The organism is Pseudoxanthomonas mexicana, assembly GCF_010093385.1.
GTDB classification, from domain to species: Bacteria; Pseudomonadota; Gammaproteobacteria; order Xanthomonadales; family Xanthomonadaceae; genus Pseudoxanthomonas_A; species Pseudoxanthomonas_A mexicana.
On record NZ_PDWV01000002.1, the window covers coordinates 1 to 114,104 of the forward strand.

Here is a 114,104-nt window from a genome sequence, read left to right on the forward strand (position 1 = left end):
GGGGCCAATGGGGGCAGCGGGGGGACTGAAGGCGCGTCGGTAGCCATTAATCAATTCCGGTTTGGCGATGGTCAGAGTGTCCTCCAATTCCAACTGCCGAACCAGAATTCCGATTCCGAAATTCGCCAGCAGGTGCCATCATTTGGCGCATTCGGGAATATCAGATCCCACCTTTAAGCCGCACTGAGAATCTGAATTCTACGATTTGCGGGCTTTTACGGAGTTGTAAGCCTTACAAAACAATCATTTATGGGATTTTTACGGTGATCACACGTCATCGCGTGGTCGCTTATGTTCGGAGGTGATCGGAGTGATCGTGGATTGGCAAGGAGGAGCATCCCAGTTTCCGCCCTTCACCGCCACCATGGTCAGACAGGAATCGTTCACGCGGAGGGCGTGTCGCGACCACGCGCTGAGGACGATCCGCATCCAATCATGAACCTCCGGCCCTTCCTATCGTTGGCTTAAGCCAACCACGGAAGCAGCCCGGATGTCAGTCGCCACCCTCAACAAGCGTCTCGTTGCCACTGCCCGGCCCAAGGAGCGCGCGTACGAGCTCAGGGACACGCAGGTACGCGGCCTCCTGCTCCGGGTGCAGCCCAGTGGGCATAAAGCCTGGGTCGTCACCTGGGAGCACGGGAAGCGTCGTACGCTGGGGTCTGCTGGGCGCCTGACACTCGACGAGGCCCGCGAGACCGCCCGCAAGATCATCGCGGAACACATCCGGACCGCGCTGCACTCCCGTCACGCTTGACTCCACCACCGACCGGCGTAGCATTTGAGCCAGCCAAGGGACAGACCCGCGGCGTGCACAACGACATGAGGGATTCTCATGGAATACGACTATCTGGTTTTCATCGGGCGATTCGAGCCCTTTCATAACGGCCATGCCGCCGTTGCCCGCCTTGCACTGGGACGGGCCAACAAGCTGATCTTTCTTGTCGGTTCCGCCGACACCCCCCGCAGCCTGCGCAACCCCTGGACCGTGGCCGAACGTGCCGTGATGATCCAGGCGGCCCTTGAAGGCGCCACCGACCGGCTGTTGATCCGCCCGCTGCGCGACCACCTGTACAACGAAGCCCAGTGGATCGCCGGCGTGCAGCGCACCGTGGCCGAGGCCATCCGCGCCGATGGCGGCGACGCTGACGCGAAAGTCGGCCTGGTCGGCATGGACAAGGACGCATCCAGCTACTACCTGCGCGAATTTCCGCAGTGGCCGCTGGTGGACGTGCAGCACACCGAAACCCTGTCGGCCACCGAACTGCGCCGCTATCTGTTCGAAGCCGGCTCCATCGACTTCCATGGCGCCCTGTTGATGCTGCGCGGCAACGTACCGGCGCCGGTCTACGAGATGCTGGAGGCCTTCCGCCGGAGTTCGCCGGCGTACGCCCAGCTGGTGGCCGAATACCAGTTCATCGAGCACTACAAGGCCGCCTGGAAGGACGCGCCCTACCCGCCGACCTTCGTGACCACCGACGCCGTGGTGGTCCATTCCGGCCACGTGCTGCTGGTGCGCCGCCGCGCCGAACCGGGCAAGGGGTTGTGGGCGCTGCCGGGGGGATTCGTGGGCCAGAACGAGGGCCTGCTGGATTCCTGCCTGCGCGAACTGCGCGAAGAGACCCGGCTAAAGGTTCCCGTGCCCGTCCTGAAAGGCTCGCTGAAAGGCCAGCACGTCTTCGACCACCCCGACCGCAGCCAGCGCGGTCGCACCATCACCCACGCATTCCACTTCGACTTCCCAGCCGGCGAACTGCCTGACGTGCGGGGCGGCGACGATGCCGACAAGGCCCGCTGGATCCCGGTCAGCGAAGCGCTGGAGATGGGGCCCAAGCTGTTCGAAGACCACCTGCACATCCTCGAGTTCTTCCTGGGCCGGGGCTGACCCGGCCTGACCCCGCCGGCGGATAGACCGCCGGCTTCATCCGACGCGAAGGAGCTTCCGTCATGCAAACCCTCAGCAACCTCCTCCTCAACACCGACAGCTACAAGGCCAGCCACTGGCTGCAGTATCCGCCGGGTACCGATGCCACGTTCTTCTACGTGGAGTCGCGCGGCGGCATCCACGACCGCACGGTGTTCTTCGGTCTGCAGGCCATCCTGAAGGAATACCTCGCCACGCCCGTCACCCATGCCGACGTGGGCGAGGCGCGCGATGTGTTCGCCGCGCACGGCGAGCCGTTCAACGAAGCCGGCTGGCGCGACATCGTCGACCGCCACGGCGGCCACTTGCCGATCCGCATCCGCGCCGTACCGGAGGGCACCGTGGTGCCCACGCACGAAGCGCTGATGACCATCGAGTCGACCGATCCGCAGGCGTTCTGGGTGCCGTCGTACCTGGAGACGATGCTGCTGCGCATCTGGTACCCCATCACCGTGGCGACCATCAGCTGGCATGCGAAGCAGACGATCCGCCAGTTCCTGGAACGCACCAGCGACGACCCCGAAGGCCAGCTGCCCTTCAAGCTGCACGACTTCGGCGCCCGCGGCGTGTCCAGCCTGGAATCGGCCGCCCTCGGCGGCGCGGCGCACCTGGTCAACTTCATGGGCACCGACACCGTGTCCGGCCTTTTGCTGGCGAAGGCGCACTACCACGAACCGATGGCCGGCTTCTCCATTCCGGCCGCCGAGCACAGCACCATCACCAGCTGGGGCCGCGACAACGAAGTGGAGGCCTACCGCAACATGCTGCGGCAGTTCGCCAGGCCGGGTTCGATCGTGGCGGTGGTGTCGGACAGCTACGACATCTTCCATGCCATCCGCCAGCACTGGGGCACCGCGCTGAAGCAGGAGGTGATCGATTCCGGCGCAACCGTCGTGATCCGTCCCGATTCGGGCGATCCCGTCGCCGTGGTCCACCAGTGCCTGGACCTGCTGGACGAGGCCTTCGGCCATACCGTCAACGGCAAGGGCTACAAGGTGTTGAACCACGTGCGCGTGATCCAGGGCGACGGCATCAACCCCAGCAGCATCCGCGCCATCCTGGAGCGCATCACCAGCGCCGGCTACGCCACCGACAACCTGGCTTTCGGCATGGGCGGCGCACTGCTGCAGCGCCTGGACCGCGACACCCAGAAGTTCGCACTCAAGTGCTCCGCCGCGCGCGTCAATGGCGAATGGATCGACGTCTACAAGGACCCGGTGACCGACAAGGGCAAGCAGAGCAAGCGCGGCCGCATGACCCGGCTGCGCCATCGCGAGTACGGCGGCTTCCGCACGGTGCCCGTGCCCGCCTCCGCCGCCTCGCTGGACGACGTCGAAAGGCCCGCCGGTTACGACGACGCCATGGTCACCGTCTGGGAAGACGGCCGCCTGCTGCGCGACTGGACCTTCGCCGAGATCCGTGCGCACGCCGACGCGGCACGTCTCTAGCGGCTCATCCCTGCGGCACGCCGGTCATGTCGGGCAGGCGGTGCGCCACCCCCTTGTGGCAGTCGATGCAGGTCTTCTTGCCGGTGCCCAGCCACAGCTTGTGCACCTGCGCGGCGCGCGAGCCCTGGCGGGTGAGGTCCATCGAGTCGTAGTCGTGGCAGTTGCGGCATTCCAGCGAGTCGTTGGCCTTCAGCCGGTTCCATTCGTGCGTGGCCAGGATCAGGCGCTCGTCCAGGAACTTCTCGCGCGTGTTGATGGTGCCGAAGATCTTGCCCCACACCTCCTTCGAGGCCTGCATCTTGCGTGCGATCTTGTCCGTCCAGTTGTGCGGCACGTGGCAGTCCGGGCAGGTCGCGCGCACGCCAGAGCGGTTGCTGTAGTGGATGGTGGTCTTCAGTTCCTCGAAGACGTTGTCCTGCATCTCGTGGCAGCTGGTGCAGAACGCTTCGGTGTTGGTGGCCTCCAGCGCCGTGTTGAACCCGCCCCAGAACAGGATGCCGGCGATGAATCCGGCCACCGTCAGGAAGCCCAGGCTGTAGTGCCGGCTGGGCAGTCGCAGGGTGCGCCACAGGTCCAGTATCCGTGCCTTGGTCCGTGACCACATGGGCTACTCCTTCGCCGTCGGCGGCGACAGCACGCTGTCGATGTCGCGGAACTGGTTGGCCACCAGCACCGGCGCGTCGGTCTGCACCACGTGGCACTGGTTGCAGAAATAGCGGCGCGGCGAGATGGTCGCCAGGAACTGGTCGTCGCGGTCCATGTAGTGGGTCACGCTGACCGGCGGCGCCTGGAAGGTGGATGCATTGGCGCGCGCGTGGCACAGCATGCAGCGGTTGCTGTTCCGGTCGACCTGGTAGCCGTCGATCGTGTGCGGGATGGTCGGCGGCTGCATGGGGTAGGCGCGTGCGCGCCTGAGGTCGGCGTTCTCCACGTGCGCCAGCGGCGGCGGGTGCCCTTCCTGGTCCACCGGTACGCCCCGGCGCAGCGCATCGATCTGTCCCGCGCCGGGGATGAACACCGCGCGCGCCTCCACCGGCACGGGTGCGGCTTCCGCCACGGCATCCACGTGCTTCGGCCGGCCTAGCAGCCAGCCCGCCACGAACACCAGCGCCATCAGCACGCCTGTCAGCGCCACCGCGATCCACAGCTGCTTGTTCTGCATGGCGAGCCTCCTAGGCGGCGACGACCTTGACCGCGCACTTCTTGTAGTCGGTCTGCTTGGAAATCGGATCGGTGGCGTCCAGGGTGACCTTGTTGATCAGCTGGCCCGCGTCGAACCACGGCACGAACACCACCCCGCGCGGCATGCGATTGCGGCCGCGCGTCTCCACCCGCGAGCGCATCTCGCCGCGGCGCGAGGCCACGATGATCTCGTCGCCGCGCTTGAGCCCGCGATCCTTCGCGTCGTCCGGATTCATGAACACCACCGCGGCGGGGAACGCCTTGTACAGCTCGGGCACGCGCATCGTCATCGAACCCGAATGCCAGTGCTCCAGCACACGCCCGGTGACCAGCCACAGGTCGAAGTCGTCGTCGGGCGATTCCGCCGGCGGTTCGTACGGCAGCGCCCAGATCACCGCCTTGCCGTCCTTGTTGCCGTAGAACTCGAAACCGCTACCCGCTTTCACGTAAGGATCGGCACCTTCACGATAGCGCCACCGCGTCTCCTTGCCCTTCACCACCGGCCAGCGCAGGCCGCGCGCCTTGTGGTAGTCGTCGAACGGCGCCAGGTCGTGGCCATGGCCGCGACCGAAGGCGGCGTATTCCTCGAACAGGCCCTTGTGGACATAGAAGCCGAACAGCGCCGATTCGTCGTTGGCGTAACCGGGTTCGATGTCGGAAGCCGGAAACCGGTCCACGTTGCCGTTGCGGTACAGCACGTCGAACAGCGTCTTGCCCTTGTACTGCGGGTTCGCCGCCAGCAGATCGGCCGGCCAGCACTCGTCGGTGGTGAAGCGCCTGGAGAATTCCATCAGCTGCCACAGGTCCGAGCGCGCTTCCCCCGGCGCCTTCACCAGCTGGTGCCAGAACTGTGTGCGGCGCTCGGCGTTGCCATAGGCGCCTTCCTTCTCCACCCACATCGCCGCGGGCAGGATCAGGTCCGCCGCCTGCGCCGTCACCGTGGGATAGGCATCGGAGACGACGATGAAGTTGTCCGGGTTGCGGTACCCCGGCCACGTCTCCTCACGCAGGTTCGCCGCCGCCTGCATGTTGTTGTTGACCATCACCCAGTACGCATTGAGCTTGCCGTCCTTCAGTGCGCGGTTCTGCTCCACGGCGTGGTAGCCCACCTTCGGAATGATGGTGCCGTGCGGGATCTTCCAGATCTCCTCGGCATGCTTGCGGTGCTCGGGATTGGTCACCACCATGTCCGCCGGCAGGCGGTGGCTGAAAGTGCCCACCTCGCGCGCCGTGCCGCACGCCGACGGCTGCCCCGTCAGCGAGAACGGGCTGTTGCCCGGGGTGGCGATCTTCCCGGTCAGCAGGTGGATGTTGTAGACCATGTTGTTGGCCCACACGCCGCGCGTGTGCTGGTTGAAGCCCATGGTCCAGAACGACATCACCTTCGTCTTCGGATCGGCGTACAGCTCGGCCAGCTGCTCCAGCCAGCCGCGTTCCGCGCCGGTCATCTCGACGGCCTTCTCCAGCGTGTACGGCGCGACGAAGGCGGCGAACTCCTCGTAGCCGATCGGCTGCCCACCGTTGGGGTCCTTGGCATGCTTCGCCTTCACCTCCAGCGGATGCTCCGGGCGCAGGCCGTAACCGATGTCGTCGTTGCCGCGCTTGAAGGTGGTGTGCCTGTCGACGAACGCCTTGTTGACCTTGCCGGTGCGGATGATGTGGTTGGCGATGTAGTTGAGGATCACCAGGTCGGTCTGCGGCTTGAAGATGATCGGGATGTCGGCCAGCTCGAAGCTGCGGTGCTCGAACGTGGACATCACCGCCACCTTCACGTGCGGATGCGACAGGCGGCGGTCCGTCACCCGCGTCCACAGGATCGGATGCATCTCGGCCATGTTCGACCCCCACAGCACGAACGCATCGGCCGCCTCGATGTCGTCGTAGCAGCCCATCGGCTCGTCCATGCCGAAGGTACGCATGAAGCCGGCCACCGCCGAGGCCATGCAGTGGCGCGCGTTCGGGTCGATGTGGTTGCTGCGGAAGCCGGCCTTCATCAGCTTGTTGGCCGCGTAGCCTTCGAAGATCGTCCACTGACCGGAACCGAACATGCCGATCGCATCGCTGCCCTTGTCCTTGAGCACGCGCTTGAACTGCGCGGCCATCACGTCGAAGGCCTCGTCCCAGCTCACCGCGGTGAACTCGCCGTCCTTGGCGTAGGCGCCGTTCTTCTTGCGCAGCAGCGGTTGGGTCAGGCGGTCGGCGCCGTACAGGATCTTGGAGAGGAAGTAGCCCTTCACGCAGTTGATGCCGCGGTTGACCTCGGCATGCACGTCGCCGTGCGTGGCCACCACGCGCCCCTCCTTCACCGCCACGTTCACGCCGCAGCCGGTGCCGCAGTAGCGGCAGGGCGCCTTGTCCCACTTCAGCGTGGTCAGGTCGCCTTCGGTGACGACGTTGCTGCCGGTGCCGGTCAGCGGCAGGCCGGCCGCAGCGGCGGCCGTGGCCAGCGCGCTGTGGCGGATGAATTCACGACGTGTGCTCATGGGCCTCTCCGGTCGCGGACAGGATGGACAGGGACGGCAGCGCTTCGTCGAGCGCGTGCGCCGGCTCGGCGTGGTGGTAGACCAGCAATACGTTCAGCACGCCCGGCACGGCCTGCAGCTGGTCCACGCGCGCCATCACCGCGTGGCGGTCGGCGGATTCGCAGATGACCACGCTGCGCGTGCCGCCGGCGAGCGCCAGGTCGAGGTCGGCGTGTTCGCGGATCATCGCCGCCAGTGCGTCGGCCGCGGTTTCGCGGTGCTGGACGACGAAGCTGGCAATGTGGACTTCGGCATCGGGAGCGGGTGCGTTCAAGCGAGGGCCTCCATGGCGGGTGCGTGATGCAGGGCGATGGCGTCCACGGGACACGGCGCGACGCAGGCGCCGCAGCCCGTGCATGTTTCGGGATCGACCGTGGCTGCGCCGCGCGCGCCGGGCGGCACACGGATCGCGGATGCGGGGCACACCTCGCGGCAGCTGGCGCAGACCACGCCCTGCGCCGACAGGCAGGTGTCGGCGACGCCGGCCACGAGCGTCCACGGCGGATCGCGCGCGGGTTCGAACGCGCCGCTGCCGCACGCGGCCACGCAGTCGCCGCAGAACGTGCACTCGCCCGCGCGCGCCTCGAAGCGCGGCAGGCCGTCGGCGTCGCGCAACAGCACCTGCTCGGGGCATGCGCGCACGCAGGCATCGCAGCGCGTGCACGCGGCGAGGAATTCAGGTTCTGACTTCGACCACGGCGGTCGGCATGCAGCAGGTGGCGGCGTGACCGGCACACGACCGAACAGCAGGGCACGACGGGAAGGAGAGCGGATGTCGTCCATCGCTCAAGGCCCGGTCGGCGGGCCTGCGAACAGCAGTTGCCACATCCACACAAGAAAGCCATAGCCGGCGACGAACAGGACCGCCATCAGGGGAAACACCACCAGCGTCAGCAGCAGGAACGCCAGGCGCTCCTGCTGTTTGCTCGCAACGGCTGTTCCTGCGCCCTGCTCCATGATGCCTACCTTGCGGGTGGGTACTGGGTGCGACGATGCTGCGGCCGCAGGCTATCACATTAATGTGAGGTGTCCGACCCGCTCATCCGCTGCGGGTCTGGATCACCGATTGCTGCAGTGCGATCCACTCTTCCGGCGTGTTGCAGTTGCGCAATGCCTGCTGCCAGCGCGCGGCAGGCAGATGCTGCGTGTCGATGCCCTGCTGCAGGGCCCGCAGCGAGCGCTCCCGGCCGGCGCGCGCGCCCACGGCACGCATCAGCGCGCGCATGCCGTCGTCCACGCGCAGCATCATCGGCAGGGGATGGCCTTCCACGCAGGCGCATGCCGCATCCACCGCCAGCAACGCATGCAACAGGTCGGTGGACAGCAACGGCATGTCCACGGGCACGACGATCCATGTGCCATCGGTCAGACGCGGCGCGAGTTGCGAGAGCGCCCCCATCGGTCCGGTATCGCGCGTCGCGTCGGGCACGCCGCCCACGTCAGGGCGGTCCCCGCTGACGATCACCTCGATCGCGCCCGCGTCGATCAGCATGCCGCGCATATGCGTCAACAACGTGCCGTTCCCCCACGGCAGCAAGGCCTTGTCCGTGCCCATGCGCGAGGAACGCCCACCTGCCAGCAGCACCGCACGCCATGCGGGCGATGTCTGGCTCATGCCGGCATCCAGGCGGGCGGTTGCAGATGGCTCAGGCCATGCACCTGCACGCGCGTGCCGGCGGCGACGTCGCCGAGATCGGACGGCAACGTGATCCACGCCGTCGCCTGCGAGAACGGCAACAGGCGGAACGATGCCTGCGCCTGCGCCACGTGCGCATGCAGGCGACCGTCGCGGTCGCAGCGCAGCGTGCCGTGCAGGACGGCATGCAGTCCTGCGCGCGAGCGACAGTCGTCGGCCAGCGGCAGCCAGCACGTCGTTTCCGGCGGCAGGCCCAACCAGGCGCGCAGCAGCGGCTCCACCAGGAAACGGAAGCCCACCGCCGTGGACAGCGGATTGCCCGGCAAGCCGACGAACATCGCACCTTCGCGCAGGCGCGCAGCCAGCACCGGTTTGCCCGGACGCAGCGCCACGCCATGGAACAGCGTCTCGGCGCCGCGCGCCTGCAGCGCGGACGGCACGAAGTCGTAGCACCCTTTCGACACCGCGCCCGTGCTGAGCCCCAGGTCCGCGCCCTCGGCCAGCGCGGCGTCTACCGCGGCGTGGAAGACCGCCACCTCGTCGCCGCCGCGCCGCATGAAGACCGGTTCCGCACCTGCCGCGGCCAGCGCGGCACGCAGGTAGGGCGAGGTCGCATCGTGGATGCCGCCCGGCGGCAGCGGCGTACCTGCCGCCACGATCTCGCCACCGGTCGCGAGCACGGCCACGCGCGGACGCCGCGCCACCCGGATGCGCTCGATGCCCAGCCCGGCGACCAGCATCACGGCGGCCGGATCCAGCACGTGTCCTGCGGGCAGCACGCACTGCCCAGGCTGCACGTCTTCGCCGCAGCGACGGATGTTCGCGCCCACCACCACGTCTCCCTGCACGCGTATGCGCGAAGCGCCCGACGCGGCGGCAGGCAAGGCCTCTATCCGCTCCACCGGCACCACCGTGTCGGCGCGCGCCGGCAACGGTGCTCCGGTCATGATCTCCCAGGCGGACGCGTCGTCCTGCGGCGCGGGCTGTCCGGCGGCGATGCGCGCGCCGATCTCCCACACCTGCGCCGTGGCATCCGGCCGCCCGGCCGCGACCAGCGCAACGCCATCCAGCGCCGCGTTGTCGAACGGCGGCAGCGCTACCGGGCTGACTACCTCGTGGGCAAGCACGCGACCGACGGCATCGCCGGGGGCACAGGGCTGCACGCCCAGCCGGTCCACGCCGCCGCACAGCCGCTCCACCGCCTCCCGGTAACCGATCACCCTGTCCCCTCGCCGACAACGCCTGGCCCAGCCTAGTGCCGGCCGCCGGCCTTTGCCAGCCGCCGCCACGCCTTCACGCGACTGAACCTGCGACCGCAAGCCGCAGCCGATTGACCCATATCAAGGACAGTCGCGTGGTGCGGGCCTAGGCTGCACCCATGGCCAACCTGTCCTCCCTGTTCGATCCCGACCTGCTGCGGCGCTACGACACGCCGGGGCCGCGCTACACCTCGTATCCGACGGCGCCGCAGTTCTCGCCCGGTTTCGACGAGAGCGACCTGCGCGCCATGGCGGCGACCAGCAACGGCGACCCCATCCCGCGGCCGTTGTCGCTGTACCTGCACATCCCGTTCTGCACCAGCCCGTGCTTCTACTGCGGCTGCAACCGCATCATCACCCGCGACACCGCGCGCGGCGCGGCCTACCTGACGCGGCTGTACCGCGAAGTGGCGATGGCCTCGGCGCTGTTCGACCGCGACCGCGACGTGGAGCAGGTGCATTTCGGCGGCGGCACGCCCAACTTCCTTACCCCGGCGCAGATCGCCGAAGTGATGGACGTGCTGCGGCGGCACTTCTCCTTCGCCGCACCGGCGCGGCTGGACTGTTCGATCGAACTGGATCCGCGCTTCATCACCCCGGACGACGTCGGCGCGCTCGCCGCCGCCGGCTTCAACCGCGCCAGCCTGGGCGTGCAGGATTTCGACCCCGAAGTGCAGCGCGCGGTCAACCGCATCCAGAGCGTGGAGCAGACGCTGGCGATCATCGACGCCTGCCGCACGCATGGCCTGCAGTCGGTGAACGTGGACCTGATCTACGGCCTGCCGAAGCAGAGCCTTGAGGGCTTCTCGCGCACGCTCGACATCACCCTGGAGGCGCGGCCCGACCGCCTGGCGATCTACAGCTACGCGCACCTGCCGTCGATGTTCCGCCCGCAGCAGCGCATCAACGCCGAGGACCTGCCTTCGCCGGAGGTCAAACTGGGCCTGCTGCAATGCGCGATCGACAAGCTGGGCGAAGCCGGCTACGTCTACATCGGCATGGACCACTTCGCCCTGCCTGGCGACAGCCTGGCGCAGGCGCAGCAACGTGGCGACCTGCACCGCAACTTCATGGGCTACACCACCCATGCCGAGAGCGACCTGGTGGGCCTGGGCGTAAGCGCCATCAGCCACATCGGCCCGAGCTTCAGCCAGAACCCGCGCGACCTGGGCAGCTGGGAACAGGCCATCGACCAGGGCCGCCTGCCCGTGTGGCGCGGCATGCGGCTGGAGGAAGACGACGTGATCCGCGCCGACGTGATCCAGCAGCTGATGTGCCACGGCACGCTGGACTACCGCGATCTGGGCCGCCGGCATGTGATCGAGTTCACGACTTACTTCGCCGACGCCCTGCAGCGGCTGCGCCCGCTGCAGGACGACGGACTGGTGGAATTGCGCCCGGACGGATTGCGGGCCACCTCGCGCGGACGGATGCTGTTGCGTATCATCGCCATGTGTTTCGACCGCTACCTGCCCACCGCTGCAGCCTCGACGCCTCGCTTCTCGCGCACCGTCTGACCACTCCGGGAGTGTCCGCATGAGCTCGCCGCTGGTCTTCCCGCGCACGGACGCGAGCATCGTCGCCGACGACGGCGATGCGCTGAGCTTCTGCTCCACCTGCGCGTTCTCGCAGGCCTGCCTGTCCGAGGGCATGGACAAGCGGGCGCTGATGGACCTGCATGTACTGGTCGAACACGTCGGCCCGCTGCGCGCCGGCGAACACGTGTTCCGCGAGGGCGATCCGTTCGGCGCCATCGCCGCGGTGCGCGCGGGCACGGTGAAGACCTACCAGGTCGACCGCAACGGGCACGAGCAGGTGCTCGGCTTCCATCTGCCCGGCGAAGTCATCGGACTGAACGCGATCCACGGCGACCGCTATCCCTGCAACGCCATCGCCCTGGACACGGTGATGCTGTGCCGCTTCTCGTTCCCGAAGATCGCACTGCTGGCCACGCGCCTGCCCAACCTGCAGCAGCACCTGTTCAAGCTGATGAGCCGCGACATCGGCGTGGCCTCGCTGTTCGCCCGCGACAACACCGCCGACGAGCGCATGGCCGCGTTCCTGATCGGCCTGTCGCGCCGGCTGGCCGCGCGCGGATTCTCGCCGCGCCGGTTCCAGCTGACCATGGCGCGTACCGACATCGCCAACTACCTGCGCCAGGCGCCGGAAACCGTCAGCCGCGTGCTGCGCCGTTTCGAGCAGGACGGCCTGCTGCACATCAAGCAGCGCGATGTCGAGATCCTTGACCTGCCCCGCCTGGAAGCCCTCGCGCTGAGCGTGCTGCGGGACTGAGGTCGGATCCCTTGTAGGAGCGACGTCAGTCGCGACCGCACGGCCAAACAGTCGAACAACCCGTCATTCGCCAGTCGGGCGCGCCGCGGCGCGTTCCTGAATATCCAAGGTGTGTTGGGGCGCGGTCGCGACTGACGTCGCTCCTACAGAGAGCACACCGTCCGATCCGCTCCCCGCTTGACCTGCGTCATGGAGCCCCCGCGCCGGTGCGCCGATGATGCGGCCGTTTCCCGAGGAGAGCCGCATCATGAATTCGACACGAAAGTTGTGGGTGGGGTTGGCGGCCCTGCTCATGGCGTCGTTCGCCGTCCTGCTATGGGTCGGCAGCGAGACCTACCGCCAAGCGCCACCCATGCCCGAACAGGTGGTCACCACCGACGGCAAAGTGGTCTACACCCGCCAGGACATCGAGACCGGCCGCCAGGTGTGGCAGTCGATCGGCGGCCAGCAGCTGGGCTCCATCTGGGGCCACGGCGGTTACGTGGCACCCGACTGGGGCGCGGACTGGCTGCACCGCGAAGCGGAGGCGATCCTCGACCTGTGGGCCAAGCGCGACACCGGCGCGGACAGCTACAAGACGCTGGACGAAGCCACCCAGGCCGCCTACGCCAAGCGCGTGCAGTCACTGTTGCGGCCCAACACCTACGACGCCGCCACCGGCACGATCACGGTCGATGCCGACCGCGCGCAGGCCATCGCCCAGGTCGCCGACCACTACCAGCGCCTGTTCGGCCACGACCCTTCCACCGCGGAGCTGCGCGAGGCCTATGCCATGCGCAACGACACGGTGGCCGATGCCGAGCACCGTCGCCAGCTGACCGCGTTCTACTGGTGGGCCGCATGGGCATCGGTCACCGAGCGCCCCGGCTCGGAGATCACCTACACGGCCAACTGGCCGCATGACGAACTGGTCGGCAACACGCCGGCGTCCAACCTGCTCATCTGGACGGTGTTCAGCGTGCTGTTCCTGATCGCCGGCATCGGCCTGCTGGGCTGGCACTACGCCACCAGCCACGGCGAGGAAATGGTGCCGGTGCTGCCGAAGAAGGATCCGCTGGCCGCGATCAAGGTGACGCCCTCGATGCGCGCCACCGCCAAGTACTTCTGGGTGGTGATCGCGCTGTTCCTGGTGCAGATCCTGCTGGGCGCGACCACCGCGCACTACCAGGTCGAAGGCCAGGAAGCCTATGGTTTCGCGCTCGCCGAAATCCTGCCCTACTCGCTCACGCGCACCTGGCATACCCAACTGGCGGTGCTGTGGATCGCGACCGCCTGGCTGGGCATGGGCCTGTACATCGCCCCGGCGATTTCCGGACACGAGCCGAAGTTCCAGCGCCTGGGGGTGAACTTCCTGTGGGCGTGCCTGTTGATCATCGTGGTCGGTTCCTTCACCGGCCAGTGGCTGGCGGTGATGCAGAAGCTGGGGCTGGCCAGGAACTTCTGGTTCGGCCACCAGGGCTGGGAATACGTAGACCTGGGCCGCTTCTGGCAGTGGTTCCTCTTCGTCGGCCTGCTGCTGTGGCTGACCCTGGTGGGACGCGCGCTGTGGCCGGCGATCCGCAGGGGCGACGATTCGCGTTCGATCGTGGGCCTGCTGTTCCTGTCGGTGGTGTGCATCGGCCTGTTCTACGCGGCCGGCCTGATGTGGGGCGAACACACGCACCTGTCGATGGTCGAATACTGGCGCTGGTGGGTCGTGCACCTGTGGGTGGAAGGCTTCTTCGAGGTGTTCGCGGTGGCGGTGATCGCCTTCCTGTTCACCCGCCTGGGCCTGCTGCAGGTGCGCAGCGCGACGCTCACGGTGCTGTTCGCCACCATCGTGTTCATGGCCGGCGGCGTGCTGGGCACGCTGCACCACCTGTACTTCACCGGCACCACGCCGTCGGTGATCGCCCTGGGAGCAAGCTTCTCCGCGCTGGAAGTGGTGCCGTTGGCCTATGTCGGCTTCGAGGCCTACCACAACTACAAGCTGGGCAAGGCCACGCCGTGGATGGCCAAGTACAAGTGGCCGATCATGTTCTTCCTGGCGGTCTCGTTCTGGAACCTGGTGGGTGCCGGCCTGTTCGGCTTCCTGATCAACCCGCCGCTGCCGCTGTACTACATGCAGGGCCTGAACCTGACCGCCAACCATGGCCACACGGCGATGTTCGGTGTGTACGGCATGCTGGGCATCGGCCTGATGCTGTTCTGCCTGCGCGGCCTGAAGCCGGACGTGGCGTGGAACGAGAAGCTGCTGAAGACGGCGTTCTGGGCGCTCAACATCGGCCTGGCCGGCATGGCCGCCTTCACCCTGCTGCCACTGGGCATCCTGCAGCTGATCGCCTCGGTCGACCACGGTTACTGGTACGCGCGCTCGGCCGAGTTCATGCAGCAGCCGATCGTGGAGATGCTGGTGTGGATGCGCGTACCGGCCGACACGCTGTTCAGCGTGGGCGCGGTGGCGCTGGCCTGGTTCGTGTTCCGCCTGTGGGTGGCCCCGCGCCGCGAGCCCCTGCCCGCCGCGCAACCGAGCGAAGCCTGACCCTGGAACCGGCATCCGCGGATGGGGATGCCGGGCCACCTGCTGCAGGTTGCAGCCAGAGAGCCGCGCAAGCGGCTCTCTTTTTGCGCAGGCATCAGATTGGAATCCTTCTCCCCGTTCACGGGGAGAAGGTGGCCGAAGGCCGGATGAGGGGCGCCGCAGCTGCAGACCCCTGCGCGTCCGGAAGCTCGCCCGGCGCAAACTCTGCGCAGCGTTTTGCCACTAACATCCACCGAGGCGGCGGACATCGCCACTAGCTGGCGACTGGTGTTTCCACCTCAAGTGAACCCGATGCAATCGATGGAGCGATCATGGGCTACGAAATCCATATCACCCGCAAGACCGAATGGTTCGACGAAGACGGACCGGAGATATCGCTGGAGGACTGGAAGGCCTACATCGCATCGGACCCCGAAATGCGGCTGGACGGCTACGCGGAAGCGACCATGGAAAACGGCGACGTCTTCCGCACTGAGCACGACGGCATTGCGGTCTGGACCGCATATTCCGGACATGGCGTCGACGGCAACATGGCCTGGCTCTACCCCGGCTCAGGCGGCATCGTGGCCAAGAATCCGGACAGGGAAATCCTGGCCAAGATGTTCGAGATCGCCCAGGCGCTCGGCGCCCGCGTGGTGGGCGACGAAGGGGAAGAGTACGGGACGGATGGGGAAATGGCCGAAGCCGCCGAGGCGGCCGAAGAAGCTGCATCGCCCGGCATGAAGCAGGCCAAGCGTCCGTGGTGGAAGATATTCTGATGCGGATAGGCTCACGGGCTGGGCTGAGCAAAGCTCAGTACCCACACGGACTCGGCTATGGAGCAAGAATCCTCTCGGCGGATAAAGATCACGCTGTTGGGGTTTGCAGGCTTACCCCAATTGATGATCTGACCTATCTGGACTCCCTGCATGCATAAAGTAGGCCTCTACGCTTTTATCACGATGATGCTCTTCGTCGCTGCCTGCATGATGCTCACCGCGGGATCGCACCCGGGCATGATCGTCCTCGTGCTGGGAGGCATGGCACTCCTTGCCTTCCGCGTTAACACGATCATCGACCGGGGGCGTACGCGCCGCGGCAAGCCCCGGGACTTCACCATGAGTTTCATGGATATCAGCGAACTCAAGGCCAGCGACTTGATTGAACTGATGGTCACCGTCCTCGTTTCCTTGGCCATGTTCGCTATCGGGATCCTGGTTTTTGGTAACCAGGCCCTAATCGGCTGACAACGTGGAACCAAAGCTCGCGGAAGCGACACTCGCGACGTTTGACCGGTAGCTCGTAACAGATGACGTGATGGCTGGAAGCGCGGCTCAAGTCGCGGCTCGACGAGTTCAGGCGGGGCCAGTCGGTCTTCAACACCGACACGGACGTGTGCCGGTCTGGGTCATCGATGAAGGATTGGTGCAAGCGGGTCGAGGACCACGCCGCCCCCCTGTTCGCTGGATTCGAGCTTTTCTGTCGCTACGTCCGTTCAACCATAGCTCAGTGCGAACACCCACCGCAGCATTGCCCCGCCTTGTGACCGCGCGGTTCGCTGTCGCCGGCTTCGGCGTTTTCGCCGACCTCCTTGAGGATGGCGATCACGCGCTCGGTGGGCAGCGTGGTCATCACCATCAGCCGGCCGGTGCCGGCTTCCAGGCTGACTTCGGCTTCCGGGTCCCAGGCGCGCAGGGCCTCGGTCATGGCCTGCTGGCGTTGCGCGGAGGGTGCATGGGTGTGATCGGACATCGGGCTTCCTGTGGTCTTGGGTGCGCGCTGGCGCGGGTGGCAGGACTGTAGGCGTTCGCCGCGCACGCGGCCTTGACCGGAATCAAGGCGACGCAGGCATGCGAATCGCGCCCGGCCTGACCCACGTCAAGGCGGTCGCGGGTCGGGGCGGGCACGCTGGCACCCATGAAGATCGACATCGTTCCCCCACCCCGTCCGCGCGCCGCGCCGCCCCAGGCCGGCCTCTCGCCGGCATGGCTGGCGCATGCACCGCATCGACTGATGTTCTTCATCGGCGCCGGCAACGTGTTGCTGGCGATGCTGTGGTGGGCGCTGTGGCTGGTGGCCACGCGCTGGGGCCTGTGGACGATGCCGCAGACACCGATCTACGCCGGCTGGCTACATGCGTTCCTGATGCAGTACCTGGTACTGCCCAGCTTCATCTTCGGCTTCCTGCTGACCGTGTTCCCGCGCTGGATGGGCATGGCCGACCTGAAGCGCTGGCATTACGTGCCGGTGGGCCTGGGCCTGATGGGCGGGCAACTGGCCATCCTGCTGGGCGTGGCGGGCTGGCAGGCGGGGCTGACCGTCGGCCTGTGGATGGCGCTGGCCGGCTGGACCACGGCACTGCTGACGCTGGGCCGGTTGCTCGCGGACGACACCGCCAAGACCTGGCACGCGCGTTCGTGCTTTGCCGGGTTGCTGCTGGGCTGGCTGGGGCTGGTGATGTTCATCGCCTTCGCGCTGGGCGCGTCGCCCACGTGGGCGTTCGCCAGCATCAAGCTCGGTGGCTTCGGCCTGCTGCTGCCGGTGTACGTGACGGTGGCGCACCGCATGTTCCCGTTCTTCGCCGGCAACGTGGGGCCGGGCTACGTGCCGTGGCGCTCGCTGCCATGGCTGGGCGCGGTGTGGGCGCTGCTGATGGCGCATCTGGGCCTGGAACTGGCGCACGCCTACGCCTGGCTGTGGCTGGCCGACGTGCCACTGCTGCTCCTGACCGCGTGGGCGGTGCATCGCTGGTGGCCGCGCGGCCGCATGCCGGGGCTGCTGGCCGTGCTCTTCATCGGCACCGCATGGCTGCCCATCACCTTCCTGCTGTACGGAGTGCAGAGCATCACCTTCCTCGCGACGGGCGAGTTCGTGCTGGGGCGCGCGCCGATGCATGCGATGTTCATCGGTTTCTTCGGCAGCCTGCTGGTGGCGATGGTCACGCGGGTGACGCAGGGCCATTCCGGACGGCCGCTGGAGATGCCGAAGGTGGCGTGGTTCGCCTTCGTCGCGATCCAGGGGGTGGCGGTGATGCGCATCGTGGCCGATGTCGCGCCGGATGCGATGGCGTGGCACGCCGCCGCCGCCGTGGGCTGGCTGCTGGCGCTGGCGCCATGGGTCGGGCGCATCGGCGGCATCTACCTGCGACCGCGTGCGGACGGGAGGCCCGGATGAGCGCCATGATGACCTTCTACCCCGACATCAAGCTGGTCCACATGGGCGCGGCGATGACCAGCGGCACGCTGTTCGCGCTGCGCGCACTCGCGCTGCTGGCCGGCATGCGCTGGCCGCGCGCGGCGGTGGTGCGCTACACCAGCTACACCATCGACACCGTGCTGCTGACCGGCGCGATGATGCTGCTGACGATCCTGCCGGCGGGCATGTTCGCCAACGGCTGGCTGACGGTGAAGATCGCCTTCCTGGTCGCTTACGTGGGGCTGGGCATCGCCGCGTTCCGTCCCGCGCGTGGCAACGGTGCGCGCACCGCACTGGTGGTCGCGGCGGTGCTGTGCTTCCTGCAGGTGTACGGCATCGCCCGCGCCCACGATCCGTGGGGCTGGCTGCTGTGGCTGGGGAGTTGAACGCCATGGATACCGCTTTCGATACCGGACTGTTGCCCGAAGCCTTCGCGACCTGCGCCTGCTGCGTGCGCGAATCGCTGGACGCCGCCGGGCTGTCGCTGGACTGCGCGCCCGACCACCAGGACCCGGAGCCCGACGCATGGCACATGCCCTGACCCTGGTGCGGCTGGACCTGCGCGACCTGGCGGCACCGGAGCCGATGGAGCGCATCCTCGACTGCCTGCGCACCCTGCAGCGCGGTGAGCGCCTGGTGGCGCAGACGCCGCTGTTTCCCGCGCCGCTGCTGCCGATCCTGGACCAGTGGGGATTCGCATACCGGGTGCGCGATACCGAAGCAGGCAACGCCTGCATCGCGATCTGCCACGTCGCCGACCGGCATGTACTGGAGCCCCCACAGGCGGCATGAGCGGACTGGCGTTCGCGTCGGCGCCGCGGCCGTCGCTGCCGATGCGCTTCCTGATCGCGGCGCTGGCGTGGGGCGCCGTGGCGGGGCTGTGGCTGGCCTGGCAAGGCGAGATCGCGCTGCTGTCGCGCTGGACGCCCGCGACGCTCGTGCTGGTGCACGTGTTCGCGCTGGGCCTGCTGGGCAACGCGATGCTGGGCAGCCTGGTGCAGTTCCTGCCCGTCGCCGCCGGCAGTCCCTTGCCGGGAACGCGTGTCGTGCCGTGGCTGCATGCGGCGTTCACCGCCGGCCTGGCCCTGCTGCTGGCGACGCTCGCCGCATCGTCGCACGCGCTGGCCCTGCCGGCGGGCGGACTGCTGGGCGGATCGCTGGCGATCTTCGCGCTGCTGGCACTGGCGGCCGTCATTCGCGGCAAAGGCGCACGCGCGGTGCGCGAGGGCATCGGCCTGGCACTGCTCGCGTTGATCGCGACGGCGGCACTGGGCCTGCTGTTGCTGGCGGCACGCACCGGTGGGCGCGGGCCTGCGGCCGCGGGCGTGGTGGACGTGCACGCGGCCTTCGGCGTCATCGGCTGGGTGCTGGGATTGCTGGCCGCGGTGGGCGGAGTGACGCTACCGATGCTGCAGGGCACGCGCGCGCTGCCGGTCCCTGCATTGCGCACCTGGCAGGTCGCATCGATGCTGACGCTGGGCATCGCGGTGGCGACACTGGCGGACGTGCTCCCCGACAGCGCCTGGCGCCTCGCGGCGTGGCCGCCGGCCGCGTTCGCCCTCGCCGTATGCGTGCTGCAGGCGCGCGCACCGCATCGTCGCAATCCGGTCCTGCGCCGTTTCTGGCAGGCCGGCTGTGCGTGCCTGTTCGCCGCCAGCCTGCTCGTGCTGCGACCCGACGTGCCGCTGGTGCCGCTCGGCGTCCTGGTATTGGGGGTCGGCCTGCCGCTGCTGGTCGTCGGCATGGCGCTGGAGATCACCGCCTTCCTCACCTGGATCGCGTTGCGCCAGCGCGTACCGCGCGGCGTCCGTGTGCCCGGCGTGGGCAGCCTGTTCGAGGAAGCGGACAGGCGGCGCGCCTTCGTCCTGCATGCCGTCGCGGGCGCATGGCTGGTGGCGGCCGCATTCGCGCCGGCCCTCGCCCGCAGCGCCGGCCTCGCGATCGCGCTCGCCCATGCGGTGAGCCTGCACGGGCAGTGGCGCTGCTGGCGGCAGGCGGCGACGTGGCGGTGCGCTGGCGACTGATGTTCCAGCACCGTCCTCGTCCTGGAAGTCTCGAACGACGGGCCGTTCGTGGTGAGCCTGTCGAACCACGCGTCGGATAGCGGCAAGGGCCCGTTGATTCCTCGCAGAACGAACGACATCGAGGGTCAGCGACCGCTCGACGCCGTTGTCAGCCGATACCGGTGCCTCAGTAGCGCAGGTTGAGCTTCATCCACGCGGTGCGGCCAGGCTCGTTGATGCGCACCGGATCGGCCGGATAGCCGAAGGCGCTGTTGCCGCCCAGGTTGAGGTGCTCGCTGTAGGCGCGGTCGAACAGGTTGTCGATGCCCGCCGTGAGCTGCAGGCGATCGCTGAAGCGATAGCCCCCATTGAGCGAGAACACCGCGAAGCCCGCGCTCGGCCCCAGGTCGCGGCCGACCACATTGCCCTGCGTGGTGCTGACGCGGTCCTGCGCGGCCGCCACGCGCCACAGCGCGCCCCACGACCATGACCCGCGTTCATGGCTGACCGACAGGCGCGCCTCCAGCGGCGGCATCTGCGGCAGCGCCGTGCCGGTATCGCGGACTTCGCCCCAGGCGTAGGACGCGGCGCCCGACAGTTTCCAGCCCTGGGCGGGGCGCCAGTCGATGCCCGCTTCGCCGCCGCGGATACGGGCGTCCACGTTGTGTGCGCGGGTGGTGCTGCCCATCATCCCGGTGGTGTAGTCGAACAGGATGAAGTCCTGCCCGCGGCCCGCGTACAGCGAGGCCCAGGCGTCCACCTTGGCGCCGTTGAACTGCAGGCCGATGTCCAGCTGCGTGGTGCGCTCCGGCTGCACGCCGGCAAAGGCGTTGGGCGCACCGACGGGGCCGCGCGTGGGCGAGAACAGCTCCCAGTAGTCGGGCATGCGCTGCGTGTGGCCGAGGCCGGCGTACGCACCCCAGCGGCCGCCCATGTCGTGCTCGTAGCGGACGAACGCACTGGGCAACGTCTCCCGGCGGACCCTGCCGGCGGTGGGATTGGGCATCGGCATCATGCCGCCGGTGCTGGCGCGCAGGTCCTGCGCTTCGGCGCGGTCGACGCGCACGCCGCTCATCACGTGATGGGTGTCGGTGATGTGCCAGTGCGATTCGGCGAAGGCGCCCCAGCTGTGGAACTTGGCGTCCACGCCCCACGGCAGCGCGAGGTAGGCCCCCCGCCCGCTGACGCTGCGCCTGCGGTGCCGGCTGTCGCGCAGGTCCACGCCTGTGGTCACTTCCCAGCGCCCGGACTGCCAGGTGGTGGCGACGCGGCCGCCGCGCGTGCGGTGCGCCACGTTGCTGGCCATCGGCATGGGCATGCTGCCGGTGGGGTCGGGGTCGCGCAGGCTGTAGTTGTCCATCACATGGTCCACGTCATTCTGGTAGACGTTGGCGACCACGGCATCGAGCACGCCGCCGATGTGCTTCTTCTCGAAGCGCAGGCCCAGGCTGTCGCGGCGGAACTGCGCGCCGTCCATGCCGCGGCCGGCGTAGCGCGCCCGGGCGTCGCCGATGCCGGCGCTGAGTTCCAGCACCGTGTCTTCGTCGGGCGTCCAGCCCAGCGCGGCGTCTGTATTCCACTTCTTCCACGCCGACGGCACCCCGTCGCCGTTGCCGTCCCGGTAGTCGTCGGCCTCGGAACGGTTGGCGGACACGCGCGCATAGCCACGCGGCGTACCGGCGCTGATGTCCAGCACCTGGTCGTTGCGGTCGCGGCTGCCGGCCAGCAGGCTGCCGGTGGCCTGCACGCCCGGCTCGGCGAAGTACGGGATCTCGCGCTCGAAGCGCACCGTGCCGGCGGAAGCGCCGCCGCCCCACAGCACCGTCTGCGGCCCCTTGACGACGATCAGGCGGTCGTAGGTTTCCGGCGCGATGTACGACAGCGCGTTGTCCATGCGCGAGGGACAGGCGCCGCTCATCGCGCCGTCGTTGGTCATCAGGTTGATGCGCGAGCCGAACATGCCGCGCAACACCGGATCGCCGTTGGTACCGCCGCTGCGCAGCGTGGCGAAGCCGGGAATGGTCTTCAGGTAATCCGCTCCGTCGCTGGCCGGCACCGGCTGCCGCGGCAGTTTGGGATCGGTGACGAAGGTGGTGGCCATGGCGGGCGCCACGCCGACCACCACGATGCCGTCCAGCGTGGTGGCGGGCATCGCATCGGCGTGCGGCGCGGCGTGCGCTTCCTGTGCATGCGCGATCGGCATGTTCGCGAGCGCGCCCAGTAGGGCCATGCACAGCAGATTACGGTTCATGACGCTTCTCCTCGTGTGATGCCGCCATTCTCACGACGCACCCTGGAGCGCGGATGCGACAGGGTGTCGCATCGATGCGCGCGCTTGACGTGAGTCAAGCCCCTGCACGAATCCGTGCGTTCGCGCCCTTCCGATTGATTCAGATCAACGAGGCGCCGTGCGTGCATTTCCACCATGGCCGCACACCCACCGATGATCGACCGAGGAACGCACCATGAAACGCCTGTACCCCTCCCTGCTCGCCTGCGCACTCGCGGCGCTGTCCGCTGCCCCCGCCTTCGCCGGCGAACAGGGCGGCCGCATCACGCCGGCCGGCGAAACCATCCACGCCGTGATGACGGCGCCGCCGATGGTGCCCCCGCCGATCACGCGCAAGACACCGGCCCATGTCGTCGTCGACCTGGAGATGATCGAGAAGGACATGCGCATGGCCGATGGCGTGACCTACAACTTCTGGACGTTCGGCGGCACCGTGCCTGGCAGCTTCATCCGCGTACGCAAGGGCGACACGGTGGAGTTCAAGCTGAAGAACCGCCACGACTCGCACATGTCGCACAACATCGACCTGCATGCCGTCACCGGCCAGGGCGGAGGGGCGGAAGCCACGTTCACGCTGCCGGGGCATGAAACGCAGTTCTCCTTCAAGGCGCTGAACCCCGGCCTGTACATCTACCACTGCGCGATGGCGCCGGTCGGCATGCACATCGCCAACGGCATGTACGGCCTGATCCTGGTGGAGCCGGAAGAAGGCCTGCCGCCGGTGGACAAGGAGTTCTACGTGGTGCAGGGCGACTTCTACACCGAAGGCGCGTACGGTGAACCCGGCCTGCAGCCCTTCAGCCTGGAGAAGGCGATCGACGAGCATCCCACCTACGTGGTGTTCAACGGCTCGGTGGACGCGCTGCAGGGCGACAACGCGCTGACGGCGAAGGCGGGCGAAACCATCCGCATGTTCGTCGGCAACGGCGGTCCCAACCTGGTGTCCAGCTTCCACGTGATCGGCGAAATCTTCGACAAGGTCTACACCGAAGGCGGCAGCAAGTACCAGGAGAACGTGCAGACCACGCTGATCCCCGCCGGCGGTTCGGCCATGGTCGAGTTCAAGGCCGACGTGCCGGGCAACTTCGTGCTGGTGGACCACAGCATCTTCCGCACGTTCCACAAGGGCTCGCTGGGCATCCTGAAAGTGGAGGGACAGAAGAACCCCGACATCTATACGGGCCAGCAGCACGACATCGAGTACCCGGAAGCCAAGCCGGCGGCCGGCAAGTGAGGACGGGATGAAACGGACGCCGCCTCCGACCGCCACGTTCCTGCTGCTCGCGCTGGCATCGGCGTTCGCCGTCGCCGGCGACGAGGACAGCGGATACCGGCGCATCGAGGGCGTCGATTTCCGTTCGTCCGTGCGCTTCGAGGAGGACACCCGCGTGGTGCGGGTGCCCTCGTTCGCGCTGATGGCACGGCCCGTCAGCAATCGCGATTTCGCCGGATTCCTCGCGCGCCAGCCGCAGTGGCGACGCGACCGCGTTCCCGCCGTGTTCGCCAGCCCGGGCTATCTGGGCCACTGGGCCACCGCCGACGCACCCGGGCCGGCGCTGGATCCGGACGCGCCGGTCGTGCACGTCAACTGGTACGCCGCCGACGCCTACTGCCGCGCGCAGCAGGCGCGGCTGCCGCGCTTCGTCGAATGGGAATACGCGGCCGCCGCCGACACCACGCGCCGCGACGCGCGCGCCGATGCCGCATGGCGGATGCGCCAAGTCAACGACGGCACGCCGCATGCCATCGATGCGGCCGCGGACGCGCCGGCCAATGCCTACGGCGTCCATGGCCTGCACGGCGCGCACTGGGAATGGAGCGAGGATGTCGCCTCGCTGCTGGGCGACGGCGACCGTCGCGGCCAGCAGGACGGCGACGCCCTGCGCTACTGCGGCGCCACGGCCATGAGCTTCAACGATCCCGGCGACTATGGCGTGGTCAAGCGCTTCGTGCTGCTCTCCGCGCTGCCACCCGACGCCACGCTGGGCAACCTCGGTTTCCGCTGTGCCAGGAGCACGCCATGAAGATCGCCTCCCTGTTCCTTTTCCTGCTGGTACTCACCGCGCCGCTGCACGCGCAGCCGCTGCCCGGCGATTCGGTCTACCACCTGCAGGCGGGTACGCAGGCCGCCGACGGGCAACCGGTCGCCTGGTCCTCGCTCCGCGGCCAGCCACGCGTGGTGTCGATGTTCTATACGAACTGCCACCTGATGTGCCCGCTGATCATCGAGAACGCCAAGAGCCTGCAGAAGCAGCTGTCGCCCGCCGAGCGCAAGCGGCTGGGCGTGGTCATGGTCAGCCTGGACCCGGCACGCGATACCCCGTCCGCGATGCAGGACGTCGCGCAGCGCCACCGCGTGCCGGACGGCTGGCGGTTCCTCACGCCCGCGGCCGACGACGTGCGCGCCATCGCCAGCGTACTGGACGTGCGCTACCGGTTCCGCGACGACGGCAGCATCAACCACACCAGCGTGCTCGTGCTACTGGACGCCGACGGCCGCGTGCGCGCGCGCAGCGAGGTGACCGGTGCCGCCGCGGATCCGCAGTTCCTGACCCAGGTCAAGGCGCTGCTCGCCGGGCCGTGATGTCATGGCCCCACACCCACCCACACGATGAACGACGGAGCCACACGATGAAACTCTCCCACTCCTTGCTTGCCCTTGCCCTGTTCGGCGCTGCCGGCATGGCCCAGGCCGCCGGCAACTGCACGGTCAGCCTGAAGGGCGACGACGCCATGAAGTTCGACCTGAAGGAGGCTACCGTCTCCGCCAGCTGCGCCACCATCACCCTCGAGCTGACGCACAGCGGCAAGCTGCCGGCCGCGGCGATGGGCCACAACGTGGTGGTGTCGAAGACCGCCGACCTGGCCGGCGTGGCGCGCGACGGCATGAAGGCTGGCGCGGCGGGCGCCTACGTCCCGGCCGGCGATGCACGCGTGATCGCGCATACCGCACTGATCGGCGGCGGGCAGAAGACGAAGATCACCTTCCCCGGCAAGAAGCTGACCGCAGGCGGCGACTACAGCTTCTTCTGCAGCTTCCCCGGCCACTCCACGCTGATGAAGGGCAAGCTGGTCGTCACCAAGTAACACCGCTACTGCGCCGCCTCCGGGCGGCGCAGTACATTCCGGAGTCCGCGCATGGAATACGTCATCCGCCTGGACGATGCGCCCGCCGACCTGGAGGCGATCGAACGGCAACTGCTCGATCTCGATCCCGCCGCCCTGCTCGACCGCGACGCCGCGACCGGCACGCTCCGCTGCTCGACCAGCGCACTCGCCGTGGAACTCATGCTTGTGTTCGCCCAGGCCGGCCATCGGCTCGCGCCCGACGCCATCGAACGGCTGCCGTCGGTGTGCTGCGGCGGCTGCAGCGGCTAAGGCGCACCACGCGCGCTCACGCCAGGCAGGGCAGCTCCACCGACACCGACAGGCCGCCCCAGTGCGGCGACTGCGCCAACCGGATGGTGCCGGCGTGTGCCGTGACCACTTCCTTCACGATCGCCAGGCCCAACCCACTGCCCTCGTGGCGGCTGCCCAGCCGGCGATAGAAGCGATCGAACACACGCTCACGCTCGTCGTCGGGAATGCCCGGACCACTGTCGTCGACCGACAGGAAGGCGCGGCCATCGGCCTTCCACGTGCGCACCTCGACGGTGGCGCCGGCCGGCGCATAGCGCGCGGCGTTCTCCACCAGGTTGCGTACCAGCAGGCCGAGCGCGATTTCGTCGCCCGACACCAGCACCGGCTGCAGATCCAGACGCAGGGTCTGGCCCCGTGCATCGAGCAGTGGCCGGGCGGCATCGATCTCGATGCCGGCCAGCGCGGCCAGGTCCAGCCGCGTACGTGCCACCACGCGTCCCGTGCTTTCCGCGCGACTCAACGACAGCAACTGCGCCACCAGGCGTTCGACGCGCTGCACGCTGGCGGTCAGCAGCTGCTGGGACGCTTCGCGTTCGCCCTCGTCGCCGGCGTGGCATGCGTTGTCGGCATGCACCTTCAGCGCGCTGATGGGCGTGCGCAGTTCGTGCGCGGCATCGGCCACGAAGGTGCGCTCGCGCGCCAGGGCGGCATCCAGCCGTTGCAGCAGGCCGTTGATCGCGTCGACCAGGCCACGCGCCTCCAGCGGCACCTGGGCCGGATCCAGCGGCGTCATCCGCTCGGGATCGCGCTGGCCGATCTCGTGCGACATGCGCCGCAGCGAGCGCGTGGCCAGTGCGACGCTCCACCAGACCAGCAGGGCGATCAGCGGCAGCGACAGCAGCAGCGGTAGCAGCGTGCCGCCGGCGATGTCGCCCGCCAGCTCCTCCCGGATGTCGGTGAGTTCGGCCGACTGGAACCATCGTCCGTTCGGTGACCGCAGGGTGAACGCGCGCCAGTGCGCGCCATCCACCACCACGTCCTCGTATCCGGCCTTCAACGTCGCCAAGGGCCGCGCCGGCGCGCTGTCCGAGCGCAGCAGCAGCCGACCCTGCGCGTCCCAGACCTGGAAGGCCAGCTTGTTCTCGTAGGCATGGCCGTCGTTGAACGCCAGCGCTTCGCCCACGCCGTGCGCCTGTCCGTGCCAGCCGCGCAGCACGATCGGCTCGCCCGGAAACGCGTTCAGTTCGCTGAGCGGCTCGTCGACCAGGCTGACCAGCACGCGGGTGGACTGCACCAGGCGGGCATCGAACATCTCGCCGGCTTCCTGCAGGCCGGCCCGGTAGCTGAGCAGGCCCGCCGCCGCCATCACCACGGCCAGCGTGCCCAGCAACAGCCACAGCAGGGTGGCGCGCATCGACCTCATGGCGCATCCCCGAGGGCATCGCCGAGGGCATCGCCGAGGGCATAGCCCAGTCCGCGCACGGTGCGGATGATGCCGGGCTCCAGCTTGCGGCGGAGCTGGTGGACATGGACATCGACGGCGTTGCTGGCCACGTCCGCATCCCAGCCGTACAGGTGCCGCTGGATCGCGTCGCGCGCCATCGGACGACCGCGCTGCTCCATCAGCACGCGCAGCAGCGCGAACTCGCGGCGGGTCAGATCGAGCGGCCGCCCTTTCCAGCTGGCGGTGAGCGTGGCCGGATCCAGCCGCAGCGGGCCCGATTCCAGCGTGGGATTGGCGCGGCCGGCGCTGCGTCGGATCAGTGCACGCACGCGCGCCAGCAGTTCGGCGGTATCGAAGGGCTTGCCCAGATAATCGTCCGCGCCCACGTCCAGGCCGAGGGTGCGGTCAGCCGGGCGCTCGCGCGCGCTCAGCACGAGGACCGGCACGGCATCGCCGGCGGCGCGCAGCTGACGGATCACCTCGATGCCGTCCATCCGCGGCAGCCCAAGGTCCAGCACGACCAGGTCGAAACCGCCGCCACGCAGGGCCAGCAGCCCGCTGGCCCCGTCCTGCACCCAGTCGACGGCGAAGGCGCCACGCCGCAGCGCGGTACGGATGCCTTCGCCCAGCGACAGATCGTCTTCCACCAGCAGGATGCGCATGCAGCCAGTCTGGTGGCCGTCACCTCAGTGCGCAAGGTGCGCCGTCACGTCCTTCAGCTTGGCCTGCGCCTCCTGGCGACGGCCCGCATCGGCCACCTCGCGGCCGGGGCGAGCGGGGGCCGCCAGCGCCTTCTGGAAGGCCGTGCGGGCACCGGTCCAGTCCTTCTGGTCGCGCAGGAAATCCGCGTAGAAGTAGTTGGCGTCGATGCCGTCCGGATCAATGGCCAGTCCCTTGCGCAGCATCGTGCGCGCGGCCGCATCGTCGCCGAACCCCAGCGGCCAGCCGGGCACCTGGTAATACAGGGCGCCCAGGCTGGTGTAGGCGGCACCGTCCAGTGCGTTCGCGTCCAGCTTGATGGCCGCCTCGAAATCCGCACGCGCCCGCTTCACCAGGCCCAGCGCGCCCATGCCGCCCTTCTCGCCGGCCAGGCTGGACAGCACGATGCCCTCCCAGATCAGCGCCGCGGCATCACGCGGAGTGGCCTGGCGGATCTTCTCGGACTGGTGCAGCAGCTCTTCGAACGCCGCTTCCCGCTGCGGCTTGGGCAGCTGGTAGTTGATCTGCGCCCAGCGGTCGCGCACCTGGTTGACGCTACCCGTCGCCGGCTCGCCGGCCACGGCGATGCCGACCAGCAGCGCCGTGGACATCAGGATGAGGAAGAACATGGATTTACCGCGGGGGCGCTTCATGGGGAACGTGCTCCGTCGTGGACAGGGGTGACCGTCGCGCATGCTTGCGGACGGCGGGAAGGCGGGACCGCAGGCTGCGGTCGACAAGGCCCGGCAGCAGGCCGTTGAGACGGGCGAACAGCTTCTCCGGCCAGCCGATCTGCATGCGTGCGGTGCCGCGTTCGATGGCGCGGACCAGGTGGCGTGCCACATCGGCGGGCGCATCGCTGGCGGTCTTCAGTTCGGCGTTCAGGGCGTCGACGGCCGGCGTGTTGAAGGGCGTGCGCGTGGCACGTGGCGACAGGTACTGGAAGCGCAGCGGCGTGTCGGCGTACTCCCGTGCCAGGGCTTCGGTCAGTCCGCGCAGGCCGGACTTGCTGGCGCTGTAGGCGGCGAAGCCGGGAAACGCCAGGCTGCCGAAGGTCGAGCCGACCACGACGACCGACGCCGGCGTGTGCGTGCCCAGCACCGGCAGCAGTGCGTGCACCAGCAGCATGGGCGCCACCAGGTTGGTCTGCACCAGCCGTGCCATGTCTTCGGGGGACTGATCGGCGAACAGGCCGAACGCGCCCTGGGCATGTGCCAGCACCAGCACCGAGGGCGTGGGGTTGGCCGCGGCCGCGGCACGCACGACCTGCGCGCGTCCTTCGTCGGTGGCGACATCCGCCGCCACCCACGACAGGGCACCCGCGGGCAGGTGCTGGGCGAGCCGGCGCAACCTGCCTTCGTTGCGGCCCACCGCCAGCACGCGCGCGCCCGCGGCGATCAGGGCCGCGCACAGCGGCTCGCCGATGCCGCCGCTGGCGCCGGTCACCATCACCGTCCTGCCGGCCAGTTCCATCATGCCGCCTCCGCCAGGCGGGCACCGCCGTCGCGCAGCGTGCGGAAGATGTCGCCGTACAACACGTAGAAGCGGCGCGCCGCGTGCACGATGGCGGCCTTGTCGTCCTCATCGTCGATGCGATCCATCAGGCGCTTGAAGAAGCCCACATGCTCGATGTCCAGGTCGCCGTGCGAGAGCAGATAACTGAAGGCGTTGCGGGGAAGGTCCAGCGAGGTCTGCAGCGTGTTGGCGGCGCGCGTGGCGAGCGCGACGCTGGTGCCTTCCAGCACCAGCACCATGCCGAAGAAGCCGACCGGATTGCCGCGCTGGATGGTGTCGTAGGCGTAGCTGACCATCAGTTCGGTGGCGAGCGAAGGGGAAGACGCCTCCGCGGCGGCCCGGTCCTCGCCGCAGGCGGCGATGTCGTCCAGCACCCATTCGTGGTGCCCCATTTCCTCTTCGATGTACTCGCCCACCGCCGTGCGCAGCCACTCCAGCCGGGCCGGCAGCCGCGCCCCGCAGGCCATCAGCAGCGGCACGGTATGGCGGACGTGGTGGAAGGCCTGATTGAGGAAAGCCACGTAGTCCTCGCGCGCGATCCGGCCCGCCAGCGCGGACTGGATGATCGGGACGGACAGCAGGCCGTTGCGTTCGTGCGCAGTCTGCGCGACCAGCTCATCATGGAAACTCATGCGGCAACTCCGGAGGGGGATACGTTCGGGGGGCGGCGGTAGCAGGCGTCGACCTCGGCCTGGTAACGGCCGAGGATCGCTTCGCGGCGCGGGCGACCGTTGGCGGTCATCAAGCCCGCGTCGGCGGTGAAGGGGGCGCCGGCACGCACGAAGCGGGCGACGCGTGCGTAATCGGGCAGGCCCGCGTTGATGTCGGCCAGCGCACGCGCGAGACGCGCGTCGTCGATGTCGGCGCGTCGCGGCACCAGCACCGCGACGTTGTCCGCCTGGGCCTCGCCCCAGACCACGGCCTGGGCGATGGCGGGATGCGCCAGCAGTTCGCTTTCGACCCACTCCGGCGACACGTTGCGGCCGAACGCGGTGATGAAGACGTTCTTGCGGCGACCGGTGATGTGCACGTAACCCTCGTCGTCCTGGTAGCCGAGGTCACCGGTGCGGACAGGGCCGTCCGGCAGCGGCTCACCGCCGAGATAGGCGAGTGCACGCGCGCCTTCGACCTGGATCTCGCCCTCCACGATCGAGATGCGGGCGTGCGGCAGCGGACGGCCGACGCTGCCATCGCGCGTGGCCTCCGGGCGGTTGAGGCACACCACGGAGCCGCATTCGGTCAGACCATAGCCTTCGAAGACGGGCAGCCCGAGCGCGCGAGCGCGCTGCAGCAGGCCCGGCCCCACGCGCCCGCCACCGACGGCGATGTAGCGCAGCGATGCGGGGAGCGGCGCGCCCTGCTCGGCCGCCATCACCAGCGCCAGCAACAGCTGCGGCACCAGGATCACGCTCTCCGGCTGGTAACGGTGAAGGCAACGCAGCAGCGTGGGTACGTCCAGGCCGGTGGCGCCGGTGTAGCCGATCTCCGACAGCGATGGCAGCGCGATTTCCGCATCCGCCAGCAGCGTCGCGTACAGGCCCGCCACGTTCTCCAGCAGCGTCGCCAGCGGCATCAGGCACAGGTGCCGACGCGGTGCCACGGCCGACGCGGCGTCGACCAGCGAGCCTGCGACAGTGAACAGGGTCTCCGCGTCCAGGCATACGCCGCGCGGACGTCCCGTGGTGCCGGACGTATAGGTGATGCAGGCCGTCCGATGCGGCAGTGCCGGTCCCGGCGCGTCGTGCGCCGGGGTGCGCCAGTACGCCAGCCGCTCGCCGTCGAGGAACCCGCTGAGCGCCTCCACGCCAGGCGGCATGGCGTCCTCGCGCGCCGTCACCACGCACTGCGCGCCGCTGCTCGCCAGCGCATGCCGCACCTGCGCCTCGGAGAAGAACACCGGCAGCGGCACATGCACGCCCCCGATCTCGCGCAGGGCCAGGTCCAGCACGAACCAGCCGGGTCCATTGTCCAGGCGGCTGGCGACGCGGCGGATGCCGGTCCTGGCCAGCCACGCCACCAGCGCGTCGATCCGTGTCGCCAGCGCGGCATCGTCCAGGGTGCCCTGGGCGCTGATGACGCGCGGCGCATTCAGCCGCGTCCCGCGCAGCACGACATCCATCGGCCGCGTCATGGCGCACCCGCCAGGCAGGCATCCGGGGCGGTGCAGGCCGCCGGCCGCTCCACGCCGCGCAGATAGGCGACACCCTCGGCCAGGTTGCCGCAGATGAGCCGGGGACGCGCGTCGTAATAGCGCCCCCAGTCCGCACCGGCATCGCCCAGGCGCTCGGCGCGCGCTTCGGCCAGCTCCAGCATCGGCAGGCGCAGCCGCTCGAAGGCGGTGCGCAGCTGCTGCGTGGCGACCAGCAATACCCAGTCCATGCCGGCCACCTGCAGGGGCAGCGCCAGCTGCAGGATCAGTTCGCGTGCGACCCCGGGCGAGGGGGCCGCGAAATTCCCCCCCTCCACCACGCGGCGGCGGTCGACGTGCGCGATGCCCCGCCGTGTCATGGCGTGTTCCACCGGCCCGTCCAGATAGTGCTCGACGAACAGCGGCCCCTCCGCGCCCGCGCGGATGCCCACGGCGGCGGCCAGGCGGCCGTCGCTGTCCCGGTAGGCGATCAGGTGGGGGAAGAAGTTCCGCAGGACCGCGCCGTAGCGGTCCCGATAGACGTCGGCGATGAAGGCTTCCACGGCCTCGCGGCCGGGGTCGTCGCGCTCGACCAGCTGGACGCTGACGAAGCGTCCGGGAAGGGGCGCCAGGGCGATGTGGGGGCGTATCCAGTGCATGGCGGGCATGCTGGAAGCGCCGGATTAAGGCTCGATTAGGTGCGAGTTAAGCGCTCATTAGATTCTCGGCACGAATTCGTGAGAATGGGCACCGCATCATCGTGCAGCTAAATTCCTTCTGAACAGGTGCGTCGAAAGCGCGCACCCTCGCTCGCTGCGGCGCGACTGCACGGAACCTGCAGGGATGCAGCAGAACCCGCCTGTAACGCCGCACAACGCCCTTCCCCGCCATCACGTCCCTGTCGGGTCGTGATGGAAGTGCCGCTTGAACGGCACCTCGCCGTCGCGCCGCGCGTCCAGTTCCTGCGCGTACCGGTGGCCGGCGTACACCGCGTGCGCGATCAGCCCCGGCGCCAGCGCATCACCGATGCAGGCCAAGCTGCGGATGCCGGCGTCCGCCCATTCCGGCTCGCGTCCCTTCAACGCCTGGTAGAGCGCATCGTCGGGCAGGCGGGCCGTGACCACCACGATCGCGTCGCAGTCGAGCGAAGAGGCCGCGCCGCTCCACGCGTGCTCCAGCGCGAGCGTGGTTCCCGTATAGCCGGTGACCAGGTGCGATACGCGCTGCACGACGCCCAGCTCGGCCATGCGCCACTGGATATGGCGGTAGTCCAGTGTGTTCGCGCTCCACGAGGCGATGGTGTCGTCCGGGGTGAGGTACGTTACCTCGCAACCGCGCAGGCGCAGCGCCTCGGCGACCACGCTGGCGGTGTAGAAGTAGTCGTCGTCGTAGACCACCACGCGGCCCTCGGGCCAGCGCCCGTCCATCAGGTCGTCCGGGGTGAACACCTGCGCGTTGTCGGCGAAGTCGGCGATGCCCAGCCCGTGGCTGCGCCCGAACCCGTCGCGCCGCCAGTGGCATCCCGTGGAGATGACGACGTGGTCCGCACCGAAGTCGAGCACGTCCTGCGCGGTCAGCGCGGAGTCGAGGTAGGTGCTGACGTTCGCCAGCTTGCCGATCTGCCCGAGCCGCCAGTCGCGCACGCGCGCCCATTCGGCCAGCCCCGGCAGGCGCGCCTCGCGCGTGACCCGCCCGCCCAGTTCGCGCCGGGCTTCGGCCAGGTGGACCTCGTAGCCGCGCTGGCCGAGTGCGCGCGCCGCTTCCAGGCCGGCCGGCCCGCCACCGACCACCAGCACGCGGGCGTCGCTTGCCTTGGGCGCGATCCGTTCCGGGTGCCATCCCTTGCGCCACTCCTCGCCCATGCTCGGGTTCTGCGTGCAGCGGATGGGCGAGATCGTCATGTCGCCGGAGACGCAGATGTTGCAGCCGATGCATTCGCGGATGTCGTCGACGCGGCCTTCCTCGATCTTGCGCGGCAGGTAGGGGTCGGCGATGGACGGCCGCGCGGCACCGATCAGGTCGATCACGCCGCGGCGGATCTGCGAGACCATCGTATCGGGCGAGGTGAAGCGGCCCACGCCGACCACCGGCTTGGTCGTCGCCTTGCGGACGAAATCGATGAAGGGCTCCTGCGCGCCTTCGCGGGCGAAGCGCGACGGAACCGAATCGTTGTACCAGGCCGCCACGTTGACGTCCCAGAGGTCGGGAAGCTCGGCCAGCATCCCAACGATGTCCTGCGCTTCGGCCAGTTCCACCCCGCCCGGCCCCAGCAGTTCCTCGGTGGCGAAGCGCAGCGCGACGGCGCAGCGGTGGCCGACCGCCTCGCGCGTGTCCTGCAGCACTTCGCGCAGCAGGCGGATGCGGTTCTCCAGCGAGCCGCCATAGGCATCGGTGCGCTGGTTGCGGCGACGCTGCAGGAAATGCATCGGCAGCGACAGGTCGTGCGCAGCATAGACGTAGATGATGTCCATGCCCGCCTTCATGCCGCGCACCGCCGCCTCGCGGTGCCAGCGCCGGTACTCGGCGATGTCGTGCAGGTCCATCGCGCGGGCCTGCGCGGGATAGCCGTACTTCGACGGCTGATGCGACGGTGCCAGCAGCACTTCGCGCGAATACAGGTTGGAGGCGGTGGGCCCGTTGTGCGACAGCTCCAGCGCGGCCAGCGCGCCATGCGCATGCACCTTGTCGCACATCAGCGCGAGCGCGGGGATGTCGCGGTCGTCCCACAGGCGCGCCTCGACATACGGCGTCAGGTCGCTGCTGGGATGGATCTCGCACTCTTCCGTCGAGATCACGCCCCAGCCGCCCTCGGCCTTCACCTCGCGCATGGCCGCGTGCGCCAGCGGCATCGCATGGCCCATGCCGTTGCAGTGCGGCACCTGGAAGAAGCGGTTCTTCGTGGTCACCGGACCGATGCGGACCGGCTCGAACAGGATGTCGTAGCGGGGATCACGCATGGCGCGTCGTCCGTTTACGGAGGTGGCGCAGGAAGAAGTACAGCGGAAGGCCCGCCACCATCAGCGCCAGCGCCAGCCAGAACGGCCGGGCGCCCATGCCGATAAAGGCGAATACCGCGTAACCGACGCCGAGCACCGCGGCGACGAGCAGGTCGCGCCCGGCATCGCGCTGCCCGCGCCACCACAGGACGCCCAGCGCCAGCGAACAGCCCAGGTACAGCGGCAGGTTGGCGGCGGTCACTACCGTGCTCAGGAAGGTGAAGCCCGTCACCGCCGATTCGCTGTAGTTCATCAACACCATGGCAGTGGCCAGCAACGCCGTGAGCACCAGCGCGCCGGCCGGCGCGCCGTGGGCATTGGTGCGCGCGAAGACGCGTGGCATCGTGCCGTTATCGGCCATCGTACGCATCATCTCGCCTCCCAGCAGCGTCCAGCCATTGAGCGCGCCAAGCCCACTCACCACCACGAACAACGCGATCCAGCGCCCCATGCCCTCGCCCCCGAAGCGCTCCATCACCAGCGCGAAGGGCGCGCTGGACTGGGCCAGTTCGGCGTAGGGAAGCAACAGCAGCGGCACGGCGGAAACCACCAGGTAGATGGCGGCCGTGATGCCGGTGCCCGCCAGCGTCGCGCGCGGGATGGTGCGCCCCGGATCGTCCACGCGCGAGGCCGGGATGGTCGCCGACTCGATCCCCAGCATGGCGAACAGCGCGAGTGTCGAAGCCGCCATCGCATCGCCCAGGCTGATCGGTTTGGCCGGCGGATACGCGCCGAACGATGCAGGTGAATCCAGCAGCACCCACATGCCCAGCACGGCCACGGCCAGCATCGGCACCAGCTTCATCACCGTTGTCACCACCTGCACGCGACCGCCGCTGCGCACGCCCAGCAGGTTGACGCCCACGAACACCCACAGCACGCCGACGCACAGCCACGCCGGCTGCACCCGGGCGAGCGGCGGAAAGACCGCTGCGGCGTAGCCCACCACGCCCGTGGCCAGGGCCGCCAGCGTGATCCAGTTGGACACCCAGTAGGACCACAGCACCGCGTACGCCGGCAGGTCGCCGAGCGTGCGCTGGACGTAGCCATAGGGCCCGTCGGCCTCCGGCAACAAACGCGCCAGGCGGGCGAAGACACGCGCCAGCGCGAGGCAGCCCAGCACGGTGATGCCCCAGCCCAGCAGCGCGTTGTAGCCCAGCGGCGCCAGCGAGGCGGGCAGCACGAAGATGCCCATGCCGATGGTGTTGCCCACCACCAGCGCGGTGCAGGTCCAGAAGCCGATCTTCCTGCCGTCGCCGGGCTGCATGCGCGGCGTCAGTCCAGTGCCACCGGCACGCCCGCCTTCACCACACCGCGCACCTGCTGCAGGCAGGCGATGTCGGCCAGCGGATCGCAGGCCAGGGCGACGAGGTCGGCGAGCTTGCCCGGGGTGATCGAGCCCAGTTCATTTTCCTTGCGCAGCAGGCGGGCCGACTCCAGCGTCGCCGCGCGGATCGCCTGCAGCGGCGTCATCCCGTAGCGGACCATGTAGGCGAACTGGCGCGCATTGTCGCCATGCGGGTAGACGCCGCTGTCGGTGCCGTAGGCGATGTTGACGCCGGCGGCGACGGCCTTGCGGAAGCCCTCGCGCTGGGCCTCGGTCGTGTCCAGGTTCTTGCGCAGGATCTCCGCGGACCAGCCGTCGCGGCGGCCGACGCTGTCGATGTAGTCGCCGTTGTAGATGTCGGCGACCAGGAAGGTGCCGTGCTGCTTCATCAACGCGATCGCCTCGTCGTCCATCAGCGAGCCGTGCTCGATCGAGCGCGCACCGGCACGCACGGCGCGCTTGATGCCTTCCGCCCCATGCGCGTGCGCGGCGACGAAACGGCCGCGACGCCCGGCCTCTTCCACCGCTGCGCGGATCTCGGCCTCGGTGTACTCGGATTGCCCGGGCTCGGTGCCGTCGGCGAGCACGGCGCCGGTGGCGATCAACTTGATGAAGTCGGCGCCCGCGTCGAGGATCTCGTTCACCCGCCGACGCACCTCCGCTTCGTTGTCGGCGACGCCACGGCGGAAGATCGCCGGCACCTCCGTCCCCGCGGGCAATCCGGTGATCTCGCCGCCGCCTCCGGTGACCGTGACGTAGGTGCCGGCAACGAACATGCGCGGCCCGGGCACGAGGCCGGCGTTGATCGCATCGCGCAACTGCACGTCGGCGAAACCGCGATAGACCCCGACATCGCGCACGGTGGTGAAGCCGGCCTGCAGGGTCGCCCGTGCGTTGCGCGCACCGATGAAGGCATCGCGCGCGGCGTTGCTCCTCAGCGGTGTCGCAGGATCGCCATAGGGCCCTTCGTCGGCCAGGTGCGTGTGCATGTCCATCAGGCCGGGCACGACGGTCAGCGCGGACCAGTCCAGCACCCGCAGCCCGGGATCGACGGCTTCTGCGGACGCGGCGATCGAAGCGACCCGTCCGTCACGCACCAGGATGTCGCGCCCGGCGAGCATCCGCCCCGTGTCCACATCGAGGACGTGGCCTGCCCGGATCAGCAGATCCTGTGCCCCGGCCGGCAGTGCGACGGCGGCCAGCAGCAGCGCAGGCAGCAACCGGTCACGCATCGCCATAGGCCGCCCTCAACAGGTTATGGAAATGCCAGACGCCGCTTTCGCGCTTGGGACACAAGCGACCGGCGTCGTACAAGCCTGAGGCCAGGCCCTGCTGCACGGATTCGCAGATGCGGATGTCCTCGTCCTGCACCTCGTCGCTGAAGGCCTGATCGTTGGCGATGCGGGCCAGGGCCGCGTCGTCCTGCGCGTAGTAGTAGTCGAACTCCACCCGGCAGCGGTCCGGCCCCAGCGGCAGGATCCGGTTGGTCTGCAATCGCCCCGGCATGATGTTGAGCATCACGTTGGGATAGACGAAGTAATAGAACGCATCGCCATCGCCGTAGATGTCGCCGCTGTTGCGCAGCGGCGAGTGCTGCAACGAGTGCCAGGGGAAAAGCTCGGTGTCGTACGCGCGGTAGTCGAGCACCTTCGACAGCCCGGGATGCACGTGCGGCAGATGGTAGCCCTCGAGGAAATTGTCCACGTAGACTTTCCAGTTGCACCCGATGTCGTAACTGTCGCGGCGATGGAAGCGCATCGTGGCCAGGTCGATGGGGGCGATGCGCTCGGCGATGCCGCCGTAGACCGCATCGAACGGCGGCACGTCTTCGTCCACGGCGACGAACACCAGCCCCTGCCAGGCGTGTACGCGCAGCGGAGGCAGGCGGATATCGTTGACGTCGAAATCCGCGGCCCCCTGCATCTCCGGCGCGCTGCGCAGCTGGCCTTCCAGCGTGTAGGTCCAGCCGTGGTACTTGCAGTGCAGCGCGCGTGCGCCCTTGCCGTTGCACAGCGCCAGCGGGCCGGCACGATGGCGGCACACGTTCGGAAAGGCGCGCAGCACACCATCCTGCCCGCGCACCACCAGCACCGGCACGCCGGCCACGTGCTCGACGATGTGATCGCCCGGCTCGGCCAGTTGATCCGCATGCGCGACCAGCTGCCAGCTGCGCCGGAACACGGCTCCCTGTTCCAGCGCCAGCGTCGCCTCGCCGGCGTAGTAGCGGGCCGGCAGCGCCCGGGCGCGTTCGAGGGGCAAGTGATCGGCGGGACGGGACATGGGATTCCTGGGAGGCGTCGGCCGGTCGAGCGCAGGCCGGTCCGCCAAGCCTAAGCGCAGGACGCAGGCGCGCACAGCCCCCGCACCGGAACGTGGCGTATCCGCATCGCCCTGCACCCGGAAGGTGCGGCAGGCCATGACGAAAGTTGGATTACTTTTTGCGGATCGAAATTTCGTGCATTTCGGTCTATTCCTGCTCTATCCAGCGCCCCCGGTTCGCCTATAGATTGAAAGCGAGGGCACACCACCACTGCCGGAACGACCGATTGGAACGACCGCTGGACGACTGCGGACGCACGACCGACCCCATGCACGGGGACGGTGCATGACCGCGGCCGCCGCGCCCACCGGCACGCTGCAGACGGCGCTCGACCATGCGCGCCCGTTGCTGTCCACCGACCCGGCGATGGCCGCGCAACAGGCCGGCGAGATCATCCGCGTGGTCGGCCGGCATCCGATGGCCCTGCTGGTGCTGGCCGCCTCGCACCGCGTGCGCGGGCAAAGGCCGCACGCACTCGATGTGCTGGAACCGCTGGTCCGCGAACATCCGCAGTGGCCGCTGGCCCATCTGGAGCACGGCCTGACGCTGGGCCGCGCCGGACGCGGCGGCGATGCGGTGCCCGCCCTGCGCCGCGCGCTGGCGCTGAAGCCCGACCTGCCGCAGGCGTGGCGCGAACTCGGCGACCACCTTTCGGCGATGGGGGACGGCGACGGCGCGGCGCAGGCCTACCTGGAACACACCCGCCATGCCACGCGCGATCCCGGCCTGATGCAGGCCGCCGCCGCCCTGGCCGACAACCGCATTCCCGAGGCGGAAGCCCTGCTGCGCGCGCACCTGAAGCGCCTGCCCACCGATGTGGCCGCCATCCGCATGCTGGCCGAGGTCGCCGCGCGCGTGGGTCGCGGCGAGGACGCCGAGTCCCTGCTCGCCCGCTGCGTGGAACTGGCGCCGGACTTCCTGCCTGCCCGACAGAACTACGCGCTGGTACTGCACCGCGCCAACCGGCCCGAGGACGCCCTGCGGCAGATCGACCGCCTGCTGGCGCACGAGCCGGACAATCCGGCGCACCTGAACCTCAAGGCCGTGGTGCTGTGCCGCATCGGCGACTACGAACCCGCGCTGGCGCTGTATGAGCGTGTGCTGGCGTCGTACCCCCAGCAGGCGAAGATCTGGATGAGCTATGGCCATGCCTTGAAGACGGCCGGCCCCACCGCGCGCGCGATCGACGCCTACCGCCGCGCGCTTTCGCTGCAGCCCGGCTTCGGCGAAGTGTGGTGGAGCCTGGCCAACCTGAAGCCCTTCCGCTTCAGCGACGACGACATGGCGGTGATGCGTGCGCAGCGCGCGCGCACCGATCTTCCGGACGAGGACCGCCTGCACCTGGACTTCGCCCTGGGCAAGGCTTTGGAGGATGCCGGCGACTACGCGGCGTCGTTCGCGCACTACCGCGACGGCAATGCCCTGCGCAGCGCGCAGCTGGGCTACCGCACCGACGACACCCGCGCACGCGTGCAGCGCCTGCGCGGCGCGCACACCGCGGCGTTCTTCGCGCAGCGCGCGGGCCTGGGCTGCGATGCACCGGATCCCATCTTCATCGTCGGCATGCCCCGTGCCGGCTCCACGCTGCTGGAACAGATCCTGTCCAGCCACTCCGCCGTGGAAGGCACGATGGAGCTCCCCGACATCACCTCCATCACCCGCGAACTACGGGAACAGGCGCGGGCACGCGGCGCCGACACCTACCACGACCTGCTGGCGACGCTCGACGGCGACGCCCTGCGCGCGCTCGGCGAGCGCTACCTCGAGACGACCCGCATCCACCGCAAGTCCGGCCGCCCGTTCTTCATCGACAAGATGCCGAACAACTTCGCCCACACCGGCCTGATCCACCTGATGCTGCCGAACGCGAAGATCATCGATGCGCGGCGCCACCCGCTGGCCTGCTGCTTCTCCGGCTTCAAGCAGCACTTCGCGCGTGGCCAGGGCTTCAGTTACGGGCTGGAGGACATCGGCCGCTACTACCACGACTACGTGGCGCTGATGGCGCACTACGACGACGTGTTGCCCGGGCGCGTGCACCGGGTCCTCTACGAACAGCTGGTCGAGGACACCGAAGCCGAAGTGCGCCGCCTGCTGGCCTACTGCGGGCTGCCGTTCGAGGACGGCTGCCTGCGCTTCTTCGAGAACGCGCGGCCGGTGCGCACCGCCAGTTCCGAGCAGGTCCGCCAGCCGATCTACCGCGAAGGCGTGGATCACTGGCGGCATTACGAACCGTGGCTGGAACCGCTGAAGGTCGCGCTGGGCCCCGTGTTGGGCGCCTATCCGGCGGTTCCGGACTTCATGGCAGGCAGTTCCATCCCCGATTGACCGTCATCACTGGAGAGAGGTGAGCTGGATGAGTACCCGTAGCAGAAGAAAGCCGGGGCGGCGCGATCCGTCGACCCTGGCGAGGTTCCCGTTGACCGCCGCGATCTACCTGGCGTTCGGCGCCACCGCCCTGGCCCAGGACGCACCCGCCACGCCGCCCGCCGAGGGCGAACGCAGCGCGGCCACGCTGGACACCGTCACGGTGACCGCGCAGAAGCGCGTGGAGAACCTGCAGGAAGTGCCGATCAGCATCCAGGTGCTGGGCACGGAACAGTTGAAGAACCTCAACGTCACCGACTTCGACGACTACGTGAAATACCTGCCCAGCGTGTCGTACCAGTCGGCAGGCCCGGGCTTCGCGCAGATCTACATGCGCGGCGTGGCCAGCGGCGGCGACGGCAACCACTCCGGTTCGCTGCCCAGCGTGGGCGTGTACCTGGACGAACAGCCGGTCACCACCATCCAGGGCCCGCTGGACATCCACATCTACGACATCGACCGCGTCGAGTCGCTGGCCGGCCCGCAGGGCACGCTGTACGGCGCCAGTTCGCAGGCCGGCACGCTGCGCATCATCACCAACAAGCCCGACCCCACCGGCTTCGCCGCCGGCTACGGGCTGGAGCTCAACAGCGTCAGCCACGGCGGCATCGGCCACGTCGCCGAAGGCTTCCTCAACCTGCCCATGAGCGACCGCGCGGCGATCCGCCTGGTCGCCTGGAACAAGCACGACGCTGGCTACATCGACAACGTATACGGCACGCGCACGTTCCCGTCGTGGGATGCCGACTCCGGCGGCAACGGCACCATCGACAACGCTGGCCGCGCCAGGAAGGACTACAACGAGGTCGACACCACCGGCGCGCGCCTGGCGCTGAAGGTGGACCTGGACGACAACTGGTCGATCACCCCCACGATCATGGGCCAGCAGCAGAAGTCCGAAGGCGGTTTTGCCGTGGACCCGCAGGTGGGCGAACTGGCACTGACCCACTTCTATCCGGAGACCTCGGACGACCGCTGGTGGCAGGCCGCGCTGACGGTGGAAGGCAGGATCGGCAACTTCGACCTGACCTACGCCTTCGCCCGGCTGGACCGCGACGTCGACGTGGAACAGGACTACAACGACTACGCCTTCTGGTACGACACCTTGGCGGCGTACGGTGCCTACACCTGCTCCGACTTCGATCCGGACACCTTCACGTGCGCGCCGGGCTCGCTGGTCAATCCCTCGCAGTACATCCAGGGCGTGGACGGCTACAAGAAGACCAGCCACGAACTGCGCATCGCCTCGCCGACCGAGAACCGCTTCCGCTTCGTCGCCGGTGTGTTCATGCAGGACCAGGAACACGACATCCAGCAGCGCTACAAGATCGACGGCCTGTCGCCGGTGCAGTCGGTCACGGGCTGGCCGGACACGATCTGGCTGACCAAGCAGCTGCGCCAGGACAAGGACAAGGCGGTGTTCGGCGAGCTCAGCTTCGACATCACCGAAGACCTGACCGCCACCGCCGGTGCGCGCTGGTTCGAGGTCGACAACAGCCTGAAGGGCTTCTTCGGTTTCGCCGACTGGGGCTGGGTGTCGAGCTATGGCGAGGCGGCCTGCCCGGACGGCGCGCCCACCTTCAACGGCGCGCCCTGCAGCTTCTTCGACAAGCGGGTGAAGGAGAACGGCCACATCGGCCGCTTCAACCTGACCTGGCGCATCGATCCCAGCAAGATGATCTACGGCACCTGGTCGGAAGGCTTCCGTCCCGGCGGCATCAACCGCCGCGGCACGCTGCCGCCGTACCTGTCGGACTACCTGACCAACTACGAGTTCGGCTGGAAAACCACCTGGCTGGACAACCGTCTGTCGTTCAACGGCTCGGTGTTCCGCCAGGACTGGGAGGACTTCCAGTTCTCCATCCTCGGCGCCAACGGCCTGACCGAGATCAAGAACGCCAACCAGGCGCGCATCAACGGTGCCGAATTCTCGCTGGCGTTCGCGGCCACCTACAACCTGCAGCTGACGGCCGGCGCCGCGTTCTACGACGCGGAACTGACCGAGAACTACTGCGGCTTCACCGACGACGACGGCAATCCGGTCACCGAATGCGCGGATCCCGAGGCCCCGACGGGCACGCAGCTGCCGGTCACGCCGAAGATGAAGGGCAACCTGACCGCGCGTTACACCTTCGACGTGGCAGGCGGCGAGGCGTTCCTGCAGGGGGCGGTGGTGCACGTGGGCGACCGCAAGTCCGACCTGCGCCTGGCCGAACGCGAGATCCTCGGCGACCTGGATGCCTACACCACGGTGGACGTGTCGGCCGGTTACCGCCGCAACGACTGGAAAGTGGACGTGTACGTCAACAACCTGTTCGACGAACGCGGCGAGCTGAACCGGTTCACCCAGTGTGCGGAGTCCGTCTGCGGCGCCGCGGCCGTGGTGCCGGAGTATCCGAACGGGCAGGTCTACACGGTGGTGACCCAGCCGCGCACCATCGGCGTGCGGTTCTCACAGGAGTTCTGACGCTCCCCGTTCCGGCGACAGGAAGCCCCGGCGCGAGCCGGGGCTTTTTTTCGTCCTGACGGCGCGAATCATGCCGGCACCCGTCGGCCTCTCCTTGCGGCGACCGGCGATTGCATCGGACTTGCATGGGCATGCACAGGCGGTCAGGGTATCCAGAGTTTCTCGAGATCCCGGAATCCCCACGCCTGGGCCGACTCGATGCCGACGATGCGGTCGCTCGACGCACCCAGGTCCACGTCGCGCCTGAATACATGGGACCGCGACCGCGCGGAAAAGAAGATCCGGACACGGGGAGGGGCCAAGGGGTGGTCTCCGGGCGCAACGACGACCGCCAGGAGGTCGGAAGCCAGCCGCACGAGCGATCCGACCGGATAGATGCCCAACACACGGACCAGGCTCTTCAACGCCAGGGGATCGAAGTGCCCCTGCCACGACGCCATCCGTCGCAGCGACTCGGCGGGGTCCCATCCGGCCTTGTAGGGCCGGTTGGAAGTGATGGCGTCATAGACATCGCACACCGCGCTGATGCGCGTGAGCACGGGCAGGTCTTCGGCCGCAAGCCGGTCGGGATAGCCGTTGCCATCCATGCGCTCGTGATGATGACGCACCACGTGCAGCACGTCGGCATCCTCCAGCCCCGCATCCCGCAGCAGCCGCTCGCCCGCGGCGGGATGGTCGCGCATGAGGGCCATCTCCTCGTCCAGCAACTTGCCCGGCTTGTTGAGGATAGAGGGCGGGACATGGGCCTTGCCCATGTCATGGAGCAGCCCCGCGATGGCCGCACGTTCGCGTTGTTGCTCTGGCAGGGCCAGGTCGCGCGCGACCGCCGACATCAGCCCGGCCACCGCGACGCTGTGCAGATAGGTGTAGTCGTCGGCCGTCTTCAACCGCGCCAGGCTGACCAGGGCGAGCGGATTGCGCGACACCGACGCGTCGATGCGCGCGGCAAGGTCGCGCGCGCCGTCCAACACGATCGTGCGCCCCATCCTCAGCTCGCCGAACATCGCCTCCACCAGGGCGCGCCCGTCGTCGCAGATCAGGCGCGCACGCGCCAGTTCGTCGCCCATCCCGGCATGTGCCTGCGCCCCGCCACTCTTCGGCGGTAGGCCAGCGGCGAGCACGAACGCCGCATCGTCCGCGCACGGCATCGGCCCATTGGCGTCTTCATTGCCCGCCGCGTCGACATCGCCACCGCGATCTGTATCGATGTCCACCCGGTCGACCGGCCTGGCAAGCAAGGTGTCCACATCGTCCTGGTCGACCACGAAGCGGGTACGCCAGAAGGGATGCTGCAACCAGGGCCCGTGCAGCTTCACCACATACATGCCGGCTTTCAGCGACTGCGTCTGGATCGTCTTCAACACCTGCCCCCTCCCATGCCTTCTTCCCATACCCACTGGAATAGCGGCGCAGCCAGAGGCGGTTGAACCCTGCAGCGGGGCTGGACACTGCGATGGTAATCACGATTACTCGGACCGTTCACGACGGTCCGATCCTGCGAAAGCCTTTCGTTTCTTCTTCATTTTCAATGAATTACGCGTGACGCCGCAGCCATCAGGCGTCCGTCTTCGTCCCCGGCTCGCGCGCTACCCCCTGCGAAGGTCTAAGGCTGCCCGTCTCAGGTTCCCTCACGAGCGCCGCTAATGCCTGCGAAGAAGACCAGACGACCGAACACGGACATGAGAATGAATACTTTCCTTAATGCCTGGAACAACCGCACGACAGCCTTCAAGCTGACCCTGATCTGCTGCCTTTCCACCGTCGGCATCCTGGTGCCGTCGTTGGCCTACCTGGCGCAGCTGCGAGAAAAACTGGAAGTGAATCGCACGGAGCTGGCGAGCATGCCAGCGCTGGAGAACATGCTGGACGTGGTCAGCGCCCTCAATCTGCGTCGTGGTGCTGGCGACCCGGCTTCGACCGAAGCCCAAGCCGACATCACCGACCTCTACGAAAAAGCGGCCATGTCCGCGGCTGCCCAGCCACATCTGAGCGGCAGCGCTGCCCGCATCGGGAAACTGGCCCAGGATTGGCGCGTCTTGCGCGATCTTGCGCACGATGACCCGTCGATCGGTGACCATGTCGAACAGGCCCTGCAGGCCGTCGAGACGCTGGGTGATGAGAGCCTGCTGGTCTACACGCCGCACGCGGAGAGCTACCACCTGATGCTGGGCACCAGCCAGGCTCTGCCGAGGGCCGGCAGCGCGTTGGCCACGCTGCGAGCTGACATCCACCGCCGGGGCCCCGACACCGAGGACGCGCATCGGGAAGCGCTGCGCGACATATTCCATCGGGAACTGGGCGGCTATGTCCGGGAGATGGACAAGGCCCTTTCGTTGGCCGGGAGCACAGGACCCGCCCTCCGCACCGCCCACGCCGCGGTGAAGGACGCTTACACCGCGGACGATACGCACGCGGACCCGGCCGCACTGTCTGCACTAGCGGCAAGGCTCGACGCCGGCGAAGCCGCAGCGCTCGCCGAACTGGAATCCCAGTCGGCCGCGCATCTGCGCACCGCGCGCACGAAGATGGTTATCGGAGCGGCGATGGTGGCGCTGCTCATGGCGCTCGTCCTGGGAGCGTCCTGGTACACCGTCCGCGCGATCACCCGCGGCATCCGTCACGCGGCGAAGGTGGCTGGACGGATCTCGCAGGGCGATCTCGATACCCCCATCCCATCGCGCTATCGCGACGAGGTCGGCCAGCTTCTGATGAGCATGCGCGACATGCAGTCGACCATCCGTCACGTAGTCGAGTCGCAACGCGAGATGGCGGCGAAGCATGAGGAAGGCACCATCAGTTTCCGTTGCGATGACAGCGCGTTCCCCGGCGGCTTCGGTGAGATGGTGCGCGGCACCAACGAACTGGTGGCTTCGCACATCCGGGTCAAGATGCGGCTGGTGGAGGTGATCCAGCGCTATGCGATCGGCGACCTTTCGGTCGACATGGACGTCCTGCCCGGGGAGAAGGCCGTGCTCACCGCCGCCATGGACCAGGCCAAGCGCAACCTGCAGGCGATCAACGCGGACATCAAGCGCCTGGCGGCGGCCGCCGCGGCAGGCGATTTCTCGCAACGGGGCGAGGCCCATGCCTACCAACACGATTTCCATGACATGGTAGCCAGCCTCAACCGGCTGATGGACACCACCGAGGGCAATCTCGCCGCACTGTCCGCGCTGCTGAAGGCGGTCGCCGGAGGCGACCTGACGCACACGATGCGGGGCGAATTCCACGGCGTCTTCGCGACGATGCGCGACGACGCAAACGCCACCGTGGGGCAGCTCAAGCGCATCGTTTCCGGTATCCAGGATGCCACCCAGTCCATCAACACGGCGGCAAGCGAGATCGCCGCAGGCAACACGGACCTGGCCCGCCGCACCGAGATGCAGGCGGCGAACCTCGAAGAAACGGCTGCCTCGATGGAGGAACTGACCTCCACCGTGCGCCAGAACGCCGATTCGGCCCGCCAGGCGAACGCACACGCGCTGTCCGCCTCGGGCGTTGCCGCCGATGGCGGCAGGATCGTCGGCCGCGCGGTGGAGACGATGGCCCAGATCGAGCAGTCCTCACGTCGAATCTCCGAGATCATCTCCGTCATCGACGGCATCGCCTTCCAGACCAACATCCTGGCGCTCAACGCCGCCGTCGAGGCCGCGCGGGCGGGCGACCAGGGCCGCGGCTTCGCCGTGGTCGCGAGCGAAGTGCGGACCCTCGCGCAGCGCTCGGCCACGGCCGCGAAGGAGATCAAGCAGTTGATCGAAGCGTCGGTGGACAGCATCAGGGACGGCTCCGCATTGGTGGGCGAGGCCGGCGATTCGATGGTCAATGTGGTCGCCGCAGTCCAGCGTGTCAGCGGCATCATGGCGGAGATCGCCGCGGCCTCGCAGGAGCAGGCGGCCGGCATCGATCAGGTGAACGGCTCGATCATCCAGATCGACGAAACCACGCAGCAGAATGCCGCGCTGGTGGAGGAAGCCTCGGCTGCCGCACGCGCGATGGAACAGCAGGCGCGCGACCTGGGACTCAGCGTCGCCACGTTCAAGACCGACGACGGCATGCCCGCAGACGATCGCGGCGCGCGCTCCCGGACGACCCGGGCCGAAGCTGTGGTCGCCTGAGCCTGGAGCCGGCCGCTACGTCCCGCTCATCCCGGGGAAGGCGTGCCAGCGAACGCCTTGAGCGTCACCTCACACTAGCCTAGAGTAGGGCCGTCGTGCTTGCCGCGGCCCTGCTGTCGGAGGGCCCATGTCTGGGAGACATGCGGAGGAGTGCATGGGGGAGCAGGGAACGCAGGGGTCTGATCCGCGACGGCCGCATGCCCGCCGTTGGACGGCGCTTGGCCTCTGCCTGGCGGTCCTGGCGCTGGCGATCGTGGCGGGCGTATTGCAGCACCGTGCCAACGAGCGTCGCCAGGCGTTCCGGTTCGGGCAGATCGCGGACGCTGCGACGTCCGCCCTGCGGGGGCAGCTGGCCGCATTCGAACATGGCCTGCGCGGCGCGCGTGGCGCGATCATCGCGGCCGGTCCGCAACTGGATCTGGAGCGCTTCCGTGCGTACAGCGCATCGCGCGACTATGCGCAGGAGTTTCCAGGCATCCGCGGTTACGGCTATATCCAGCGCGTGCCGGCGCAGGAGGAGGCGCAGTTCGTGCGGCAGGCACGGGAAGACGGCGTCACCGACTTCACCGTGCGCGGGCTGGCGCCGAACGCCGGCGAGCGCTTCGTCATCCGCTATCTGGAGCCGACGGCGGGCAACGAAGAAGCCATCGGCCTGGATATCGCCTCCGATCCGGCGCGACGCGACGCCGCGCTCACCGCCGCACGCAGCGGGCAGGCGACGCTGTCGCGCCCGATCACGCTGGTACAGGAAGCCGGACGCACCCGGCATGGCTTCCTGCTGCTGCTACCCGTCTATGCCGCCGGACGTCCGCTGGACACCGCGGATGCGCGCTGGGCGGCCACGCAAGGGTGGGCCTTCGCGCCGCTGAGCATCGACGCGGTCCTCCAGCGGATCGAGCAGGCGGAGAGCGCTTATGCACTGGCGCTCTCGGATGCCGGCGAGAACGCTCGCCGCGGCCCCTTCTACGCCAGCGGCGATTTCACATCGGTGCAGTCGGCACCCCTGCGTGCGGAGCGCCGCCTCCGCATCCATGGGCGGGACTGGATCGTGCATTTCGCGGCAAGACCCGCCTTCGTGAACGGACTCGGTCTGCCCTCCCCCTGGCTGGTCGCCGCGGCGACCGCAGGACTGGGCTTATTGAGCGTGACGGTGTGGTACCTGGTCGCCACGGCTCGCGAGCGGCGGCGGGCAGCCGCCCTCGAGCACGCCCAGTGGGCCGGGCTGGTGTCCGGCTCCACCGAAGCGATCATCGCTTGCGACGCCGCGGGCCGGATCACCCTGTGGAACGACGCGGCCGGGCAGACGCTGGGATAGGCCGCAGCCGAGGCGCTCGGGCGTTCGATGCCGGACGTCATGATCGATGAGGCCGGGAAGCCGGCGTTCGACGACTTCTCCTCGGCCCTGGAAGGCGCCGCGCTTCGACTGCGTCGCAGGGACGGCGCCATGATCGATGTGCTGGCGAGCCTGTCCGTTCTCAGGGACGCGGCCGGCAACGCGCAGGGCGCGTCGCTCTTCCTGCGCGACATTTCACGCCACGTGCGCGCGGAAGAGCAGTTCCGGCGCGTGGTGGAGGCCTCGCCCAGCGCGATCCTGATGGTGGACCAGGCAGGTCGCATCCAACTGGCCAACGCCAAGGCCGAGGAGCTGTTCGGCTATGCCCGTGCGGAGCTGCTGGGCAAGCCCATGGAGCGCCTGCTGCCCGAGGACGTGCGCGGCCACCACGCAGGCTACATCGCACATTACTTCGGCGAACCCCAGGCGCGTCCTATGGGAGCGGGTCGGGATCTCTACGGGCTGCGGCGCGACGGCACGCGCGTGCCGATCGAGATCGGCCTGAATCCGATCCACACGGCCGAGGGACGTTTCGCGCTCGCGTTCATCATCGACATCACGGAGCGCAAGCGCAATGAGGAAGGCATCATGCGCCTCAATGCGACGCTCGAGCAGCAGGTACTCGAACGCACCGAGCAGATCCGGACCTACTCCTCCCGGCTCGGCGCGATCCTGGAACATGCCGGCTATGCCATCGTCGCCACCGATCCGCAGGGTCGCATCACCCTGTTCAATCCCGCGGCCGAACGCATGCTCGGCTACTCCGCCGACGAGGTGACCGCCGGCGACACCAGCATCGATGTCCTGCACGACGATGCGGAGCTGTGGTCGCGCTCGCTCGCCCTGTCCGCGCGCCACGAAAGCCATGTCGGCGCGACCTTCGCCCAGATTGCCAGCCTGACCACGGCCGCCGGCAGCGACATCGCGGAGTGGACCTACGTGCGCCGCGAAGGCACGCGCCTGCCGGTGGCACTGAATGTCAGCGCCCTGCGCGACGAACGGGGCCAGGCGTCCGGCTTCCTGGTGATGGCGTCGGATCTGACCGAGCAGAAACAACGCGACTCGGAGTTGCACGAGGCGATCAGCGCCGCCGAACAGGCCAACCGCTCCAAGAGCGACTTCCTGGCCAACATGAGCCATGAAATCCGCACGCCGATGAACGCCATTCTCGGCATGCTGTACCTGCTGGACCGGGTGGATCTTCCGGCCGTGGCCGAGGACATGATCCGGAAGATCAACCTTGCCGCACGTTCGTTGCTCAGCATCATCAACGACGTGCTGGACTTCTCGAAGATCGAGGCCGGTCGCATCGAAGTCGAGGAAGCGCCGTTCGACCTGGCGGAAGTGCTGGACAACGTGGCCACGCTGATGGGCTCGGCCGTCGATGCGCAGACCGTGGAGATGCTGGTATCGCCCGTACCGGAGGGCGCACGCCATCTGCGCGGCGACGCGCTGCGCCTGGGCCAGGTGCTGATCAACCTGGTCAGCAACGCCATCAAGTTCACCGAATACGGCGAGGTGTCGCTGAGCGTGTGCCGGCTTCCCGACAGCGAACCGGGGACCGTGCGCCTGCGATTCGTGGTGAGCGACACGGGCATCGGGATTCCACCCGAGAAGCAGGCGATGATCTTCTCCCCCTTCTCGCAGGTCGATTCGTCGACCACGCGCCGCTTCGGGGGTACCGGCCTCGGACTGAGCATCTGCAAGCGGCTGGTCGCCCTGATGGGCGGCACCCTGCACGTGGACAGCACGCCCGGCGAGGGAAGTCGCTTCCATTTCGACCTGGCGTTTCCGCTGGCGGATGCGCCCGGGGATGCCATGCCGTATCGCGGTCCGTGGCACGTCCTGGTGGTGGACGATCACGACATGGCACGCGAACACCTGAGCAGGGTCATCCAGGGATTCGGCTGGACGGCCGAGGAGGCGGAATCCGGCACGCAGGCGATCGCGCGCGTCACGTCGCCCGACGCCGCGCCCTGCGACGTGGTGCTGATGGACTGGCAGATGCCCGGCGGAGACGGCCTGAGTGCCGCCGCCGACATCCGCGGCCGCCTGCAGACCTCGCAGCAGCCCATCATCATCATGGTGACGGCGTTCGAGCGCAGGTTGGTCGACCATGAACCACATCGGGACACGGTCGACGCGGTGCTCACCAAGCCGGTGACGGCATCGATGCTCTACAACGCCATCAACGAGGTGCTGGCGCGGCGTGATCCCGGCCTGCGCGGTCACCGTGCCCCGCCAGCGTCCGGTCAACGGCTCACGGGCTACCGCCTTCTGGTGGTGGACGACAGCGAGATCAACCGCGAGGTCGCTCAACGCATCCTGGAAGGCGAAGGCGCCCGCGTGACCCAGGCCTGCGACGGTCGCGAGGCACTGGATCTGCTGCGCAAAGCTCGGGATCGCTTCGATGCGGTGCTGATGGATGTGCAGATGCCGGTCATGGATGGGTACGAGGCCACACGGCGCATACGGGCGCTGCCGCTGCTGGCGGACCTGCCGGTGATCGCGCTCACGGCCGGAGCCTTCAAGCCGCAGCAGGATGCAGCGCTGGCCGTCGGCATGAATGCCTTCGTCGCCAAACCCTTCGAAGTCCCGGATCTGATCGCTGCGATTGCGCACTGCGCGCCCGCGCCGTCATCCCGAGAACCCGCCAAGCTTGGCCTCGCGGACCCTCCGGCAGCCCCCGTGAGGCCCGTCGATGTCCCCGAGAACATCGATCCACAACTGCTCGATGTGCAACGAGGCCTGGTGTACTGGCGCGACGCGGGCCCCTACAAGCGCTACCTCATCCAGTTCGCGCGTCGCTACGGCAACCTGGTGGAGACGCTGGAAGCTGCCCTGTCACGGCATGACACGATGCTGGCTTGCGCCGACATGCACCGGATGCGGGGCGCCGCCGCTTCACTGGCGATGCCCAGCCTGGTCGCCATCAGCAGCGACATCGAGGAGCAGCTGCGAGAAGGCGCCGAGGTTGGCGATCTGCTTCCCAACCTGCGCCTGACCCTCCAAGAGACGCTGGATGACGTCGCTCAATACGTGGAATCGGGCCAGATGCCCGACGTGGCTGCGGTCGCCACCGCCGCCATCGATCCCGTCATCGCGCTTGAGGCGCTGCTGGCGGCGCTGGACAGTGACGACGCCGACACCATCGAACGGGCATTGGAAGGGGTTCCCGCCACGATTCCGGAAGAAGCCCGCCGCCGCCTGGTCATGCATGTCGAGGAGTTCGACTACCGCGCTGCCGAAGCAGAAGTGAGGGTGCTGCTGGAGCGCCCCATCGCGGACGCCACCCGTACACCCCCGATGCCAGGCGAGGACTGAAGGCATGCCGACCGGACCGATCCTCTGCGTGGACGACGAACCCAACAACCTGGCGCTGTTCCGCCAGATCCTAGGCGAGGACTACCGGCTGGTGTTCGCCCGCGACGGAGACCAGGCGCTGCGCGCAGCCGAAAAGCACGCCCCCAGCCTGGTGTTGCTGGACGTGGAGATGCCCGGGATGGACGGCTACGAAGTCGCATGGGCACTGAAGGCGCGTGCGGCGACCGAGCACATCCCCATCATCTTCGTCACTGCGCTGGACCGGGAGGTGGACGAGCGGACCGGCTTCGCATGCGGCGGAGTGGACTACATCACCAAACCGGTCTCGCCGTTCATCCTGCGCGCGCGCGTCAACACGCATCTTTCGCTGGTGCGGACCTCCGCGCTGAGCAAGAGCTACGAGGACGCCATCCAGATGCTGAGCGTGGCCGGACACTACAACGACTCCGATACGGGCGCCCACATCTGGCGCATGGCCGCCTATGCGCGCGTACTTGCAGAAGCACTCGGATGGAAGGCCGACCGGGCCCGCCTGCTGGAACAGGCCGCCCCCATGCACGACACCGGCAAGATCGGCATTCCGGATGCGATCCTGAAGAAGCCCGGAAAGCTAAACCCACGCGAATGGGACGTCATGCAGCGTCATACGCTGATCGGCTACGAGATCCTCAGCCGCAGCAAGGCGCCGCTGTTCGAGCTGGCGGCGGAAGTCGCTTTGAACCATCACGAGCGTTGGGATGGGACCGGCTATCCGCACGGACTTGCGGGGGACCGCATTCCCGAGTCGGCCCGCATCGTGGCGATCGCCGACGTGTTCGATGCCCTCGCCAGCCGTCGTCCGTACAAGGAGGCCTGGCCGGTGGACGTGGTGGTCGCCAAGATCATCGAAAGCCGGGGAACGCATTTCGATCCCGCGATGACGGACGCTTTCGTGGCCTGCCTGCCGAAGATCCTAGAAGTGAAGGCGTACTGGGATCGCCAGGAAGGCGACGCGGCAGGCGGACTGGATCCGATCCAGGAAGAGGCATGAGGCGCCCCCACCGTCCTGCGCGTCACGCTACGTCATCGAACAGTGCTTACACGGGCGGATGAGTCCGGGCGTCCTCGCGATCGTTCTCCCGCATCTCGTACCACATGCCATTGAGGATGGCGAAGCTCGCGGCCAGGCCGGCGCCCAGGATCCAGCTGAAGTACCACATGCGACTCTCCTCAGTAGGCGTTGGGGTTGCGTCCCATGCCGTCGCCGTCGACCTTACCGCGCAGCACGCGGAAAACCCAAGCGGTGTACAGCAGGACGATGGGCAGGAAGAACGCCGTGGCCAGCAGCATGATGAACAACGTCATGTGGCTGGACGAGGCGTCCCACAGGGTCAGGCTGGAGCCGGCCTGCGTGGACGACGGCAGTAGGAACGGGAACGTCGCCACGCCCTCGGTCAGGATGATGCCGATGATGCTGGCCGACGACGCCAGGAACGCCAACCCCGCCCGACCGGCGCGCAACAGCACGGCGCTCAGCAGCGCACCCGCCACTCCGATCGCCGGCAGCAGCCAGGTCACCGGCCAGCGCGCGTAGTTGTCCATCCACGCACCAGGCTTCGCCACGGCGATCTTGGCGAGCGGATTCGACGGACCGGCGGTATCCATCGCGACCTGCAGCGCGTATCCGTCGCTGCGAGCGACCCAGATGCCGCCGATCACGAACAGCACCGCCGTCGCAATGGCGGCGATGCTGCCGTAGCGCCGCGCGCGCGCGGCCAGGCACCGGACGTCTTCATCGCCAGCATGCCCGCGCCGTGCATCACCAGCATCGCCACGCTCACCAGCCCGCACAGCAGCGCGAACGGCGTCAGCAGGCCGAACAGGCCGCCTTCGTAGTACACCCGCAGGGTGTCGTCGAAGTGGAAGGGCACGCCCAGCAGCACGTTGCCCATGGCCACGCCGAACACCAGTGAAGGCACCAGGCCGCTGGCGAACAGCGCCCAGTCCCATACCGCCCGCCAGCGCGGATCGGGCACCTTGCTGCGGAACTTGAAACCGACCGGCCGCAGGATCAGCGCCACGAGGATCAGGAACATCGCGATGTAGAAGCCCGAGAAGCTGACCGCATACAGTGGCGGGAACGCCGCGAAGATCGCGCCGCCGCCCAGGATCAGCCAGACCTGGTTGCCTTCCCACACCGGCCCGATGACGTTCAGCACGATGCGCCGCTCCTCGTCGGTACGGGCCACCGCGGGCAGCAGCGTGGCCACCCCCAGGTCGAAGCCGTCCATCACCGCGAAGCCGATCAGCAGGATGCCCAGCAGCAGCCACCAGATCAGCCGCAGGGTGGCGTAGTCGAGAGGAATCGTGTCCATCCGCAGTCTCCCGTCAGCCTGCCAGGGCCGGTTGAGGCGAAGGGGTGTCGGGCGCCGGGGCAGCCAGGTGCTCGGGGCCCTTCAGGATCAGCTTGCGCATCAGCCAGACCTCGACGATGGCCAGCACCGTGTAGATCAGCACGAAGCCGCTGAGGGTGATCATGATCTGGTGCAGCTTCAGCCCGGATGCGGCCAGGAAGGTCGGCAACACCCCATCGATGATCCAGGGCTGGCGCCCGTACTCGGCGATCAGCCAGCCGGCCTCGATCGCCACCCATGGAAGTGGCAGGCTCCAGAATGCCAGCTTGAGGAACCAGCGGTACCGGTCCAGCTGCTGCCGGCTGGCCAGCCAGAACGCCAGCGCGAAGAAGGCGATGAAGTAGAAGCCCAGCCCGACCATCAGGCGGAAGCTCCAGAACAGCGGCGCCACATGCGGGATGGTGTCGTGCGCGGCCTGCGCGATCTGCGCCTCGGTCGCGTTGCCGATGTCCTCGCGATAGCGCTTGAGCAGCAGCGCGTGGCCGATGTCCCGCCAATGGGCCTCGAAGACCACGCGCGCGGTGCCGTCGTTGCGGTCGGCGCGCAGCCGCTGCAGGGCCTCGTAGCCCAGCAGGCCGTTGCGGATGCGGCCCTCGGCACGCTCCACCAGCTCCAGGATGCCCGGCATCTCGGTGTTGAACGAACGCGTGCCGATCAGGCCCATCACGTACGGGACATGCAGGGCGTAGTGGTTGGTCTGGTTCTTCTGGTCGGGAATGGCGAAGGCGTTGAAACCGGCCGGCGCCGGCTCGGTCTCCCACATGGCCTCGATCGCGGCCAGCTTCATCTTCTGGTGCTCGCTGGTGGCATAGCCGCTCTCGTCGCCCAGCACCACCACCGACAGGGCCGCCGCCAGGCCGAAGCTGGCGGCCACCGCCATCGAGCGCTTGGCGAAGTCGATGTTGCGGCCCCGCAGCAGGTAGAACGCGCTGATCGCCATCACGAACATCGCACCGGTGACATAACCGGCCGACCCCGTATGGACGAACTTGGCCTGCGCCACCGGGTTGAAGATCACCGCCATGAAGTCGGTGATCTCCATGCGCATCGTTTCGGGGTTGAACACCGCGCCGACGGGATTCTGCATCCAGCCGTTGGCCACCAGGATCCACAGCGCCGAGAAGTTCGACCCCAGCGCCACCAGCCAGGTGACCACCAGGTGCTGCACCTTGCTCAGCCTGTCCCAGCCGAAGAAGAACAGGCCGATGAAGGTCGCCTCCAGGAAGAACGCCATCAGGCCCTCGATGGCCAGCGGCGCGCCGAAGATGTCGCCCACGTAATGGCTGTAGTAGGACCAGTTGGTGCCGAACTGGAACTCCATCACGATGCCGGTCGCCACGCCCATGGCGAAGTTGATGCCGAACAGCGTGCCCCAGAACAGGGTCATGCGCCGCCAGATGTCGCGCCCCGTCATCACGTAGACGCTTTCCATGATGGCGATCAGGAAGGACAGCCCCAGCGTCAGGGGCACGAACAGGAAGTGGTACATCGCGGTGAGCGCGAACTGCAGGCGGGACAGTTCGACGACGGTCATGTCGGGCATGGGGGAGCTCCTGGGACCTGGCGGCATTCTAGACCCGCCCGTCGGCGGCAGGGGGGCGACCATCTGTCGCACCCGCCCTGCACGGGCTATCCTCCATCCTTGCACCCCTTCCGCCGGGGACCTGGCGGAAGCTTTGATCAGAATCAATGCGGCCCCGGTGCCCGGGGCCGAGAATCCCGCCGTGGAAAACTAGGAGAGGCCGCATGCAAGGCGTCCAGGGGACTTATAACGACAAGGTGGTGCGCCAGTTCGCGGTGATGACCGTGATCTGGGGCATCGTGGGGATGGCCGTGGGCGTGCTGATCGCCGCCCAGCTGTACTGGCCGGCATTGAACTTCGACCTGCCATGGCTGAGCTACGGGCGCCTGCGCCCGCTGCACACCAATGCAGTGATCTTCGCCTTCGGCGGCAGCGCGCTGTTCGCCACCAGCCTGCACGTGGTGCAGCGGACCAGCCACGCACGGCTGATCTCGGACAAGCTGGCGGCCTTCGTGTTCTGGGGCTGGCAGCTGGTGATCCTGCTGGCGGCCGTGACCCTGCCGCTGGGCCTGACCCAGGGCAAGGAGTACGCCGAGCTGATCTGGCCCATCGACGTGCTGATCGCGGTGGTGTGGGTGGCCTACGGCGTGCTGTTCTTCGGCACCATCGCCAAGCGCAAGGTCAAGCACATCTATGTGGCGAACTGGTTCTACGGTTCGTTCATCATCGCCGTGGCCCTGCTGCACATCGTCAACAGCCTGGCGCTGCCCACCGGCCTGCTGCCCTCCTACCCGGTGTACAGCGGCGCGGTCGACGCGATGGTGCAGTGGTGGTACGGCCACAACGCGGTGGGCTTCTTCCTGACCGCGGGCTTCCTGGGGATCATGTACTACTTCGTGCCCAAGCAGGCCGGCCGCCCGATCTACTCCTACCGCCTGTCCATCGTGCACTTCTGGGCACTGATCGCGGTGTACATGTGGGCCGGCCCGCACCACCTGCACTACACCGCGCTGCCGGACTGGGCGCAGAGCCTGGGCATGGTGTTCTCGCTGATCCTGCTGGCTCCCAGCTGGGGCGGCGCCATCAACGGCATCATGACCCTGTCGGGCGTGTGGCATAAGCTGCGCACCGATCCGATCCTGAAGTTCCTGATCGTCTCGCTGTCGTTCTACATGATGTCGACCTTCGAAGGTCCCATGATGTCGATCAAGACAGTCAACTCGCTGAGCCACTACACCGACTGGACCATCGGCCACGTGCATTCCGGCGCGCTGGGTTGGGTGGCGATGATCTCGGTGGGCGCCGTCTACGCCCTGCTGCCCAAGCTGGTCGGTCGCGAGCAGATGCCCTCGGTGAAGGCCATCGACACCCACTTCTGGCTGCACACCATCGGCGTGGTGTTCTACATCGCCTCGATGTGGATCGCCGGCGTGATGCAGGGCCTGATGTGGCGCGCCACCAACGCCGACGGCACGCTGACTTACAGCTTCGTCGAAGCGCTCAACGCCGCCTATCCCTACTACCTGTTCCGCCTGGCGGGCGGCCTGCTGGTGCTGAGCGGCATGTTCCTGATGGCATGGAACATGGTGAAGACGCTGCAGGGCGCCAAGTCCACCGCGGCGCAGCCGATCATGGCGCCCGACGCCTCGCAAGCCCGCGCCTGAGGACCGACGAGATGAGCAACGGAAATTCCCACGAGAAAATCGAGAAGAACGTCGGCCTGATGGCGGTGCTGATCGCGGTGGCGGTGTCCTTCGGCGGACTGGCGGAGATCGTGCCGCTGATGTTCCAGGCCGAGGCGATCAAGCCGCTGGAAGGCGTGAAGCCCTACCCCGCGCTGGAGCTGGCGGGCCGCGACATCTACGTGCGCGAGGGCTGCTACAACTGCCACTCGCAGATGGTGCGCACGCTGCGCTTCGAATCCGAACGCTACGGCCACTACTCGCTGGCCGGCGAATCAGTCTACGACCGCCCGTTCCAATGGGGCAGCAAGCGCACCGGGCCAGACCTGGCCCGCGTGGGCGGACGCTACTCCGACGACTGGCACCGCGTGCACCTGATCAACCCGCGCGACGTGGTGCCGGAGTCGAACATGCCCGCCTTCCCCTGGCTGCAGAAGGCCACGGTGGACGGCGCCGAAGTCGCCGCGCGCATGAAGTCGCTGAAGACGCTGGGCCATCCGTACAGCGAGGCCGAGATCTCCAGCGCCGCCACCGACGTGGAGGGCAAGACCGAACTGGACGCCGTGGTCGCCTACCTGCAAGGGCTGGGCAAGGCCGCGCCGAGGGGGAGCTGAGCCATGGTATCCGGCATCGTCACGGGGGTATTGCTGGTGTTGTTCCTGGCCGGCTGGGTGTGGGCGTGGAGCCCGCGCCGCAAGGCCGATTTCGAGGATGCGGCGCGCCTGCCGCTGGGTGAGGAAGGGGAGAAGAACCCATGAGCGCTGGTTGGATCGGATTCATCGTCGCGCTGGTCGTACTGAACATCCTGGGCTGCGTGTGGCTGCTGTGGTGGACCAGCCGCCGCCGTCCCGGCGACCCCGCGCCGGAAGACACCTCGCACGTGTGGGATGGCGACCTCACCGAGTACAACAAGCCGCTGCCGAAGTGGTGGATCAACCTGTTCTACATCACCATCTTCTTCAGCATCGGCTACATCGCCTGGTATGGCGGCCTGGGCGTCATCCCCGGCTACGCGAAGTGGACCTCCCCCGGCGAGCACGACCAGCAGAAGGCGCGGGAAGACAAGAAGCTGGAGGCGACGTTCGCGCCGTTCGCCGGCAAGCCGATCGACCAGCTGGCCAAGGATCCGAAGGCGCAGGCGCTGGGCCGTTCCATCTTCAACAACACCTGCGCCACCTGCCACGGCTCGTCCGGCCAGGGCGCCACCGGCTACCCCAACCTGACCGACGACATCTGGCACTGGGGCGGCACCCCGGACCTGGTGCTGCAGACCGTGCTGGATGGCCGCGAGGGCGTGATGCCCGAATGGGGCACCGCACTGACCAACATGGGCGGTGCCAATGCGGTCGACTACGTGATCGCCTACGTCAACGTGCTGAACAACCCCGAGGAAGGCATGAAGAACAACTTCATGGCAGCCCAGGGCAAGCCGCTGTACGATGGCCTCTGCGTGGCCTGCCACGGCGTGGACGGCAAGGGCAACCAGGAACTGGGCGCGCCCGACCTGACCGACGGCTACTGGCTCTACGGCAACAGCAAGGAGAGCATGCGTACCACGATCACCCAGGGTCGCCATGGCGTGATGCCCGCGCACCGCGAGCTGCTCGGCGAGACGCGCGCGCGGCTGGTGGCGTCGTACGTATGGTCGCTGTCGCACAAGCAGGCGGCCGGCGCGGCGCAATGACCGACTTCACCGAGCCCCGCCTCGACCATCCGCCCCGGCCGCTCGCGCAGCGCGTCGGGGCGGTGCTGTGGCCCAGCTTCTTCGCGGCCGGCGTGGCGACGATGGTGTTCTTCGCCTTCGTCGACCCGCTGACGCTGCGCGACATGACCTTCCCAGACCTGGCGATCAGCCGCGAGTTCGGCTACACGCTGGGTTTCTTCATGTTCTGGCTGGCCACCGCGGCCAGCAGCCTGTTCACCTGGATCCTGCTGCGCCCCGCCAGCCGCTTCAACCGCGCGCTGCCGCCGGACTGAGCGCGCCCGCAGCGTCCTCCCGTCGCCTGCGCGCGGCGGAAGCACGCACCTGCGACAAACCGTCGCTCCCTCGTGCACGCCCGCGGCGCGAGCATGACGCCAGCCAAGACAGAGCCCTCCATGTCCACGCCAGCCTCCTCCTCACCCTCCGATTCGACCAGGCGCCGCATTCCGCTGGACGTCGTCGATGCGCAGGGCAATTCCTTCTACGTCAGCGAGCGCAAGGTCTATCCGCGCGACGTCGCCGGCACGCTCAACCGCCTGCGCGTGGCGGCGGTGTGGTGGCTGCTGGGCATGTACTACGTGTTCCCGTGGGTGAAATGGGACGGTCGCCAGGCGGTGCTGTTCGACCTGCCGGCGCGCAAGTTCTACGTGTTCGGGCTGGTCTTCTGGCCGCAGGATTTCCTGTTCCTGGCCATGTTGCTGATCATCGCGGCGATGGCGCTGTTCTTCTTCACTTCGCTGGCCGGCCGGCTGTGGTGCGGTTATGCCTGCCCGCAGACGGTGTGGACGGAAGTGTTCCTGTGGATGGAACGCTGGACCGAGGGCGACCGCAGCGCTCGGATGAAGCTGGACGCGGCGCCGTGGAGCGCCAACAAGCTGCTGCGCAAGGGCGGCAAGCACGTGCTGTGGGCGGTGTTCGCGCTGTGGACGGGCTTCACCTTCGTCGGCTTCTTCACCCCCATCCTGGACCTGGGCGCGCGCCTGTGGCCGTTCGCCTGGGGCGGATGGGAGACGTTCTGGGTGCTGTTCTACGCGCTGGCCACGTGGGGCTTCGCCGGCTTCCTGCGCGAGCAGGTGTGCAAGTACATGTGTCCGTACGCGCGCTTCCAGAGCGCCATGTTCGACCGCAACACCCTGATCATCGCCTACGACCCGATGCGCGGCGAACCGCGCGGCCCGCGCAAGCGCGGCCTGGGCAGCGTGCTGGAGCGCGCACGCGGGCTGCTGTCCAAGGAGACGGCGTACGACTACGTGTTCCGGGCAGGCAAGCATCCGTCCGCCGCCAGCCAGGCCGCGCACGCCAAGGGCACCATCACTTGGGACGGCGATCTGGGCGACGTGGCGCCGCTGCCGAAGTTCGCGCCCGAGGAACTGGGCGACTGCATCGACTGCACGATCTGCGTGCAGGTCTGCCCCACCGGCATCGACATCCGCAACGGCCTGCAGTACGAGTGCATCGCCTGCGGCGCCTGCATCGACGCCTGCAACGACGTCATGGGCAAGATGGGCTATCCGCAGGGCCTGGTCCGCTACACCACGCAGAACGCCATCGACGGCAAGCCGTCGCGCGTGCTGCGCCCGCGCGTGTTCGTCTACGGCGGCCTGCTGCTGGCGCTGGTCGCCGGCTGGGCCTGGGGCGTGACCCATCGCAGCGACCTGATCGCCGAGGTGCTGCGCGACCGCAATGCGCTGTACCGTGAAGTCGCCGGTGGACAGGTCGAGAACAGCTACACGCTCAAACTGATCAACAAGGACCAGCAGACGCGCAGCTACCGCGTCAGCCTGGCTTCGCCCACACCCGGCATCGTCCTGCGCGGTGGCGAGATGACGGTGACCGCCGAGCCCGAGCAGGTGCTCTCGCTGCCGGTCGTCGCCACCGCCCCCGCCACGGTCACCGGCCGTCATGCGGTCACGCTGACCGTGGTCGCCACCGAGGGCGGCAACGAGAAGACCGTCGACACCAGCTACTTCGGACCCACCCCATGACGTCGAACGCCTCCCCTGCCAGCGACCGCAAGCGCCCGTTCTGGAAGGAACCCATGATGTGGGTGGTGCTGGGCATCCCGCTGGCCTCCATCGTCGCCGGCGTGGGACTGGTGGTGGTGTCGGTGCGCTCCGGCAGCGCGGACGCGGTGATGGACAAGGTGGACCGCGTCTCGCAGATCCAGACCACCGACCTGGGCCCGGACGAAGCCGCTGCCGCGCGCAAGCTCAGCGCCATCGTGCAGATCCGCGCCGACCATGTGGAGCTGGTGCCGGTGACGGGCGAATTCGCGGGCACGTCGCCGCTGGTGCTGACCCTGGCCCATCCGACCGAAGCGGCGAAGGACACCACCCTGACCCTGGCCCGCGATACCGCGGGCTGGACCGCGCCGGCGCAGATCGACACGTCCCACGACTGGAACGTCCAGCTCGCCACGCAGGACGGCCTGTGGCGCATCCGCGGGCGCCTGCAGAAGGACACCCAGGCGGTACGCCTGGCCCCCGCGCGCGGGGGCGGCTGAGTCCGGCATGGACATGCCCCTGGTGCCCTGCCACCACTGCGGTGAGCCGGTCGCCGATGCCGCCCACCGCGTCGATGCCGGTGGGCACGCGTTCTGCTGCAGCGGCTGCGCCGCGGCGGCGGCCTGGATCGAGGAAGCGGACCTGGGCAGCTACTACCGGCTGCGCAGCGCCAACGCCAACCGCGTGCAGGCCGACCGCCTGGACCTGGACAGCTGGGACCGCAGCGAACTGCTGGACCAGCACAGCCGCGTTGTCGATGGCGGTCGCGAGATCGTGCTGCTCACCGACGGCATGCGCTGCGCCGCCTGCGCCTGGCTGATCGACCGCGCCCTCGCACGCGAAGCCGGCGTACTCGACACCACCGCCAACGCGGTCACCGGCCGCATCCGCATCGCCTGGGATCCGGCGCGCACCAGACTGTCGGCCCTGTTGCAGCGGCTGGCGATGCTGGGCTACCGGCCCTACCTCGCCACCGGCGAGGCGCGCGAGCAGAAGCGGCTTTCCGATCGCCGCCGCTGGCTGCTGCGGCTCGGCGTGGCCGGCCTGGGTTCGCTGCAGGCGATGATGCTGGCCGAGGCGCTGTACCTGGATGTCAACGCGACGATGCCGGTACCCACGCGCGACATGTTCCGCTGGCTGACCTTCCTGGTCAGCACGCCGGTGGTGTTCTACAGCGGCTGGCCGTTCCTCGCCGGCATGGCGCGCGAACTGCGCGCGCGCCACGTGGGCATGGACACGCTGATCGCCGGCTCCACCCTGCTGGCCTACTTCGCCAGCCTGGTGGAGACGATCCGCGGCGGCACCCACGTGTGGTACGACGCGGCGGTGATGTTCGTGTTCCTGCTGCTGGCCGCGCGCATGCTGGAGCAGCGCGCACGCAACGTGGCCACCGCGCAGGTGGATGCACTGGCACGGGCGCAGCCGGTGTTCGCGATCCGCGAATGCGACGACGGCACGCGCGAATCGGTGCCGCCGTCCGCGCTGCGGGTGGACGATGTGGTCTGCGTGTCCGCGGGTGATGGCGTGCCGGCCGACGGCGTGCTGCTCGACGGCGCGGCCGACTTCGAGGAAGCGCTACTGACCGGCGAATCGCGGCCCGTGCGCCGCCACGCCGGCGACACCGTCTACGCCGGCACCACCTGCCGCGAACGGCCGGCCCGCGTGCGCGTCACCGCCACCGGCACCGGCACACGGCTGTCGCAGCTGGCCGAACTGGTCGACCGCGCGCAGGGCCACCGACCGCCGATGGCGCAGTTGGCCGACCGCGTGGGCCGCCACTTCGTGCTGTCGTTGCTGGTGCTGGCGGCCTGCGTCTATGCCGGCTGGCGGATGTACCAGCCCGAGCGCGCATTCGAAGTAACGCTCGCGTTGCTGGTGATCAGTTGCCCCTGCGCCCTGTCGCTGTCGGTGCCGGCGGTGCTCGCCGCCGCGCATGGCGCGCTGGCGCGCTGCGGCGTGCTGGCCACGCGGCCCGAGGCGCTGGACACGCTGGCGCGCGCGACCGACATGGTGTTCGACAAGACCGGCACGCTCAGCGATGGCCGCCCGGCCTGCGTCGCGGTGGAGGTGTTCGATGGCCTGGACGCGGACGCCGCAGCCCGCATCGTCGCCGCACTGGAAAAGGACAGCGGCCATCCCATCGCGTCGGCCTTCGCCGACATCGCCACGCATGCCCCGGCGCAGGCCGTGGTGGCACGGCCGGGCCAGGGCGTGGAAGGCGACATCGACGGGCGCCACTGGCGCTTCGGACGCGGCGACTGGGCGGCCGGCCGCGAGGACGACGGCACCTTGTGGCTGGGCGATGGCGCGCGTGGCGTGGCCCGGTTCACCCTGACCGAGAAGCCGCGCGACGATGCTGCCGCGACGATCGCGGCGCTGCGCGGCCAGGGGCTGGCCATCCACCTGGCCAGCGGCGATGGCGAGGGCGCGGTCCGCCGGCTCGCGCACGCACTGGGCATCACGTCCGCGCACGCCCGGCAGTCGCCGGAGGACAAGCTGGCGGCCGTGCGCCGGCTGCAGGTCGAAGGCCGCATCGTCGCCATGGTCGGCGACGGCCTGAACGATGCGCCGGTGCTGGCGGGCGCCGACGTGTCCATCGCGATGGGCGAAGGCGCGCCGCTGGCGCAGCAGGCGGCGGACCTGGTCGCCACCGGCCCCTCGCTGCTGCGCATCGCCGATGCCGTGCGCGTGGCGCGCCTGTCGCGGCGGCTGGTGAAGCAGAACCTGGCCTGGTCGGCCGGCTACAACCTGCTGGCGGTACCGCTGGCGGCGGCGGGCATGGTCACGCCCTGGATCGCGGCGCTGGGCATGGCGGTATCCTCGCTGGTGGTCACCCTCAATGCGCTGCGGCTGGCGCGCACCTCCACGGAGATGGCGGCATGAACATCCTGCTGATGCTGTTGCCGATCAGCCTGGTCCTGCTGGGCCTGGCCATCGCCGCGTTCGCGTGGGCGGTGCGCAAGGGCCAGTTCGACGACCTCGACACCCCGGCGCTGGACATCCTGGACGACGCACCGCCGCGTCCGTCCACGCCGCCCGCGCCCGCGCTCCGCGAAGGCGACGATGGGACCTGATGTTCCGGTGCTGCTGGCCGCGCTGCTGGCCGGCCTGGTGGGCAGCACGCACTGCGCCGTGATGTGCGGCGGGATCGCCACCGGCTTTTCCGCCATGTCGTCCCGCCCGGGCTGGGGCAGCGCGCTGCAGCTCAATCTCGGACGCGTCGCCGGCTACGCGCTGGCCGGCGCGCTGGTGGGCGCCTTCGGTGGCGGCCTGCTGTCGTTGGCGCGGCACCAGAACGCCGTGCTCGCCATGCGCGTGGGCGTCGGCCTGGCGCTGGTGGTGCTGGCGCTGCGCCTGCTCGACCAGCGCGGCCGGCTGGACTTCCTCGCCCGCCCCGGCGCGAAGGTGTGGCAGGTGCTGCGCCCGCTGCATGCGCGCGTGCTGCCGGCCGATACCGTGCCGCGGCGACTGCTGGCCGGCGCGCTGTGGGGCTGGCTGCCGTGCGGCCTGAGCCTGAGCCTGCTGACGGTGGCCTGGTTGCAGGCCAATGCACGCGATGCCGCGCTGACGATGGCGATGTTCGGCCTGGGCACGCTGCCGATGATGGTGACCCTGACATGGTCCGGCGCGCGCCTGGGTCGCCACTGGCAGCGCACCTCGGTGCGGCGCGCGGCCGCCGTGTTCGTGCTGGCGGCCGGGCTGCTGACGATCGCTTCGCCGTGGCTGATGCAGCATCCCGCCTTGCACGGCGTGCTGGCGGCGCTCGGATGCCAGCCGCTGCCGACGTGAGCGGAAACGCGATGGACGCAGCGACCGGCGCGACGGCGAAGGCGCGCCTGCAGGCATTGGGCGCAGTCGCGCGCGCGCCCCTGCGCGCCGCCGCGGCGCTGGGCGTGATCGGCGGCGTGCTGGTGGTGCCGCAGGCGGCGCTGATCGCACTGTGCCTGCAGCGCGCGTTCGTGGAAGCCGTCCCGCCCGCCGCGCTGCTGCCACTGCTCGGCGCCCTGCTGGCAACGCTGCTGCTGCGCGCAGGCATGGCATGGGCGGGCCGCCGTTTCGCCGACCGCGCCGTCGAACGCATCCGCGTCGACGTGCGCGCGCGGATCGCGCGAGGCCTGGTCGCACGCGGGCCTGTCTGGGTGCGCGCGCAGCAGAGCGGCGCGCTGGCCGAACGCATGGGCGCGCACGTGGACGCGCTGGAAGGCTATTTCGGCGGCTTCGTGCCCCTGCGGGCGGACGTGGTGGGCGTGCCGCTGGCGATCCTTTTGGCTGTGTTCTTCGTGGATCGCACCGTCGGCCTGGTGCTGCTGCTGACCATGCCGCTGGTGCCGGTCTTCATGATGCTGGTCGGTTGGGGCGCGCAGGCCGCCAGCCAGCGCCAGCTGCAGGCGCTCACGCGCATGGGCGGGCATTTCGCCGACCGCCTGCGTGGACTGGGGCTGATCCGCCTGTACGGGCGCGGGGCATCGGAGCTGCACGGCATCCGCGCGGCGGCCGAGGAACTGCGCGTGCGCAGCCTGCGCGTGCTGCGCATCGCCCTCCTGTCGTCAGCAGTGCTGGAGTTCTTCGCCTCGCTCAGCGTGGCGATGATCGCGCTCTACCTGGGCCTGACCTACCTGGGCATGCTGGACCTGCGTGCGGCGCCGCTGACGCTGGGCATGGGCGTGTTCTGCCTGCTGCTGGCGCCGGAGTTCTACGCGCCGCTGCGGCGCCTGGCGATGCACTACCACGACCGCGCCGCGGCCCTGGCGGCGATGGACGAGATCGCGCTGGTGCTGGACGACGCACCGCCTGTCGTGGCGAACGACACAGGCGGGGGAACGCCCATCGCCGCAACGCCGCTCGTCAGCGTGCGCAATGCCACGCTGCGCCATCCCGCCGCCGCGCGCGACGTGCTGTCCGGCCTCACGCTGGACCTGCATCGCGAGCAGCATGTCGCCCTGGTCGGTGCCAGCGGCGACGGCAAGAGCACGCTGCTGGAAACCCTGGCCGGCTGGCTGCCGCTCCACGCAGGCACCCTGCGGCACGCGCCCGGCCTGCGCATCGGCTATGCGCCGCAGCGCCCGTTCCTGTTCGCCGGCAGCCTGCGCGACAACCTGCGCATGGCCAAGCCCGACGCCCGCGATGCGGAGCTGGAACAGGCGGCCGAGACCGCGCAGGTGCTGCGCTTCGCATCGCGCCTGCCGGAGGGCCTGGACACGGTGATCGGCGAACGCGGCTTCGGACTGTCCGGCGGCGAGGCGCGGCGGGTGGCGCTGGCGCGCGTGTTCCTGCGCGATCCCGACCTGCTGCTGCTCGACGAGCCCACCGCCTTCCTCGACCCCGACACCGAAGCCGCGGTGCTGCAGGCGATCCGGACGTTCGCCCGCGGCCGCTGCGTGCTGATGGCGACCCACAGCCCGGCCGCACAGGCGGCGATGATGCAGGTCTGGCACGTGCACGACGGTCGCATGCGTACGCAAGGAGGCATGCCGTGAGCCTGCATCGGCATGACGATGCAACGTCGCTGCACGACGTGCTGGCGAGGCATCGTCCGCGCATCACGCTGGCCGTGGTCCTGCTCTTGCTGACGCTGCTGGCGGGCACCGCACTGCTGGGGCTGTCCGGACACTTCCTCACCGCGGCGGCCCTGGCCGGCAGCGCCGCGGCCGGCTTCAACTTCTTCGGCCCGTCGGCCGGCATCCGCGCACTGACCTTCGTGCGCATCCTGTCGCGCTATGGCGAGAAGCTGCTGGGCCACGACGTGACCCTGCGCATCGCGCGCGACCTGCGCGCCTGGTTCTTCGCACGCGCGCTGCCGCTGGCGCCGCTGGGGCTGGGCCGGTTCCGCGTCGGCGACCTGATGGCACGGCTGATGGCGGACATCGACGCAATCGACGGCTTGCTGGTGCGCGCCATCGGCCCACTGCTCGCGCTGCTGTCGCTGTGCCTGCTCGCCACGGCGGTGACGCTGGCCGTGCTGCCACTGGCCGGCACCGTGCTGCTGGTCGCGCTGGCAGCGATCGCGGCACTGGCGCCGTGGCTGGCGGCAAGCAGCGTCGCCGCCCTCGAAGGCGAGCGGGCGCAGGCCCGCACCCGCCTGCGCGCCACCGTGCAGGAAGGCATCGAAGGCCAGCAGGACCTGGTGGCGATGGACGCGACCGCGGCATGGCTGGCCGCGCTGGATGCGCGCAGCCGCGAGGTCGCGCGCTGGGAGGACCGCCGCAAGCAGCGGCTTGCGCTGGCGACGCTCGCGCATGGGCTGGTCACCGCGTTCACGCTGCCGACGATGCTGTGGGTGCTGGTGGCGGCCGTGCAGGCGGAACGCATCGGCGCTGCGGCGGCGGGCGGCCTGTTCTTCATGACTGTCGCGGTGCTGGAAGCCTGCTCCGCCATCGGGCCCGCCTGGCAGGCCTGGCGCGCGGCGACGGTGGCGGCGCAGCAGCTGCAGCAGGTGGTGGATGCACCAGCGGCGCAGAGCGGTGCCGACGGCTCGCGGATACCGGCAGCCTGCGGTGCGCTCGAACTTCAGGACATCGTATTCGCCTGGCCGGGCACCACGCGGCGCGTGCTCGACGGCGCGCAGCTGCGCATTGCGCCGGGCGAGCGCGTGCTGGTGGCCGGCGACAGCGGCGAGGGCAAGTCGTCGTTGCTGGCGCTCGTGCTGGGACTGCACGCGCCACAGTCCGGTCGAGTGTCTTTCGCCGGCGACGACCTGCGCACCCTGGACGCGGCACGGTGGCACGCCCGCATCGCCTGGCTGCCGCAGGACGCGCCGGTGTTCTCCGGCAGCGTGCGCGAGAACCTGCAGCTCGGCGATCCGGATGCCGACGACGCGCGCTTGTGGCAGGCACTGGCGCAGGTGAAGCTGGACACGCGCTTCCGCGATACCGGCCTCGACACGTGGGTCGGCGAGAACGGTGCGACGCTGTCGGCCGGCCAGGCGCGCCGCCTGGCGCTGGCGCGCGCCCTGCTGCGCGATGCGCCGCTACTGCTGCTGGACGAACCGACCGAAGGCCTGGACCAGGACACCGCGGATGCGCTGATGCGCGACATCGCGGCGGTCACCCGGGGGCGCAGCGTGCTGATCATCAGCCATGCGGCGCTGCCGGATGGCGTGGTGGATACGCGCTACCGGCTGCGGGACGGGAAGTTGATCAAAGAATGAGCGCCCCGCTCCTTGTAGGAGCGACGTAAGTCGCGACCGTAGCAATGAAGCAATCGCGCGCCATCCGGTAAAAAACTCGACGGAGGCGGCGCTTTCCGATCACCCATCCGTGCTGTCCAAGCCTGCGGTCACGACTCGCGTCGCTCCTACAGAAAGCAGAGCCTCAGGCCCGCGCTTCGGCCAGGGCGTCCAGGCGCTTGCGGTTGAGCAGGCGCACGTGGTGCGGGTCGTCGGTGGCGATGCTGCCTTCCTGGCGCAGGCGGGTGAAGCTGCGGCTGACGGTTTCCACGGTCAGGCCCAGATAATCGGCGATGTCGGTGCGCGTCATCGGCAGGATGACTTCAGTGTCGTCCTGGCCCTGGCGACGACGGCGCTGGGCCATGTCGACCAGGAAGCCGGCCAGACGCTCCATCGGGTTGAGACGTGCGAGCGACATCAGGTTGCCGCGGGTGGCGTCCAGTTCCACGCAGGCGCGCTCCAGCAGTTCGCGCTCCAGTTGCGGGTGCTCCTGGCACAGGCCGCGCATGTCGGCCATCGAGAACTCGCACAGGGTGCTGTCGGTGATGGCTTCGATGGTGTGCTTGTAGTGCGAGGTGCCCGAAAAACCGATGAAGTCGCCCGGCATCAGGAAGCCGGCCACCAACCGGCGCCCGTCGGGCAGCAGGCGGATGCGGCGCAGCGCGCCCTTGGTCACGGTGAACACGCCGCGCCGGGCTTTGCCTTCGCGCACCAGCGGTTCGCCGGCCACCAGGCGGACATCGTCGGCCAGCGCTTCCATCGCATGCGCCTTCTCCACCGGCAGGGCGGCGCACACGGCCAGGTGCCGGACCAGGCACCCACTGCAGCCGCGCGCGACCTGGCACACCACGCCGTCGCCGGGCGCGGTGGGCACCGGAGCGTCGTTCTGGCGGAGGATGCGAAGGCTCATGGCGGTCGGCTACGTGGGTCTTCGGCGGCCATGATACGCCCCCGCGTCACGTATTTACCGGCTGCGACAATCGGTCGCGGACCCGGGGCTTTCAGGCGCCGTTCCCCCATTCAGGCCCGGATTCGGTTACAGTGCGCGCCGCTTGCCTGCGGCCGTTCGTTTCCCCGATGGTCCGCCGGCGCCGGGAATCCGCTCTGGTTTCCCGCGCCCGCCCCGCTCCGACTTCTTTCGTTGCGCAAGCTCGGTCGCGCCGTTTTGGCGCCGCCGCACCCCTTCTCGCAGCGCGGTTTCAGGGAACGCTTCGAGTCACGGCCAGTCCCGCATTCCGCGTGCATGCGCCGCCACACCCGCGTGTGGCGACGGCGCACGCGTCCGGTCGGCCGCCATTGGAGCCTTACCCATGACGTTTGAAACCCTTGGCCTTGCGCCCGCCCTGCTGCGCGCGCTGGACGAACAGGGCTACACCCAGCCCACCCCCATCCAGGAGCAGGCCATTCCGCTGGCCCTGGAGGGCCACGACCTGCTGGCCGGCGCACAGACCGGCACCGGCAAGACCGCCGCCTTCGGCCTGCCGCTGATCCAGTACCTGGCCACCACCCCGCAGGAAGTCCAGCGCGGCGCCCCGCGCAGGCCGCGCGCCCTGGTGCTGACGCCGACCCGCGAGCTGGCCGTGCAGGTGCACGACAGCCTGCGGGGCTACGGCAAGTACCTGCGCATCCCCAGCACCACCATCTACGGCGGCGTCGGCATGGGCAACCAGCTGGATGCGCTGCGCCGTGGCGTGGACCTGGTGATCGCCTGCCCGGGCCGCCTGATCGACCACCTCGAGCGCCGCAGCGTGGACCTGTCGGGCATCGAGATCCTGGTGCTGGACGAAGCCGACCGCATGCTCGACATGGGCTTCCTGCCCTCGATCAAGCGCATCCTGGCCAAGCTGCCCAGGCAGAACCGCCAGACCATGCTGTTCTCGGCCACCTTCGCCGACCCGATCCGCGAGCTGGCGCTGGAGTTCATGCGCGAGCCGAAGCAGATCCAGGTGACCCCGCGCAACACCGTCGCCGAAACCATCACCCACCGCGTGCACCCGGTGGACGGCAGCCGCAAGCGCGACCTGCTGCTGCACCTGCTGGCGCAGGACAGCCGCCTGCAGACGCTGGTGTTCGCCCGTACCAAGCACGGCAGCGACAAGCTGGCGACGTTCCTGGAGAAGAGCGGCATCAAGACCGCGGCGATCCACGGCAACAAGTCGCAGGGCGCCCGCCAGCGCGCGCTCAGCGACTTCAAGGCCGGCCGCATCAACGTGCTGGTCGCCACCGACATCGCCGCGCGCGGCATCGACATCGACCAGCTGCCGCAGGTGATCAACTTCGATCTGCCGATGGTGGCCGAGGACTACGTGCACCGCATCGGCCGCACCGGCCGCAACGGCTCGACCGGCCAGGCGATCTCGCTGGTGGCGCAGGACGAAGCCAAGTACCTGCGCGCCATCGTCCGCCTGCTCAACCGCGACATGGACCTGCGCGACGTGCCCGGCTTCGAGCCGCAGACGCCGATCCGCTGGGGCAACAGCGCGCCGGGCAAGGCCGAGCTGCCGGGCGGCGAGCGCACCCCGCGCCGCAACGGCCCGCAGAAGCACGCGCGCCGTCCGCACGGCGACGCACCGCGGCATGCGCACGCCGGGCCGAAGAAGCACGGCGGCCAGCGCCGTGACGGCGGCCGTTCCGGCGGTGCCCGCCAGGGCCAGTCGCGCCCGGCCCGCTAAGCTGTCCCTTGCGCGCGGCACCTGTGCAGGTGCCGCGCGCCTCCCCGCTCCAGGAACCGCCGCATGGACATCTTCAAGGTCTTCACCGTCGAAGCCGCCCACCGCCTGCCGCACGTGCCGGAAGGCCACAAGTGCGCGCGCCTGCACGGGCATTCGTTCCGCATCGAGCTGCACCTGTCCGGCCCGGTCGATCCGCAGGCCGGCTGGGTGATGGACTTCGCCGACGTGAAGGCGGCCTTCAAGCCCATCTACGAGCGGCTGGACCACCACTACCTCAACGACATCCCCGGCCTTGAAAACCCGACCAGCGAGCAGCTGGCGCAGTGGATCTGGGACCAGGCCAAGCCGCTGCTGCCGTTGCTGAGCGCCATCGTGGTGCACGAAACCTGCACCTCCGGCTGCCGCTATACCGGCCCCTGAGAGAGATGGAACCGGTTTCATACCACCTCTTACAAGCGCTTGATTTGTAACGGCTCCTGACCGTTCGTCGGATTTCCATACGGCGATTATTGCATTGCAACATCGATCCGCTTATGCTGCGACGCAACAAACGGGATTCCCCTTTCAGGAGCACGCCATGAACGCGCAATTCAACGAAAGCTTCAGCCAGTTCACGCACCAGTTCGCTGCGGCCGCCTCGCGCGCCAACCGCCTGGCCCTGGAAAGCGCCGAGACCGTGTTCGGCGTGCAGCTGAAGACGTTCGAGAAGAACATCGACGCCACCACCGCCTTCTTCGGCGAGCTGGCCGAGACCCGCGACCTCGACGGCTACAAGAACCTGTGGCCGAAGGGCCTGCAGGTGGCCAAGGACAACGCCGAGCGCGTCGTCGCCGCCAGCCAGGAAGTGTTCGGCCTGAGCCTCAAGACCGGCGAAGCCTTCGGCCAACTGGTGAAGAGCCAGTTCGAGAGCGCGACCGACAGCGTCCAGGCCTCGGTGGCCAAGGCGACCAAGGCCGCGAAGGCCAAGTAAGCGCGCTTCAACCAAGCTCGCTTCAACCGGTTATTGCGCGGCCCTCCCCTCCCTCCGCGCAAACCCGACCCGGCAGCCCCCACGCTGCCGGGTTTTTTATTGCGCGCAGTTTTCCTGGAGGGCCTTCGGGCCCCTCTACAGGGGAATCGCGATGTGCCGGCTGAGTTGTCCGGCGTCGATGTCCGGCGCATGCGGCAACCGTCCCCAGCACGGCACCGGCATGCGCGCCGAGAGCAGGGCGAAGTTCTCGTCGCGACGCGCCATCGCCGGATCGACTTCGTTGGCGATCCAGCCCACCAGGCGTGCGCCGTCTTCCTGGATGGCGCGCGCGCTGAGCCGCGCATGGTTGATGCAGCCCAGCCGCATGCCCACCACCAGCACCACCGGCAGACGCAGTTCCTGCACGAGGTGGCGCTGGTCGAGGGTGGCGGTCAGCGGGGCGGCCCAGCCGCCGACGCCTTCCACCAGCACCATGTCGGCCAGAGGATGCAGGCGCTCGAACGCGGACACCAGCACGCCCAGTTGCACGTCCACGCCGGCATCGCGCGCGGCGATCTCCGGCGCCAGCGGTGCGGGCAGCGCGTAGGGATTGACGTCATCGTAGGGCGGCCGCGGATCGCTGGCCGCCTGCAGGGCCAGCGCATCCTCGTTGCGCCACCCCTCGGGCGCGCGTTCGCAGCCGCTGGCGACGGGCTTCATGCCCACCGCACGCAGGCCGCGTGCGCGGAGCGCATGCAGCAGCGCCGCGCTCGCGACGGTCTTGCCCACGCCGGTATCGGTGCCGGTGATGAACACGCGGTCCATCACGGTCCTGCAGGCGCAAGAGCGCCACTCGGTAAGGCCATCATCGTTGTTGGGCATGCCGGTTCACGGCGACGATGATAATCCGGCCGCCATCGGACCCGCGGGGTAGAATCGAGCCCATGTCATTCGCCTCCCAGACGCTCACCGGCAGCAAGCCGGAACAATACGCACAGCTCGCCGACCAGGCCCGCGCCCTGTTGGCCGGCGAACCGGACCGGATCGCCAACGCCGCCAACCTCGCCGCGCTGATCTACCACGCCCTGCCCGACTTCAATTGGGTGGGCTTCTACTTCTTCGATGGCCGGGAATTGGTGGTCGGTCCGTTCCAAGGCTTACCAGCCTGCGTGCGGATCCCGTTGGACAAGGGGGTCTGTGGAGCCGCCGCACGCACCCGCCAGACCCAGCGCGTGGACGACGTGGACGCCTTCCCGGGCCACATCGCCTGCGATTCCGCCTCGCGCTCGGAACTGGTGGTCCCGCTGGTGAGGGGGGATGACCTGGTCGGCGTGCTCGACCTCGACAGCCCGCGCCTGGCGCGCTTCGATGCCGACGACCAGGCGGGCATGGAGCGCATCGCCGCCATTTTTCTGGATTCGTTGACATGACAGGCACCAAGCTGCGCAACATCGGCCCCAAATCCGCCGCCTGGCTCCGCCAGGTCGGCCTGCGCACGCAGGAGGATCTGGAGTCGGTAGGCGCGGTGGAGGCCTTCATCCGGGTCAAGCGGGCGGGGTTCCGCCCCAGCCTCAATCTGCTCTATGCGCTGGAAGGCGCCCTGCTGAACTGCCATTGGCAGCAGTTGCCGGAGGCCCGTCGTGGCGAACTGCTGGTGGCCTACGATGCCGCCGCCGCGCTGCTGCCGCCCCCAAGGGGCCGTCCCGCCGCCGGGCCGGTGACCACCACCCATACCGAGCAGGAAGAGGACGCAGGTCCTTCGCTGAACCTGTTCGACTCGCGCGGCGACGACTGCACCCCGCCATTCGTCGCGTCGAGCTTGCGCGAGATCGCATGCCCGCCGAGGCCGCAAGGCAGCGGAGCAAGCTCCGCTCTACGCTGGGCCACGATGGCGCACGCTTCCCGTATACTGCGCGCGCTTTCAGGTGACCCGCGGCGTTTCCGCCAAGGGTTGAAACGGGAAGCCGGTGACCCGCTCAGGCGGCATGCCGGCGCTGCCCCCGCAACGGTAGGCGAAGAAAGCCGCGGCATCGGCCACTGTGCGTCCACGACGCATGGGAAGGCGCCCCGGCGGAGTGCCCTGCACTCGCTCGCAAGCCCGGAGACCGGCCCGGAAGTCCACTGGTTGCGATGCGGAGGGCGTCGCGGCGTGCCGCGCCGCTTCGCCTGCGCTGTCCGCTCCGCATTCCTTTCCATCGCGACTCCACGCCGAACAATGCGCGCGGGGCGCGCGATGGAGCAGTTCCGATGCAGAGCCGTACCTTTTCCTCCCCTTCCCTACTGGCCCTCGCGGTCGCGATGGCGCTGCCATTCGCGGCCCAGGCGCAGGAAGCCACCGATCTCGACGAGGTCGTCGTCTCCGGCACGCGTACCGAGGTCGCCGTCGAAGACAGCCTGGTGCCTGCGCAGGTGATCGGCCGCGACGCGATCCAGCGCAGCCAGGCGCGCTCGCTGGGCGAGCTGCTGCAGGGCCGCGCGGGCATCTCGATCGCCAACCAGGGCGGCGCCGGCAAGATCACCACGCTCAACCTGCGCGGCGCCGAATCCGATCACGTGCTGGTGCTGGTGGACGGCGTGCGCATGGGCTCGGCGACCGCCGGCCTGCCGGCGCTGCAGGACCTGCCGATCGACCAGATCGACCGCGTCGAAATCGTCCGCGGCCCGCGTTCGAGCCTGTGGGGCTCGGAAGCGATCGGCGGCGTGATCCAGGTGTTCACCCGCCGCAACACCGGCAAGGTGCGTCCTAACGTCCGCATCGGCGTGGGCAGCGACAGCACCCGCGAAGCCAGTGCCGGCATCGGCGGCGGCATCGGGCGCGGCTGGTTCGGCGCCGACGTGGCGTACACGCGCACCGACGGCTTCAACGCCTGTCGCGGCACCGGCGGCGATCCCGCGAACCCGTTCGACGGCGCAGGCTGTTTCACCGACGAGCCCGACCGCGATGGCTACCGCAACACCTCGGCCACCCTGCGCGGTGGCTATTCCTTCACCGATACGCTGGCATTGGAAGCCAACGCGCTGCGCGCCGAGGGCAAGAGCGAGTTCGACGGCAGCTTCACCAACCGCTCCGAGACCGTGCAGCAGGTGCTGGGCACCAAGCTGCGTTACACGCCCAGCGACAAGGTCAACCTGCTGCTGAGCCTGGGCCGCAACGACGACAAGTCCAACGACTTCCACGACGACATACAGTCCGGCTATTTCCAGACGCGGCGCTACGTGGCCTCGGCGCAGGGCGACTTCACCGTGGCCGCGAACCAGCTGCTGACTGCGGGCATCGACTGGCAGGACGATCGGGTGGAAAGCACCACCCTGTTCGCCGTCACCCGGCGCGACAACCTGGCCGGCTTCGTCGAGTACCAGGGCCGTTTCGGCGCGCACCAGCTGCAGGCCAGCGTCCGCAACGACGACAACGAGCAGTTCGGCAACCACACCACCGGCAGCCTGGGCTACGGGTTCGGCTTCGGCAACGGGCTGAAGCTGACCGCCAGCGTGGCCACCGGCTTCAAGGCCCCGAGCTTCAACGACCTGTACTACCCCGGCTTCGGCAATCCGTACCTGAAGCCGGAACAATCCGAGAGCGTCAACCTGGGCATCGCGCGGTACGCGGATACGTGGAACTGGACGTTCAACGTCTACCAGAACAAGGTGGACCAGCTGATCTCCTACGATTCTCAGATCTTCCTGCCCAACAACATCGACGAGGCGCGCATCCGCGGCGCCGAGTTCACTGTCGACTTCACGCTGGCCGGCTTCGACATCGCCACCCAGCTGAGCCATACCGATCCGCGCAACCGTTCGGCCGGCCCCAACCACGACAACCTGCTGGCCCGTCGTCCGCGCAACACCGCGCGCATCGACGTGGACCGCGCGTTCGGCGACGTCCGCACCGGTCTGACGTTCAACGCCGCGGGCGAGCGTTACGACAACCTGGCCAATACCGATCGACTGGGCGGCTACAGCACGCTGGACCTGCGCCTGGAGTACGCCATCGCGCCGGCGTGGACGCTGCAGGCGAAGGTGGGCAACGTGTTCGACCGCGACTACGAAACCGTCGCCTGGTACAACCAGGCCGGCCGCACCTACGGCCTGAGCCTGCGCTACCAGCCGCAGGACTGACGTGGATGCCGGTGACCCGCCTCCCGCGGGTCATCGGCGCGCGCCCTCAATGCAGCATGCCGTGCCGATGCAAGCCCAGTGAAACGACAGGCTCGCCGCGTACCGCCCGCAGCGTGTGCACGAGCTGGTGATACGTGGATGCCAGCTGCGCGAACAGGTCCGCATAGGCGCTGCGCCCGCTGTCGGCCACGCCCTGGTAGGCGCCGCGCCCCAGGTCGATGAAGTACTCCACGCTGACGCGGCGCCGCTGCGCCAAGGCAGGAAACAGGCCTGCGATCAGCAGGCAGCGGTCGCCGACATCGCGCAAGGCATCGCTGCGTGCGCTGCCCACGCGCAGCTGCGCCTCCAACCACTCCAGCGCCTGCGTACGCACCAGCAAGTGTCCGTCGCGCTGGTGCCGCAACAGCACGAACACCAGATAGCTCTCCTGCGCCTCGTCCAGCGCCTGTCCGCAGCGCGTGCAGGCCTCGCGCACCAGCGACTGCCACAGCTCGGCCGCCGCACCCTGTCGAATCGTATCCATCGTCTGCCTCCCCTCGGGTTGACGACGCCGAGACTATCGCCGAAGCGCAGGACGCGCTGGCAGGCGCGCGCAGCGAGTGCCAACGGGCAGCGGCCACGTGCACAACGGCCTCGTGACCGACGTCAAACGACGGTGTCGAACAGCCCTGGCTGGGTGGCGACCTCGTCGCGATCACGGAAGCCGGACAGGCCCACGCCGACCAGCCGGTAGCGCGTCGAGGCCGGCAGGTCCACGCGTTCGCGCAGGGCCAGCGCGATATCGACGAACTCCTGTGCCGATGCCGGCGGCGCTTCGGGGGTGAAACTGCGGGTCAGGATGCGGAACTGCGCGGTCTTCAGCTTCAGTACCACCGTGCGGCCCACGCGCTCGGTCTTGCGGCTGGCCTGCCAGGCCTTCTCCGCGATGCGGACGATATGCGGTTCCAGTTCCGACAGCGGCAGGTCGGTCGCGAAGGTGTCTTCGGAGGAGATGGACTGCACCGGCTGCTCGGGTTCGACAGGCCGCTCGTCGATGCCGCGCGCGCGCCGGTACAGGCTGCCACCGAAGCTGCCAAAGCGCTGCTCCAGATCGCGCTGGTCGAAGATGCGCAGGTCGCCTACGGTGTGGATGCCGGCCGCATTCAACTTGCCCTGCATCACCTTGCCCACGCCCGGAATGCGCTCCACCGGCAGCGGTGTGAGGAAGGCCTCCACCTGGTGTGGCCGCAGCACGAACTGCCCATCAGGCTTGCGCCAGTCCGACGCGATCTTGGCCAGGAACTTGTTGGGCGCCACGCCGGCCGAGGCGGTGAGCTGCGTCTCTTCGCGGATCTGCGCGCGGATGGTTTCGGCCACGGCGGTGGCCGTCGGCAGGTCGGACTTCGGCGCGGTGACGTCCAGATAGGCTTCGTCCAGCGACAGCGGTTCGACCAGGTCGGTATGACGCAGGAAGATCTCGCGCACCTGTCGCGACACCGCCTTGTAGCGTGCGAAGTCCGGCGGCACGAACACCGCCTGCGGACACAGCCGCTCCGCGCGCACGGCCGGCATTGCCGAGCGCACGCCGAACACGCGCGCTTCGTAGGATGCCGCGCACACCACCGAACGTTCGCCGCGCCAGGCCACCACCACCGGCCGTCCGCGCAGCGACGGATCGTCGCGCTGCTCCACCGACGCGTAGAACGCGTCCATGTCGATGTGGATGATCTTGCGCATCACGCGATGATATCGGCCGCCGTACGCGATCGCATGGAGGCTTTCCGATCCGATGCGCATGCGCGTGCAGAATGCGGGCAGGCTTCGCCAAACCCTTGCCGCAATTGGGTTATGGCGATGGTACGCCGGCGTATGGAAAAACCCGCGTTGATCTGCATCAAGACAAGCGTATGCACATGTGTGCATTATTTGTGCTTCGCAGAACGGACCCCGCCATGAACGCCCCCGCCTCCTTCTCCCGCGAACAGCTGCTGGCCAGCGCGTGCGGCGAACTGTTCGGCCCCGACAGTGGCCGCCTCCCGAACGACCCGATGCTGATGTTCGACCGCATCACCGAGATCCGCCAGGACGGGGGCGCGCACGGCAAGGGCATGGTGCGTGCGGAACTGGATATCCACCCGGACCTGTGGTTCTTCAAGTGCCACTTCATCGGCGATCCGGTGATGCCCGGCTGCCTGGGCCTGGATGCGATGTGGCAGCTGACCGGCTTCTTCCTGACCTGGATCGGCGCGCCGGGCCGCGGCCGCGCGCTCGGTTCCGGCGAAGTGAAGTTCACCGGCCAGGTGTTGCCCACCGCCAAGCGCGTCAGCTACGAGATCGACATCAGCCGCGTGGTCAACCGCAAGCTGGTGCTGGCCGTGGCCGACGGCCGCATGCTCGTGGACGGCCGCGAGATCTACACCGCGCGGGATCTGCGCGTGGGCCTGTTCACCTCGACGGAGAGCTTCTGATGCGTCGCGTCGTCATCACCGGCCTGGGCATCACCTCCTGCCTGGGCAACGATGCGGATACCGTGTCGGCCGCGCTGCGTGAAGGCCGTTCGGGCATCCGCCATATCCCGCAGTACGCCGAACTCGGCTTCCGCAGCCAGGTGGGCGGCGCGCCGGAGATCGACCTTGAGGCGCAGATCGACCGCAAGCAGAAGCGCTTCATGGGCGATGCCGCCGCGTTCGCGCACATCGCCCTGCGCGATGCGATCGCCGATGCCGGCCTGGACGAGGCGCTGGTCAGCCAGCCGCGCACCGGCCTGATCGCCGGTTCCGGTGGCGGTTCGGCGGAATGGCAGATCGAAGCTGCCGACCTGCTGCGCAACCGAGGCATCCGCAAGGTCGGGCCGTACATGGTCCCGCGCACGATGTGCTCCACGGTGTCGGCGACGCTGGCCACCGCGTTCAAGATCAAGGGCGTGAGCTATTCGATCTCCGCCGCCTGCGCGACCTCAGCGCCCTGCATCGGCGCGGCGGCGGACATGATCCGCGCCGGCCGCCAGGACATCATGTTCGCCGGCGGCGGCGAGGAACTGCACTGGGCGCTGACGATGATGTTCGACGCCATGGGCGCGCTGTCCAGCAAGCGCAACGACGACCCGACCCACGCCTCGCGCCCGTACGATGCGGACCGCGACGGCTTCGTCATCGCCGGTGGCGGCGGCATGCTGGTGCTCGAGGGCTACGACCACGCGGTGAAGCGCGGCGCGCGCATCCATGCCGAGCTGCTGGGCTACGGCGTGACCTCCGACGGCGCCGACATGGTGGCGCCGTCCGGCGAAGGTGCCGTGCGCTGCATGCAGATGGCGCTGGAAGGCGTCTCCCGGCCCTTGGACTACCTCAACACCCACGGCACCTCCACCCCGCTGGGCGACATCATCGAACTCGAGGCGATCCGCACCGCGCTCGGCGACACGCTGCCGCCGATCTCCTCCACCAAGGCGCTGTCCGGCCACTCGCTGGGCGCCGCCAGCGTGCACGAGGCGATCTACTGCCTGCTGATGATGCGCGACGGCTTCATCGCGGGGTCGGCCAACATCGAGACGCTGGATGAAGGCGCGACGGGCTTCCCCATCGTGCAGGCGAGCCGCGACGCCACGCTCGACACGGTGATGTCCAACAGCTTCGGTTTCGGCGGCACCAACGCCAGCCTGGTGTTCGGCCGGGTCTGAGTGAGGTTCAGCGCGCGCCCACCGCGCGCCGCCCCAGTGCGGGATCGTCGGTGAAGAAGCCGCCGATCCCCAGCGCGAGATACACGCGGATCTCGACAAGCGCTCCCGCCTCGTTGCGCGTGCTCGGGTCGCCGCCTTCCTGCAGGGCGGCGGGCAGGAACTGGTTCTCCGGCCGGAAGGTATATGGCCACACCTGAAGGCCCGCCCTGCGCGCATCCGCCATCAATGGCGTCGGCGTCCCCAGTGCGCCGTCCTCCGTCACCGGGATCAGCTGACGCGTCCACGGCCCGATGATGTCGGCATAGCCGGCGATGTCCTGCAACCCCTCGGGCGTCATCAGGTCTGCGTAGCGTGTCGGCTTTCCCGCCGCCAGCGCATCGCCCGGCTGCGTGTCCGCCGGACCCAGCAACTGCAGCAGGCGGATGTTCCGGTGCGAAGGCCCAAGGTGCCTGCGCAGCTCGCGCAGGTTCGCCTGTTCGAACGACTGGATCACCACCGGCACTTCGCGCGTACACGCGTGCCCCTCCAGTGCCTGCAGCAGGCGTTCCTCCATCGGCAGGCCGATGCGCCGGAAGTGGCTGGGATGCTTGATCTCGGGAATCAGGCCGATCCTGCGACCGGTGTGCGCGGCGTGCTCCGACGCCAGCGCGATGATCTCGTCCAGCGTCGCAATTTCATATCGCCCGTCGTGTGCGGTGCCACGCAGTCCGGGCAATCGCTCGCGTGCGCGCAGGGTCTTCAACTCGGCCAGGGTGAAGTCTTCGGTGAACCAGCCTTCGAACGCCTCCCCATCGATCACCTGCCGGCGCTTGCGGGCGGCGAAATCCGGCCGCTGCGCGACATCGGTGGTGCCGCCGATCTCGTTCTCGTGCCGCGCGACCAGCACACCGTCGCGGGTGGCGACCAGATCCGGCTCGATAAAGTCCGCACCGTCCTCGATGGCGCGCGCATAGGCCGCCAGCGTGTGCTCCGGCAGCACCGCGCTCGCGCCCCGATGCGCGATCACGACGGGGCGCCCCGGCGGTTCGTCGGCGATGGCAGGCACCGGTGGCCCGAGGACCATCAGGAGCGGCAGCAACGTGCGGAACGGCATCGAGTGGTCCTCATGGTGTCAGCATGCCACGGGCGCGGTGCAGCCCGGAAAGCGCAAAGCCCGGCAGGGCCGGGCTTTGGTGCAACGCGGGAGGAGAGAGGTGCCTCGTTGCGGAGAGGATTGTGCAGGCCGCGTGTTACAGGCGGGAGACAGGCGTCACCGGCGCGTCATGACGACAGCGCCAGCCCCCCTGCCGTCGGTGCCGCATCGCCGCTTGACAAACATTACATGTAAGCAATAGCTTTCATTTCATGACAGCCACCCGTCCCGCGATCAAGGCCTCCACGTTGCATGTCCGCAACTACCGGGAGCGCATGCGCGAGCAGGGCCTGGTGAAGAAGGACGTGTGGATCCGACCCGAGTACGCCGAAGAGCTGGCCGCCATCGAGAAATCGATGCGCGACGCCGAGCGCGACGCTGGCATCCCTTACCTGCCGACCCAGCCCGCCGAAGCCGGCTGGACCGTCGCCGCCATCCGCCATGCCCTGCAGCAAGCCAGCACCGTGCGCGACGGCCGGATCAGCCTGGAGACCATCGAGGGCGCGGAGCCCAGTCTGCATCTGGTGATGCACGAGTACGGCGACCTGTCGGTGTTCCTTGCCGTGGGCGGCGAGCAGATCCTGGTGGAGGCCTACCTGTGGCCGGTCGAGGACGTCACCGACGTGGCGGCGTTCAACGCCCACGTGCTCAGCACCCACGTGCTGCTGCCTCTCTCGACGATCGGTTTGCAGCGTATAGGCGGCGTGGCGGGCTACACCATGTTCGGCGCGCTGGATACGCACTCAAGCCTCGCCAATGTGATGTTCGAGATCGAGACGCTGGCCGAGAACGTCATCAGCGCCACAGAGGCCTATCGCCCCTTCCTGCGGACGGCTACGCGGAGGAAGGCCTGATGCCCGACACGCTGAAGACCCTGTTCAAGCGCATCCAGGAAGGCATGGAAGGCGTCGCCGATGCGGTACTGGGCGACCGTGCCGAACGCTTGCTGGACGAGGAGATCCGCGCCATCGATGACGCCCTGCACGGCGCACGCGGCGAGCATGCGGCGGCGAAGGCGCGGCGCGTGGCCAACGAGCAGCACCAGGCCGCCATCACCGCCCGCATCGGCGAAGCGGAGGCCCGGGTGGAAACCGCGCTGAAGCAGGGACGCGCGACGCAGGCGCGCACGGCCGCGGACCAGGTCGTCCACCTGGAGGCCGAACGCAGCCAGCGGATGCACGAGGGTCATGTGCTGGGCACGCAGGAGCGCCAGTTCGCGCACGTGGTCGAACAGCTCGAGGGCCGCCTGCGCCGACTGAAACACCAGTTGGATATCCTGCGCGCGTCCAACCGCCTGCAGCGCGCGCAGGCAACGGTGGCGCGGCGCCAGCCCGGCGATGCACTGTATCCGGAGCCCGCGTTCGCCTCCGCGGCGCGCATGAAACAACGCCGTGCGCCCATTGAGGGGACAAGCGTCACGGGCCAGCGCAAGCACCGCAAGACCGCCGACGATCCGGCACAGGCCGTGCTGGACCGCGCACGCAAACGCATCACATCGTCCGCGCGCAAGCGCTGAATCTGGGGGAGCCACGATGACCGAGTTCCTGAACACCGTCCTGACCTTTCCCACGCTGGTGTACAGCGTGCTGCTCGCGTTCTGCACGGTGTACTGGTTGCTGGCGGCCACGGGCATTGTCGATTTCGACGCGGTCGATGGCTGGCTGACCACCGACGGCGACACGGCCGAACCCAACGTGGTGGCCGGCATGGTGGCCAGGCTTGGCCTGTCCGGCGTGCCGATGATGCTGGTCCTGACGGTCCTGTCCTTCTTCGGCTGGCTGATCACCTACTTCGCGCACCTGTTCCTGTTGCAGCACCTGCCGGACGGCCTGCGCTGGATCGGCGGTGCAGGCACACTGATCGTCGCACTGTTGCCCGGTGCGCTGGTGACGTCGCTGCTGCTGCGCCCGCTGGCCGCCGTGATCGCACACCTGCGCCCCCCGGTGCCGCCGTCCGTGCTCGGTCGCGCCGGCGCGGTGATCTCGCCGTACGCCGATGCCGACACGGGGCGCGCCCAGTTCGACGACGGCGGCGTCGGCCTGATCCTGCAGGTCCGCACGCTGCCGGGCGAACGCCTGGCGCGCGGCGACCGCGTCGTGCTGATCGAGCACCTGGAGTCCGACAACACCTACCGCGTCATGTCCGAAACCGCCTTCCACCAGCAGTAAGCACCCGCGCCGTCTACAAGGAGTTCCGCAATGAGCACTGCATCGATCCTTCCCTTCGTCATCGGCCTCGGCGTCCTGCTGGTGCTGGGACTGGGCTTCATCGGCATCTTCAAGGCTTTCTACAAGAAGGTCGAACAGGGCACGGCCCTCATCGTCAACGACATGAGCTCGCAACCCAAGGTGCATTTCACCGGCGCACTGATCATCCCGGTGCTGTACAAGGCCGAGCTGATGAAGATCAGCCTGATCACCTTGCAGGTCGACCGTCGCGGCAAGGAAGGCCTGGTCTGCAAGGACAACATGCGCGCCGACATCGCGGTGGCCTTCTACCTGCGTGTCAACGAGACCCCCGGCGATGTGCTGCGCGTGGCCAAGGCGATCGGCGCCGACCGCGCCTCGGACAGGCACGCGGTGGACGAGTTGTTCAACGCCAAGTTCTCCGAGGCGCTGAAGACAGTCGGCAAGAAGTTCGACTTCACCGAGCTGTTCGACAAGCGCCAGGAGTTCCGCGACGAGATCGTCGCCGTCATCGGCCAGGACCTCAACGGCTACGTGCTCGAGGACGTCGCCATCGACTACCTGGAGCAGACGCCCAAGCACCTGCTCGACCCCAGCAACATCCTGGACGCCGAAGGCATCCGCAAGATCACCGAGCTGACCGCGCGCCAGAACGTGCAGACCAACGAGCTGGAGCAGAACGAGAAGCTCGCCATCACCAAGAAGAATACCGAGGCCCGCGAGGCGCTGCTGGCGCTGGAACGCCAGCAGGCCGAGGCCGAAGCGCGCCAGCAGCGCGAGGTCGAGACCGTGCGCGCCCGCGAGGCGGCCGAAACCGCCAAGGTGATCGAAGAGCAGCGCCAGGTGTCCGAGCGCGCGCGCCTGGAGACCGAAGAGCAGATCAAGATCCGCGAGCAGGAACAGCTGCGCCAGGTGGAAGTCGCCGAGCAGAACCGTCGCCGCGCCGTCGCCATCGAACTCGAGCGCGTGGCCCGCGCCGAGCAGCTGGAACGCGTCAACACCGAGAAGGAAGTGCAGATGCAGGAAGTCGACCGCGACAAGGTGGTCGAGCAGGGCCGCATGGAAGTGGCGAACGTCGTGCGCGAGCGGACCCAGATCGAGCAGACCGTCGCCGTGGCCGAAGAGAAGATCAAGGAGACCCGCGAGGTCGCCGAGGCCGACCGTGCCAAGCAGGTGACCGTGCTGGCAGCGGAGGCAGCTGCCCAGGAGACGCTGGTCAAGGACGTGAAGGCCGCCGAAGCGGCAGAGCAGGCCGCGCGCCACCGTGCCGTCGAGATGACCGTGCTGGCCGAGGCGGAGCTGCAGGCCGCCGGCAAGCAGGCCGAAGCCAAGCGCGTGCTGGCCGACGGCGTACGCGCCGAAAGCGCCGCGCCCGGCCTGGCCGAAGCGCAGGTGCGGGAAGCCAACGCCGTGGCCATGGAGAAAACCGGCCTGGCCGAGGCCCGCGTGCTGGAAGCCAAGGCCGACGCCACCTACAAGAGGGCAATGCCGACGCGCGCGTGCTGACCGAACGCCTGACCGCCGAAGCCGAAGGCGCGCAGAGGCTGGGCCAGGCCAACGCCAGCGCGACACAGGCGATGGGCGATGCCGAAGCCAGCAACATCGCCAAGAAGATGTCCGCCGAGGCCGAGGGCCTGACCTCGAAGTTCGATGCGATGGGCAAGATGAGCCCGGATGCGCGCAGCCACGAGGAGTTCCGCATGCTGCTGGAAACCCAGCTGCGCCAGCTGCTGGCGTCGATCGACGCCGGCAAGGCGATCTCGCGCGAGAACGCCGAAGTGCTGGCCGGCGCGCTGAAGAACGCCAACATCGAACTGATCGGTGGCGACGGCGGCGTGTTCAACGCGCTGACCAAGGGCATCTCGCTGGGCAAGGCGCTGGAAGGCATCGTCGGCGAGAGTCCGATCGCCTCGCAGCTGCTGGGACGCCTGGCGGGCAGCGGCCTGCCCGCACCCGGTCGGCCGGCGGAAGCCACCGACGCCTGACGTCCTGTGCCTGAGCCGGGCCGGCGACGATGTGCGCCGGCCCTGATTTCCGCATCGACCGCCCAGGACGGGCGAGGATGAGGTCCGATGTCCGATACGCCGAATACCGATGCTCCCTCCGCCGAGACGCAGGTCGACCAGGCCGTCGCCCAGGGCGGCGCCTACGACGTGCTTCGCCGGCGCCTCGACGAGCAGGGCGCGCGCCTGCGTGCGCTCGTCGAAGCACTGAACACGCGCCGCCTGCAGGAGTTCGGCGACAGCCGCATGGAGGCCATTGGCCGCCTGCGCATACGCACCGAGCACAACTCCGTCGGGCGCGACATCGTGCAGGTCGGCGACCTGCTGCTGTTCGGCTTCAACGTCTACATGGGCCTGAAGGCGACCACCTCGGTCGCCGACGTGTTCGGCATCTACCGGCTGGTGGAGACGGGCGATGGCTACGATGTGGCGCCGGTCGACATCGCGGCGACCTTCCTGGCCGATGATGCGTTCCAGCGCGACTTCAGCGAGCTGTACAGCTATTACAAGGACGCGCGGCTGCTGCAGCTGATCGTCCGTGACGGCCGCCTGCTGATGGCCTTCCAGATCGGCCTGAAGAACACGGACGTGCGGGTGTTCCGCTGGACGCTTACGGCCGAGGGCGAGGTGAACTACCTCGATGCACGCGGCGAGCGCGACATCGTGCTGCCGCCTCCGTTCGATTTCGAATGGACGCGGGCGACCAAGGACATGGAAGTCAGCGGCCGCCACCCGCACCTGAACATCCTCGACACCCTGTTCGTCGAGACCATCGGCGGCGACCTGACGCTGAAGGTGGAGAACAACACGGAGACCGGCGCGGGCGTCTACAGCGAACCGGTCGAGGACCGCACGCAGTCGCTGGACGACGCGCACATCGAGTTCGCGCGCGTGGGCTCGCTGATCCTGCTCAAGGTGCTGCCGTACCGCGAAAGCACGTGGCGCGGACTGGTCTACAACACGCAGACCGGCAAGGCGACCCGGCTGGACGCCATCGTGCAGGCCTGCATCCAGCTGCCCGAGGACCACGGCATCATCTTCCCGGGCGGCTACTACCTGCAGAACGGCGAACACAAGGCCTTCGACGCCGCCGTGCAGCACATGCAGTACAAGCGCACGATCCGTTCGCCGAACGGCGAAGACGTGATGTACGTCTTCTACGAGCGCGAGCCCGGCCAGGCCGCCCTGCTCGTCTACAACCTGGTGCAGCGCCGCCTGCAGCCGCCGGTGCTCGCGCACGGCTATGCGCGCCTGCACGACGGGCGCATGGTGCTGTTCCGCGCCGAGAACGACGACCCCACTCGCGTCCACCCGATGCAGGTATGGCAGACGCCCTTCAGTTCCGACGAGTTCGCTGCAACGCGCCCGGCGGGCACCTCGTTCATGGCGAGGCTCGGCAACGCCGAACTGGTGCGCGCGGTCTCGAACCTGTTCGACCTGGCCCGCGAAATCGAACGACCGGACGTGTCCGCGCAGCGCTACCAGCTGCTGACGCACGGCACGCGACGCCTGTTCGACCTGCACCACTGGATCGACGACGCCCAGTGCGACGGCTTGGCCACGTTGCTGCACGAGATTGCCGGCACCGGCGAATCGGTGCTGGACGAGTACGAGAAGGTGCAGGAAATCCGGCGCCAGTCCGAGACGGCAATGGCACAGGCGCAGCGCGACCACCGTGCCCTGCTCGGCCGGCTGCAGCCGGAGGGATGGAACGGCATCGGCGAGTTCGTCGACGCACTGGGCGCGGTCTCCCGGCTGCGTGGGCACCTGTTGACGCTGCGCGACTTCCGCTACATCGATACCGCCGCCATCGACGCCATGACGGCCGCGCTGCAGGAGGCGCACGAGCGGGTCGGTGCGGCGACCGGGGAGTTCCTCGGCGGCGAGAAGGCACTCGCGCCCTTCCAGCAGCGCCTGATCGAGTTGGATGCACGCGCGCAGAAGGCCGCCAGTGCGCGCGAACTGGCCGACGCCATCGAGGCCATGCAGGGCATGGCCGGCGAACTCGACATGCTGTCCGAGCTGATGGCGACACTGCGGGTGGACGACGCGACCCAGCGCACCCGCGTGGTCGACGCGCTGTCGGCCATCTACGCCCGCCTCAACCAGACCCGCGCACGCGCCACCCAGCGACGCCGCGAACTCGGCTCCGCCGAAGCCGTCGCCCAGTTCGGGGCGCAGTTCACGCTCTTCAGCCAGGCCGTGAGCAACGCATTGGCGATGGCCACCACGCCGGAGCGTGCCGATGAGCAGCTATCGCGCCTGATGGTGCAGCTGGAGGAACTGGAGAGCCAGTTCGGCGAACACGAACAGTTCCTCAGCGATATCCTGTCCAAGCGCGAGGAGATGCTGGACGCCTTCGAGGCGCACAAGCAGGCGCTGCTCGACGAGCGCCAGCGCAAGGCGCAGTCGGTGCAGGAAGCGGCCAACCGCATCCTGGAGGGCCTCGGTCGGCGTACCGAGCGCTTTACCACGCCGGATGAACTCAACGCCTTCTTCGCCGGCGATGCCCTGATCCTGAAGCTGCGCGAGCTGGCCGGCCGCCTGCGCGAGCTGAGGGACTCGGTGAAGGCCGACGACATCGAGGCGCGGATCAAGGGCGCGCGCGACCAGGCGGTGCGCGCGCTGCGCGACCGCAGCGATCTTTTCGAAGATGGCGGCAATGTCATCCGTCTCGGTCCGCGCCACCGTTTCAGCGTCAACACGCAGCCCTTGGACCTGACGCTGATCCCGCGCGGCGACACGCTGGCCGTGCACCTGACCGGTACCGACTACCTGGAGCCGCTGCAGGAACCGGCACTGGATGCACTGCGCGCCTACTGGGACGTCAGCCTCGAATCCGAATCGCCCTCGCTCTACCGCGGCGAGTATCTTGCGTGCCGTCTGCGGGACGACGCACTGGCGGGCGAAGGCGGACTGCGCGTGCAGGCGCTGGAGCACGCGCTGGCCGATCCCGAAGCGCTCGACAGGATCGTCCGCGAGTACGCCGCGCCGCGTTATCGCGAAGGCTACGAGAAGGGCATCCACGACCACGACGCGGCGGCGATCCTGCGCACCTTCCTTCCCTTGCGCAATGCCGCGGGCACCTTGCGGCACGCGCCGGCCGCGCGTGCGCTGGCGGTCGCCTGGTGGTGCCGCAGCGATGCGATGCCGCAGGAGGCGATCGACCGCATCCGGGCCTCCCGCGCGATCGATGCCCTGTCGTCGGCGGGCCGCGCCGTGGCGACGCTGCGCGACGAGCTGACGGCCACGATCTGCGAATGGATGCAGCGCGATGCGCTGCCCTTCGCCACCACCGATGCGACGGCGGCGGCCACGTTCCTGGTGGACACCGTCACCACGGCGACACCGACCTTCCGGTTCCCCCACTACGCCGACGCCCTGGCATCCGCGCTCCGCGCGCGCCTGGCCGACGATGCCGGCGGTGCCGTGCTGGCCAGCGCACTGCAACGGCTGGAGGCGAAACCCGCCGCGGCGTGGTCGCTGCTGCGGCAGGCGCTCGAAGCCCTGACCGCCCTGCCCGACCACGCTCATCTCGCCGCCTACGTGCCGGAAGCGATCGCGCTGCTGCGGCATGGCCCGCACCTGACCCACGTGGTCGAACACGTCACGCTGATGGCCACCGTCGACGGCCTGCTGGGCGAACACGCGCGCATCCGCGAGGGACGGCTGGCGCTCGCGGTGGACGACCTGCCGGCCCGCTTCGCCGTGCACCGCGAACAGTTCCTGCCGGCATGGCAGCAGTACCAGGCATTGCGCGGCGAAGTGGCGCAGCGGGAGCGCGCGGCGATGCGCCTGTCCGAGTTCAAGGCGCGTCCGTTGAGCTCCTTCGTGCGCAACCGGCTGATCAACGACGTCTACCTGCCCGTCATCGGCGACAACCTCGCCAAGCAGATGGGCACCGTCGGCGAGAACAAGCGCAGCGACCTGATGGGCCTGCTGATGATGATTTCGCCGCCCGGCTACGGCAAGACCACACTGATGGAGTACGTGGCGCACCGGCTGGGGCTGGTCTTCATGAAGGTCAACGGCCCGGCGCTCGGCCACGAGGTGCGCTCGCTGGATCCGGCGCAGGCGCCGGATGCGACGTCGCGGCAGGAACTCGAGAAGCTCAACCTGGCGCTGGAGATGGGCAACAACGTGATGCTGTACCTGGACGACATCCAGCACACGCACCCCGAGTTCCTGCAGAAGTTCATCTCGCTGTGCGACGGCACGCGCCGCATCGAGGGTGTCTGGCGCGGCAAGACCAAGACCTACGACATGCGCGGGCGCAAGTTCGCGGTGGTGATGGCGGGCAATCCGTACACGGAATCCGGCGAAGTCTTCAAGATCCCGGACATGCTGGCCAACCGCGCCGATATCTACAACCTGGACGATGTGCTCGGCGGCATGGAAGACGCCTTCCTGTTGAGCTACGTGGACAACTGCCTGACGTCGAATCCGGTACTGGCTCCGCTCGCCACCCGCGACATGGCCGACCTCTACCTGCTGGTCGACAAGGCGCGCGGAAAAGACGTCAGCACCAACCAGCTCTCGCATGCCTACAGCGGCGCGGAGATCGGCGAGATCGTCGCGGTGCTGCAGCGCCTGCTGACCGCGCGCGACGTGGTCTACCGTGTCAACCAGCAGTACATCGCCAGTGCCGCGCAGGCGGACAAATACCGGGTGGAGCCGCCCTTCCGGCTGCAGGGCAGCTACCGCAACATGAACAAGCTGGCGGAAAAGATCTCGCCGGTGATGAATGCTGCCGAGCTGCAGCAGTTGATCTCCGACCACTACCTGGGCGAAGCGCAGCTGCTGACCACCGGCGCAGAGGAGAACCTGCTCAAGCTCGGCGAACTGCGCGGCACGCTGACCGCCGAGGAACAGGCACGCTGGCAGCAGATCAAGGCCGACTTCCTGCGCAACAAGGCGATGGGCGCGGAGGATGCGGATGTCGGTGGCCGTGTGGTCGCGCAACTTGCCGACATCGCCGTCGGTCTGCAGCGGCTCGGCGAACCTGTCCCTGTGGAACCCCCTGCCCCTGCGCCATGGGAGGCATTGCTCTCCGCCCTGCATGCACTGCGCACGCCGGAGACGACCACGCCTTCCACGTCCGCTCCCGTGGCGCCCGTGCTCGATACTGCTCCCGTGCTGGAAGCCCTGCAGCAGACGATGGTGCGGCAGGACCAGCTCAACGCTGCCCTCGTCGCGCTGGCACAGGCGATGCGCAGCCACGGGCCGGCCCCGGCGCCTGCAGGTACGCGCAAGGCGAAGGCCCGGTCGCCGCGCGAAGCGGAATTCGACCAGGTCATCGCCAGCCTCGCCTTCAAGGAAGAACGTCCGACGCCCATCCTGGACATATCGCCATCGACGCCCGACACGGATGAAGAAGGGGAGCCGCGGACGTGAGCCTGCCGCTTCCCCCGGACGCCGACACCCTCGGCGTGGCCGAGCACGCCGCCGCCATCCGCGCATTGGCCCAGGCCGGCGCGGGCGATCTGCAGGCGACGCTGCGCGACCTGCGTACGGTGCTGCTGTCCGCCGATCCGCGCGCCTTGCGCCGGAGCGTCGGTTTCTGGGGCCGGCTGATCGGTCGCGACATCCGTCTCGCCGCCGAGGCACGGTCGCTGCGCGAACGCAGCGGCATCCTGCTGCGGCAGGCCGGCTTCGAAGCATCCCGGCTGCGCAACCAGCACGCAACGCTCGTCACGCATGCGCAGCAGTTGCGCGAGGCCTGTGCGAAGCTGCAGCACGAGATCGACGGACTCGCGCACCAGCAGGCCACGACGGAAGGCGGCATACCGCGCCTCACGCACCTCATCACCCTGCGCAGCGCCTACGAGGTGACCGCCAGCCAGTTGGACCTCGTCGCCGCCAATGCGCTCGCCATCGCCGAGCGCCACGCGCAGCAGCTGCCGCGGCTCACCGTGCTGCTGGACCAGCAGCTGGGCGTCGCCGCCGGTGCCGGCCACGGAATGCAGCTATCCTCCGCCATGCAGACGATAGACGCACTGGAAGCCCATATCGAACACCTGCCCGCGCCGCCCGTCGTATCCGCGACGTCGGCGCGCACCACCCACACCCAGGAGGCCCCATGACGACGACGAACCCCGAACAGACGCTCGTGCCCGCGGCGCTGTCGCCGCAGTTGCTGACCGACCTGGGCCTGGAAAGCGCCGACATCCCGCGCATCCAGGAGGCCACGAAGGCGCTGCAGGACATCGCGCCCGGCAACCTGCACACCTACGGCCGCGAAGCGACCACCAAGACCAGCGCCTTCAGCACGCAACTGCTGGACAAGGTCCGCAACGCCGATCTGGACAGCAGCGGCGACAAGCTGGGCGAAGTCGTGCGCATCGCCCGCTCGCTCAACCTCGAATCGTTCCATGGTCGCTCGAAGCTGCCCATCCTCGGCCCGCTGATCGACAAGATGCGCGCGACCAGGGATGACCTGGTCCAGCGCTACAGCTCCACCAATCGCCAGATCGACCAGCTGATGGCCGACGTCGGCAAGACCCAGCAGATCCAGCAGCAGCGCGTGCGCGAGTACGACCAGATGCACGACATCGTGCTGGAAGAACGCCGCGAGCTGGGCGTGCATGTGGCCGCCGGCCGCGTGCGCATCGCCGAACTGGAGGCGGAGCTGGCGTCGCTGTCGGGGAAGGAAGATCCGGAATCCCGCACGCGCCGTGCCGCCCTCGATACCGCACTGCGCCTGATCGACAAGCGCGTGTCCGACCTGCAGGTACTGCAGCACGCGGCCGACCAGACGCTACCGATGATCCGCCTGATCCAGGCCAACGCGATCCAGCTGATCGAGAAGTTCAGCGCGGTGCGCGACATCCCCATCCCGATGTGGCGCAACCAGTTCGCCATCCAGCTGTCGCTGGCCGACCAGCGCAACGCGGTCGAACTGGCCAATGCCATCGACGACGCCAGCAACGAACTGATGCGCAAGAACGCCGAACTGGTCCATTCGACCGCCGTCGGCACCGCACGCGCCAACCAGCGCTCGGTGATCGACATCGAAACCCTGCGCACCGTCAACGAGACCCTGATCCGCACGGTGGAGGAAGTCCGCGAGATCCACCGAGAAGGCATGGCCAGGCGCAGGCAGCTTTCGACGGAGCTCGTCGACATGCGCGAGGACCTGGAGAAGCGGTTGGCGCTGCCGACGGCGGGCAACGGCACGCCGTAGCGCGCGTAGGATGCACCCGCTGCCGGCCAGGTCCACGCATCGCCGCATTGGCAGTGCGCGTGGACGGCGAAGATCGGCGTGTGCGCCTTTCCGGATTCGATGCTGGCGACGTGGGCTGCGGCATGGCGGAGCCTGTCGACGCCACTGCGTCACGTCACATCACGTTATCGAAGATTTCTTCGGCACCGACGCTGCACTTCCTCCTCTAGCCACATCCAACGCGCTCCCGCGCGGTTAAACTGGCCCGCCGCACGGATGACCGCGCCGGGACAGCATCGGATCGAAGAGAAGAAGATGAGCGACGACGCCTATGTCACCTCCCGTCAGGCCAGTGGGTTGAAGGCCTGGGCATGCCATCCTGACAAGCGCCTGCTGGCAGGAAGCATGGACAGGACGATCGACCGCCGATGACGACCACCCTGATCCGCAACGCGGAGGTGTACGCGCCCGAATCGCTGGGGCGCCGTGATCTGCTGCTCGGCGGCGGCAAGGTGCTCTGGATCGGGACCGATGCACCCGATCTTCCCGCCGCCTTCGGCGCGCAGGTGCTGGACCTCGGTGGCCGTCGGCTGCTGCCGGGGCTGATCGACGGCCACGTGCACGTCACCGGCGGCGGCGGTGAGGCCGGCTTCGCCAGCCGGGTGCCTGCGCCGACGCTGTCGCGCTATACCCGCGGCGGCGTGACCACGGTGGTCGGCCTGCTGGGCACCGACGATGTCGCCCGCGGCACGCGCGAACTGCTGGCCCACGTCAACGCACTGCGCGAGGAAGGCCTGTCGGCCTGGGGATATGCCGGCGGCTACCATCTGCCGCCGGCCACCCTGACCGGCAGCGTGCGTGCGGACCTGGTATTCATCGACTGCCTGATCGGCGTGGGCGAGCTGGCGATCAGCGATCACCGCTCCAGCCAGCCGACGCTGGACGAACTGCTGCGGATCGCGTCCGAAGCGCACGTGGCCGGGCTGATGACCGGCAAGGCGGGCATCGTCCACCTGCACCTGGGCGACGGCTCGCGCGGCCTGGACCTGGTGCGGCGCGCGCTCGACCAGAGCGAGCTGCCGCCGCGGGTGTTCAACCCGACCCACGTCAATCGGCGCAAGGCACTGTTCGAGGAAGCCATCGCGCTGGCGCGGCGCGGCTGCAGCATCGACATCACCGCCTTCCCGGTGGACGAAGGCGAGGACGCGTGGAGCGCGGCCGATGCGCTGGTCCGCTACCTCGACAGCGGCGCACCGCGCGACCGGGTCACCGTCAGTTCCGACGCCGGCGGCTGCCTGCCCTGCTTCGATGCGCAGGGCCGCGTGTGCAGCATGGACGTCGGCCACTCCGGCGCGCTGGTCGACACGCTGCGCGAGCTGCTGGCCCGCGGCATCGCCCTGCAGGACGCGCTGCCGGCCTTCACGTCCAACGTCGCCGGGCTGCTGCGGCTGCCGGGCAAGGGCCGCATCGCGGTGGGTGCCGACGCGGACCTGGTGGCGCTGGACGCCGACGGCACGGTGACCGACGTGTTCGCCGGTGGCCGCCCGCACCTGCGCGATGGCGCGGTGCTGCGGCGTGGTACGTTCGAATCGCAAGACACCTGAAGCACCGGAGCACTCGATGCCAAGCAAGCCCGTCAACGGGGAACACCGCGGCTGGATCATCCCGATCGGCGGCGCAGAGGACAAGGACACCAACCCGCGCATCCTGGCGCGTTTCGTCGAACTGAGCGGCGGCGCCGACGCCGACATCGTCGTCATCCCGACCGCGAGCCGGCTGAAGGATTCCGGCACCCGCTACGAGACGCTCTTCCAGGGCTTGGGGGCGGCGCGGGTCGAGGTGCTGGACTTCGACACCCGCCGCGACTGCCAGGAGGAAGGCCGTCTGGCACGGCTGGCGGAAGCCAGCGGCATCTTCTTCACCGGCGGCAACCAGCTGCGCCTGTCCACCATCCTCGGTGGCACCCAGGTGGCGCGCTGCATCCGCCTGCGCAACGCCCAGGGGGTGACGGTGGCCGGCACCAGCGCCGGTGCCGGGTTCCTGAGCGAGCACATGATCGCCTTCGGTGCCGAGGGCTCGTCGCCGCGCGCCAGCAGCGTGCGCCTGGCGCCGGGGCTGGGCCTGACCAACCGCTTCGTGATCGACCAGCATTTCCGCCAGCGCGATCGCCTGGGCCGCCTGACCGCGGCGCTCGGCTACAACCCGTTCGCCATCGGCATCGGCCTGGACGAGGACACCGCCGCCTTCATCTCCCCCGACGATACGCTCGAGGTCGAAGGCAGCGGCGCGGTCACCGTGGTCGACGCCCACGACCTGCAGTTCTCCTCGATGGCCCAGGCCGGCGAGGACGACCCCGTCTGCCTGCTGGGACTGGGCGTCCACATCCTGATCGCCGGCGCCACCTTCAACCTGCATACGCGGCGGGCTTCGGCCGGCCGACTGGCGACCCGCAAGACCTGATCCGACAAGGGGACATCCTGCATGCGCATTCTCGAACGCTCCGTCTACGTTGGCCCCTCGCAGCATGCGCACTTCCCGGTGATCCGGCTGCTGCTGGACCTGGGCGACCTGGAACAGTGGCCCACCGCGCGCCTGGGCCCCGGCTTCATCGATGGCCTGGTGGCCGCGGTGCCCAGCCTGGCCGAGCACGGCTGCTCCTACCGCGAGCCCGGCGGCTTCCTGCGCCGCATGCGCGAGGGCGAAGGCACCTGGCTGGGCCACGTGCTCGAGCACGTGGCGATCGAACTCCAGAACATCGCCGGCGAGGACGTCACCTTCGGCAAGACCCGCAGCGTCGACGGCCGTCCGGGCGTCTACACCGTGGTCTACGAATACGCCCAGCGTGAGGAAGGCATCGCCGCGGGCGAACTGGCGCTGCGCCTGCTGTGCTCGCTGCTGCCCGAAGGCATCCGCCCCGCCGGCAGCATGCCGGCGGACTGGGACTGGGAACCGGCGCGCGACGACTTCATCCGCTACGCCCAGCGGCGCGCACTGGGGCCGTCCACCGCCTCGCTGGTGCGCGCGGCCGAGGAGCGCGGCATCCCCTGGCTGCGGCTCAACAATCAGTCGCTGGTGCAGTTCGGCCATGGCAAGTACCAGCAGCGCATCCAGGCCACCATCACCGGCAAGACCCCCCATATCTCGGTCGAACTGGCCAGCGACAAGGAAGAGACCAACAAGATCCTCGGCTCGCTCGGCCTGCCGGTGCCACGCCAGCATCTGGTCACCAGCCAGACCGAAGCGATCAAGGCCGCGCAACGACTCGGCGGGCCGGTGGTGCTCAAGCCCTACAACGGCAACCATGGCCGCGGCATCACCATCAACATCACCGGCGAAGACGAGATCCGCGCCGCATTCGACGCCGCCCGCGAGCACTCGCGCTCGGTGATCGTGGAGACCTTCCAGGAGGGCGCCGACCATCGCCTGCTGGTGGTCAATGGCGAACTGATCGCGGCGACCCGGCGCACGCCCGGCCACGTGGTCGGCGACGGCAGCAGGACCATCACCGAGCTCGTCGAGATCGTGAACCAGGACCCGCGCCGCGGCGTCGGCCACGAGAAGGTACTCACGCGCCTCGAACTCGATCGCGAAGCGAACCTGATGATGGAACGCGTCGGCTACACGGCCGACTCGGTACCGAAGGAGGGCGAAGTGGTGTTCCTGCGTTCCACCGCCAACCTGTCCACCGGCGGCACGGCCACCGACGTCACCGATGTCATCCACCCCGACAACCGCGACATGGCGGTGCGCGCAGTACGCGCGATCGGCCTGGACGTGGGCGGCGTGGACTTCATCAGTCCCAACATCGCCGAGAGCTACAAGAACATCGGCGGCGCGATCTGCGAGGTCAACGCCGCGCCCGGCTTCCGCATGCACGTCGCGCCCAGCGAAGGCACGCCGCGCGACGCCGCCGGCCCGGTGATCGACATGCTGTTCCCGCCGGGCACGCCCTCGCGCGTACCGATCGCGGCGGTCACCGGCACCAACGGCAAGACCACCACCGCGCGCATGCTCGCCCACATCACCAAGATGGCCGGCTACACGCCGGGCCTGACCACCACCGACGGCGTCTACATCGACGGCCAGCGCACGGTGGAAGGCGACATGACCGGCCCGGTGTCGGCGCGGATGGTGCTGTCCGATCCGCACATCGACCTGGCGGTTCTGGAGACTGCGCGTGGTGGCCTGCTGCGCGCCGGCATGGGCGTACCCGAAGTGGACGTGGGCGCGGTACTCAATATCGCTGCCGACCACCTGGGCCTGAAGGGCATCGACACGCTGGAACAGCTGGCGGAGATCAAGCGCATCGTGGTCGAGGTGGCCAAGGACTGCGCGGTGCTCAACGCCGACGACGTCAACGTGCTGAAGATGTCGGGCTATACCGATGCGAAGACCATCTGCTACGTGACGATGAACCCGTCGCATGCGCTGGTGCGCGAGCACATCCGGGCCGGTGGCCGCGCCTGCGCACTGGAGGCCGGCGTCAACGGCCACATGATCACGCTGTACGACAAGGGCAGCCATATCCCGCTGATGTGGACGCACCTCGTCCCGGCCACGCTCGAAGGCCGTGCGCTGCACAACGTGCAGAACGCCATGTTCGCCGCGGCCATGGCGTTCTCGCTGGGCATCAAGCTCGACGCGATCCGCCAGGGCCTGCGCACCTTCGACACCACCTTCTTCCAGGCCCCGGGCCGGATGAACGTGTACGACGAGCATCCGTTCAAGGTGGTGATGGACTACGCGCACAACGCGCATGCGGTGGGAATGATGGCCGACCTGGCCCAGCGTCTGGACGTGGCCGGGCGTCGGATCGTGGTGGTGGCCGCCCCGGGCGACCGTCGCGACGAGGACATCCAGGACATCGCCCGCGCGGTGGCCGGTCGCTTCGACCACTACGTGGTCAAGCGCGACGACAGCCTGCGCGGCCGCGATGGCGACGAGGTGCCGCGGATCATCGCCCGCGCGCTGCAGGCGGCGGGCGTGGCGGAGACGGCGATCACACAGATCCCCGACGAGCAGCAGGCCATCGACGCCGCGTTGCGCATGGGCAGACCCGGCGACCTGCTGCTGGTGTTCGCCGATGCCCTGGCCCGCTCGTGGAAGCAGATCACCAAGTTCACGCCCGAAGGCGCCGAGCCGCGCAGCGCCCGTACGGTCGAATTGCCGTCGCTGGCGCCGGCGCCCAGCGCCGACGAGGCGGCGGTGGCGGCGATGGAGGGCGTGATCCGCGAGGAGCGCGGACTGGTGTTCGCACGCCACGACGAGGACAGCGATTGAGCGGTGGCGATCCGCAACCGCCCGACCGCGCTCTCCACCCACGACCTGCCGCATGAGTGAATCCGTTCCCTTGCCGTTCGACGACCTGCGCCGCCTGACCGGGCCCAACCTGTACTTCGCTGGACCCGGCGCTGTGCTGGAGACAATGGTGGGTGCCCCGGTTCCAACCGCCCTGATCGAAGACTGGAAGCGGCGCATCGCCCGCGCGCGCGCTGCCCTGGGCTGGCCGGATGGCCCGGTGACGGTGCGGGAGCACGCCAGCGGCGCCAGCCTCGCCTTCGCCGCACCCGGCGACATGCTGTACACCGCCGCCGACGTGGACGAATGGGCGTGGCTGTCCGCCCTTGCCGCGGCCGGGAGGGGCATCGGCGAACCCGCGCTGCAGCCGGGCCATCCCTCGTTCGTCGACGAAGACGCGGACCTGCGCCTGCTGCGCGCCATCGCTGCGACCGAAAGCCTTCCGCGACTGCCCGCCCTGCAAGAAGCCGCACGCGCGCACGGCGTGCCGCTGCTGCTCGACGACGAGCACCTGTCCCTTGGCATGGGCAGCGGCAGCCGAACCTGGGACAACCCCGCCCTGCCGATGCCCGATGATGTGCCGTGGCAGGACCTGCACGCGATTCCCGTGGCGTTGGTCACCGGCTCCAACGGCAAGACCACCACCGTGCGCCTGCTCACCGCGATCGCCATCGCCCACGGCTGGCACACCGCCAACAGCTGCACCGACGGCCTCTATCTGGACGGCGCCCTGATCGAGGGGGGCGACTACTCCGGCCCCGGCGGCGCGCGCAGCCTGCTGCGCGATCGCCGCACCCAGGCTGCGATCCTGGAGACCGCGCGCGGCGGCCTGCTGCGCCGCGGCCTGGCGATCGAACGCGCCGACGTGGCCGTGGTCACCAATGTCAGCCCCGACCATTTCGGCGAATACGGCATCCACGACCTCGAGGGCCTGGCCGAGGTGAAGCTCACCGTGGCCCGCGCCATCGACGCCGATGGCATGCTCGCGCTCAACGCCGACAATGAACTACTGCGCCGGCATGCCGCCCGTCTTGAGGTGCCGCTGGCCTGGTTCTCCACCGACGACGACCATCCGCTGTTGCGGCAAGCGCGCGCCGAGGGTCGCCGCAGCTGCGGCGTGCGTGACGGCCACCTGTGCCTGTTCGACGGTACCCGCACCCACGATCTCGGCGCGATCGCCGACATGCCGCTGACCCTCGGCGGCCTGGCCGCGCACAACGTGCAGAACGGCGCCGCCGCCGCCCTCGCCGCCAGCGGGCTGGGCATCGCCCCGGCGACGATCGCGGCCGTGCTCGCCCGCTTCGGCCGCGACAACCGCGACAACCCCGGCCGCCTGCAGCGCTGGGTGCTCGGCGGCGGCGTGCAGGTCTACGTGGACTACGCGCACAATCCCGACGGCCTGGCCCAGTTTCTCGATCTGGTGCGCCAGGCTCACCACGACGGTGGCCGCCTGCACCTGCTGCTGGGCCAGGCCGGCGACCGCAGCGACGAGGCCATCGCCGACCTCGCTGCCACCGCCGCGTCGTTCCATCCCGACCACGTGGTGCTCAAGGACATGGAAGGCTATATGCGCGGACGCGAAAGCGGCGAGGTGGGCCGGGTGCTGCGCGCGGCGCTGGTGCGCCACGGCGTGGCCGACGCCGCCATCGAGGAATGCCGTGACGAAACCGAGGCCGTACGCGCGATCCTGTCCGCCGCCCGCCCCGGCGACAGCCTTGCCCTGCCGGTGCACGGCGTCGCCGCGCGCGAACGCGTCAACGCCCTGCTCGACCGCCTGCAGGCGCAGGCGTGGTCGGCCGGCGATCCCGTCGCCGGCGACTGATTACTCCACCGTCACCGACTTCGCCAGGTTGCGCGGCTTGTCCACGTCGGTGCCGCGGGCCAGGGCGGTGTGGTAGGCCAGCAGCTGCACGGGGATGGTGTGCACGATGGGACTGAGCACGCCCACGTGGCGCGGGGTGCGGATGACGTGCACGCCTTCGGACTCGCTGAAGTGGCTGTCCTGGTCGGTGAACACGAACAGTTCGCCGCCGCGCGCGCGCACTTCCTGCATGTTGGATTTCACTTTCTCCAGCAGCACGTCGTTCGGCGCGATCACCACCACCGGCATGTCCGCATCCACCAGTGCCAGCGGACCGTGCTTCAGCTCGCCGGCCGGATAGGCCTCGGCGTGGATGTAGGAGATTTCCTTCAGCTTGAGCGCGCCTTCCAGCGCGATCGGATAATGCAGGCCGCGGCCGAGGAACAACGCATCCGACTTCGGTGCGAAACGTTCCGCCCACGCAGCGATCTGCGGCTCCAGGTTCAACGCGTGCTGCACGCTGCCCGGCAGATGGCGTAGCTGCTCCAGGTAATCGGCTTCCTGCTCCGGCGTGACCTTGCCACGCAGCTTGCCCAGCACGACGGTCAACTGGAACAGCGCCGCCAGCTGGGTGGTGAAGGCCTTGGTGGACGCCACGCCGATCTCGGCGCCGGCACGCGTGTAGCAGACCAGCTCGCTGGCGCGCGGGATGGCGCTCTCCGGCACGTTGCAGATCGACAGCGTGTGCTCATGGCCCAGCGACTTGGCGTACTTCAGCGCCTCCATCGTGTCCAGCGTTTCGCCGGACTGGGAAATGGTGACGATCAGGTGCTTGGGGTTCGCGTACGCGGCGCGGTAGCGGTATTCGCTGGCGATCTCCACGTTGCACGGCACGCCGGCGATGGCTTCCAGCCAGTAGCGCGCGGTCATGCCGGCGTAGTAGCTGGTGCCGCAGGCGAGGATCTGCACGCCCTCGATGTCCTTCAGCGCCGCTTCGGCGTTGGCGCCGAACAGCGCGGGCGAGAAACCGCCATCGACCACGGCCTCGATGGTGTCGGCGATCGCGCGCGGTTGCTCGTGGATTTCCTTTTGCATGAAGTGGCGGTACGGGCCCAGCTCCAGCGAGGCCAGCGACACGTCGGAGACGTGCACGTCGCGCTGCACGGGCTGGTCCTTGCCGTCGAACACCTTGACCGACGCGCGCGTCACTTCGGCGGTATCGCCCTCCTCCAGGAAGATCACCCGGCGCGTGGCCTGGATGATCGCGGAGACGTCGGAGGCGATGAAGTTCTCGCCTTCGCCCACGCCGATCAACAGCGGGCAGCCCATGCGGGCGCAGACCATGCGGTCCGGCTCCTGGCGGCTCACCACGGCCAGCGCATAGGCGCCGGTCAGTTCCTTCACCGTGCGCTGCAGCGCCGCCAGCAGGTCGTCGCCGCCCTTCAGATGGTGGTGCATCAGATGCGCGATGACTTCGGTATCGGTCTGCGACTCGAACACGTAGCCGAGGGCGCGCAGCTTCTCGCGCTGTTCCTCGTGATTCTCGATGATGCCGTTGTGCACCAGCGCCACACCATGGCTGATGTGCGGATGCGCATTGGCCTCGGTGACGCCACCGTGGGTCGCCCAGCGCGTATGGCCGATACCCAGGCTCGCGTTGAAGCCCTCGGCAGCGGCGGCGCCCTCCATTTCGGCCACGCGCCCGGTGCGGCGCACGCGGCGCACGTCCTGCTGATCGACCACCGCGATCCCCGCGGAATCGTAGCCCCGGTATTCCAGCCGCTTCAGTCCTTCGATCAGTACCGGCACCACGTCGCGATCGGCGATCGCGCCCACAATTCCGCACATAGGCCTGCTTCTTCCTTCTGAGTGAAACGAGCGGACATTCTACGTGTCCGGTACTGGACAGGCCCTGTCCGGCGAGTGTCCGCGGACACCCGGACAGCCTTCAGCGCCGGACAACCCCCTTTTGAATCAATCATTTGCGTTTGGCACGCATCCTGCTGAGTACGGCAGGTCATTCCAAACAACGCATGCCGACGATGATTCGGGACACCTCCGCGCAAGACCGAGTGCTCAGTTCCACCCAGGCCCGCCCGGCCTGGCGCCGTTGGGTATGGCCCGCCGCGGGCGGCGCCCTGCTGCTGGCCGGCATCGTGTTCGCCGCGCGCGGCTGGCTGGCCGGCACCACGTCGGTCGACGGCGCCCGGCTGCGGGTCGCCGAAGTCACCCGGGGCGACCTGGTCCGCGACATCGCCGCCGATGGCCGCGTGATCGCCGCCAACAGCCCCACCCTGTACGCAGTGGCGGGCGGCGTGGTCACGTTGAAGGTGGTCGCCGGCGACAAGGTGACCCAGGGCCAGCCGCTGGCCGAGATCGACAGCCCGGAGCTGCGCAGCAAGCTGGCGCAGGAGCAGACCACGCTGGCCGGCCTGGAAGCCGAAGCCAGCCGCGCCACGCTGGATGCCAGCGTCACCCGTGCCAATGCGCAGAAGGCGCTGGACCAGGCCGGGATCGAGCGCCAGGCGGCCGAGCGCACCCTGCAGCGCTACCAGCGCGGATTCGAGGGCGGCGCGGTGCCGCAGGTCGACGTGCTGGAAGCGCAGGACAACCTGCGCAAGGCCGAGATCGCGCTGGCCCACGCGCGCAAGGACGCGGGCCTGCAGGGCCAGGGCGCGGGCCTGGATGCGCGCAACAAACAGCTGCTGGCCGAACGCCAGCGCGCGGTGGTGGCCGAAGTGCAGCGCCAGGTGGATGCGCTGACCCTGCGCGCACCGTTCGATGGTCAGGTCGGCCAGATCCAGGCCGTGCAACGCTCCAACGTGGCGATCAACGCGCCGGTGCTGAGCGTGGTCGACCTGTCGGTGTTCGAGGTCGAGATCAAGGTGCCGGAAAGCTTCGCCCGTGACCTCGCCATCGGCATGCCGGCCACGCTGACCAGCGCCGGCCAGCCCTACCCGGGCGAGATTTCCGCGGTGTCGCCGGAAGTGGTGAACGGCGAGGTCGTCACCCGCCTGCGCTTCTCCGACAAGCAGCCGCCCGGCCTGCGCCAGAACCAGCGCCTGTCCGCACGCATCCTGATGGAGACGCGCCGCAACGTGCTGATGGTCGAACGCGGCCCGTTCGTCGAACAGGGTGGCGGCCGCCAGGCCTACGTCATGGACGGCAGTTCCGCGGTGCGTCGCCCGGTGCAGCTGGGCGCCAGCAGCCTGAGCCACGTCGAAGTGCTGGGCGGCCTGCAGCCCGGCGACAAGGTGGTCGTCTCCGGCAGCGACCAGTTCGGCGACGCCGAGCGCGTCTCAATCAACTGATCCGCATCACCCGCCTTCCCCACGCGTCCTCCCCTGCGTCATTCACTCCGCACCCGACCCCGAATAAGGAACCCGCCATGCTTGAGATGCGCCAAGTCGCCAAGGTCTACCGCACCGAACAGGTGGAAACGCATGCGCTGCGTTCCCTCGACCTGCATGTCCGCGAGGGCGAGTTCGTCGCCGTCACCGGTCCGTCGGGTTCGGGCAAGACCACCTTCCTCAACATCGCCGGCCTGCTGGAGACCTTCACCGGCGGGCAGTTCCTGCTCGACGGCCAGGACGTCAGCCACCTGGGCGACGACGCGCGCTCGCGGCTGCGCAACCAGAAGATCGGCTTCATCTTCCAGGGCTTCAACCTGATCCCCGACCTCAACCTGTTCGACAACGTCGACGTGCCGCTGCGCTACCGCGGCATGCCCGCCGCCGAACGCAAGCAGCGCATCGAAGACGCGCTGGCGCGCGTCGGCCTGGGTTCGCGCATGAAGCATTACCCGGCCGAACTGTCGGGCGGACAGCAGCAGCGCACCGCGATCGCACGCGCCCTGGCCGGCAGCCCGCGCCTGCTGCTGGCGGACGAACCGACCGGCAACCTGGACTCGCAGATGGCCCGCGGCGTGATGGAGCTGCTGGAGGAGATCAACCGCCAGGGCACCACCATCATCATGGTCACGCACGATCCCGAACTCGCCGCACGCGCGCAGCGCAACGTGCACATCGTGGACGGCATGGCCACCGACCTGTCGGTGGAGCCCGCCCTGATCCGCGCGGCGCATGCCGCCGAAGCCAACGCCTCCGCGTAAGGCGGCCCCCCGGCCCACCGCAGACAGCATCCAGACGACCACATGGTGGGCCAGGGCCCACCCTACGGAGCCAAGCATGTTCGGCTACTACTTTTCCCTCGCGCTGCGCAGCTTCAAGCGCAACAAGGCGCTGACCTTCCTGATGGTGCTGGCGATCGCGCTGGGCATCGGCGCCAGTATGACCACGCTGACCGTGTTCTATGTGCTGTCCGGCGATCCCATCCCGCAGAAGAGCGACAAGCTGTTCTACCCCCGCATCGACCCGCGCTCGGCGAATGGCTTCACCCCCGGCGACGAGCCGGAGGACCAGTTCACCCGCTACGATGCCGAACGCATGCTGCGCGACAGGAAGGGCGACCGGCAGGCCTTCATGACCGGTGGCGCTTCTTCGATCGAGGCCGAAGACGGCAGGATCGAACCCTTCCGCATCGATTCGCGCTACACCACGGCCGATTTCTTCCCGATGTTCGATGTGCCGTTCCGCTACGGCAACGGCTGGTCGGCGGCGGATGACGAATCGCGTGCACGCGTCGCCGTCATCTCCAAGGCGCTGAACGAAAAGCTGTTCGGCGGCGCCAACAGCGTGGGCCGCGAGATCAAGGCCTCCGGCGCGACGTTCCGCGTGATTGGCGTGCTGGACGAGTGGCGGCCGGCTCCCAAGTTCTACGACATGACCCAGGACCGCTTCACCGAGGTGGAGCAGCTCTTCGTGCCGTTCTGGACGTCGCGCGCGCTGAAGATGGGCACCCAGGGCAACATGAACTGCTGGGGCGACTCCAGTGCGGAAGAAGAGGGCTCGCAGGGTCCGAATGCGCCGTGCTCGTGGCTGCAGTACTGGGTCGAGCTGGGCACGCCTGAGAAGGTCGAGGCCTACAAGCAGTACCTGAAGAACTATTCCGACCAGCAGCGTGCAGCGGGCCGTTTCGAGCGCCCGACCAACGTGGACCTGCACAACGTCATGCAGTGGCTGGACAAGCAGGGCGCGGTGCCCAGCGACGTCCGCCTGCAGGTATGGCTGGCGTTCGGCTTCCTGGCGGTCTGCCTGCTCAACACCGTGGGACTGCTGCTGGCGAAGTTCCTGGGCCGCGCGTCGCAGATCGGCGTGCGGCGCGCCCTGGGTGCGACGCGCAAGGCCATCTTCGCGCAGTGCCTGGTGGAAGCGGGCACGGTCGGCCTGGTCGGCGGCGTGCTCGGCCTGGTGCTGGCCTGGCTGGGCTTGCTGGCCGTTCGCCAGCAGCCCGCCGGCTATGCCGACCTCGCGCACATGGATCTGAAGATGCTGCTGGCCACCTTCGCGCTGGCGATCGTCGCCAGTCTGCTCGCCGGCATGCTGCCCGCGTGGCGCGCCATGCAGGTGACGCCCGCGATCCAGCTCAAGAGCCAGTGACCCATCCATCCAAGAGGCACGTCATGGACATCCGCCCCATTCTCTCCACCCTGGCCCGCCACAAGACGGCCGCCGCGCTGATCGTGCTGGAAGTGGCGCTGTCGTGCGCCATCATCTGCAACGCGGTCTTCCTCATCACCCAGCGCCTGGAGCGCATCGACCGCCCCACCGGCATGGCGAACGAGGAGATCGTGCGCATCAGCATGGGCAACCTCGGCGACAACCCCGAGGCCGACGCGCTGGTGAAGCAGGACGTCGCCAGCCTGCGTGCGCTGCCGGGCGTGAAGGCCGCAGGCAGCATCAACCACGTGCCGTTCGACAACTCGTCGTGGAACAGCTCCATCCAGCTCGCTCCCGAGCAGGAACGTCCCAGCGCGCAGGCCAACATCTACCTGGGCGACGCCGTGGTGGAAACGCTGGGCCTGAAGCTGGCTGAAGGTCGCGACTTCAACCCGGACGAGTATTCCAACTGGACCGAGATGAACAAGCAGAACGCCCGGGGGAACCTGCCCGCGGTGATCCTGAGCCGCGATTTGGCGGAGAAGCTGTTCCCGGGCGAGAGCGCCATCGGCAAGAACATCTATTCGTGGAATGCCGACAACACGCCGCACCGTGTGGTCGGCGTGGTCGATCGGTTGATCCGCACCAACGACAACGGTGGTCCTGCCGAAGCCGGTTACACGATGATCCTGCCGGCCAGGGATCTCACCATGGGCACCTTCGTCCTGCGCACCGCACCGGAGCGTCGCACGGAGGTGCTGAAGGCGGCGCTGGCGACACTGGAGAAGAACAGCGCCCGTCGGCTCGTGCTTCGCGACGGCACGTTCGAGGACATCAAGCAAAACTACTATCGCGGCGACCGCGCGATGGCCTGGCTGCTGCTGACCGTGATCGTCTCGCTGCTGGTCGTCACCGCGCTGGGCATCGTGGGCCTGGCCAGCTTCTGGGTACAGCAGCGCACCAAGCAGATCGGCATCCGTCGTGCGCTGGGCGCGACCAAGGGCCAGATCCTGCGCTACTTCCAGACCGAGAACTTCCTGCTGGCCACGCTGGGTATCGTCATCGGCATGATCCTGGCCTACGGCATCAACCAGATGCTGATGGGCAAGTACGAACGGCCGCGCCTGCCGCTGCTCTACTTGCCGATCGGGGCCGTGCTGCTGTGGCTGCTGGGCCAGGCGGCCGTGTACGGTCCGGCCCGTAAGGCCGCCTCGGTGCCGCCGGCGGTCGCCACCCGCACCGCCTGAGCCTTGCGCTCCCTGCCGCGCACGCCCCGCCGGCGTGCGCGGCCCCTCGGGGTTTCCATGTCTTCCTTCCTGCTGCTGGGACGCCACCATGCGGGCATCGGGTGGATCGCGCTGCAACTGGCGATCGGCGTGGTGCTGTGCCTGCAGGCGTGGCAGGCGCTCGTCGGGCTGCATGTTGCGCGTACCACACCCGACGGGATCGACGACACCGGCCTGCTGCTGGTGCCGTGGATGCAGATGGCGCCGGCATCGGATCCGGGCGTGGCCGATGTGCTTGGCCGGTTGCGCAACGTCCCGGGCGTGCTGTCGGCCACCGCGGCCAACCAGGCGCCATATGACGCCACCGCGTGGAGCGTGCAGGTCTGGACCGCGACGCATCCCGCAACGAAGCACGTCGTGTCGGTCTTCCTCGGCGACGAGGACTTCGCCTCCACACTCGGCATGGCGACGTCCGCAGGGCGACATTTCATGACAGATGAATTCCGCGACTACCGTGGCGACCAGACCGATCTGCAGGCGGGCACCCAATCTGTCCTCGTGTCCTCGGCTCTGGCCTCCCGGCTCTACGGCAGATCGGATCCGCTTGGGCGCCCCTTGCTGATGGCCCCGGGCGCGCGGCTGCGCGTGGTCGGTGTGTTCGAGCGCCTGCCTCCACCGGCGGGCGCCCGCGATACGGGTGACCTGGCCGTGGTGCTGCCGGTGCGGATGTCGCGGGCAGCAGACGCCCGATTCATCGTCCGCCATGCAGCCGATCCGGAGAGCGTCGCAACGCGCATCCGGGCCGCGCTGGCGGCAGCGCATCCCTCCGTCGTGGTGGCCCATCCCGTGGACATGGCCGCGCTGCGCGAAGCGTCCCTGCATGCGCCGCGATCCCGCGCATGGTGGTGGTCGGGCGCCTGCATCGCATGGTGGCTCTCGACACTGGGCCTGCTGATGCTAGGCGGACAGCGCTGGGTGCAGGAACATGCACGGGAATTCAGCCTGCGCCGCGCGGCTGGCGCCACCGGCCGCCAACTCGCGCGACGGTTGCGTCTCGAGTACCTCGGCCTGGCCTGCGCGGCGGCGTCGGTCGGGCTGGCGGGTGGACAATGGCTGTTGCCCCATCTTGTGCGCGGGTCTGCCCCGCCCTCGCACGGGGCCCTGGTGGCCGCTGCCGCGTGGGCGATGCTGGCCGTGCAGCTGGCCGCCGCATGGCCGGCCCATCTGGCCCGCCGCATTCCGCCGCACCTCGTGAGCCGCACCCCTTCGGTTAGGCTATAGCGCATGCCTACCATCCTCGTCATCGACGACAACCGCGCCGTCAGCACGGCGCTGGAAGTGCTGTTCTCCCTGCACGACATCGACACCCTGCACGCCGAATCGCCGGCGGCCGGACTGGCGCTGCTGCGCGAGCAGCCGGTGGACCTGGTCATCCAGGACATGAACTTCAGCGAGGACACCACCTCGGGCCTGGAGGGCGAGCAGCTGTTCGCCGACCTGCGCAACGAGTGGCCGGACATGCCGGTGATCCTGCTGACCGCGTGGACGCACCTGGAAGCCGCGGTGAACCTGGTGAAGGCCGGTGCCGCCGATTACGTTGCCAAGCCCTGGGACGACCGCAAGCTGCTGGCCACCGTCAACACGTTGCTGGAACTGACCGAAACGCGACGCGAACTCGACCGTCGGCGCAGCCGCGAACGCCGCAGCCGCCACCAGCTGGAGCAGAAGTACGACCTGCGCAACCTGGTCTTCGAGGACCCGGCCAGCGAACGCGTCGTCGCGCTCGCCTGCCAGGTGGCGCGCTCGGACCTGCCGGTGCTGATCACCGGGCCGAACGGCGCCGGCAAGGAGAAGATCGCCGAGATCATCCAGGCCAACTCCAGCGTGAAGCAGGGGCCGTTCGTGACCCTCAACTGCGGTGCGCTGCCGTCGGAACTGATCGAGGCCGAACTGTTCGGTGCGGACGCAGGTGCCTACACCGGCGCCAACAAGGCGCGCGAAGGCAAGTTCGAGGCGGCCGACGGCGGCACGCTGTTCCTCGACGAGATCGGCAACCTGCCGCTGACCGGCCAGATGAAACTGCTGCGCGTGCTGGAGACCGGCCGCTTCGAGCGCCTGGGCTCCAACCGCGAGCGCAAGGTCACCGTACGCGTGATCAGCGCCACCAACGCGGACCTGCCCGCGATGATCCGCGACGGCAGCTTCCGCGAAGACCTGTACTACCGCCTCAATGCCATCGAACTGGCATTGCCGCCGCTGGCCGAACGCCCGGGCGACATCCTGCCCCTGGCCGAGCGCTTCCGCCCCGACGACAAGCCGCTGGGCGAAAGCGCGCGCGCGGCGCTGCTGCGGCACGCGTGGCCGGGCAACGTGCGCGAACTGCGCAACGTCGTCCAGCGCGCCGGCCTGCTGGCGATGGGCGATCGCATCGAGGCCGGCGACCTCAACCTGCCGAAGCCCGCGCCGGTGCGCACGGCGATCGTCGCCGAACCGGAGCGCGCCGACATCGAGACGGCCCTGGCCCGCGCCGGCGGCGTCATCGCGCAGGCCGCCACCGAGCTCGGCATGAGCCGGCAGGCACTGTACCGGCGCATGGAACGCTTCGGCATCAAGGCCACATGATCCGCCGCTCGCTCGCCGGCCGCGTACTGTCCTGGCTGCTGCCGCTACTGGCGGTGGCGCTGGTGCTGCCGGTCGCCCTGTCGCATGCGCTGCAGGACGACGTGCTGGCTGTGCTGCTGTCGGCGATCATCGTGCTGCCGCTGGCGGCCTGGGCGATCCATCGCGGCCTGCGCAGCACACGATCGCTGTTCCGCGCGTTGTCCGGCAGCGTCAACAGCTACCGCGACGGCGAATACAACTTCGGCATCCACTGGCAGGGCAGCGACGAACTCGCCGAGCTCGTGCGTTCGCACGCCGCCCTGGGCGAAGTCCTGCGCGAGCAGCGGCAGACGCTGGTGCAACGCGAACTGCTGCTCGACACGATGGTGCAGAACACCCCCGTGGCGATGCTGCTGGTGGCGCCCGGGGGCGACGGCGTGCGGCGCGTCGTGTTCGCCAACGTCGCCGCACGCAAGCTGCTGCACGGCGGCTGGAAACTGGAAGGCCAGGACTACGACAGCCTGCTGTCCGCCTCGCCGGTGGAGATGCGCGAGGCGCTGGCCCGCAGCGGCGACAGCCTGTTCGCCATCGGAAGCGAGGAGGAAGACGGCGAGGAGCAGGTCTACCACCTGGCCCGCCGCAATTTCCGGCTCAACGGATGCCCGCACGAACTGCTGCTGCTGCGCTTGCTGACCAACGAACTGCGCCGGCAGGAAGTGATGACGTGGAAGAAGGTGATCCGCGTGATCAGCCACGAGCTCAACAACTCGCTGGCACCCGTGGCGTCGCTGGCGCACTCCGGCGCGGAACTCGTCCGGCGCGGCAAGCATGAGCGGCTGGAGGAGGTCTTCGGCACCATCGAGGATCGCGCACGCCATCTGGAAGGCTTCATCCGCGGCTATGCGCGTTTCGCCAAGCTGCCCCAACCGCAGCTGCAGACGGTGCGCTGGCGCGGCTTCCTGGAGGGACTGCGGCGCCAGATCGGCTTTGAGCTGGAGATGCGCGATGCCGACGTCGAAGGCCGCATCGATCTGGCGCAGATCGAGCAGGCGCTGCTGAACCTGCTGAAGAATGCGCACGAGTCAGGCACCTCCGCCGACGGCGTGTCCGTGCGCGTCAGCCGTCTGCCGGGCTGGGTGCGCATCGAGGTGATGGACCGCGGCACCGGCATGAACGACGCGGTACTGCAGAACGCGCTGGTGCCGTTCTATTCCACCAAGCGCAACGGCACCGGCCTGGGGCTGGCGCTGACACGCGAGATCATCGAAGCGCACGGCGGCCGCCTGTCGCTGCACAACCGCGATGGCGGCGGCCTGTGCGTGGCGATCCAGTTGCCGGACGCGCCGGCGGCGTAATGGCGGGCATCTAGTGTCCGCTACGTCGATGATTCCGTACCGTTGCGACCGTTGTACCTCCACCTCCTTTCACTCAGCCAGAGCGAAGGTTCGGTGGTGCTGCCGCAGCGTTCCTTGAGCAGCCTAATCCACATATCGCGACGTGCGACTGCGCCAGCGAACAGGCTCCCCTTGTGAATTAACAGCAGTTCCGCCCTCCGCACCTTCAACACGTCGACCGAGAGCAGGGCATGTGATACGCGCATCCAGAAGGCTTCTCGTCCAATCCTGTGCATTGCTCTGCACATCGCCGCGAATTCCCGCTTGATTGGCCGATCCAGGTAGCCGAGCGCAGCTCGCTCCAATCGCGACCGCGCAAGATCGGAAAGTGGACAGTGCACCAGCCATCGCCAGAGGTACTCCTTGAGATAGCCCGAACGGAAATGGATCGGGTCTGCAAGCAAGAAAGTGACCGCCGTCTCCAGCGCATGGGGATCATGCTGCCTGACGCGATTAAATACGGCGCATCCACCGGGATACATCAACGAGTCGAAGCGCTCATGAAACTCGCGACAGGCTTCCAGATGCTTATCGAGGGACGCCGGATCGGATGCCCGACGACCACGCGACGCGACATGGATCCGCTCGCTCAACCTGTTGAGCTCTTCCGAGTTCCTGAGGATGTGCTTGGAGCTGACCATGCCAATGCGACGGCTATTTCTTCATCGGCCGCTGCCAACCCTCGACCGTCATCTGGCGCGCGCGCGCGACCGTCAGCTTGTCGGCCGGCGCGTTCTTCGAGATCACCGAACCGGCGCCGATCGTCGCGCCATCGGCCAGCGTCACCGGCGCGACCAGGGACGAGTTCGAGCCGACGAACACGCGGTCGCCGATCGTCGTGGTGGACTTGTTCACGCCGTCGTAGTTGCAGGTGATGGTACCGGCGCCGATGTTGGTGCCCGTGCCGATGACGGCGTCACCGAGATACGTCAGATGGTTCGCCTTGCTGCCCGTACCGATGCGCGCGTTCTTCGTCTCGACGAAGTTGCCCACGTGCACGCCATCAGCGAGGACGGTGCCCGGGCGCAGCCGCGCATAGGGACCGATCAGCGCCGCGCCTTCGCTGACGACGCCCTCCAGGTCACAGTGCGCGCGTACCTGCGTGCCCGCGGCGAGGGTCACGTCCTTCAGGCGGGTGAACGGGCCGATGACCACGCCATCGCCCAGTTCCACCCTGCCTTCCAGCACCACGTCGACATCGATCTGCACGTCGCGACCGACGGTCACCGTGCCGCGCTGGTCGAAGCGCGCCGGGTCGACCAGGCGTGCGCCCTGCACGCACAGCGCACGCGCGGCGCGCAGCTGATAGGCGCGCTCGAGCTGCGAGAGCTGCCACGGATCGTTGGCGCCCTCGGCCTCGATGGGCTCGCCGACCAGCACCATTTCCGCCGGGGTGAATTCCTCGGCCGCCATCGCGAAGACGTCGGTCAGGTAGTACTCACCCTGCGCATTCGCGTTGGACAGGCGGGCCAGCCAGCCCTTCAGCGCGCTGCCATCGGCGGCGATGATGCCCGTGTTGATGGTGCGGATGCGGCGCTGCTCCTCGTCGGCGTCCTTGTGCTCGACGATGGCGGCCACGCGGCCAGCCTCATCGCGCACGATGCGTCCGTAACCGGAGGGATCGGCGGGTTCCGCGACCAGCACCGCCAAGCGGCCCGGCGCGTCCAGCAGGCGTTGCAGCGTCTCGCTGCGGGTCAGGGGAACATCGCCGTACAGCACAAGCACGCGTGCGCCGTCCGGCACGTCCGGCATCGCCTGCATGACGGCGTGGCCCGTGCCGAGCTGCTGCGCCTGATGCGCCCAGTGCAGGTCCGCCTGGTCGGCGAAGGCCGCTTGCACCTGGTCGCCGCCGTGGCCGTAGACCACGTGCACGCCCGCCGGCGACAGCGCGCGCGCCGCTTCGATCACGTGCGCCAGCATCGGCCGCCCGGCGATGGGCTGCAGCACCTTGGGCAGCGCGGACTTCATGCGCTTGCCCTCACCGGCGGCGAGGATGACGACGTGGAGTGGTTTCATGTGACGTGTCCTTGTGGCTGTGCGGCGTCGCGATGTCGTCGCATGGTAACAATTCCCCCTTCAACGCAGATCGTGCCCGCGAGGTGCCATCGGCCCTCACCCCGGCAGGTACCATGCACGCATGAACCCTTCCTCTCCACGCCAGCTGCTGTTCCGCCAAGGCGGCAGCTTCATCGCCATCGGCCTGGCACAGTTGCTGTTGGACTGGCTGGTCTTCGTCGGATTGACCGCGCTCGGTGTGCCGGCAGCGTCCGGCAACCTGGCCGGGCGCATCAGTGGCGCGCTGCTCGGCTTCTGGTTGAACGGGCGCGTGACGTTCGCGCGGTCGGGCGAGGTTCGACTGGGCTGGTGGCGTTTCGTGAAGTTCCTGCTGGTCTGGATACCGCTGACCGTCATCAGCACGCTGGCCGTCACCTGGGTCGCGGGGTCGCTGGGGCTGGCACACGCCTGGCTGGCCAAGCCCCTGGTGGAGGGTGCATTGGCCGTGGTCGCGTTCTTCCTGTGGCGGCACGTGGTCTACCGCTGATCGACCCCGTGTAGCGTGCGCCATGCGCACGATGCCTTGACTGGGTCGCGGTGCGCCAGGGGACGCCGAGCGCGAGGTTGGTATCGCCAGGTCGTGCGCATGGCGCACGCTACGAAACAAAAACGCCGGCACTGGGCCGGCGTTGTCGATGGTGCGGAAGCGATAGACCTCAGTGCTTGAGGTTCTTGCGCAGGCGCTCCAGCGCGCTGAGCTGGGCGATGCTCATGGCCAGCTGGGCCTGGGCTTCTTCCACGCTCATCTTCGGGTCCTTGTGGGACAGCACGCGCTCGGCTTCTTCCTTCGCCTTGCGCACCTGCGCCTCGTCGATGTCCGACGCGCGCACGGCGGTGTCGGCCAGCACGGTGACGACCTGCGGCTGCACTTCGAGGATGCCGCCGGAGATGGCGAAGTCCAGCTGCTCGCCGCTGGCCAGCGTCACCACCACCTTGCCCGGCTTCAGGCGGGTGATCAGCGGCGCATGCTTCGGCGCGATGCCCAGCTCGCCCAGTTCGCCGGTGGCGACGACCAGGGTGGCTTCACCGTGGAAGATCTCCTGCTCGGCGCTGACGATGTCGCAACGGATGGTGCTCATGGAACTCTCTTTGCCGTGTAGGGCGGGCCTTGGCCCGCCGCCGGTTGCCGCGAAGGTGGGCCAGGGCCCACCCTACGTGCTTACGCCTTCTCGGCGAGCTTCTTGGCCTTCTCGACCGCTTCTTCGATGCCGCCGACCATGTAGAACGCCTGCTCCGGCAGGTGGTCGTACTCGCCGTCGACGATCGCCTTGAAGCCGCGGATCGTGTCCTTCAGCGAGACGTATTTGCCCGGCGAGCCGGTGAACACTTCGGCCACGTGGAACGGCTGGCTGAAGAAGCGCTCGATCTTGCGCGCGCGGGACACGGCCTGCTTGTCCTCTTCGGACAGCTCGTCCATGCCGAGGATGGCGATGATGTCCTTCAGTTCCTTGTACTTCTGCAGGGTGGCCTGCACGCGGCGCGCGGTGTCGTAGTGCTCGTGGCCGATGACGTTCGGGTCCAGCTGGCGGCTGGTCGAGTCCAGCGGGTCCACGGCGGGGTAGATACCCAGCGACGCGATATTACGGCTCAGCACGACGGTCGCGTCCAAGTGGGCGAACGTGGTGGCCGGCGACGGGTCGGTCAGGTCGTCCGCGGGCACGTACACGGCTTGGATCGAGGTGATCGAACCGGTCTTGGTGGAGGTGATGCGCTCCTGCAGGACGCCCATTTCCTCGGCCAGCGTCGGCTGGTAGCCCACGGCCGACGGCATGCGGCCCAGCAGCGCCGACACTTCGGTACCGGCCAGCGTGTAGCGGTAGATGTTGTCAACGAACAGCAGCACGTCCTTGCCCTTGCCGGACGCGTCCTTCTCGTCGCGGAAGTACTCGGCCATGGTCAGGCCGGTCAGCGCGACGCGCAGGCGGTTGCCCGGCGGCTCGTTCATCTGGCCGTACACCATCGCCACCTTGTCGAGGACGTTGGAGTCCTTCATCTCGTGGTAGAAGTCGTTGCCCTCGCGGGTACGCTCGCCCACGCCGGCGAACACGGACAGACCCGAGTGCGCCTTGGCGATGTTGTTGATCAGTTCCATCATATTGACGGTCTTGCCCACGCCGGCGCCGCCGAACAGGCCGACCTTGCCGCCCTTGGCGAACGGGCACATCAGGTCGATGACCTTGATGCCGGTTTCCAGCAGGTCGGTGGCCGAGGACTGGTCTTCGTACGACGGGGCCGCACGGTGGATT

97 protein-coding genes, 3 pseudogenes and 1 riboswitch (1 of these 101 running past the window's edge) are annotated in these 114,104 nt (G+C 68.7%); of the genes and pseudogenes, 65 read left to right on the forward strand and 35 right to left on the reverse strand.

Annotation, left to right across the window (positions count from 1 at the left end):
* The first annotated feature begins 490 nt into the window (after positions 1–490).
* From CSC76_RS00960 to CSC76_RS00970, 3 genes are all read left to right on the forward strand, one after another.
* Entirely contained in the window at positions 491–754 is a 264-nt protein-coding gene (locus CSC76_RS00960; protein ID WP_162108197.1) for an Arm DNA-binding domain-containing protein, read from the forward strand.
* Positions 755–826: 72 nt separating this feature from the next.
* Positions 827–1,882, forward strand: coding sequence for a bifunctional nicotinamide-nucleotide adenylyltransferase/Nudix hydroxylase (locus CSC76_RS00965; protein ID WP_162108334.1), 1,056 nt, complete (start codon positions 827–829; stop codon positions 1,880–1,882).
* 62 nt (positions 1,883–1,944) lie between these two features.
* Positions 1,945–3,369, forward strand: a complete 1,425-nt coding sequence (locus CSC76_RS00970; protein WP_162108198.1) for a nicotinate phosphoribosyltransferase — start codon at positions 1,945–1,947, stop codon at positions 3,367–3,369.
* 4 nt (positions 3,370–3,373) lie between these two features.
* On the opposite strand, the gene CSC76_RS00975 is transcribed toward CSC76_RS00970, so the two are convergent.
* From CSC76_RS00975 to CSC76_RS01010, 8 genes are all read right to left on the reverse strand, one after another.
* A complete protein-coding gene (locus CSC76_RS00975; RefSeq protein WP_162108199.1) occupies positions 3,374–3,973 on the reverse strand; it encodes a NapC/NirT family cytochrome c in 600 nt (199 codons plus the stop codon).
* Positions 3,974–3,976: 3 nt separating this feature from the next.
* Positions 3,977–4,531, reverse strand: a complete 555-nt coding sequence (locus CSC76_RS00980) for a nitrate reductase cytochrome c-type subunit (protein ID WP_162108200.1) — start codon at positions 4,529–4,531, stop codon at positions 3,977–3,979.
* A gap of 10 nt (positions 4,532–4,541) precedes the next feature.
* Entirely contained in the window at positions 4,542–7,034 is a 2,493-nt protein-coding gene (gene napA, locus CSC76_RS00985) for a periplasmic nitrate reductase subunit alpha (protein ID WP_162108201.1), read from the reverse strand.
* On the reverse strand, positions 7,018–7,347 hold the full coding sequence (locus CSC76_RS00990; RefSeq protein WP_238394828.1) for a chaperone NapD: 330 nt from the start codon (positions 7,345–7,347) through the stop codon (positions 7,018–7,020). Before CSC76_RS00990 ends, napA begins: the two co-directional genes overlap by 17 nt.
* Positions 7,344–7,856: a ferredoxin-type protein NapF gene (gene napF, locus CSC76_RS00995; RefSeq protein WP_162108203.1), complete on the reverse strand. Its 513-nt coding sequence runs from the start codon at positions 7,854–7,856 to the stop codon at positions 7,344–7,346. The genes CSC76_RS00990 and napF overlap by 4 nt, the downstream gene beginning before the upstream one ends.
* A gap of 3 nt (positions 7,857–7,859) precedes the next feature.
* Complete coding sequence (locus tag CSC76_RS01000; RefSeq protein WP_162108204.1) at positions 7,860–8,030, reverse strand: periplasmic nitrate reductase, NapE protein; 171 nt, start codon at positions 8,028–8,030, stop codon at positions 7,860–7,862.
* Between the two features lie 82 nt (positions 8,031–8,112).
* Positions 8,113–8,688 (reverse strand): molybdenum cofactor guanylyltransferase, encoded by a 576-nt coding sequence (mobA, locus tag CSC76_RS01005; protein ID WP_162108205.1) that lies wholly within the window; start codon positions 8,686–8,688, stop codon positions 8,113–8,115.
* Positions 8,685–9,929 (reverse strand): molybdopterin molybdotransferase MoeA, encoded by a 1,245-nt coding sequence (locus tag CSC76_RS01010; RefSeq protein WP_162108206.1) that lies wholly within the window; start codon positions 9,927–9,929, stop codon positions 8,685–8,687. Before CSC76_RS01010 ends, mobA begins: the two co-directional genes overlap by 4 nt.
* Positions 9,930–10,087: 158 nt before the next feature.
* Here CSC76_RS01010 and hemN point away from each other — a divergent pair, with 158 nt between their 5' ends.
* The 5 genes from hemN to CSC76_RS01035 all read left to right on the forward strand — a co-directional run bounded on the left by hemN (position 10,088) and on the right by CSC76_RS01035 (position 16,007).
* Positions 10,088–11,485, forward strand: a complete 1,398-nt coding sequence (hemN, locus tag CSC76_RS01015; protein ID WP_162108207.1) for an oxygen-independent coproporphyrinogen III oxidase — start codon at positions 10,088–10,090, stop codon at positions 11,483–11,485.
* A 19-nt stretch (positions 11,486–11,504) separates the two neighbouring features.
* Positions 11,505–12,260 carry a helix-turn-helix domain-containing protein gene (locus CSC76_RS01020; protein WP_162108208.1) on the forward strand — a complete coding sequence of 252 codons (756 nt, stop codon included), beginning with the start codon at positions 11,505–11,507 and terminating at the stop codon, positions 12,258–12,260.
* Between the two features lie 247 nt (positions 12,261–12,507).
* Positions 12,508–14,781, forward strand: a complete 2,274-nt coding sequence (locus CSC76_RS01025; protein WP_162108209.1) for a nitric-oxide reductase large subunit — start codon at positions 12,508–12,510, stop codon at positions 14,779–14,781.
* A gap of 311 nt (positions 14,782–15,092) precedes the next feature.
* Entirely contained in the window at positions 15,093–15,539 is a 447-nt protein-coding gene (locus CSC76_RS01030) for a hypothetical protein (protein ID WP_202923455.1), read from the forward strand.
* A 150-nt stretch (positions 15,540–15,689) separates the two neighbouring features.
* Positions 15,690–16,007 (forward strand): hypothetical protein, encoded by a 318-nt coding sequence (locus CSC76_RS01035; RefSeq protein WP_162108210.1) that lies wholly within the window; start codon positions 15,690–15,692, stop codon positions 16,005–16,007.
* Between the two features lie 259 nt (positions 16,008–16,266).
* Here CSC76_RS01035 and CSC76_RS01040 read toward each other — a convergent pair whose 3' ends face one another.
* Positions 16,267–16,512, reverse strand: a complete 246-nt coding sequence (locus tag CSC76_RS01040) for a hypothetical protein (RefSeq protein WP_162108196.1) — start codon at positions 16,510–16,512, stop codon at positions 16,267–16,269.
* 165 nt (positions 16,513–16,677) lie between these two features.
* On the opposite strand from CSC76_RS01040, the gene CSC76_RS01045 reads away from it, so the two are divergent.
* The 5 genes from CSC76_RS01045 to CSC76_RS01065 are packed head-to-tail and all read left to right on the forward strand — an operon-like array spanning position 16,678 to position 19,979.
* Positions 16,678–17,934: an NnrS family protein gene (locus CSC76_RS01045; RefSeq protein WP_162108211.1), complete on the forward strand. Its 1,257-nt coding sequence runs from the start codon at positions 16,678–16,680 to the stop codon at positions 17,932–17,934.
* A complete protein-coding gene (locus CSC76_RS01050; protein ID WP_313221289.1) occupies positions 17,931–18,341 on the forward strand; it encodes a SirB2 family protein in 411 nt (136 codons plus the stop codon). The genes CSC76_RS01045 and CSC76_RS01050 overlap by 4 nt, the downstream gene beginning before the upstream one ends.
* 5 nt (positions 18,342–18,346) lie before the next feature.
* A complete protein-coding gene (locus CSC76_RS01055) occupies positions 18,347–18,496 on the forward strand; it encodes a hypothetical protein (RefSeq protein ID WP_162108212.1) in 150 nt (49 codons plus the stop codon).
* Positions 18,481–18,747, forward strand: a complete 267-nt coding sequence (locus CSC76_RS01060; protein WP_162108213.1) for a DUF2249 domain-containing protein — start codon at positions 18,481–18,483, stop codon at positions 18,745–18,747. Before CSC76_RS01055 ends, CSC76_RS01060 begins: the two co-directional genes overlap by 16 nt.
* Entirely contained in the window at positions 18,744–19,979 is a 1,236-nt protein-coding gene (locus tag CSC76_RS01065) for a hypothetical protein (RefSeq protein WP_162108214.1), read from the forward strand. Before CSC76_RS01060 ends, CSC76_RS01065 begins: the two co-directional genes overlap by 4 nt.
* A 166-nt stretch (positions 19,980–20,145) precedes the next feature.
* On the opposite strand, the gene CSC76_RS01070 is transcribed toward CSC76_RS01065, so the two are convergent.
* Complete coding sequence (locus CSC76_RS01070; RefSeq protein ID WP_162108215.1) at positions 20,146–22,209, reverse strand: TonB-dependent copper receptor; 2,064 nt, start codon at positions 22,207–22,209, stop codon at positions 20,146–20,148.
* Positions 22,210–22,423: 214 nt separating this feature from the next.
* On the opposite strand from CSC76_RS01070, the gene nirK reads away from it, so the two are divergent.
* Genes nirK through CSC76_RS01095 form a run of 5 tightly spaced genes read left to right on the forward strand, consistent with a single transcriptional unit; the run spans position 22,424 to position 25,626 of the window.
* The gene (gene nirK, locus CSC76_RS01075) at positions 22,424–23,482 is read left to right on the forward strand and encodes a copper-containing nitrite reductase (RefSeq protein ID WP_162108216.1); all 1,059 of its coding nucleotides are present in this window, start codon (positions 22,424–22,426) and stop codon (positions 23,480–23,482) included.
* A 7-nt stretch (positions 23,483–23,489) separates the two neighbouring features.
* Complete coding sequence (locus CSC76_RS01080; protein ID WP_162108217.1) at positions 23,490–24,272, forward strand: formylglycine-generating enzyme family protein; 783 nt, start codon at positions 23,490–23,492, stop codon at positions 24,270–24,272.
* A complete protein-coding gene (locus CSC76_RS01085; protein ID WP_162108218.1) occupies positions 24,269–24,832 on the forward strand; it encodes an SCO family protein in 564 nt (187 codons plus the stop codon). Before CSC76_RS01080 ends, CSC76_RS01085 begins: the two co-directional genes overlap by 4 nt.
* 47 nt (positions 24,833–24,879) lie before the next feature.
* Complete coding sequence (azu, locus tag CSC76_RS01090; RefSeq protein WP_162108219.1) at positions 24,880–25,335, forward strand: azurin; 456 nt, start codon at positions 24,880–24,882, stop codon at positions 25,333–25,335.
* A gap of 51 nt (positions 25,336–25,386) precedes the next feature.
* Positions 25,387–25,626: a hypothetical protein gene (locus CSC76_RS01095; protein WP_162108220.1), complete on the forward strand. Its 240-nt coding sequence runs from the start codon at positions 25,387–25,389 to the stop codon at positions 25,624–25,626.
* Positions 25,627–25,642: 16 nt separating this feature from the next.
* Here CSC76_RS01095 and CSC76_RS01100 read toward each other — a convergent pair whose 3' ends face one another.
* The 11 genes from CSC76_RS01100 to CSC76_RS01150 all read right to left on the reverse strand — a co-directional run bounded on the left by CSC76_RS01100 (position 25,643) and on the right by CSC76_RS01150 (position 37,997).
* The gene (locus CSC76_RS01100; protein WP_202923462.1) at positions 25,643–27,010 is read right to left on the reverse strand and encodes an ATP-binding protein; all 1,368 of its coding nucleotides are present in this window, start codon (positions 27,008–27,010) and stop codon (positions 25,643–25,645) included.
* A gap of 17 nt (positions 27,011–27,027) precedes the next feature.
* Complete coding sequence (locus CSC76_RS01105) at positions 27,028–27,714, reverse strand: response regulator transcription factor (protein WP_162108222.1); 687 nt, start codon at positions 27,712–27,714, stop codon at positions 27,028–27,030.
* Between the two features lie 24 nt (positions 27,715–27,738).
* Complete coding sequence (locus CSC76_RS01110) at positions 27,739–28,380, reverse strand: tetratricopeptide repeat protein (protein ID WP_162108336.1); 642 nt, start codon at positions 28,378–28,380, stop codon at positions 27,739–27,741.
* A gap of 4 nt (positions 28,381–28,384) precedes the next feature.
* Entirely contained in the window at positions 28,385–29,224 is an 840-nt protein-coding gene (locus tag CSC76_RS01115) for an SDR family oxidoreductase (RefSeq protein WP_162108337.1), read from the reverse strand.
* Complete coding sequence (locus tag CSC76_RS01120) at positions 29,224–29,898, reverse strand: iron-containing redox enzyme family protein (protein ID WP_162108223.1); 675 nt, start codon at positions 29,896–29,898, stop codon at positions 29,224–29,226. The genes CSC76_RS01115 and CSC76_RS01120 overlap by 1 nt, the downstream gene beginning before the upstream one ends.
* Positions 29,895–31,397: an AMP-binding protein gene (locus CSC76_RS01125; protein WP_162108224.1), complete on the reverse strand. Its 1,503-nt coding sequence runs from the start codon at positions 31,395–31,397 to the stop codon at positions 29,895–29,897. The genes CSC76_RS01120 and CSC76_RS01125 overlap by 4 nt, the downstream gene beginning before the upstream one ends.
* Positions 31,394–32,053 (reverse strand): thermostable hemolysin, encoded by a 660-nt coding sequence (locus CSC76_RS01130; protein ID WP_162108225.1) that lies wholly within the window; start codon positions 32,051–32,053, stop codon positions 31,394–31,396. Before CSC76_RS01130 ends, CSC76_RS01125 begins: the two co-directional genes overlap by 4 nt.
* A gap of 231 nt (positions 32,054–32,284) precedes the next feature.
* Entirely contained in the window at positions 32,285–34,351 is a 2,067-nt protein-coding gene (locus tag CSC76_RS01135) for an oxidoreductase (protein WP_162108226.1), read from the reverse strand.
* The gene (locus tag CSC76_RS01140; protein WP_162108227.1) at positions 34,344–35,657 is read right to left on the reverse strand and encodes an amino acid permease; all 1,314 of its coding nucleotides are present in this window, start codon (positions 35,655–35,657) and stop codon (positions 34,344–34,346) included. The genes CSC76_RS01135 and CSC76_RS01140 overlap by 8 nt, the downstream gene beginning before the upstream one ends.
* 8 nt (positions 35,658–35,665) lie before the next feature.
* Positions 35,666–36,955 carry a Xaa-Pro dipeptidase gene (locus CSC76_RS01145; RefSeq protein WP_238394830.1) on the reverse strand — a complete coding sequence of 430 codons (1,290 nt, stop codon included), beginning with the start codon at positions 36,953–36,955 and terminating at the stop codon, positions 35,666–35,668.
* Positions 36,942–37,997 (reverse strand): aromatic ring-hydroxylating oxygenase subunit alpha, encoded by a 1,056-nt coding sequence (locus CSC76_RS01150; protein ID WP_162108228.1) that lies wholly within the window; start codon positions 37,995–37,997, stop codon positions 36,942–36,944. Before CSC76_RS01150 ends, CSC76_RS01145 begins: the two co-directional genes overlap by 14 nt.
* Positions 37,998–38,322: 325 nt before the next feature.
* On the opposite strand from CSC76_RS01150, the gene CSC76_RS01155 reads away from it, so the two are divergent.
* Positions 38,323–40,365, forward strand: a complete 2,043-nt coding sequence (locus tag CSC76_RS01155) for a tetratricopeptide repeat-containing sulfotransferase family protein (protein ID WP_162108229.1) — start codon at positions 38,323–38,325, stop codon at positions 40,363–40,365.
* Between the two features lie 28 nt (positions 40,366–40,393).
* The gene (locus CSC76_RS01160) at positions 40,394–42,871 is read left to right on the forward strand and encodes a TonB-dependent receptor (RefSeq protein ID WP_202923456.1); all 2,478 of its coding nucleotides are present in this window, start codon (positions 40,394–40,396) and stop codon (positions 42,869–42,871) included.
* A 143-nt stretch (positions 42,872–43,014) separates the two neighbouring features.
* On the opposite strand, the gene CSC76_RS01165 is transcribed toward CSC76_RS01160, so the two are convergent.
* The gene (locus CSC76_RS01165) at positions 43,015–44,235 is read right to left on the reverse strand and encodes a cyclic di-GMP phosphodiesterase (protein ID WP_274382077.1); all 1,221 of its coding nucleotides are present in this window, start codon (positions 44,233–44,235) and stop codon (positions 43,015–43,017) included.
* Positions 44,236–44,514: 279 nt separating this feature from the next.
* Between CSC76_RS01165 and CSC76_RS01170 the strand changes: the two genes are divergently transcribed.
* The 5 genes and pseudogenes from CSC76_RS01170 to CSC76_RS01185 all read left to right on the forward strand — a co-directional run bounded on the left by CSC76_RS01170 (position 44,515) and on the right by CSC76_RS01185 (position 52,673).
* Entirely contained in the window at positions 44,515–46,986 is a 2,472-nt protein-coding gene (locus CSC76_RS01170) for a methyl-accepting chemotaxis protein (protein ID WP_238394831.1), read from the forward strand.
* Between the two features lie 154 nt (positions 46,987–47,140).
* Positions 47,141–48,301, forward strand: coding sequence for a CHASE domain-containing protein (locus CSC76_RS01175; protein WP_162108231.1), 1,161 nt, complete (start codon positions 47,141–47,143; stop codon positions 48,299–48,301).
* A gap of 21 nt (positions 48,302–48,322) precedes the next feature.
* A pseudogene (locus CSC76_RS19310) lies at positions 48,323–48,529 on the forward strand (hypothetical protein); the annotation flags it as partial.
* On the forward strand, positions 48,524–51,643 hold the full coding sequence (locus tag CSC76_RS01180) for a PAS domain S-box protein (RefSeq protein WP_338014922.1): 3,120 nt from the start codon (positions 48,524–48,526) through the stop codon (positions 51,641–51,643). The pseudogene CSC76_RS19310 and the gene CSC76_RS01180, both read left to right, overlap by 6 nt.
* A gap of 4 nt (positions 51,644–51,647) precedes the next feature.
* Entirely contained in the window at positions 51,648–52,673 is a 1,026-nt protein-coding gene (locus CSC76_RS01185) for a response regulator (RefSeq protein ID WP_162108233.1), read from the forward strand.
* 46 nt (positions 52,674–52,719) lie between these two features.
* Here CSC76_RS01185 and cydX read toward each other — a convergent pair whose 3' ends face one another.
* From cydX to CSC76_RS01200, 3 genes and pseudogenes are all read right to left on the reverse strand, one after another.
* Entirely contained in the window at positions 52,720–52,842 is a 123-nt protein-coding gene (cydX, locus tag CSC76_RS01190) for a cytochrome bd-I oxidase subunit CydX (protein ID WP_162108234.1), read from the reverse strand.
* Positions 52,843–52,852: 10 nt separating this feature from the next.
* Positions 52,853–53,997 (reverse strand): annotated as a pseudogene (gene cydB / locus CSC76_RS01195) (cytochrome d ubiquinol oxidase subunit II).
* Positions 53,998–54,010: 13 nt separating this feature from the next.
* Positions 54,011–55,579: a cytochrome ubiquinol oxidase subunit I gene (locus CSC76_RS01200; RefSeq protein WP_162108235.1), complete on the reverse strand. Its 1,569-nt coding sequence runs from the start codon at positions 55,577–55,579 to the stop codon at positions 54,011–54,013.
* A gap of 203 nt (positions 55,580–55,782) precedes the next feature.
* Between CSC76_RS01200 and ccoN the strand changes: the two genes are divergently transcribed.
* The 12 genes from ccoN to cydC all read left to right on the forward strand — a co-directional run bounded on the left by ccoN (position 55,783) and on the right by cydC (position 68,092).
* Entirely contained in the window at positions 55,783–57,222 is a 1,440-nt protein-coding gene (gene ccoN, locus CSC76_RS01205) for a cytochrome-c oxidase, cbb3-type subunit I (RefSeq protein WP_162108236.1), read from the forward strand.
* An 11-nt stretch (positions 57,223–57,233) separates the two neighbouring features.
* Positions 57,234–57,854: a cytochrome-c oxidase, cbb3-type subunit II gene (gene ccoO, locus CSC76_RS01210; RefSeq protein ID WP_162108237.1), complete on the forward strand. Its 621-nt coding sequence runs from the start codon at positions 57,234–57,236 to the stop codon at positions 57,852–57,854.
* Between the two features lie 3 nt (positions 57,855–57,857).
* A complete protein-coding gene (locus CSC76_RS01215) occupies positions 57,858–57,998 on the forward strand; it encodes a cbb3-type cytochrome oxidase subunit 3 (protein ID WP_162108238.1) in 141 nt (46 codons plus the stop codon).
* Complete coding sequence (ccoP, locus tag CSC76_RS01220; RefSeq protein WP_162108239.1) at positions 57,995–58,924, forward strand: cytochrome-c oxidase, cbb3-type subunit III; 930 nt, start codon at positions 57,995–57,997, stop codon at positions 58,922–58,924. The genes CSC76_RS01215 and ccoP overlap by 4 nt, the downstream gene beginning before the upstream one ends.
* Complete coding sequence (locus CSC76_RS01225) at positions 58,921–59,217, forward strand: hypothetical protein (protein ID WP_162108240.1); 297 nt, start codon at positions 58,921–58,923, stop codon at positions 59,215–59,217. Before ccoP ends, CSC76_RS01225 begins: the two co-directional genes overlap by 4 nt.
* Before the next feature lie 120 nt (positions 59,218–59,337).
* Positions 59,338–60,927, forward strand: a complete 1,590-nt coding sequence (locus CSC76_RS01230; protein ID WP_162108241.1) for a 4Fe-4S dicluster domain-containing protein — start codon at positions 59,338–59,340, stop codon at positions 60,925–60,927.
* Positions 60,924–61,445, forward strand: coding sequence for a FixH family protein (locus CSC76_RS01235; RefSeq protein WP_162108242.1), 522 nt, complete (start codon positions 60,924–60,926; stop codon positions 61,443–61,445). The genes CSC76_RS01230 and CSC76_RS01235 overlap by 4 nt, the downstream gene beginning before the upstream one ends.
* Positions 61,446–61,452: 7 nt before the next feature.
* Positions 61,453–63,828: a heavy metal translocating P-type ATPase gene (locus CSC76_RS01240; protein ID WP_162108243.1), complete on the forward strand. Its 2,376-nt coding sequence runs from the start codon at positions 61,453–61,455 to the stop codon at positions 63,826–63,828.
* Positions 63,825–64,019, forward strand: a complete 195-nt coding sequence (gene ccoS, locus CSC76_RS01245; RefSeq protein ID WP_162108244.1) for a cbb3-type cytochrome oxidase assembly protein CcoS — start codon at positions 63,825–63,827, stop codon at positions 64,017–64,019. Before CSC76_RS01240 ends, ccoS begins: the two co-directional genes overlap by 4 nt.
* A complete protein-coding gene (locus CSC76_RS01250) occupies positions 64,009–64,734 on the forward strand; it encodes a sulfite exporter TauE/SafE family protein (RefSeq protein ID WP_162108245.1) in 726 nt (241 codons plus the stop codon). Before ccoS ends, CSC76_RS01250 begins: the two co-directional genes overlap by 11 nt.
* 11 nt (positions 64,735–64,745) lie before the next feature.
* The gene (gene cydD, locus CSC76_RS01255) at positions 64,746–66,422 is read left to right on the forward strand and encodes a thiol reductant ABC exporter subunit CydD (RefSeq protein ID WP_238394832.1); all 1,677 of its coding nucleotides are present in this window, start codon (positions 64,746–64,748) and stop codon (positions 66,420–66,422) included.
* 2 nt (positions 66,423–66,424) lie between these two features.
* Positions 66,425–68,092 (forward strand): thiol reductant ABC exporter subunit CydC, encoded by a 1,668-nt coding sequence (cydC, locus tag CSC76_RS01260; protein ID WP_238394841.1) that lies wholly within the window; start codon positions 66,425–66,427, stop codon positions 68,090–68,092.
* A 163-nt stretch (positions 68,093–68,255) separates the two neighbouring features.
* On the opposite strand, the gene CSC76_RS01265 is transcribed toward cydC, so the two are convergent.
* Positions 68,256–69,020, reverse strand: a complete 765-nt coding sequence (locus CSC76_RS01265) for a Crp/Fnr family transcriptional regulator (RefSeq protein WP_162108247.1) — start codon at positions 69,018–69,020, stop codon at positions 68,256–68,258.
* A 400-nt stretch (positions 69,021–69,420) separates the two neighbouring features.
* Between CSC76_RS01265 and CSC76_RS01270 the strand changes: the two genes are divergently transcribed.
* The 3 genes from CSC76_RS01270 to CSC76_RS01280 all read left to right on the forward strand — a co-directional run bounded on the left by CSC76_RS01270 (position 69,421) and on the right by CSC76_RS01280 (position 71,752).
* Positions 69,421–70,782, forward strand: coding sequence for a DEAD/DEAH box helicase (locus CSC76_RS01270; protein ID WP_162108248.1), 1,362 nt, complete (start codon positions 69,421–69,423; stop codon positions 70,780–70,782).
* A 63-nt stretch (positions 70,783–70,845) separates the two neighbouring features.
* The gene (gene queD, locus CSC76_RS01275; protein WP_162108249.1) at positions 70,846–71,202 is read left to right on the forward strand and encodes a 6-carboxytetrahydropterin synthase QueD; all 357 of its coding nucleotides are present in this window, start codon (positions 70,846–70,848) and stop codon (positions 71,200–71,202) included.
* A 157-nt stretch (positions 71,203–71,359) separates the two neighbouring features.
* Entirely contained in the window at positions 71,360–71,752 is a 393-nt protein-coding gene (locus CSC76_RS01280) for a phasin family protein (protein WP_162108250.1), read from the forward strand.
* Positions 71,753–71,887: 135 nt separating this feature from the next.
* Here the strand turns inward: CSC76_RS01280 and bioD are convergent, their stop codons facing one another.
* Positions 71,888–72,556, reverse strand: a complete 669-nt coding sequence (gene bioD / locus CSC76_RS01285; RefSeq protein WP_162108342.1) for a dethiobiotin synthase — start codon at positions 72,554–72,556, stop codon at positions 71,888–71,890.
* Positions 72,557–72,675: 119 nt separating this feature from the next.
* Here bioD and CSC76_RS01290 point away from each other — a divergent pair, with 119 nt between their 5' ends.
* The 3 genes and pseudogenes from CSC76_RS01290 (at position 72,676) to btuB (ending at position 75,847) form a co-directional block, all read left to right on the forward strand.
* Positions 72,676–73,161: a GAF domain-containing protein gene (locus CSC76_RS01290; RefSeq protein WP_162108251.1), complete on the forward strand. Its 486-nt coding sequence runs from the start codon at positions 72,676–72,678 to the stop codon at positions 73,159–73,161.
* Positions 73,158–73,481: pseudogene (locus CSC76_RS01295) on the forward strand (TfoX/Sxy family protein); the annotation flags it as partial. The gene CSC76_RS01290 and the pseudogene CSC76_RS01295, both read left to right, overlap by 4 nt.
* A 156-nt stretch (positions 73,482–73,637) precedes the next feature.
* Positions 73,638–73,859: riboswitch (cobalamin riboswitch) on the forward strand.
* A 119-nt stretch (positions 73,860–73,978) separates the two neighbouring features.
* Positions 73,979–75,847, forward strand: a complete 1,869-nt coding sequence (gene btuB, locus CSC76_RS01300; protein ID WP_162108252.1) for a TonB-dependent vitamin B12 receptor — start codon at positions 73,979–73,981, stop codon at positions 75,845–75,847.
* A gap of 46 nt (positions 75,848–75,893) precedes the next feature.
* Here the strand turns inward: btuB and CSC76_RS01305 are convergent, their stop codons facing one another.
* Positions 75,894–76,370: a hypothetical protein gene (locus CSC76_RS01305; protein ID WP_162108253.1), complete on the reverse strand. Its 477-nt coding sequence runs from the start codon at positions 76,368–76,370 to the stop codon at positions 75,894–75,896.
* A 122-nt stretch (positions 76,371–76,492) separates the two neighbouring features.
* Complete coding sequence (gene dinB / locus CSC76_RS01310) at positions 76,493–77,563, reverse strand: DNA polymerase IV (RefSeq protein WP_162108254.1); 1,071 nt, start codon at positions 77,561–77,563, stop codon at positions 76,493–76,495.
* Between the two features lie 215 nt (positions 77,564–77,778).
* On the opposite strand from dinB, the gene fabA reads away from it, so the two are divergent.
* Positions 77,779–78,294: a 3-hydroxyacyl-[acyl-carrier-protein] dehydratase FabA gene (gene fabA, locus CSC76_RS01315; RefSeq protein WP_162108255.1), complete on the forward strand. Its 516-nt coding sequence runs from the start codon at positions 77,779–77,781 to the stop codon at positions 78,292–78,294.
* Positions 78,294–79,502: a beta-ketoacyl-ACP synthase I gene (gene fabB, locus CSC76_RS01320; protein WP_162108256.1), complete on the forward strand. Its 1,209-nt coding sequence runs from the start codon at positions 78,294–78,296 to the stop codon at positions 79,500–79,502. The genes fabA and fabB overlap by 1 nt, the downstream gene beginning before the upstream one ends.
* 7 nt (positions 79,503–79,509) lie before the next feature.
* Here fabB and CSC76_RS01325 read toward each other — a convergent pair whose 3' ends face one another.
* Entirely contained in the window at positions 79,510–80,595 is a 1,086-nt protein-coding gene (locus tag CSC76_RS01325; protein ID WP_162108257.1) for a glycerophosphodiester phosphodiesterase, read from the reverse strand.
* Positions 80,596–80,846: 251 nt separating this feature from the next.
* Between CSC76_RS01325 and CSC76_RS01330 the strand changes: the two genes are divergently transcribed.
* From CSC76_RS01330 to CSC76_RS01380, 12 genes are all read left to right on the forward strand, one after another.
* Entirely contained in the window at positions 80,847–81,488 is a 642-nt protein-coding gene (locus tag CSC76_RS01330) for a YjfI family protein (RefSeq protein WP_162108258.1), read from the forward strand.
* Complete coding sequence (locus tag CSC76_RS01335; protein WP_162108259.1) at positions 81,488–82,150, forward strand: PspA/IM30 family protein; 663 nt, start codon at positions 81,488–81,490, stop codon at positions 82,148–82,150. The genes CSC76_RS01330 and CSC76_RS01335 overlap by 1 nt, the downstream gene beginning before the upstream one ends.
* A gap of 16 nt (positions 82,151–82,166) precedes the next feature.
* Positions 82,167–82,802, forward strand: a complete 636-nt coding sequence (locus CSC76_RS01340; RefSeq protein ID WP_162108260.1) for a hypothetical protein — start codon at positions 82,167–82,169, stop codon at positions 82,800–82,802.
* A gap of 30 nt (positions 82,803–82,832) precedes the next feature.
* Positions 82,833–84,326 carry a flotillin family protein gene (locus CSC76_RS01345; RefSeq protein WP_238394833.1) on the forward strand — a complete coding sequence of 498 codons (1,494 nt, stop codon included), beginning with the start codon at positions 82,833–82,835 and terminating at the stop codon, positions 84,324–84,326.
* Positions 84,320–84,805 (forward strand): hypothetical protein, encoded by a 486-nt coding sequence (locus tag CSC76_RS18945; RefSeq protein WP_238394834.1) that lies wholly within the window; start codon positions 84,320–84,322, stop codon positions 84,803–84,805. The genes CSC76_RS01345 and CSC76_RS18945 overlap by 7 nt, the downstream gene beginning before the upstream one ends.
* A gap of 87 nt (positions 84,806–84,892) precedes the next feature.
* Positions 84,893–90,217 carry a DNA repair ATPase gene (locus tag CSC76_RS01350; RefSeq protein ID WP_162108261.1) on the forward strand — a complete coding sequence of 1,775 codons (5,325 nt, stop codon included), beginning with the start codon at positions 84,893–84,895 and terminating at the stop codon, positions 90,215–90,217.
* Complete coding sequence (locus CSC76_RS01355) at positions 90,214–90,906, forward strand: hypothetical protein (RefSeq protein ID WP_162108262.1); 693 nt, start codon at positions 90,214–90,216, stop codon at positions 90,904–90,906. The genes CSC76_RS01350 and CSC76_RS01355 overlap by 4 nt, the downstream gene beginning before the upstream one ends.
* The gene (locus CSC76_RS01360) at positions 90,903–92,006 is read left to right on the forward strand and encodes a toxic anion resistance protein (protein WP_162108263.1); all 1,104 of its coding nucleotides are present in this window, start codon (positions 90,903–90,905) and stop codon (positions 92,004–92,006) included. The genes CSC76_RS01355 and CSC76_RS01360 overlap by 4 nt, the downstream gene beginning before the upstream one ends.
* A gap of 407 nt (positions 92,007–92,413) precedes the next feature.
* Entirely contained in the window at positions 92,414–93,589 is a 1,176-nt protein-coding gene (gene iadA / locus CSC76_RS01365) for a beta-aspartyl-peptidase (RefSeq protein ID WP_162108264.1), read from the forward strand.
* A 16-nt stretch (positions 93,590–93,605) separates the two neighbouring features.
* Entirely contained in the window at positions 93,606–94,445 is an 840-nt protein-coding gene (locus CSC76_RS01370; protein WP_162108265.1) for a cyanophycinase, read from the forward strand.
* A 21-nt stretch (positions 94,446–94,466) separates the two neighbouring features.
* Complete coding sequence (gene cphA, locus CSC76_RS01375; protein WP_162108266.1) at positions 94,467–97,265, forward strand: cyanophycin synthetase; 2,799 nt, start codon at positions 94,467–94,469, stop codon at positions 97,263–97,265.
* 52 nt (positions 97,266–97,317) lie between these two features.
* Positions 97,318–99,105, forward strand: coding sequence for a Mur ligase family protein (locus CSC76_RS01380; RefSeq protein WP_162108267.1), 1,788 nt, complete (start codon positions 97,318–97,320; stop codon positions 99,103–99,105).
* On the opposite strand, the gene glmS is transcribed toward CSC76_RS01380, so the two are convergent.
* Positions 99,106–100,932, reverse strand: coding sequence for a glutamine--fructose-6-phosphate transaminase (isomerizing) (gene glmS, locus CSC76_RS01385; protein WP_162108268.1), 1,827 nt, complete (start codon positions 100,930–100,932; stop codon positions 99,106–99,108). It lies immediately after the preceding gene.
* A 194-nt stretch (positions 100,933–101,126) separates the two neighbouring features.
* On the opposite strand from glmS, the gene CSC76_RS01390 reads away from it, so the two are divergent.
* The 7 genes from CSC76_RS01390 to CSC76_RS01420 all read left to right on the forward strand — a co-directional run bounded on the left by CSC76_RS01390 (position 101,127) and on the right by CSC76_RS01420 (position 109,764).
* A complete protein-coding gene (locus CSC76_RS01390) occupies positions 101,127–102,395 on the forward strand; it encodes an efflux RND transporter periplasmic adaptor subunit (protein ID WP_162108343.1) in 1,269 nt (422 codons plus the stop codon).
* Between the two features lie 77 nt (positions 102,396–102,472).
* Complete coding sequence (locus CSC76_RS01395; RefSeq protein ID WP_093489866.1) at positions 102,473–103,195, forward strand: ABC transporter ATP-binding protein; 723 nt, start codon at positions 102,473–102,475, stop codon at positions 103,193–103,195.
* Positions 103,196–103,271: 76 nt separating this feature from the next.
* A complete protein-coding gene (locus CSC76_RS01400) occupies positions 103,272–104,582 on the forward strand; it encodes an ABC transporter permease (protein ID WP_162108269.1) in 1,311 nt (436 codons plus the stop codon).
* Between the two features lie 23 nt (positions 104,583–104,605).
* The gene (locus tag CSC76_RS01405) at positions 104,606–105,829 is read left to right on the forward strand and encodes an ABC transporter permease (protein WP_162108270.1); all 1,224 of its coding nucleotides are present in this window, start codon (positions 104,606–104,608) and stop codon (positions 105,827–105,829) included.
* A 57-nt stretch (positions 105,830–105,886) separates the two neighbouring features.
* Complete coding sequence (locus CSC76_RS01410; protein WP_162108271.1) at positions 105,887–107,089, forward strand: ABC transporter permease; 1,203 nt, start codon at positions 105,887–105,889, stop codon at positions 107,087–107,089.
* Positions 107,090–107,092: 3 nt separating this feature from the next.
* Positions 107,093–108,430, forward strand: a complete 1,338-nt coding sequence (locus CSC76_RS01415; RefSeq protein WP_162108272.1) for a sigma-54-dependent transcriptional regulator — start codon at positions 107,093–107,095, stop codon at positions 108,428–108,430.
* Positions 108,427–109,764 carry a sensor histidine kinase gene (locus tag CSC76_RS01420; RefSeq protein ID WP_162108273.1) on the forward strand — a complete coding sequence of 446 codons (1,338 nt, stop codon included), beginning with the start codon at positions 108,427–108,429 and terminating at the stop codon, positions 109,762–109,764. Before CSC76_RS01415 ends, CSC76_RS01420 begins: the two co-directional genes overlap by 4 nt.
* A 20-nt stretch (positions 109,765–109,784) precedes the next feature.
* Here the strand turns inward: CSC76_RS01420 and CSC76_RS01425 are convergent, their stop codons facing one another.
* Both CSC76_RS01425 and glmU read right to left on the reverse strand, forming a co-directional pair.
* Positions 109,785–110,444, reverse strand: a complete 660-nt coding sequence (locus CSC76_RS01425; RefSeq protein WP_162108274.1) for a hypothetical protein — start codon at positions 110,442–110,444, stop codon at positions 109,785–109,787.
* Positions 110,445–110,457: 13 nt separating this feature from the next.
* Entirely contained in the window at positions 110,458–111,819 is a 1,362-nt protein-coding gene (glmU, locus tag CSC76_RS01430) for a bifunctional UDP-N-acetylglucosamine diphosphorylase/glucosamine-1-phosphate N-acetyltransferase GlmU (RefSeq protein ID WP_162108275.1), read from the reverse strand.
* 121 nt (positions 111,820–111,940) lie between these two features.
* On the opposite strand from glmU, the gene CSC76_RS01435 reads away from it, so the two are divergent.
* The gene (locus CSC76_RS01435; RefSeq protein ID WP_162108276.1) at positions 111,941–112,345 is read left to right on the forward strand and encodes a GtrA family protein; all 405 of its coding nucleotides are present in this window, start codon (positions 111,941–111,943) and stop codon (positions 112,343–112,345) included.
* A 169-nt stretch (positions 112,346–112,514) separates the two neighbouring features.
* Here CSC76_RS01435 and CSC76_RS01440 read toward each other — a convergent pair whose 3' ends face one another.
* Together CSC76_RS01440 and atpD are read right to left on the reverse strand one after the other, a co-directional pair.
* Positions 112,515–112,937, reverse strand: coding sequence for a F0F1 ATP synthase subunit epsilon (locus CSC76_RS01440; RefSeq protein ID WP_162108277.1), 423 nt, complete (start codon positions 112,935–112,937; stop codon positions 112,515–112,517).
* Between the two features lie 80 nt (positions 112,938–113,017).
* A protein-coding gene (gene atpD, locus CSC76_RS01445; RefSeq protein WP_162108278.1) for a F0F1 ATP synthase subunit beta crosses the window boundary here: on the reverse strand, positions 113,018–114,104 show its 3' portion. It continues 320 nt past the right edge of the window; the window shows 1,087 of its 1,407 coding nt (coding positions 321–1,407); its start codon lies off the right edge, out of view; the stop codon is at positions 113,018–113,020.

Excerpts from the sequence above, each read along its gene's own strand:
- CSC76_RS00960 (WP_162108197.1), top strand. The coding sequence starts at position 491 with ATGTCAGTCGCCACCCTCAACAAGCGTCTCGTTGCCACTGCCCGGCCC.
- CSC76_RS00970 (WP_162108198.1), top strand. The coding sequence starts at position 1,945 with ATGCAAACCCTCAGCAACCTCCTCCTCAACACCGACAGCTACAAGGCC.
- CSC76_RS00975 (WP_162108199.1), bottom strand. The coding sequence starts at position 3,973 with ATGTGGTCACGGACCAAGGCACGGATACTGGACCTGTGGCGCACCCTG.
- CSC76_RS00980 (WP_162108200.1), bottom strand. The coding sequence starts at position 4,531 with ATGCAGAACAAGCAGCTGTGGATCGCGGTGGCGCTGACAGGCGTGCTG.
- napA (WP_162108201.1), bottom strand. The coding sequence starts at position 7,034 with ATGAGCACACGTCGTGAATTCATCCGCCACAGCGCGCTGGCCACGGCC.
- napF (WP_162108203.1), bottom strand. The coding sequence starts at position 7,856 with ATGGACGACATCCGCTCTCCTTCCCGTCGTGCCCTGCTGTTCGGTCGT.
- CSC76_RS01000 (WP_162108204.1), bottom strand. The coding sequence starts at position 8,030 with ATGGAGCAGGGCGCAGGAACAGCCGTTGCGAGCAAACAGCAGGAGCGC.
- mobA (WP_162108205.1), bottom strand. The coding sequence starts at position 8,688 with ATGAGCCAGACATCGCCCGCATGGCGTGCGGTGCTGCTGGCAGGTGGG.
- hemN (WP_162108207.1), top strand. The coding sequence starts at position 10,088 with ATGGCCAACCTGTCCTCCCTGTTCGATCCCGACCTGCTGCGGCGCTAC.
- CSC76_RS01020 (WP_162108208.1), top strand. The coding sequence starts at position 11,505 with ATGAGCTCGCCGCTGGTCTTCCCGCGCACGGACGCGAGCATCGTCGCC.
- CSC76_RS01025 (WP_162108209.1), top strand. The coding sequence starts at position 12,508 with ATGAATTCGACACGAAAGTTGTGGGTGGGGTTGGCGGCCCTGCTCATG.
- CSC76_RS01030 (WP_202923455.1), top strand. The coding sequence starts at position 15,093 with ATGGGCTACGAAATCCATATCACCCGCAAGACCGAATGGTTCGACGAA.
- CSC76_RS01035 (WP_162108210.1), top strand. The coding sequence starts at position 15,690 with ATGCATAAAGTAGGCCTCTACGCTTTTATCACGATGATGCTCTTCGTC.
- CSC76_RS01040 (WP_162108196.1), bottom strand. The coding sequence starts at position 16,512 with ATGTCCGATCACACCCATGCACCCTCCGCGCAACGCCAGCAGGCCATG.
- CSC76_RS01045 (WP_162108211.1), top strand. The coding sequence starts at position 16,678 with ATGAAGATCGACATCGTTCCCCCACCCCGTCCGCGCGCCGCGCCGCCC.
- CSC76_RS01050 (WP_313221289.1), top strand. The coding sequence starts at position 17,931 with ATGAGCGCCATGATGACCTTCTACCCCGACATCAAGCTGGTCCACATG.
- CSC76_RS01055 (WP_162108212.1), top strand. The coding sequence starts at position 18,347 with ATGGATACCGCTTTCGATACCGGACTGTTGCCCGAAGCCTTCGCGACC.
- CSC76_RS01060 (WP_162108213.1), top strand. The coding sequence starts at position 18,481 with ATGGCACATGCCCTGACCCTGGTGCGGCTGGACCTGCGCGACCTGGCG.
- CSC76_RS01065 (WP_162108214.1), top strand. The coding sequence starts at position 18,744 with ATGAGCGGACTGGCGTTCGCGTCGGCGCCGCGGCCGTCGCTGCCGATG.
- CSC76_RS01070 (WP_162108215.1), bottom strand. The coding sequence starts at position 22,209 with ATGAACCGTAATCTGCTGTGCATGGCCCTACTGGGCGCGCTCGCGAAC.
- nirK (WP_162108216.1), top strand. The coding sequence starts at position 22,424 with ATGAAACGCCTGTACCCCTCCCTGCTCGCCTGCGCACTCGCGGCGCTG.
- CSC76_RS01080 (WP_162108217.1), top strand. The coding sequence starts at position 23,490 with ATGAAACGGACGCCGCCTCCGACCGCCACGTTCCTGCTGCTCGCGCTG.
- CSC76_RS01085 (WP_162108218.1), top strand. The coding sequence starts at position 24,269 with ATGAAGATCGCCTCCCTGTTCCTTTTCCTGCTGGTACTCACCGCGCCG.
- azu (WP_162108219.1), top strand. The coding sequence starts at position 24,880 with ATGAAACTCTCCCACTCCTTGCTTGCCCTTGCCCTGTTCGGCGCTGCC.
- CSC76_RS01095 (WP_162108220.1), top strand. The coding sequence starts at position 25,387 with ATGGAATACGTCATCCGCCTGGACGATGCGCCCGCCGACCTGGAGGCG.
- CSC76_RS01105 (WP_162108222.1), bottom strand. The coding sequence starts at position 27,714 with ATGCGCATCCTGCTGGTGGAAGACGATCTGTCGCTGGGCGAAGGCATC.
- CSC76_RS01110 (WP_162108336.1), bottom strand. The coding sequence starts at position 28,380 with ATGTTCTTCCTCATCCTGATGTCCACGGCGCTGCTGGTCGGCATCGCC.
- CSC76_RS01115 (WP_162108337.1), bottom strand. The coding sequence starts at position 29,224 with ATGGAACTGGCCGGCAGGACGGTGATGGTGACCGGCGCCAGCGGCGGC.
- CSC76_RS01120 (WP_162108223.1), bottom strand. The coding sequence starts at position 29,898 with ATGAGTTTCCATGATGAGCTGGTCGCGCAGACTGCGCACGAACGCAAC.
- CSC76_RS01125 (WP_162108224.1), bottom strand. The coding sequence starts at position 31,397 with ATGACGCGGCCGATGGATGTCGTGCTGCGCGGGACGCGGCTGAATGCG.
- CSC76_RS01130 (WP_162108225.1), bottom strand. The coding sequence starts at position 32,053 with ATGCACTGGATACGCCCCCACATCGCCCTGGCGCCCCTTCCCGGACGC.
- CSC76_RS01135 (WP_162108226.1), bottom strand. The coding sequence starts at position 34,351 with ATGCGTGATCCCCGCTACGACATCCTGTTCGAGCCGGTCCGCATCGGT.
- CSC76_RS01140 (WP_162108227.1), bottom strand. The coding sequence starts at position 35,657 with ATGCAGCCCGGCGACGGCAGGAAGATCGGCTTCTGGACCTGCACCGCG.
- CSC76_RS01145 (WP_238394830.1), bottom strand. The coding sequence starts at position 36,955 with ATGGCGATGCGTGACCGGTTGCTGCCTGCGCTGCTGCTGGCCGCCGTC.
- CSC76_RS01150 (WP_162108228.1), bottom strand. The coding sequence starts at position 37,997 with ATGTCCCGTCCCGCCGATCACTTGCCCCTCGAACGCGCCCGGGCGCTG.
- CSC76_RS01155 (WP_162108229.1), top strand. The coding sequence starts at position 38,323 with ATGACCGCGGCCGCCGCGCCCACCGGCACGCTGCAGACGGCGCTCGAC.
- CSC76_RS01160 (WP_202923456.1), top strand. The coding sequence starts at position 40,394 with ATGAGTACCCGTAGCAGAAGAAAGCCGGGGCGGCGCGATCCGTCGACC.
- CSC76_RS01170 (WP_238394831.1), top strand. The coding sequence starts at position 44,515 with ATGCCTGCGAAGAAGACCAGACGACCGAACACGGACATGAGAATGAAT.
- CSC76_RS01175 (WP_162108231.1), top strand. The coding sequence starts at position 47,141 with ATGGGGGAGCAGGGAACGCAGGGGTCTGATCCGCGACGGCCGCATGCC.
- CSC76_RS01185 (WP_162108233.1), top strand. The coding sequence starts at position 51,648 with ATGCCGACCGGACCGATCCTCTGCGTGGACGACGAACCCAACAACCTG.
- cydX (WP_162108234.1), bottom strand. The coding sequence starts at position 52,842 with ATGTGGTACTTCAGCTGGATCCTGGGCGCCGGCCTGGCCGCGAGCTTC.
- CSC76_RS01200 (WP_162108235.1), bottom strand. The coding sequence starts at position 55,579 with ATGCCCGACATGACCGTCGTCGAACTGTCCCGCCTGCAGTTCGCGCTC.
- ccoN (WP_162108236.1), top strand. The coding sequence starts at position 55,783 with ATGCAAGGCGTCCAGGGGACTTATAACGACAAGGTGGTGCGCCAGTTC.
- ccoO (WP_162108237.1), top strand. The coding sequence starts at position 57,234 with ATGAGCAACGGAAATTCCCACGAGAAAATCGAGAAGAACGTCGGCCTG.
- CSC76_RS01215 (WP_162108238.1), top strand. The coding sequence starts at position 57,858 with ATGGTATCCGGCATCGTCACGGGGGTATTGCTGGTGTTGTTCCTGGCC.
- ccoP (WP_162108239.1), top strand. The coding sequence starts at position 57,995 with ATGAGCGCTGGTTGGATCGGATTCATCGTCGCGCTGGTCGTACTGAAC.
- CSC76_RS01225 (WP_162108240.1), top strand. The coding sequence starts at position 58,921 with ATGACCGACTTCACCGAGCCCCGCCTCGACCATCCGCCCCGGCCGCTC.
- CSC76_RS01230 (WP_162108241.1), top strand. The coding sequence starts at position 59,338 with ATGTCCACGCCAGCCTCCTCCTCACCCTCCGATTCGACCAGGCGCCGC.
- CSC76_RS01235 (WP_162108242.1), top strand. The coding sequence starts at position 60,924 with ATGACGTCGAACGCCTCCCCTGCCAGCGACCGCAAGCGCCCGTTCTGG.
- CSC76_RS01240 (WP_162108243.1), top strand. The coding sequence starts at position 61,453 with ATGGACATGCCCCTGGTGCCCTGCCACCACTGCGGTGAGCCGGTCGCC.
- ccoS (WP_162108244.1), top strand. The coding sequence starts at position 63,825 with ATGAACATCCTGCTGATGCTGTTGCCGATCAGCCTGGTCCTGCTGGGC.
- CSC76_RS01250 (WP_162108245.1), top strand. The coding sequence starts at position 64,009 with ATGGGACCTGATGTTCCGGTGCTGCTGGCCGCGCTGCTGGCCGGCCTG.
- cydD (WP_238394832.1), top strand. The coding sequence starts at position 64,746 with ATGGACGCAGCGACCGGCGCGACGGCGAAGGCGCGCCTGCAGGCATTG.
- CSC76_RS01265 (WP_162108247.1), bottom strand. The coding sequence starts at position 69,020 with ATGAGCCTTCGCATCCTCCGCCAGAACGACGCTCCGGTGCCCACCGCG.
- CSC76_RS01270 (WP_162108248.1), top strand. The coding sequence starts at position 69,421 with ATGACGTTTGAAACCCTTGGCCTTGCGCCCGCCCTGCTGCGCGCGCTG.
- queD (WP_162108249.1), top strand. The coding sequence starts at position 70,846 with ATGGACATCTTCAAGGTCTTCACCGTCGAAGCCGCCCACCGCCTGCCG.
- CSC76_RS01280 (WP_162108250.1), top strand. The coding sequence starts at position 71,360 with ATGAACGCGCAATTCAACGAAAGCTTCAGCCAGTTCACGCACCAGTTC.
- bioD (WP_162108342.1), bottom strand. The coding sequence starts at position 72,556 with ATGGACCGCGTGTTCATCACCGGCACCGATACCGGCGTGGGCAAGACC.
- CSC76_RS01290 (WP_162108251.1), top strand. The coding sequence starts at position 72,676 with ATGTCATTCGCCTCCCAGACGCTCACCGGCAGCAAGCCGGAACAATAC.
- btuB (WP_162108252.1), top strand. The coding sequence starts at position 73,979 with ATGCAGAGCCGTACCTTTTCCTCCCCTTCCCTACTGGCCCTCGCGGTC.
- CSC76_RS01305 (WP_162108253.1), bottom strand. The coding sequence starts at position 76,370 with ATGGATACGATTCGACAGGGTGCGGCGGCCGAGCTGTGGCAGTCGCTG.
- dinB (WP_162108254.1), bottom strand. The coding sequence starts at position 77,563 with ATGCGCAAGATCATCCACATCGACATGGACGCGTTCTACGCGTCGGTG.
- fabA (WP_162108255.1), top strand. The coding sequence starts at position 77,779 with ATGAACGCCCCCGCCTCCTTCTCCCGCGAACAGCTGCTGGCCAGCGCG.
- fabB (WP_162108256.1), top strand. The coding sequence starts at position 78,294 with ATGCGTCGCGTCGTCATCACCGGCCTGGGCATCACCTCCTGCCTGGGC.
- CSC76_RS01325 (WP_162108257.1), bottom strand. The coding sequence starts at position 80,595 with ATGCCGTTCCGCACGTTGCTGCCGCTCCTGATGGTCCTCGGGCCACCG.
- CSC76_RS01330 (WP_162108258.1), top strand. The coding sequence starts at position 80,847 with ATGACAGCCACCCGTCCCGCGATCAAGGCCTCCACGTTGCATGTCCGC.
- CSC76_RS01335 (WP_162108259.1), top strand. The coding sequence starts at position 81,488 with ATGCCCGACACGCTGAAGACCCTGTTCAAGCGCATCCAGGAAGGCATG.
- CSC76_RS01340 (WP_162108260.1), top strand. The coding sequence starts at position 82,167 with ATGACCGAGTTCCTGAACACCGTCCTGACCTTTCCCACGCTGGTGTAC.
- CSC76_RS01345 (WP_238394833.1), top strand. The coding sequence starts at position 82,833 with ATGAGCACTGCATCGATCCTTCCCTTCGTCATCGGCCTCGGCGTCCTG.
- CSC76_RS01350 (WP_162108261.1), top strand. The coding sequence starts at position 84,893 with ATGTCCGATACGCCGAATACCGATGCTCCCTCCGCCGAGACGCAGGTC.
- CSC76_RS01360 (WP_162108263.1), top strand. The coding sequence starts at position 90,903 with ATGACGACGACGAACCCCGAACAGACGCTCGTGCCCGCGGCGCTGTCG.
- iadA (WP_162108264.1), top strand. The coding sequence starts at position 92,414 with ATGACGACCACCCTGATCCGCAACGCGGAGGTGTACGCGCCCGAATCG.
- CSC76_RS01370 (WP_162108265.1), top strand. The coding sequence starts at position 93,606 with ATGCCAAGCAAGCCCGTCAACGGGGAACACCGCGGCTGGATCATCCCG.
- cphA (WP_162108266.1), top strand. The coding sequence starts at position 94,467 with ATGCGCATTCTCGAACGCTCCGTCTACGTTGGCCCCTCGCAGCATGCG.
- CSC76_RS01380 (WP_162108267.1), top strand. The coding sequence starts at position 97,318 with ATGAGTGAATCCGTTCCCTTGCCGTTCGACGACCTGCGCCGCCTGACC.
- glmS (WP_162108268.1), bottom strand. The coding sequence starts at position 100,932 with ATGTGCGGAATTGTGGGCGCGATCGCCGATCGCGACGTGGTGCCGGTA.
- CSC76_RS01390 (WP_162108343.1), top strand. The coding sequence starts at position 101,127 with ATGATTCGGGACACCTCCGCGCAAGACCGAGTGCTCAGTTCCACCCAG.
- CSC76_RS01395 (WP_093489866.1), top strand. The coding sequence starts at position 102,473 with ATGCTTGAGATGCGCCAAGTCGCCAAGGTCTACCGCACCGAACAGGTG.
- CSC76_RS01400 (WP_162108269.1), top strand. The coding sequence starts at position 103,272 with ATGTTCGGCTACTACTTTTCCCTCGCGCTGCGCAGCTTCAAGCGCAAC.
- CSC76_RS01405 (WP_162108270.1), top strand. The coding sequence starts at position 104,606 with ATGGACATCCGCCCCATTCTCTCCACCCTGGCCCGCCACAAGACGGCC.
- CSC76_RS01410 (WP_162108271.1), top strand. The coding sequence starts at position 105,887 with ATGTCTTCCTTCCTGCTGCTGGGACGCCACCATGCGGGCATCGGGTGG.
- CSC76_RS01415 (WP_162108272.1), top strand. The coding sequence starts at position 107,093 with ATGCCTACCATCCTCGTCATCGACGACAACCGCGCCGTCAGCACGGCG.
- CSC76_RS01420 (WP_162108273.1), top strand. The coding sequence starts at position 108,427 with ATGATCCGCCGCTCGCTCGCCGGCCGCGTACTGTCCTGGCTGCTGCCG.
- CSC76_RS01425 (WP_162108274.1), bottom strand. The coding sequence starts at position 110,444 with ATGGTCAGCTCCAAGCACATCCTCAGGAACTCGGAAGAGCTCAACAGG.
- glmU (WP_162108275.1), bottom strand. The coding sequence starts at position 111,819 with ATGAAACCACTCCACGTCGTCATCCTCGCCGCCGGTGAGGGCAAGCGC.
- CSC76_RS01435 (WP_162108276.1), top strand. The coding sequence starts at position 111,941 with ATGAACCCTTCCTCTCCACGCCAGCTGCTGTTCCGCCAAGGCGGCAGC.
- CSC76_RS01440 (WP_162108277.1), bottom strand. The coding sequence starts at position 112,937 with ATGAGCACCATCCGTTGCGACATCGTCAGCGCCGAGCAGGAGATCTTC.